Annotated in this window: 100 protein-coding genes and 2 pseudogenes (1 of these 102 running past the window's edge); 70 read left to right on the forward strand and 32 right to left on the reverse strand. The window is 60.3% G+C overall.

Going from position 1 to position 115,343, the window contains the following annotated elements; genetic code table 11:
- Positions 1-129, forward strand: a pseudogene (locus BUE92_RS23465) (DUF2069 domain-containing protein); the annotation flags it as partial.
- 17 nt (positions 130-146) lie between these two features.
- Here BUE92_RS23465 and BUE92_RS23470 read toward each other — a convergent pair.
- Entirely contained in the window at positions 147-818 is a 672-nt protein-coding gene (locus BUE92_RS23470) for a DNA-3-methyladenine glycosylase I (RefSeq protein ID WP_073526580.1), read from the reverse strand.
- 67 nt (positions 819-885) lie between these two features.
- Positions 886-1,710 carry a tRNA 2-thiocytidine(32) synthetase TtcA gene (ttcA, locus tag BUE92_RS23475; protein WP_014718888.1) on the reverse strand — a complete coding sequence of 275 codons (825 nt, stop codon included), beginning with the start codon at positions 1,708-1,710 and terminating at the stop codon, positions 886-888.
- Positions 1,711-1,991: 281 nt separating this feature from the next.
- On the opposite strand from ttcA, the gene BUE92_RS23480 reads away from it, so the two are divergent.
- Complete coding sequence (locus tag BUE92_RS23480; RefSeq protein WP_014718889.1) at positions 1,992-2,594, forward strand: Yip1 family protein; 603 nt, start codon at positions 1,992-1,994, stop codon at positions 2,592-2,594.
- A gap of 128 nt (positions 2,595-2,722) precedes the next feature.
- Positions 2,723-3,217, forward strand: coding sequence for a SprT family zinc-dependent metalloprotease (locus BUE92_RS23485; RefSeq protein ID WP_073527205.1), 495 nt, complete (start codon positions 2,723-2,725; stop codon positions 3,215-3,217).
- 94 nt (positions 3,218-3,311) lie between these two features.
- On the opposite strand, the gene BUE92_RS23490 is transcribed toward BUE92_RS23485, so the two are convergent.
- A complete protein-coding gene (locus BUE92_RS23490) occupies positions 3,312-4,487 on the reverse strand; it encodes a CaiB/BaiF CoA transferase family protein (protein WP_073526581.1) in 1,176 nt (391 codons plus the stop codon).
- Between the two features lie 157 nt (positions 4,488-4,644).
- Between BUE92_RS23490 and tusD the strand changes: the two genes are divergently transcribed.
- The 6 genes from tusD (at position 4,645) to BUE92_RS23520 (ending at position 8,081) form a co-directional block, all read left to right on the forward strand.
- The gene (gene tusD, locus BUE92_RS23495; protein WP_073526582.1) at positions 4,645-5,037 is read left to right on the forward strand and encodes a sulfurtransferase complex subunit TusD; all 393 of its coding nucleotides are present in this window, start codon (positions 4,645-4,647) and stop codon (positions 5,035-5,037) included.
- A gap of 1 nt (position 5,038) precedes the next feature.
- A complete protein-coding gene (tusC, locus tag BUE92_RS23500; protein ID WP_073526583.1) occupies positions 5,039-5,389 on the forward strand; it encodes a sulfurtransferase complex subunit TusC in 351 nt (116 codons plus the stop codon).
- The gene (gene tusB, locus BUE92_RS23505; protein ID WP_073526585.1) at positions 5,389-5,667 is read left to right on the forward strand and encodes a sulfurtransferase complex subunit TusB; all 279 of its coding nucleotides are present in this window, start codon (positions 5,389-5,391) and stop codon (positions 5,665-5,667) included. The genes tusC and tusB overlap by 1 nt, the downstream gene beginning before the upstream one ends.
- Positions 5,664-5,999 carry a TusE/DsrC/DsvC family sulfur relay protein gene (locus BUE92_RS23510; protein WP_073526587.1) on the forward strand — a complete coding sequence of 112 codons (336 nt, stop codon included), beginning with the start codon at positions 5,664-5,666 and terminating at the stop codon, positions 5,997-5,999. The genes tusB and BUE92_RS23510 overlap by 4 nt, the downstream gene beginning before the upstream one ends.
- Positions 5,996-6,997 carry a glycosyl transferase family protein gene (locus BUE92_RS23515; RefSeq protein WP_073526589.1) on the forward strand — a complete coding sequence of 334 codons (1,002 nt, stop codon included), beginning with the start codon at positions 5,996-5,998 and terminating at the stop codon, positions 6,995-6,997. Before BUE92_RS23510 ends, BUE92_RS23515 begins: the two co-directional genes overlap by 4 nt.
- A gap of 88 nt (positions 6,998-7,085) precedes the next feature.
- Positions 7,086-8,081: a glutathione S-transferase family protein gene (locus tag BUE92_RS23520; protein WP_073526591.1), complete on the forward strand. Its 996-nt coding sequence runs from the start codon at positions 7,086-7,088 to the stop codon at positions 8,079-8,081.
- A gap of 215 nt (positions 8,082-8,296) precedes the next feature.
- Here the strand turns inward: BUE92_RS23520 and cysG are convergent, their stop codons facing one another.
- Genes cysG through ftsK form a run of 6 tightly spaced genes read right to left on the reverse strand, consistent with a single transcriptional unit; the run spans position 8,297 to position 15,798 of the window.
- Positions 8,297-9,691: a siroheme synthase CysG gene (cysG, locus tag BUE92_RS23525; RefSeq protein ID WP_073526593.1), complete on the reverse strand. Its 1,395-nt coding sequence runs from the start codon at positions 9,689-9,691 to the stop codon at positions 8,297-8,299.
- Positions 9,692-10,972 (reverse strand): serine--tRNA ligase, encoded by a 1,281-nt coding sequence (gene serS, locus BUE92_RS23530; RefSeq protein ID WP_034127876.1) that lies wholly within the window; start codon positions 10,970-10,972, stop codon positions 9,692-9,694.
- Positions 10,973-10,987: 15 nt separating this feature from the next.
- On the reverse strand, positions 10,988-11,362 hold the full coding sequence (crcB, locus tag BUE92_RS23535) for a fluoride efflux transporter CrcB (protein WP_014718898.1): 375 nt from the start codon (positions 11,360-11,362) through the stop codon (positions 10,988-10,990).
- Complete coding sequence (locus tag BUE92_RS23540) at positions 11,359-12,684, reverse strand: replication-associated recombination protein A (protein WP_073526596.1); 1,326 nt, start codon at positions 12,682-12,684, stop codon at positions 11,359-11,361. Before BUE92_RS23540 ends, crcB begins: the two co-directional genes overlap by 4 nt.
- A gap of 27 nt (positions 12,685-12,711) precedes the next feature.
- A complete protein-coding gene (gene lolA, locus BUE92_RS23545; RefSeq protein WP_003174700.1) occupies positions 12,712-13,335 on the reverse strand; it encodes an outer membrane lipoprotein chaperone LolA in 624 nt (207 codons plus the stop codon).
- 54 nt (positions 13,336-13,389) lie between these two features.
- The gene (ftsK, locus tag BUE92_RS23550) at positions 13,390-15,798 is read right to left on the reverse strand and encodes a DNA translocase FtsK (RefSeq protein WP_073526598.1); all 2,409 of its coding nucleotides are present in this window, start codon (positions 15,796-15,798) and stop codon (positions 13,390-13,392) included.
- 476 nt (positions 15,799-16,274) lie between these two features.
- Here ftsK and aat point away from each other — a divergent pair, with 476 nt between their 5' ends.
- From aat to infA, 3 genes are all read left to right on the forward strand, one after another.
- Positions 16,275-16,955, forward strand: coding sequence for a leucyl/phenylalanyl-tRNA--protein transferase (aat, locus tag BUE92_RS23555; protein WP_073526599.1), 681 nt, complete (start codon positions 16,275-16,277; stop codon positions 16,953-16,955).
- A gap of 56 nt (positions 16,956-17,011) precedes the next feature.
- The gene (locus tag BUE92_RS23560; RefSeq protein WP_073526600.1) at positions 17,012-17,719 is read left to right on the forward strand and encodes an arginyltransferase; all 708 of its coding nucleotides are present in this window, start codon (positions 17,012-17,014) and stop codon (positions 17,717-17,719) included.
- Positions 17,720-17,819: 100 nt separating this feature from the next.
- The gene (infA, locus tag BUE92_RS23565) at positions 17,820-18,038 is read left to right on the forward strand and encodes a translation initiation factor IF-1 (RefSeq protein WP_002553999.1); all 219 of its coding nucleotides are present in this window, start codon (positions 17,820-17,822) and stop codon (positions 18,036-18,038) included.
- A gap of 248 nt (positions 18,039-18,286) precedes the next feature.
- Here infA and clpA read toward each other — a convergent pair whose 3' ends face one another.
- Both clpA and clpS read right to left on the reverse strand, forming a co-directional pair.
- Positions 18,287-20,557 carry an ATP-dependent Clp protease ATP-binding subunit ClpA gene (gene clpA, locus BUE92_RS23570; RefSeq protein WP_073526601.1) on the reverse strand — a complete coding sequence of 757 codons (2,271 nt, stop codon included), beginning with the start codon at positions 20,555-20,557 and terminating at the stop codon, positions 18,287-18,289.
- Positions 20,558-20,586: 29 nt separating this feature from the next.
- Positions 20,587-20,955, reverse strand: coding sequence for an ATP-dependent Clp protease adapter ClpS (gene clpS, locus BUE92_RS23575; RefSeq protein WP_005789091.1), 369 nt, complete (start codon positions 20,953-20,955; stop codon positions 20,587-20,589).
- A gap of 225 nt (positions 20,956-21,180) precedes the next feature.
- On the opposite strand from clpS, the gene cspD reads away from it, so the two are divergent.
- Positions 21,181-21,465, forward strand: a complete 285-nt coding sequence (gene cspD, locus BUE92_RS23580) for a cold shock domain-containing protein CspD (RefSeq protein ID WP_073526602.1) — start codon at positions 21,181-21,183, stop codon at positions 21,463-21,465.
- 63 nt (positions 21,466-21,528) lie between these two features.
- Here the strand turns inward: cspD and icd are convergent, their stop codons facing one another.
- The gene (icd, locus tag BUE92_RS23585) at positions 21,529-22,785 is read right to left on the reverse strand and encodes an NADP-dependent isocitrate dehydrogenase (protein ID WP_005789095.1); all 1,257 of its coding nucleotides are present in this window, start codon (positions 22,783-22,785) and stop codon (positions 21,529-21,531) included.
- Between the two features lie 483 nt (positions 22,786-23,268).
- Here icd and BUE92_RS23590 point away from each other — a divergent pair, with 483 nt between their 5' ends.
- The 24 genes from BUE92_RS23590 (at position 23,269) to BUE92_RS23705 (ending at position 50,397) form a co-directional block, all read left to right on the forward strand.
- Positions 23,269-25,494 carry an NADP-dependent isocitrate dehydrogenase gene (locus BUE92_RS23590; RefSeq protein ID WP_073526603.1) on the forward strand — a complete coding sequence of 742 codons (2,226 nt, stop codon included), beginning with the start codon at positions 23,269-23,271 and terminating at the stop codon, positions 25,492-25,494.
- A 205-nt stretch (positions 25,495-25,699) separates the two neighbouring features.
- On the forward strand, positions 25,700-26,146 hold the full coding sequence (locus tag BUE92_RS23595) for an NUDIX hydrolase (RefSeq protein ID WP_073526604.1): 447 nt from the start codon (positions 25,700-25,702) through the stop codon (positions 26,144-26,146).
- 59 nt (positions 26,147-26,205) lie between these two features.
- Complete coding sequence (gene mnmA / locus BUE92_RS23600) at positions 26,206-27,330, forward strand: tRNA 2-thiouridine(34) synthase MnmA (protein WP_034127883.1); 1,125 nt, start codon at positions 26,206-26,208, stop codon at positions 27,328-27,330.
- Positions 27,327-27,950: a high frequency lysogenization protein HflD gene (hflD, locus tag BUE92_RS23605; RefSeq protein WP_003192101.1), complete on the forward strand. Its 624-nt coding sequence runs from the start codon at positions 27,327-27,329 to the stop codon at positions 27,948-27,950. The genes mnmA and hflD overlap by 4 nt, the downstream gene beginning before the upstream one ends.
- Positions 27,951-28,075: 125 nt before the next feature.
- Positions 28,076-29,446 (forward strand): adenylosuccinate lyase, encoded by a 1,371-nt coding sequence (gene purB / locus BUE92_RS23610; RefSeq protein ID WP_073526606.1) that lies wholly within the window; start codon positions 28,076-28,078, stop codon positions 29,444-29,446.
- A gap of 84 nt (positions 29,447-29,530) precedes the next feature.
- Positions 29,531-30,697, forward strand: coding sequence for a ribosomal protein uL16 3-hydroxylase (locus BUE92_RS23615; protein WP_073526609.1), 1,167 nt, complete (start codon positions 29,531-29,533; stop codon positions 30,695-30,697).
- The gene (locus tag BUE92_RS23620; RefSeq protein ID WP_073526610.1) at positions 30,690-31,112 is read left to right on the forward strand and encodes a GNAT family N-acetyltransferase; all 423 of its coding nucleotides are present in this window, start codon (positions 30,690-30,692) and stop codon (positions 31,110-31,112) included. Before BUE92_RS23615 ends, BUE92_RS23620 begins: the two co-directional genes overlap by 8 nt.
- A 229-nt stretch (positions 31,113-31,341) precedes the next feature.
- Positions 31,342-32,079, forward strand: coding sequence for a secretin N-terminal domain-containing protein (locus BUE92_RS23625; RefSeq protein WP_073526611.1), 738 nt, complete (start codon positions 31,342-31,344; stop codon positions 32,077-32,079).
- Positions 32,080-32,571: 492 nt separating this feature from the next.
- A complete protein-coding gene (gene aceA, locus BUE92_RS23630; RefSeq protein WP_034120253.1) occupies positions 32,572-33,897 on the forward strand; it encodes an isocitrate lyase in 1,326 nt (441 codons plus the stop codon).
- Positions 33,898-34,556: 659 nt separating this feature from the next.
- Positions 34,557-34,970 carry an NADH-quinone oxidoreductase subunit A gene (locus tag BUE92_RS23635; RefSeq protein WP_003192109.1) on the forward strand — a complete coding sequence of 138 codons (414 nt, stop codon included), beginning with the start codon at positions 34,557-34,559 and terminating at the stop codon, positions 34,968-34,970.
- A 10-nt stretch (positions 34,971-34,980) separates the two neighbouring features.
- Positions 34,981-35,655 (forward strand): NuoB/complex I 20 kDa subunit family protein, encoded by a 675-nt coding sequence (locus BUE92_RS23640; RefSeq protein WP_003174719.1) that lies wholly within the window; start codon positions 34,981-34,983, stop codon positions 35,653-35,655.
- A 72-nt stretch (positions 35,656-35,727) separates the two neighbouring features.
- A complete protein-coding gene (gene nuoC, locus BUE92_RS23645) occupies positions 35,728-37,512 on the forward strand; it encodes an NADH-quinone oxidoreductase subunit C/D (RefSeq protein ID WP_073526612.1) in 1,785 nt (594 codons plus the stop codon).
- Positions 37,513-37,514: 2 nt separating this feature from the next.
- Complete coding sequence (gene nuoE, locus BUE92_RS23650) at positions 37,515-38,012, forward strand: NADH-quinone oxidoreductase subunit NuoE (RefSeq protein ID WP_003174721.1); 498 nt, start codon at positions 37,515-37,517, stop codon at positions 38,010-38,012.
- Entirely contained in the window at positions 38,009-39,364 is a 1,356-nt protein-coding gene (gene nuoF / locus BUE92_RS23655; protein ID WP_032896666.1) for an NADH-quinone oxidoreductase subunit NuoF, read from the forward strand. Before nuoE ends, nuoF begins: the two co-directional genes overlap by 4 nt.
- Before the next feature lie 135 nt (positions 39,365-39,499).
- Complete coding sequence (nuoG, locus tag BUE92_RS23660; protein ID WP_057703102.1) at positions 39,500-42,214, forward strand: NADH-quinone oxidoreductase subunit NuoG; 2,715 nt, start codon at positions 39,500-39,502, stop codon at positions 42,212-42,214.
- The gene (nuoH, locus tag BUE92_RS23665) at positions 42,211-43,218 is read left to right on the forward strand and encodes an NADH-quinone oxidoreductase subunit NuoH (RefSeq protein WP_003192116.1); all 1,008 of its coding nucleotides are present in this window, start codon (positions 42,211-42,213) and stop codon (positions 43,216-43,218) included. Before nuoG ends, nuoH begins: the two co-directional genes overlap by 4 nt.
- 11 nt (positions 43,219-43,229) lie before the next feature.
- Positions 43,230-43,778 (forward strand): NADH-quinone oxidoreductase subunit NuoI, encoded by a 549-nt coding sequence (gene nuoI / locus BUE92_RS23670; protein ID WP_003174725.1) that lies wholly within the window; start codon positions 43,230-43,232, stop codon positions 43,776-43,778.
- A 9-nt stretch (positions 43,779-43,787) separates the two neighbouring features.
- Positions 43,788-44,291, forward strand: a complete 504-nt coding sequence (gene nuoJ, locus BUE92_RS23675; protein WP_003174726.1) for an NADH-quinone oxidoreductase subunit J — start codon at positions 43,788-43,790, stop codon at positions 44,289-44,291.
- A gap of 2 nt (positions 44,292-44,293) precedes the next feature.
- Positions 44,294-44,602, forward strand: a complete 309-nt coding sequence (nuoK, locus tag BUE92_RS23680; RefSeq protein ID WP_003174727.1) for an NADH-quinone oxidoreductase subunit NuoK — start codon at positions 44,294-44,296, stop codon at positions 44,600-44,602.
- Positions 44,599-46,452, forward strand: a complete 1,854-nt coding sequence (nuoL, locus tag BUE92_RS23685; RefSeq protein ID WP_073526613.1) for an NADH-quinone oxidoreductase subunit L — start codon at positions 44,599-44,601, stop codon at positions 46,450-46,452. The genes nuoK and nuoL overlap by 4 nt, the downstream gene beginning before the upstream one ends.
- A 49-nt stretch (positions 46,453-46,501) precedes the next feature.
- Positions 46,502-48,034 (forward strand): NADH-quinone oxidoreductase subunit M, encoded by a 1,533-nt coding sequence (gene nuoM, locus BUE92_RS23690; protein WP_014718913.1) that lies wholly within the window; start codon positions 46,502-46,504, stop codon positions 48,032-48,034.
- A gap of 7 nt (positions 48,035-48,041) precedes the next feature.
- Positions 48,042-49,505 carry an NADH-quinone oxidoreductase subunit NuoN gene (gene nuoN / locus BUE92_RS23695; RefSeq protein WP_073526615.1) on the forward strand — a complete coding sequence of 488 codons (1,464 nt, stop codon included), beginning with the start codon at positions 48,042-48,044 and terminating at the stop codon, positions 49,503-49,505.
- Between the two features lie 237 nt (positions 49,506-49,742).
- The gene (locus BUE92_RS23700; protein WP_073527206.1) at positions 49,743-50,093 is read left to right on the forward strand and encodes a toxin; all 351 of its coding nucleotides are present in this window, start codon (positions 49,743-49,745) and stop codon (positions 50,091-50,093) included.
- Entirely contained in the window at positions 50,083-50,397 is a 315-nt protein-coding gene (locus BUE92_RS23705) for a helix-turn-helix domain-containing protein (protein WP_073526617.1), read from the forward strand. The genes BUE92_RS23700 and BUE92_RS23705 overlap by 11 nt, the downstream gene beginning before the upstream one ends.
- A gap of 60 nt (positions 50,398-50,457) precedes the next feature.
- On the opposite strand, the gene BUE92_RS23710 is transcribed toward BUE92_RS23705, so the two are convergent.
- A complete protein-coding gene (locus tag BUE92_RS23710; protein ID WP_073526618.1) occupies positions 50,458-51,210 on the reverse strand; it encodes an outer membrane beta-barrel protein in 753 nt (250 codons plus the stop codon).
- 126 nt (positions 51,211-51,336) lie between these two features.
- Entirely contained in the window at positions 51,337-52,170 is an 834-nt protein-coding gene (locus tag BUE92_RS23715) for an arylamine N-acetyltransferase family protein (protein ID WP_073526619.1), read from the reverse strand.
- Between the two features lie 120 nt (positions 52,171-52,290).
- Between BUE92_RS23715 and BUE92_RS23720 the strand changes: the two genes are divergently transcribed.
- Positions 52,291-52,527 carry a DUF6555 family protein gene (locus tag BUE92_RS23720; RefSeq protein WP_003192128.1) on the forward strand — a complete coding sequence of 79 codons (237 nt, stop codon included), beginning with the start codon at positions 52,291-52,293 and terminating at the stop codon, positions 52,525-52,527.
- Between the two features lie 30 nt (positions 52,528-52,557).
- On the opposite strand, the gene BUE92_RS23725 is transcribed toward BUE92_RS23720, so the two are convergent.
- Both BUE92_RS23725 and BUE92_RS23730 read right to left on the reverse strand, forming a co-directional pair.
- Positions 52,558-52,758, reverse strand: a complete 201-nt coding sequence (locus BUE92_RS23725) for a DUF6021 family protein (protein WP_073526620.1) — start codon at positions 52,756-52,758, stop codon at positions 52,558-52,560.
- A gap of 12 nt (positions 52,759-52,770) precedes the next feature.
- Positions 52,771-52,950: a hypothetical protein gene (locus BUE92_RS23730; RefSeq protein WP_073526621.1), complete on the reverse strand. Its 180-nt coding sequence runs from the start codon at positions 52,948-52,950 to the stop codon at positions 52,771-52,773.
- Positions 52,951-53,064: 114 nt separating this feature from the next.
- Here BUE92_RS23730 and BUE92_RS23735 point away from each other — a divergent pair, with 114 nt between their 5' ends.
- Complete coding sequence (locus BUE92_RS23735; RefSeq protein ID WP_073526622.1) at positions 53,065-53,586, forward strand: DUF3087 family protein; 522 nt, start codon at positions 53,065-53,067, stop codon at positions 53,584-53,586.
- 124 nt (positions 53,587-53,710) lie between these two features.
- Positions 53,711-54,447 (forward strand): annotated as a pseudogene (locus tag BUE92_RS23740) (carbonic anhydrase).
- A 121-nt stretch (positions 54,448-54,568) separates the two neighbouring features.
- On the opposite strand, the gene BUE92_RS23745 reads toward BUE92_RS23740, so the two are convergent.
- Entirely contained in the window at positions 54,569-55,456 is an 888-nt protein-coding gene (locus BUE92_RS23745) for a Dyp-type peroxidase (RefSeq protein ID WP_073526623.1), read from the reverse strand.
- 138 nt (positions 55,457-55,594) lie between these two features.
- Here BUE92_RS23745 and BUE92_RS23750 point away from each other — a divergent pair, with 138 nt between their 5' ends.
- Both BUE92_RS23750 and BUE92_RS23755 read left to right on the forward strand, forming a co-directional pair.
- Entirely contained in the window at positions 55,595-57,211 is a 1,617-nt protein-coding gene (locus BUE92_RS23750) for an NADP-dependent glyceraldehyde-3-phosphate dehydrogenase (RefSeq protein ID WP_073526624.1), read from the forward strand.
- A gap of 152 nt (positions 57,212-57,363) precedes the next feature.
- A complete protein-coding gene (locus BUE92_RS23755) occupies positions 57,364-58,428 on the forward strand; it encodes an FUSC family protein (RefSeq protein WP_073526625.1) in 1,065 nt (354 codons plus the stop codon).
- Between the two features lie 209 nt (positions 58,429-58,637).
- On the opposite strand, the gene BUE92_RS23760 is transcribed toward BUE92_RS23755, so the two are convergent.
- On the reverse strand, positions 58,638-59,369 hold the full coding sequence (locus BUE92_RS23760) for a TetR/AcrR family transcriptional regulator (protein ID WP_057700466.1): 732 nt from the start codon (positions 59,367-59,369) through the stop codon (positions 58,638-58,640).
- Between the two features lie 354 nt (positions 59,370-59,723).
- Between BUE92_RS23760 and BUE92_RS23765 the strand changes: the two genes are divergently transcribed.
- Genes BUE92_RS23765 through BUE92_RS23780 form a run of 4 tightly spaced genes read left to right on the forward strand, consistent with a single transcriptional unit; the run spans position 59,724 to position 64,341 of the window.
- Entirely contained in the window at positions 59,724-60,431 is a 708-nt protein-coding gene (locus BUE92_RS23765) for an ABC transporter ATP-binding protein (protein WP_073526626.1), read from the forward strand.
- The gene (locus BUE92_RS23770) at positions 60,428-61,627 is read left to right on the forward strand and encodes an ABC transporter permease (RefSeq protein ID WP_073526627.1); all 1,200 of its coding nucleotides are present in this window, start codon (positions 60,428-60,430) and stop codon (positions 61,625-61,627) included. Before BUE92_RS23765 ends, BUE92_RS23770 begins: the two co-directional genes overlap by 4 nt.
- On the forward strand, positions 61,620-63,098 hold the full coding sequence (locus BUE92_RS23775; protein ID WP_073526628.1) for a TolC family protein: 1,479 nt from the start codon (positions 61,620-61,622) through the stop codon (positions 63,096-63,098). The genes BUE92_RS23770 and BUE92_RS23775 overlap by 8 nt, the downstream gene beginning before the upstream one ends.
- A complete protein-coding gene (locus BUE92_RS23780) occupies positions 63,088-64,341 on the forward strand; it encodes an efflux RND transporter periplasmic adaptor subunit (protein WP_073526629.1) in 1,254 nt (417 codons plus the stop codon). The genes BUE92_RS23775 and BUE92_RS23780 overlap by 11 nt, the downstream gene beginning before the upstream one ends.
- 103 nt (positions 64,342-64,444) lie before the next feature.
- Here BUE92_RS23780 and BUE92_RS23785 read toward each other — a convergent pair whose 3' ends face one another.
- On the reverse strand, positions 64,445-65,839 hold the full coding sequence (locus BUE92_RS23785; protein WP_073526630.1) for an FAD/NAD(P)-binding protein: 1,395 nt from the start codon (positions 65,837-65,839) through the stop codon (positions 64,445-64,447).
- Between the two features lie 22 nt (positions 65,840-65,861).
- Entirely contained in the window at positions 65,862-66,425 is a 564-nt protein-coding gene (locus tag BUE92_RS23790; RefSeq protein ID WP_054897287.1) for a helix-turn-helix domain-containing protein, read from the reverse strand.
- Positions 66,426-66,517: 92 nt separating this feature from the next.
- Between BUE92_RS23790 and BUE92_RS23795 the strand changes: the two genes are divergently transcribed.
- The 7 genes from BUE92_RS23795 (at position 66,518) to BUE92_RS23830 (ending at position 73,834) form a co-directional block, all read left to right on the forward strand.
- Positions 66,518-67,447: a DMT family transporter gene (locus BUE92_RS23795; protein WP_073526632.1), complete on the forward strand. Its 930-nt coding sequence runs from the start codon at positions 66,518-66,520 to the stop codon at positions 67,445-67,447.
- 347 nt (positions 67,448-67,794) lie between these two features.
- Positions 67,795-70,716, forward strand: a complete 2,922-nt coding sequence (locus BUE92_RS23805) for a monovalent cation/H+ antiporter subunit A (RefSeq protein ID WP_073526634.1) — start codon at positions 67,795-67,797, stop codon at positions 70,714-70,716.
- Positions 70,716-71,060, forward strand: a complete 345-nt coding sequence (locus tag BUE92_RS23810) for a Na+/H+ antiporter subunit C (RefSeq protein ID WP_003192163.1) — start codon at positions 70,716-70,718, stop codon at positions 71,058-71,060. The genes BUE92_RS23805 and BUE92_RS23810 overlap by 1 nt, the downstream gene beginning before the upstream one ends.
- A complete protein-coding gene (locus BUE92_RS23815; protein ID WP_073526635.1) occupies positions 71,057-72,739 on the forward strand; it encodes a monovalent cation/H+ antiporter subunit D in 1,683 nt (560 codons plus the stop codon). The genes BUE92_RS23810 and BUE92_RS23815 overlap by 4 nt, the downstream gene beginning before the upstream one ends.
- Positions 72,736-73,224: a Na+/H+ antiporter subunit E gene (locus BUE92_RS23820; protein WP_073526636.1), complete on the forward strand. Its 489-nt coding sequence runs from the start codon at positions 72,736-72,738 to the stop codon at positions 73,222-73,224. The genes BUE92_RS23815 and BUE92_RS23820 overlap by 4 nt, the downstream gene beginning before the upstream one ends.
- Positions 73,221-73,499, forward strand: a complete 279-nt coding sequence (locus BUE92_RS23825; protein ID WP_003192168.1) for a K+/H+ antiporter subunit F — start codon at positions 73,221-73,223, stop codon at positions 73,497-73,499. Before BUE92_RS23820 ends, BUE92_RS23825 begins: the two co-directional genes overlap by 4 nt.
- A complete protein-coding gene (locus BUE92_RS23830) occupies positions 73,496-73,834 on the forward strand; it encodes a Na+/H+ antiporter subunit G (RefSeq protein WP_073526638.1) in 339 nt (112 codons plus the stop codon). Before BUE92_RS23825 ends, BUE92_RS23830 begins: the two co-directional genes overlap by 4 nt.
- A gap of 667 nt (positions 73,835-74,501) precedes the next feature.
- Here BUE92_RS23830 and BUE92_RS23840 read toward each other — a convergent pair.
- Positions 74,502-74,960 carry an HIT family protein gene (locus tag BUE92_RS23840; RefSeq protein WP_073527207.1) on the reverse strand — a complete coding sequence of 153 codons (459 nt, stop codon included), beginning with the start codon at positions 74,958-74,960 and terminating at the stop codon, positions 74,502-74,504.
- Positions 74,961-75,381: 421 nt separating this feature from the next.
- Here BUE92_RS23840 and BUE92_RS23845 point away from each other — a divergent pair, with 421 nt between their 5' ends.
- Positions 75,382-75,717 carry a DUF6124 family protein gene (locus BUE92_RS23845; protein WP_073526642.1) on the forward strand — a complete coding sequence of 112 codons (336 nt, stop codon included), beginning with the start codon at positions 75,382-75,384 and terminating at the stop codon, positions 75,715-75,717.
- A gap of 218 nt (positions 75,718-75,935) precedes the next feature.
- Here the strand turns inward: BUE92_RS23845 and cysS are convergent, their stop codons facing one another.
- Together cysS and BUE92_RS23855 are read right to left on the reverse strand one after the other, a co-directional pair.
- Positions 75,936-77,318 carry a cysteine--tRNA ligase gene (gene cysS, locus BUE92_RS23850; protein WP_073526644.1) on the reverse strand — a complete coding sequence of 461 codons (1,383 nt, stop codon included), beginning with the start codon at positions 77,316-77,318 and terminating at the stop codon, positions 75,936-75,938.
- A gap of 15 nt (positions 77,319-77,333) precedes the next feature.
- Positions 77,334-79,034 (reverse strand): glutamine--tRNA ligase/YqeY domain fusion protein, encoded by a 1,701-nt coding sequence (locus BUE92_RS23855; protein WP_073526646.1) that lies wholly within the window; start codon positions 79,032-79,034, stop codon positions 77,334-77,336.
- Positions 79,035-79,271: 237 nt separating this feature from the next.
- On the opposite strand from BUE92_RS23855, the gene BUE92_RS23860 reads away from it, so the two are divergent.
- A complete protein-coding gene (locus BUE92_RS23860) occupies positions 79,272-79,775 on the forward strand; it encodes a peptidylprolyl isomerase (protein WP_073526649.1) in 504 nt (167 codons plus the stop codon).
- Positions 79,772-80,521, forward strand: coding sequence for a UDP-2,3-diacylglucosamine diphosphatase (gene lpxH, locus BUE92_RS23865; RefSeq protein WP_073526651.1), 750 nt, complete (start codon positions 79,772-79,774; stop codon positions 80,519-80,521). Before BUE92_RS23860 ends, lpxH begins: the two co-directional genes overlap by 4 nt.
- 138 nt (positions 80,522-80,659) lie before the next feature.
- On the opposite strand, the gene BUE92_RS23870 is transcribed toward lpxH, so the two are convergent.
- The 4 genes from BUE92_RS23870 to BUE92_RS23885 are packed head-to-tail and all read right to left on the reverse strand — an operon-like array spanning position 80,660 to position 85,325.
- Entirely contained in the window at positions 80,660-82,189 is a 1,530-nt protein-coding gene (locus tag BUE92_RS23870) for a DHA2 family efflux MFS transporter permease subunit (RefSeq protein ID WP_073526654.1), read from the reverse strand.
- The gene (locus tag BUE92_RS23875) at positions 82,189-83,388 is read right to left on the reverse strand and encodes an HlyD family secretion protein (protein ID WP_073526656.1); all 1,200 of its coding nucleotides are present in this window, start codon (positions 83,386-83,388) and stop codon (positions 82,189-82,191) included. The genes BUE92_RS23870 and BUE92_RS23875 overlap by 1 nt, the downstream gene beginning before the upstream one ends.
- Positions 83,389-83,403: 15 nt before the next feature.
- Entirely contained in the window at positions 83,404-84,855 is a 1,452-nt protein-coding gene (locus tag BUE92_RS23880) for an efflux transporter outer membrane subunit (RefSeq protein ID WP_073526657.1), read from the reverse strand.
- Positions 84,852-85,325 (reverse strand): MarR family winged helix-turn-helix transcriptional regulator, encoded by a 474-nt coding sequence (locus tag BUE92_RS23885; protein WP_032896609.1) that lies wholly within the window; start codon positions 85,323-85,325, stop codon positions 84,852-84,854. The genes BUE92_RS23880 and BUE92_RS23885 overlap by 4 nt, the downstream gene beginning before the upstream one ends.
- Before the next feature lie 193 nt (positions 85,326-85,518).
- Between BUE92_RS23885 and BUE92_RS23890 the strand changes: the two genes are divergently transcribed.
- The 9 genes from BUE92_RS23890 (at position 85,519) to BUE92_RS23930 (ending at position 99,669) form a co-directional block, all read left to right on the forward strand.
- Positions 85,519-86,511 (forward strand): fimbrial protein, encoded by a 993-nt coding sequence (locus tag BUE92_RS23890; RefSeq protein WP_073526658.1) that lies wholly within the window; start codon positions 85,519-85,521, stop codon positions 86,509-86,511.
- 151 nt (positions 86,512-86,662) lie between these two features.
- Positions 86,663-87,643 carry a fimbrial protein gene (locus BUE92_RS23895; protein WP_073526659.1) on the forward strand — a complete coding sequence of 327 codons (981 nt, stop codon included), beginning with the start codon at positions 86,663-86,665 and terminating at the stop codon, positions 87,641-87,643.
- Positions 87,644-87,697: 54 nt separating this feature from the next.
- A complete protein-coding gene (locus BUE92_RS23900) occupies positions 87,698-90,520 on the forward strand; it encodes an ATP-binding protein (protein WP_073526660.1) in 2,823 nt (940 codons plus the stop codon).
- A complete protein-coding gene (locus tag BUE92_RS23905; protein ID WP_057014765.1) occupies positions 90,507-91,694 on the forward strand; it encodes an EAL domain-containing response regulator in 1,188 nt (395 codons plus the stop codon). The genes BUE92_RS23900 and BUE92_RS23905 overlap by 14 nt, the downstream gene beginning before the upstream one ends.
- 61 nt (positions 91,695-91,755) lie before the next feature.
- Positions 91,756-94,911 (forward strand): ATP-binding protein, encoded by a 3,156-nt coding sequence (locus BUE92_RS23910; RefSeq protein ID WP_073526661.1) that lies wholly within the window; start codon positions 91,756-91,758, stop codon positions 94,909-94,911.
- Between the two features lie 22 nt (positions 94,912-94,933).
- Positions 94,934-95,581 (forward strand): response regulator, encoded by a 648-nt coding sequence (locus BUE92_RS23915; protein WP_057014763.1) that lies wholly within the window; start codon positions 94,934-94,936, stop codon positions 95,579-95,581.
- 109 nt (positions 95,582-95,690) lie between these two features.
- Positions 95,691-96,281 (forward strand): fimbrial protein, encoded by a 591-nt coding sequence (locus tag BUE92_RS23920; RefSeq protein ID WP_073526663.1) that lies wholly within the window; start codon positions 95,691-95,693, stop codon positions 96,279-96,281.
- Positions 96,282-96,353: 72 nt separating this feature from the next.
- The gene (locus BUE92_RS23925; protein WP_073526665.1) at positions 96,354-97,103 is read left to right on the forward strand and encodes a fimbrial biogenesis chaperone; all 750 of its coding nucleotides are present in this window, start codon (positions 96,354-96,356) and stop codon (positions 97,101-97,103) included.
- Positions 97,104-97,188: 85 nt separating this feature from the next.
- The gene (locus BUE92_RS23930; protein WP_073526667.1) at positions 97,189-99,669 is read left to right on the forward strand and encodes a fimbria/pilus outer membrane usher protein; all 2,481 of its coding nucleotides are present in this window, start codon (positions 97,189-97,191) and stop codon (positions 99,667-99,669) included.
- 1,336 nt (positions 99,670-101,005) lie between these two features.
- On the opposite strand, the gene BUE92_RS23935 is transcribed toward BUE92_RS23930, so the two are convergent.
- The 3 genes from BUE92_RS23935 to BUE92_RS23945 all read right to left on the reverse strand — a co-directional run bounded on the left by BUE92_RS23935 (position 101,006) and on the right by BUE92_RS23945 (position 107,134).
- Positions 101,006-104,692 (reverse strand): translocation/assembly module TamB domain-containing protein, encoded by a 3,687-nt coding sequence (locus BUE92_RS23935; protein ID WP_081372213.1) that lies wholly within the window; start codon positions 104,690-104,692, stop codon positions 101,006-101,008.
- Positions 104,692-106,419, reverse strand: a complete 1,728-nt coding sequence (locus BUE92_RS23940; RefSeq protein ID WP_073526670.1) for an autotransporter assembly complex protein TamA — start codon at positions 106,417-106,419, stop codon at positions 104,692-104,694. Before BUE92_RS23940 ends, BUE92_RS23935 begins: the two co-directional genes overlap by 1 nt.
- A gap of 64 nt (positions 106,420-106,483) precedes the next feature.
- Positions 106,484-107,134: a GNAT family N-acetyltransferase gene (locus BUE92_RS23945; protein WP_073526672.1), complete on the reverse strand. Its 651-nt coding sequence runs from the start codon at positions 107,132-107,134 to the stop codon at positions 106,484-106,486.
- Between the two features lie 169 nt (positions 107,135-107,303).
- Here BUE92_RS23945 and xthA point away from each other — a divergent pair, with 169 nt between their 5' ends.
- A complete protein-coding gene (xthA, locus tag BUE92_RS23950) occupies positions 107,304-108,116 on the forward strand; it encodes an exodeoxyribonuclease III (protein ID WP_057974927.1) in 813 nt (270 codons plus the stop codon).
- Positions 108,117-108,313: 197 nt separating this feature from the next.
- Positions 108,314-109,645, forward strand: coding sequence for a substrate-binding domain-containing protein (locus tag BUE92_RS23955; RefSeq protein WP_073526675.1), 1,332 nt, complete (start codon positions 108,314-108,316; stop codon positions 109,643-109,645).
- A 130-nt stretch (positions 109,646-109,775) separates the two neighbouring features.
- On the opposite strand, the gene BUE92_RS23960 is transcribed toward BUE92_RS23955, so the two are convergent.
- Positions 109,776-111,005 (reverse strand): acyl-CoA dehydrogenase, encoded by a 1,230-nt coding sequence (locus BUE92_RS23960; RefSeq protein WP_073526676.1) that lies wholly within the window; start codon positions 111,003-111,005, stop codon positions 109,776-109,778.
- Positions 111,006-111,156: 151 nt separating this feature from the next.
- On the opposite strand from BUE92_RS23960, the gene BUE92_RS23965 reads away from it, so the two are divergent.
- Genes BUE92_RS23965 through BUE92_RS23975 form a run of 3 tightly spaced genes read left to right on the forward strand, consistent with a single transcriptional unit; the run spans position 111,157 to position 113,448 of the window.
- A complete protein-coding gene (locus BUE92_RS23965; RefSeq protein WP_057974929.1) occupies positions 111,157-112,086 on the forward strand; it encodes a LysR family transcriptional regulator in 930 nt (309 codons plus the stop codon).
- 53 nt (positions 112,087-112,139) lie between these two features.
- Positions 112,140-112,532, forward strand: a complete 393-nt coding sequence (locus BUE92_RS23970) for a MerR family transcriptional regulator (RefSeq protein ID WP_003192195.1) — start codon at positions 112,140-112,142, stop codon at positions 112,530-112,532.
- 16 nt (positions 112,533-112,548) lie between these two features.
- Positions 112,549-113,448 (forward strand): hydroxymethylglutaryl-CoA lyase, encoded by a 900-nt coding sequence (locus BUE92_RS23975; RefSeq protein ID WP_073526677.1) that lies wholly within the window; start codon positions 112,549-112,551, stop codon positions 113,446-113,448.
- Between the two features lie 549 nt (positions 113,449-113,997).
- Here BUE92_RS23975 and BUE92_RS23980 read toward each other — a convergent pair.
- Positions 113,998-115,343, reverse strand: partial view of an NEL-type E3 ubiquitin ligase domain-containing protein gene (locus BUE92_RS23980; RefSeq protein ID WP_256673999.1) — the end only. 3,370 nt of this gene lie beyond the right edge of the window; only the last 1,346 of its 4,716 coding nucleotides appear in the window; its start codon lies off the right edge, out of view; its stop codon occupies positions 113,998-114,000.

The raw sequence follows: 115,343 nt of genomic DNA on the forward strand, positions 1-115,343 counted from the left end.
GGCATGCTGATGGGCAGCGCACGCGGGCATTCGTGGATGTGCTTTGTGGTGAACCTGTATTTCATCAAGGGCGCGCTGGCGGCATATGACCCGAACCGCCAGTGGTTTGGTGTGCTGGAAATGCTCGCGAAGGCATCACCGCGGTCTCAATGGTTGACGGTATAGGCCAACATCATCGACAACTGACACATCGGCCGCCCACTCTCGGCGTGCCACTGGTTGAAGGCGCCCTGCACCGTCGCCAGGTCGCGCAGGCTGGTCGGGACCTTGTCGACGATCTTCTGCGCATTCAACGCTGCCACCACGTCATCGCTCGGCACAAAGGTGTCCTTGCCGACCATGCGCAGGAAGCGCGGCGCAGACAGCCCGCCCAACTGGTGGCCGTGCTTGCTCAGGTACTTCCAGAGCCCGACGATATCAGTCACCGGCCAATCGGCGATAAACGCGCCGAAGCTGCCTTTTTCCTGCTCGATATCCAGGATCATCTGCGCGTTGCGCGGCACACTCTTGAGCTTGCCCAGGTGGCGGATGATGCGGGTGTCCTGCATCAGCCGTTCCAGGTGCTCGGCGCCCATCAGCACGACTTTTTCCGGGTCGAAGCCGAAGAACACCTGCTCGAACGCCGGCCATTTGGCATCGACCACGCTGTGCTTCAAACCGGCGCGGAACACTCGCAGCGCCAAGGTCGACAGGTAACGGTCATCCGTGATCTTGCGCAATTGCGCCGGGGTCTTGGGCACCGGCAGATGGGCTTCCAGCTTGGCCGCCGAACCGAAGCGGTTCAGACAATATTCGTGCAGCCACTTGTAATCGCGCATGCCCTCTCCTGTCAGTCGAATTGAAAACGGCGCCCGCAAGCGCCGTGTACTAGAGCCTCGGGAAGACTCAGAGGTTCACTACATTGACGAAACGCGATGCGGCGGTCTCATCGATTTTCAGGCTGGTGAAGTCGAACAGGTTGCGGTCGGCCAATTGCGACGGGATCACGTTTTGCAGGCTGCGGAAGATACTTTCGGTACGCCCGGGGGTCTTGCGCTCCCAGTCCACCAGCATCTCCTTGACCACCTGGCGCTGCAGGTTTTCCTGGGAGCCGCACAGGTTGCACGGGATGATCGGGAATTGCTTGAAATCGGAGTAAGCCTGGATGTCCTTCTCGTTGCAATACGCCAGCGGGCGGATCACTACGTTGCGCCCATCATCGGCGCGCAGCTTGGGCGGCATGGCCTTGAGCGAGCCGTTGAAGAACATATTGAGGAAGAAGGTTTCGACGATGTCATCGCGATGATGACCCAGGGCCATCTTGGTCGCGCCGATCTCATCGGCAAAGGTATAGAGCGTGCCACGACGCAGGCGCGAGCACAGCGAGCAGGTGGTCTTGCCTTCCGGGATCAATTCCTTGACCACCGAGTAGGTGTCTTTCTCGACGATGTGGTACTCGACGCCCAGTTCTTTCAGGTAGGCCGGTAGCACATGCTCAGGGAAACCGGGTTGTTTCTGGTCCATGTTGACCGCCACGATCTCGAACTTGATCGGCGCAACCTTTTGCAGGTGCAGCAACACGTCGAGCATGGTGTAGCTGTCTTTGCCGCCGGAGAGGCAGACCATGACCTTGTCGCCGTCCTCGATCATGTTGAAATCGGCGACCGCTTCACCGGCCAGGCGACGCAGGCGTTTTTGCAGTTTGTTCTGGTTGACCGTAAGAGTGCCCATGGCGCTTGGATCCGCAAAGGTGTGTGACGAAAAGCGCAGCATTTTACCGACAAGACTGGTCGAGTTCCAATGTGGGAGCCCGATGGCATGAGTCCAGACAGACCACACCGCGATTAGCACCCCTGTTTACAGCGCAATTTGCTCTAAACGCCCTACGGTTATTCCGGTCATCCCTTTCTATACTGCGACTTGAGGTCGCACATCTATCCGGACCTTTCAGGCCATTTGGCCCGTGGGCGCTCCGATGGGGGGCGATGGTAATAACGACAGGAGTGACTGGCATGATCCATCACGTCGTGGGGCTGTTTACCCATCCCGACCAGGAATGGCGGGAAATCCGTGGCGATAAAGAAGAAAGCATCAGCCACATGTACCTCACTCATACCCTGATTCTCGCGGCGATCCCCGCCATTTCCGCCTTTATTGGCACCACTCAGGTCGGCTGGGTCATCGGCAACCGCGCCCCGGTGATGCTGACCCAGGAAAGCGCGCTGTGGATGACCCTCATGTCCTACGCGGCCATGCTGTGCGGCGTGGCCGTGATGGGCGCGTTCATTCACTGGATGGCCCGCACCTACGACGCCAGCCCAAGCATGGCCCGCTGCGTGGCGTTTGCCACGTACACCGCGACACCGCTGTTTATCGGCGGGTTGGCGGCGCTCTACCCGCATATGTGGCTGGGCATGGTCGTGGGCACGGCGGCGATCTGCTACACGGTGTACCTGCTGTATGTGGGGCTGCCGACCTTCATGAGTATCGACCCGGATGAAGGCTTCCTGTTTTCCAGTTCGGTATTGGCCGTGGGTCTGGTGGTGCTGGTAGCGATCATGGCCTTTACCGTGATCGTCTGGGGCCTGGGCGTCGGGCCGATCTACACCAGCTGACCGAAAAAAACCGTAGGCAAGGCCACCGCAAGGTGGCTTTGTGCGTTATGCATGACCATTCGGCGCCTGACAGATTCGGAAACACCCAGCTTTGCGGCATACTGGGCGTCTCTGGAGATATGTACAGCATGCCCGAGCAACTCAATACCCGCGTCGAAGATTGTTTCCTGCAAGCCGAATCCTTTTTCAAACGAAGCTTCAAACGCCCCCGGGTCAGCCTCAAGCTGCGAGGCCAGAAGGCCGGTGTCGCGCATTTGCACGAGAACCTGCTGCGCTTCAACCCTCAGTTGTACCGTGAAAACAGCCAACACTTTCTCAAGCAGACCGTGGCCCACGAAGTGGCGCACCTGATTGCCCACCAGTTGTTTGGCGAGCGTATCCAGCCCCATGGCGAGGAATGGCAGTTGATCATGCGCGGGGTTTACGAACTGCCGCCCGACCGTTGCCATACCTACGAGGTCAAGCGGCGGCAGGTGACTCGTTATATCTACCGCTGCCCGTGTGCGGACAGTGATTTTCCGTTTTCACCGCAGCGCCATGGGTTGGTGAACCAGGGGCGGCGATATTTGTGTCGGCGGTGTCGGCAGACCTTGGTGTTCACTGGGGAAACCCGGGTGGAATGAGGGCCTCTTCGCAGGCAAGCCAGCTCCCACATTTGGATCTGTGAACGCAATCCAAAATGTGGGAGCTGGCTTGCCTGCGAAAGCGCCCGCTCAGTCAACCTACCACCTTGGCCTGGCGCAATTGCTCTATCCGCTCAATACCGAACCCCAACTCCACCAACACCTCATCACTGTGCGCCCCCACCGCCACCCCCATATGCCTGGGTGCCGGCAACCCCTCTGAGAACTTCAGCGGGCAGGCCAATTGCGCTTGTGTCGAGCCATCCCCCCTGGGCACCTGACTGACCAATGCCCGAGCCTTCAACTGCGGATGTTCAACAGCCTCCGCCAGGCTCAACACCGGTTCCACACACGCATCCACCCCGGCGAACAGCTCGCAAAGCTCCTCAAAGCTGCGCTTCTCAAACTCCACCCGCAGGGCCTGCTTAAGAACGGCCTGCTGTTCAGGCTTCACGCTGTAGGCCGCCAGCTCTGGCTGTCCCAGTGCCTCGCACAATTGCTGCATAAACGCTGGCTCCAGGCTGCCCACCGACATCCAGCGTCCATCACGACTACGATAGTAGTCGTAGAAACTCCCACCATTGAGCACATGGTTCTCCCATGCAGGCTCGACTCCACAAGCCAGGTAACCGGCGCCGGCCATGGCGTTCAGGCTGAACGAGCAGTCGGTCATGCTCACATCCAGGTATTGCCCCACCCCGCTTTGCTGCCTGGCAATCACCGCCGCCAGCAAGCCCACCACGGCATGCAGCGAACCGCCCGCCACATCCGCCAGTTGTACGCCCAGGGGCAACGGGCCGGTGTCCTGGCGCCCGGTATGGCTGGCCACGCCGGCCAACGCCAGGTAGTTTATATCGTGCCCGGCGCGGTCCTTATAGGGGCCGGTCTGGCCATAGCCTGTGATCGACACATAGATCAGCCGTGGGTTGATCGCCTTCAGCGCCTCATAGCCCAGGCCCAGGCGCTCCATGACACCGGGGCGGAACTGCTCGAGCAGGATGTCATGGCCCTTGACCAACTCACGCACGATCTCCACCGCCTCGGCCTGCTTGAGGTCCAGGGCCAGGCTGCGCTTGTTGCGATTGAGGTAGGCGTGGCTGGCCGAGGTGCCACGATCATGGGGCGGCAACACACGCAACAGGTCCATCCGCGTGGGCGATTCGATACGCAGCACCTCGGCGCCCATGTCCGCCAGCATCAAGGAGGCAAACGGGCCGGGCAGCAAGGTGGAAAAATCCAACACTTTAAGGGACGCCAAGGGACCTGACATGGGGACTCCAGTTGGGTTGCGAATACCCACAGACTAGGCAGCCGGGCACCTGCCGGCAATCGTCAGAACGATCAACCACAGTGACCGTTTTGATCACGGCGGGCTTTTTCGCGGCGGCGGCTTTATCATTGGCCGACGTTTGTTGGCAGAGTCTTCCATGAAGTTCGCGATTGCACTGTATAGCGCCGCCCACGCGCCCTCCTCGCGCCGCGCCCTGTTGTTCGCACAGGCGGCGCTGGCTGGCGGGCATGAGATCGTGCGGCTGTTTTTCTACCAGGACGGCGTGTACAGCGCGTCCAATAACATCGTCGCACCCCAGGATGAGCAAGACATTGCACGCCAATGGCGCGAGTTTGTCAGCCAGCACCAGCTCGACGGCGTGGTGTGCATCGCCGCCGCGCTGCGCCGGGGTGTGCTTAATAGCGAGGAAGCTGCGCGTTACCAACGCAGCGCGATCAACCTGCAAGCACCCTGGGCGTTGTCGGGCCTGGGCCAATTGCATGACGCGATCCAGGACGCCGACCGCCTGATCTGTTTTGGAGGGCCGTGATATGCCCAAATCTTTATTGGTGATCAGCCGCCAGGCCCCGTGGTCCGGGCCAAGCGCGCGGGAAGCGCTGGATATCGTGCTGGCCGGTGGCGCGTTCGATCTGCCCATTGGTCTGCTGTTCCTCGATGACGGCGTGTACCAACTGGCGCCGAACCAAACCGCCAAGGCCGTGCAACAGAAAGACCTCAGTGCCAACCTGCAGGCGCTGGGTCTGTTCGGCATTGATGAGGTGTTCGCCTGCGACCACAGCCTGTCCGCACGCGGGCTGCCGCCGCCGGTCCATGCGCAGGCGCTCGACAGCCAAGCCATTTCCCAGCTGATTGATCGTTACGACCAGGTGATTACCCTCTGATGTCGACTCTAAATGTGGTGTCTCATTCTCCCTTTTCCGACAGCCGCCTCGACAGCTGCCTGCGCATCTGCGGCGCTCAGGACGCAATCCTGCTCTGTGGTGACGGTGCCTACGGCCTGCACACGCCCGCCCTGCAAACCAGAGGCGTAAAGGTGTTTGTACTGGCCGAAGACATGCAGGCGCGCAACCTGCCGCTGCCCGACTGGGCTGACAGCGTCGATTACCCAGGTTTCGTGCAACTGTCGATCGACTACGACAAGGTCAACACCTGGCTATGAATACCCTGACCGTAGGCGTACGCACCCTGGAGCTGGACAAGGACGGCTACCTCGTCGACCTCAACGACTGGTCCGATGAAGTGGCGCACGCCCTGGCCGCCGCAGAAGCCTTGGAGCTGACTGCCGATCACTGGGAAATCCTCAAGCTGCTGCGCCAGTTCTACACCGAATTCCAGCTGTCCCCCGCCACACGCCCGCTGATCAAGTACACCGCCTTGAAGCTGGGCCCGGAGAAGGGCAACAGCCTGCACCTCAACAAACTGTTCAACGGCACTCCCGCCAAACTCGCCGCCAAGCTGGCGGGCCTGCCCAGGCCGACGAATTGCTTATGACCGACTTTGCCCCCCTGACCCTCGCAACGCCCCAAGAGCATCCCTTTGCGCAATTCGTGCGCATCCTCGGCAAAGGCAAGCGCGGCGCGCGTAACCTCACCCGCGAGGAAGCACGGGAAGCCATGGGCATGCTGCTCGACGAAAAGGTCGAGGACACTCAACTCGGCGCCTTCCTGATGCTGCTGCGCCACAAGGAAGAAAGCCCGGAAGAACTCGCCGGCTTCACAGAGGCCGTACGCGAACGCCTGCACGCGCCAGCATTGAACGTGGATATCGACTGGCCGACCTACGCCGGCAAAAAGCGCCACCTGCCGTGGTTCCTGCTGGCAGCCAAATGCCTGGCACAGAATGGCGTGCGCATCCTGATGCACGGCGGCGGCGCCCACACTGCGGGGCGCTTGTACACCGAGCAATTGCTGGACGGCTTGCAGATCCCGCTGTGCCGCGATTGGCAACAGGTCGAGAGCGCCTTTGCCCACGGCAACCTGGCGTTTATCCCGCTGGGTGATTGGGCGCCACAGCTGCAACGCATGATCGACCTGCGCAACACCCTGGGCCTGCGTTCGCCTATCCATTCCCTGGCGCGCCTGCTCAACCCGCTGAATGCGCGCTGTGGCCTGCAAAGCATTTTCCACCCCGGTTACCAGGGCGTGCATCGCGATGCCAGTGGCTTGCTGGGTGACAACGTGATTGTGGTCAAGGGCGACGGCGGTGAGATCGAGATCAACCCCGACACCCTCAGTCATCTGTATGGCACCACTGGCGGCCAGAGCTGGGACGAAGAGTGGCCCGCCCTTTCCGCCCAACGCCACGTCAAGCCAGCAACGCTTGAGCCCGAGCACCTAAAAGCGCTGTGGCGCGGCGACGTTGAGGACAGCTACCCGCAACTGGCGTTGATCGCCACCATGGCGTTGGCCCTGCGCGGCCTTGGTCACCCGCGGCAACAGGCGTTCGAATTGGCCCAGCAGTACTGGGACGCACGGGATAAATCGATTTAATCGATCATTCACGCCGGTTCTTTGCGCTTTTAGTTCGAACTCATCCCTTTAGACTGGGCTCCAACGCTTATCAGCCAAGGAGCCAGTCATGGGTTTATTGATCGAAGGACAGTGGAAGGACCAGTGGTACGAAAGTAGCGCCGATGGCGCTTTCCAACGTGAACAGGCACAACGCCGCAACTGGGTAACCGCCGATGGCGCGCCAGGCCCGAGTGGCGAAGGCGGCTTCAAGGCTGAGGCCGGTCGCTACCACCTCTACGTGTCCCTGGCCTGCCCTTGGGCGCACCGCACCCTGATCCTGCGCAAGCTCAAAGGTCTGGAAAGCCTGATCGACGTCTCGGTGGTCAGTTGGCTGATGCTGGAAAACGGCTGGACCTTCGACAAGGCTCACGGCTCCAGCGGCGACAAACTCGACGGTTTCAACTTCATGCACCAACGCTATACCGCCGATACCGCCGACTACACCGGGCGCGTGACCGTGCCGGTGCTGTGGGACAAAAAGCTCAAGCGCATCGTCAGCAATGAGTCGGCGGAGATCATCCGCATGTTCAACAGTGCGTTCAATGAGCTGACCGGCAATACCCTGGATTTCTACCCCCAAGCCCTGCGCCCGACCATCGACGCCCTCAACGAACGCATCTACCCCGCCGTGAACAACGGTGTGTACCGTGCAGGCTTCGCCACCTCACAACAGGCGTATGAAAGCGCGTTTGATGATGTGTTTGCCGAGTTGGATCATCTGGAACAGCACCTGGGCAGCCATCGCTATCTGGCCGGTGAGTACCTGACCGAAGCCGATGTGCGACTGTTCACTACGCTGATTCGTTTTGATGCGGTGTATTACAACCACTTCAAATGCAACCTGCGGCGGATTGCCGATTATGCGAACTTGTCGAATTGGCTAAGGGAGATGTATCAGCGGCCAGGCGTGGTCGAGACGGTGGATTTCGAGCATATCAAGGGGCATTACTATGCCAGCCATCGCACGATCAACCCGACGGGGATTGTGCCGAAGGGGCCGTTGCAGGGGTTTGATAACAGCCATGATAGAAAGCGGCTGCCAGGTAAAGGTGTCTTTGGCTGATCCGGATCATCGGTTGTATTAGATGGCCTCATCGGGGGCAAGCCCCAATGCCAGTCAGTTAAGCGGTCATCGCCTACTGTAGGAGCGAGCTTGCTCGCGAAAAACGTCAACGATAACGCGTGCTTGCTGAATGAACGCGGCGCCTGTGATTTTTTCGCGAGCAAGCTCGCTCCTACAAAAAGCCCTTAACTGGCTTGCCCCCGATGCTTTTGAGGTCAGACTTGGGACTGGGCCCCCTCAAACCACTTGAGCTTCTCACGCAACACCACCACCTCACCCACGATCACCAATGTCGGCGCATGCACTTCATGCTCCGCCACCATGCGCGGCAGGTCCGCCAGGGTGCCAGTGAACACGCGCTGGTTGGAGGTGGTGCCCTGCTGGATCAGCGCCGCTGGAGTATCTGCGGCACGCCCATGTTTGATCAACTGCTCGCAAATGATCGGCAAGCCAATCAAGCCCATGTAGAACACCAGGGTCTGTGAGGGGCCAACCAGGTCTTGCCAAGGCAAGTCCGAGGTACCGTTCTTCAAGTGCCCGGTAATAAACCGTACAGATTGGGCATAGTCGCGATGAGTCAGCGGAATCCCGGCATAGGCCGCGCAACCACTGGCTGCCGTAATACCCGGCACCACCTGGAACGGGATGCCGTGGGCCGCCAACTCTTCGATCTCTTCGCCACCACGACCAAAGATGAACGGGTCACCCCCCTTGAGGCGCAGCACGCGCTTGCCTTGCTTGGCCAGGTCTACCAGTTGCTGGTTGATCTGGTCCTGGGGCACCGCGTGATCGGCGCGACGCTTGCCGACGTACACGCGCTCGGCATCCCGACGGCACAGCTCCAAAATCGCCGGCGCAACCAAACGGTCGTACAGCACCACGTCGGCTTGCTGCATCAGACGCAATGCGCGGAAGGTCAGCAAATCCGGGTCGCCTGGGCCCGCACCCACCAGGTAAACCTCACCGGGCGCGTAAGGCGGCGCGCCGTTGACCTTTTCGATCAACAGGCGCTCGGCCTCCTCGCCCTGCCCGGCCAACTGGCGGTCGGCAATCGGGCCCTGGAACACCTCTTCCCAGAACGCCCGGCGTTGCTGCACATCCGGGTACAAACCTTTGACCTGAGCACGAAAACGCGCGGCCAGCCCAGCCAATTGACCGTAGGTCGAGGGAATCCAGGTTTCCAGCTTGGCGCGGATCAGCCGTGCCAGTACCGGTGCGTCACCGCCGCTGGAGACGGCAATCACCAAGGGTGAACGGTCGACAATCGCCGGGAAGATCACGCTGCACAACGCTGGTGCGTCCACCACATTGACCGGCACGCAGCGACGCTTGGCATCACTGGATACTTGCGCATTCAGTGGCTCATCGTCAGTGGCCGCGATAATCAGGGTGCAACCGTCCAGGTCGGCCTCCTGATAACCGCGCAACATCAGTTCCCCGCCACTGCCCAGCACCAGCTCACGCAGCTGGCTTTCGATCTGGGGAGCAACCACCCGCAACACCGCGCCGGCGTCGGCCAGCAGCCGGGATTTGCGCAAGGCAATCTCCCCACCACCGACGACCAACACACGATTGCCGCGCAGGTTATGAAACAGCGGCAGAAATTCCATTTAGCGGATGACCTCAACGCCCGCCATGTACGGCTTGAGCACCTCAGGTACACGGATCGAACCGTCCGCCTGCTGGTAGTTTTCCAGCACGGCCACCAGGGTACGGCCTACGGCCAGGCCCGAACCGTTGAGGGTATGCACCAGCTCCGGCTTGCCGGTTTCCGGGTTGCGGAAACGCGCCTGCATGCGACGGGCCTGGAAGTCACCGCAGTTGGAGCACGACGAAATCTCGCGGTATTTGTCCTGGCTCGGCACCCACACTTCCAGGTCGTAGGTTTTCACGGCGCTGAAGCCCATATCGCCCGTGCACAGGGCCAGTACGCGGTAAGGCAGCTCCAGCAGCTGCAGCACGCGCTCGGCGTTGGCAGTCAGGCCTTCCAGGGCTTCCATGGAGGTCGACGGTTCTACTACCTGGACCATTTCAACCTTGTCGAACTGATGCTGGCGGATCATGCCACGGGTGTCGCGACCCGACGCGCCGGCTTCGCTACGGAAGCACGGGCTGTGAGCAACCAGCTTCAACGGCAGTTGCTTGGCGTCGAGGATTTCGCCGGCGACGATATTGGTCAGCGACACTTCGGCGGTCGGGATCAGGTACAGGTCGGCTTCGCCGTCGCGGCTGATCTTGAACAGGTCTTCTTCGAATTTCGGCAGTTGGCTGGTGCCCATCAACGCCGGCGCCTGAACCAGGTACGGGGTGTAGGCCTCTTCATAACCGTGCTCGCCGGTGTGCAGGTTGATCATGAACTGCGCCAGTGCACGGTGCATGCGCGCAATCGGGCCGCGCAGCAAGGCAAAGCGTGCGCCGGACATTTTTGCCGCGGTTTCAAAATCCAGGCCACCGGTCAATTCGCCCAGGGCGACGTGGTCCTTGATCTCGAAATCGAAGGCTTTGGGTGTGCCCCAGCGGCGCACTTCGACGTTGCCTTCTTCATCTTCGCCGACCGGCACAGATTCGTGGGGCAGGTTCGGAATGCCCAGCAGGATCGAATCCAATTGGGTCTGAATGCCTTCCAGCTCGATTTTGCCGTCGGACAGCTCAGTGCCCATGCGCTCGACATCCGCCATCAACGGCGCGATGTCTTCACCGCGCTGCTTGGCCTGGCCGATGGACTTGGAGCGCGCATTACGTTCAGCCTGCAGTGCTTCGGTGCGGGTCTGGACGGTCTTGCGCTGTTCTTCCAGCGCTTCGATGCGCGCAACATCCAAGGCAAAGCCACGGGATGCCAGGCGGTCCGCTACGTCCTGAAGGTTGCTACGTAACAGTTTGGAATCGAGCATGTCGGTCTCTCGTTATCAAAGTTTGGTCAAGGACAGGCCAGCCCAGGTGGCGAGCAGCCCGCCGAATACGCTGATGGCCGCATAGCCAATCGCCAGCGGCACTTGCCCGCTTTCCAGCAGGCGCACGGTATCCAGTGAAAAGGATGAAAAAGTCGTCAGGCCGCCAAGAAAGCCAACCATCAGGCCGGCACGTACCTCGACAGGCACTTCCGGGCGTAACAAAAACAGGCCGTATAACACGCCGATCAGCAGGCAGCCCACGATATTAACGGCGAGCGTCGCCGTATAGAAGTGTTTCGGCCAATTGGCGTTGATCCAATTGCCGGTGGCGAAGCGCAACAGCGTCCCGGCAATACCCCCCACCGAGACGGCGACCACCAAAGGAATCATGATTTTCTCCGCTGCCGGGGGCTCAGACGGTCGAGCGTGGCCAGGTGATTGAGCTTTTCACCGATCTTCAGCTCCAGGCCACGGGGCACCGGCTGGTAGAACGGCTGCGGCTCCAGCTCATCCGGGAAGTAGTCTTCGCCGGCCGCGTAGGCGTCCGGCTCATCGTGGGCATAACGGTATTCATCACCGTAGCCCAGTTGCTTCATCAGCTTGGTCGGCGCGTTGCGCAGGTGCAGCGGCACTTCGAGGGAACCATGCTCGGCGGCCGCACGCAGGGCCGACTTGAAGCCCATGTACACCGCGTTGCTTTTCGGCGCGCAGGCCAGGTAAGTGATGGCCTGGGCCACCGCCAGCTCGCCTTCCGGGCTGCCGAGGCGCTCCTGCACCTCCCAGGCGGCCAGGCACAGGCTCAGGGCGCGCGGGTCGGCATTGCCGATGTCTTCGCTGGCCATGCGCACCACACGACGCGCCAGGTACAGCGGGTCGCAACCGCCATCGATCATGCGCGCAAACCAATACAGCGCGCCATCAGGGTTGGAACCGCGTACGGATTTGTGCAGCGCGGAAATCTGGTCGTAGAAGGCTTCGCCGCCCTTGTCGAAACGCCGGCGTGTGTCACCGAGCAAGCTTTGCAACAGGTCGACGCCAATCTCGCCGCCGTCTTCGGCCAGGTCGGAGGCGTTCTCCAGCAGGTTGAGAAAGCGGCGCCCGTCGCCATCGGCGGCGGTCAGCAAAATCTTGAAGCCTTCATCGCTGAGGCTCAGCTGGCGCTTGCCCAGGCCCCTGTCTTCGCTCAAGGCACGGTGCAGCAGCTTTTGCATCGCCGCTTCATCCAGGCTCTTGAGCACATAGACCCGTGCCCGTGACAACAAGGCGTTGTTCAATTCAAAGGAAGGGTTTTCAGTGGTGGCGCCGATAAAGATCAGCGTACCGTCCTCGACATAAGGCAGGAACGCATCCTGCTGCGACTTGTTGAAGCGATGCACTTCGTCGACGAACAGGATCGTACGCTTGCCATATTGCCCAGCCTGCTGCTTGGCGACTTCCACCGCCTGGCGGATCTCCTTGACGCCGGCGAGCACCGCCGAGACCGTTTCAAAGTGCGCGTCCGAGACTTTCGCCAGCAACCGCGCGAGGGTGGTCTTGCCCACGCCCGGCGGCCCCCAGAAAATCATCGAATGCAGCGCACCCTGCTCCAGGGCTTCACGCAAGGGCTTGCCGCGAGCGAGCAGGTGTTCCTGACCGACGTACTCATCCAGGTTGGTCGAACGCAAGCGCGCGGCCAACGGCTGGGCAATCGGGTCACTTCGAAACAGATCCATGGGCAGCGTTTGAAACCTCTGGGCAGTTTATTCCTGGATCACGTCGGCACCCTTGGGGATGTCGAACTTGAACTTGGACGCGGGCACCGGCTGGTTGGCCTTGACCCCGGAGAACAGGATATCGGTGCGCTGGCCGACGCTGTCGACCAGGCGCATGTTGTTGATCACGCCGTTGCCGAACGACAGGGACAGCGTGTCAAACAACGTGTCCTTGGATTTTGGCTTGAGGGTGAACTCGATGACGTTGCTGGTCTGCTTGGAGGTGATGTCGAAGCTGTCGTTGATTTTCGACACGTCCCCCGACAGCAACAGTGCCGGGGTCTGGTTCAGGCGTGGATCGAGCTTCTTGATGGTCGCCTGCTCCAGGTCCGGGTCCCACAGCGTGACTTTCTGGCCGTCGGAAACGATGGTCTGCTCCGCCTTGCCTTCAGTGTGCCAGTAGAACAGCCCAGGGCGCTGTACGGCCATTTCACCGGCGGTTTCCTGCAACTGGGTGCCGCCGGCATCCAGGGTCAGCTGGGAGAAGCGCGCAGTGAGGGTCTGGGATTTGTCCAACAGGTTCTTCAGGCTGGCGACGGAAGCCGGGTCAGCGTGAGCCGAAACAGCGGTCAGGGCCAGGGCCGGCAACAACAGCATGCGGATAAAGCGCATGGGAGTCCTCATTGAGTAGTCAGGGCACGCCGCGTGTTGCCACGCGGCGCGGAATCAGTCGCGCATCTGCCCGGGGGCGATGACTTCACGCGAGCCATTGGTGTTCATTGCAGTCACGACGCCGGCCATTTCCATGGCTTCGATCATGCGGGCGGCGCGGTTGTAGCCGATTTTAAGCTTGCGCTGCACCGCCGAAATCGAGGCACGGCGGCTTTCCAGTACGAAAGCCACGGCTTCGTCGTAGAGCGCGTCGGTTTCAGCATCATCGTCGCCACCGCTGCTGCCACCGTCGAAGCCGCTGCCGGCCTCTTCCACGCCAGCGAGAATGTCGTCGTTATATTCCGGCGCGCCGCGCAGTTTCCAGGCTTCGACCACACGGTGGACTTCGTCATCGGAAACGAAGGCGCCATGCACGCGAATCGGCAGGCTGGTCCCGGGCGGCATGTACAACATGTCACCGTGGCCCAGCAGTTGCTCGGCGCCACCCTGGTCGATGATGGTGCGCGAGTCGATCTTGCTGGAGACCTGGAACGCCATGCGCGTCGGGATGTTGGCCTTGATCAGGCCGGTGATCACGTCCACCGACGGCCGCTGTGTCGCGAGGATCAGGTGGATACCCGCCGCTCGCGCCTTCTGGGCGATACGGGCGATCAGCTCTTCGACCTTCTTGCCGACGATCATCATCATGTCGGCAAATTCATCGACCACCACCACGATGGTCGGCAGCTTGGTCAGCAGTGGTGCTTCATCGTGAATGCTTTCGCGCTTGTACAGCGGGTCGGTCAGCGGTGTGCCGGCGTCCTGGGCTTCCTTGACCTTGGCGTTGAAGCCCGACAGGTTCCGCACGCCCATCTTCGCCATGAGCTTGTAGCGGCGCTCCATCTCGGCAACGCTCCAGCGCAGGGCGTTGGCGGCGTCCTTCATGTCGGTAACCACCGGGCACAGCAGGTGCGGGATGCCTTCGTAGATCGACAGTTCCAACATCTTCGGGTCGATCATGATCAGCTTGGCGTCATCCGGCCCGGACTTGAACAGGATCGACAGGATCATGGCGTTCACACCCACCGACTTACCGGAACCAGTGGTACCGGCTACCAGCAGGTGCGGCATTTTCGCCAGGTCGGTAATCACCGGCTTGCCGCCGATGTCATGGCCGAGCGCCAGGGTGACCGGCGATTTGAAGTTGTCGTATTCCGGCGTCGACAGCACTTCGGAGAACCGCACGATCTGGCGGTCTTCGTTGGGAATCTCGATACCCACGGTGGTCTTGCCCGGGATCACTTCCACCACGCGCACGCTGGTCACGGCCAGGGAACGTGCCAAGTCTTTGGCCAGGTTGGAAATGCGGCTGACTTTCACCCCGGCGGCCGGTTGGATTTCGTAACGGGTAATCACCGGGCCCGGATGGATCGAGTCCACCGACACTTCGACGCCGAATTCCTTGAGCTTGATTTCCAGCAGGTGGCCGACGGCCGCCAGGGATTCGGGGGAATAGTTGAGTTGTTTCTTTTCGGCCGGGTCCAGAATCGAGATCGGCGGCAAGGTGCCTTCGACGGCGCTGTCGATAAACAGCGGCGCCTGTTTCTCTTTTTGCACGCGATGGCTGGGTTCCGGCGCCTTGGGCGGTGCCGGGGCGATCACGGGCGGCACCTGCTTTTCACGGTCCGACATGTGCTTGCTCAGGGCCTGTTCGCGCTCGATCAAGCGCTCCTTGACCTTGGCTTGCTCGCGCCGATCCGGCGTGCTGGGAGCCACCACCTCGTTGACACGGATGTCAACCTCACGCAACTGCGCAACCATCTGCTTGCGCTCGACACGGGCGGCCCACCAGCGGTTGGCGGCGCCCTGGAACAATTCGAACAGGTCGAGAGTGATCTTGCCGGTCACATCCATCACCTTGAACCATGACAGGTCGGTGAACACTGTGAGGCCGAACAGGAACAGCGCGATGAACATCAGGGTGCTGCCCTGGATATTCAGGGTCCTGCGCGCCAGGTCGCCAAGACTTTCGCCCAGAGCCCCGCCAGCGCCCGCCGGCAGGCCGGTCGGTGCATGGAAGTGGATATGCGCCAGCGCCGCGCCCGACAGTACCAGGAACACCAGGCCGATCAGGCGCCAGGAGAACAGCCAACCGCTCCACTGCCACGGCTCGTGACGCTGGCGGAAGATCTGCCAGGTCTTGATCGCCAGCAACAGCGGGAAAATGTAGGCGAAGTAACCCAGGATCATGAAGAGGATATCGGCGCTGTAGGAACCTACAGGGCCACCGAAATTCTGCACGTCATCGATCTTGCTGTTATGGCTCCAGCCCGGATCGTCCTTGCCATAGGTCAGCAAGGCCATCATCAGGAACAGGCACAGCGCACCGATGGCAATCAGTGCGCCTTCCTTGAGTCGGTAATGCAGGTGCTGGCGCCAGGCCGGTACGACTGCTGCTTTAGGTGCTGCGGCGGATTTCTTCAAAACGGGTCTATTCCTGCGCCTTTAGCGCGTCCATCTGTTGAATGACTACACACGACTGTTCTATCCGGAACAGTTGAAAAATGAACGAATGTTGCTGAATCTACTTTTAACACCCGGTGACGGATAGGTGAAATGGCGATAACGCCACAATGGCCGCATTGTACGGGTTTGCGTGCGCGATGCCACACACTTGCCCTTCACCTGACTGCACGGACAATTTGAGCATGCATTACCTTTGCTGACAAAGGCTTATGAGCTGTATTTAGCAATCCAGGCCAGCTTGGCAAATGGCCGGTATGCGCCAGACCCGATTACGACCACACCCTGTGTACAGAGTTGCAGAAACACTCGTGCATGCTAATCCTCGTCAATAGCCTATTCGGGCTGGCCCCATGGCGCAGGGTCGTCAATAATCAACGCTTGCGGTGCAGGTGCATGACCTGCCACTCCCCTCCCCTTCCCTAAGCCTGGATGCCATGCTGACCTGGTTACAACGCGACACCCTGACGTTCCCTCCCTTGGCCAAGGCCATGCGCGAACCCAACGGCCTGCTCGCCGCCGGTGGCGACCTGTCGGCCGAACGATTGATCCAGGCCTACCGCCATGGCTGCTTCCCCTGGTTCTCCGAAGGCCAGCCTATCCTCTGGTGGTCGCCAGACCCGCGCACAGTGATTTTCCCCGACGAGCTGCATGTTTCCCGCAGCCTGGGCAAATTATTGCGCCAGCAGCGCTATACCGTGACCTTCGACCAGGATTTCGCCGCCGTCATCCAAGCCTGCGCCGCGCCCCGTGCCTACGCCGATGGCACCTGGATCACCGAAAGTATCCAGAAGGCTTATCTGGAGCTGCACCAGCGCGGCTACGCGCATTCCGTCGAGGTCTGGGACCAGGGCGAACTGGTGGGCGGCCTGTATGGCCTGGCGATGGGCCAGTTGTTTTTTGGCGAGTCCATGTTCAGCCGCGCCGACAACGCCTCCAAATTCGGCTTCGCCACATTGACCCGGCAACTGCAAGCCTGGGGATTTGTGCTGATCGATTGCCAGATGCCCAACGATCATCTGCACAGCCTGGGTGCCCGCGGTATACCCCGCAGCGTCTTCGCTGACTTCCTGCATAAACATCTGGACCAACCCAACGCTGGGCCGTGGGTTTCCTAGGCGACTTTCGCGCACGTGGCTTACACTTATTTCAAAGCTTATCCCGAGGGTTGATCATGACCGAGCTGGCGCGCTTGAAGTTCTATGCCACTCAAGCCCACTCATGCAGCTATCTGCCCGACGAGCAGGCCACCACGCTGTTCCTCGATCCCAGCCAGCCCATGGACGTGTATGTGTATGCCGACCTGTCCGAGATGGGCTTCCGGCGCAGCGGCGACCACCTGTACCGCCCCCATTGCCAGAACTGCAATGCCTGCGTACCCGCGCGCATCCCGGTTGCGCAATTTTTGCCAGACCGCAATCAGAAGCGCATTCTCAAGCGCAACGCTGACCTGACGGTACACGCCACCAAACCCCAATACAGCGAAGAATATTTCGATCTCTACCAACGCTATATCGAACAGCGTCATGCAGACGGCGATATGTATCCGCCCAGCCGCGACCAGTTTTCCACGTTCCTGGTGCGTGACCTGCCTTTTTCGCGTTTCTACGAGTTCCGCCTCGACGGCCGCCTGCTGGCCGTGGCGGTGACCGACCTGCTGCCCAACGGCCTCTCGGCGGTGTACACCTTCTATGAACCGACCGAAGAGCGCCGCAGCCTCGGGCGCTTCGCCATCCTATGGCAAATAGGCGAAGCGCTGCGCCTGGAGCTGGAAGCGGTGTACCTCGGATACTGGATCAAGAACTGCAAAAAGATGAACTACAAGACCCAATATCGGCCCATTGAGCTGCTGATTAATCAAAGATGGGTCACGCTTAACTAGAACCCCTTGGCTTGAACACCCTTTTTCGGGCACAATGCACGCCGCTTTTGCCTGGCGCAGTTGCACCGGGCCATTCACTGGATACCGAGGGCTTTACTGCATGTCGAAAGAAGACAGCTTCGAAATGGAAGGCACTGTCGTCGACACCCTGCCCAACACCATGTTTCGCGTGGAGTTGGAAAATGGGCACGTCGTAACCGCGCATATCTCCGGCAAGATGCGCAAGAACTACATTCGTATTCTTACCGGTGACAAAGTGCGCGTCGAGCTGACGCCCTATGACTTGAGCAAAGGGCGCATCACTTACCGCGCTCGCTAAGCAAGTCAATACAAAACGCCCGGTTATGCCGGGCGTTTTTGTGTGCGCAGGATTTAACAGTCACTACTTGCCCCTGTGGGAGCTGGCTTGCCTGCGATAGCGGTGTGTCAGGCAAGGGATTCTTTCCTGAGCCACCGCTATCGCAGGCAAGCCAGCTCCCACATGTTGATCTTCATTGTCTTAGCGATTGCATTTCAAGGCAGCAAAAAGGCGCCTTTCGGCGCCTTTTGCAATGTTGCAGCTAACGATCAGGCCATTTCAGCCGTGGTCTCGAACTCGAAGGTCAGCTCGCCGTCCTTAAGGTCGATGTGCACCACGCCACCATGGTCGGAGAGTTCGCCGAACAGGATCTCTTCGGCCAGTGGCCGCTTGATCTTGTCCTGGATCAGACGCGCCATTGGGCGTGCGCCCATTGCCGCATCGTAGCCGCCCTCTGCGATCCAGCTGCGAGCCGCTTCCGTCACATCCAGCTGCACGCGCTTGTCTTCCAACTGCGCTTGAAGCTCGGTGAGGAACTTGTCCACCACGCTTTTGATGACCTCATGGCTGAGGCGACCAAACTGGATAATGGTGTCCAGGCGGTTGCGGAACTCCGGCGTGAAGCTCTTCTTGATCACTTCCATGGCATCAGAGGAGTGATCCTGATGCGTAAAGCCGATCGAAGCCCGCGCCGCGGTTTCAGCACCAGCGTTGGTGGTCATGATCACGATCACATTGCGGAAGTCTGCCTTGCGCCCGTTGTTGTCGGTCAGGGTCCCGTGGTCCATGACCTGCAACAGCAGGTTGAAGACTTCCGGGTGGGCCTTTTCGATTTCATCGAGCAACAATACGCAATGTGGCTGCTTGGTGATCGCCTCGGTCAACAGGCCGCCCTGGTCGAAGCCGACATAGCCCGGAGGCGCACCGATCAAGCGCGACACAGTGTGGCGCTCCATGTACTCGGACATGTCGAAACGGACCAGTTCGATGCCCATGGCCTTGGCCAACTGGCGAGCCGCCTCGGTCTTGCCGACGCCGGTCGGGCCTGCGAACAGGAACGAACCGACTGGCTTGTCCGGCGACTTGAGGCCAGCACGGGACAACTTGATCGCCGTGGACAGCGAGTCGATGGCCGCATCCTGGCCAAACACGGTGAGCTTGAGGTCGCGCTCCAGGTTACGCAGCAACTCCTTGTCGGAACTGGTGACGTGTTTTGGCGGAATCCGCGCGATCTTGGCCACGATGTCCTCGACTTGAGGCACGTCGATGCGCTTCACGCGCTTCTCGACCGGCTGCAGGCGCTGGTAGGCACCCGCTTCGTCGATCACATCGATGGCCTTGTCGGGCATATGCCGGTCATTGATGTAGCGCGACGCCAGCTCAGCCGCCGCACGCAAGGCCTCATCGGTGTACTCGATGCCATGGTGCGCTTCAAAACGCCCCTTGAGCCCGCGCAGGATGCCGATGGTGTCTTCAACCGAGGGCTCGGACACGTCGACTTTCTGGAAGCGACGCGCCAGGGCACGGTCTTTTTCGAAGATGCCGCGAAATTCCTGGAACGTGGTCGAACCAATGCAGCGGATATCACCCGAGGACAGCAGTGGCTTGAGCAGGTTGGAAGCGTCCATCACCCCACCGGAAGCTGCACCGGCGCCAATGATAGTGTGGATCTCGTCGATGAACAGGATGGCCTGTGGACGCTTTTTCAACTCACCGAGCAACGCCTTGAAGCGCTTTTCGAAGTCGCCACGGTACTTGGTCCCGGCGAGCAACGCGCCCAGGTCAAGGGAGTAGACGACACTGCTGGCCAGCAGGTCTGGCACCTGGTTATCGACAATGCGCTTGGCCAGGCCTTCGGCAATCGCGGTCTTACCCACGCCCGCCTCGCCCACCAGCAACGGGTTGTTCTTGCGGCGACGCGCAAGGATCTGCGCTACACGCTCAACCTCATTCTCACGCCCCACCAGCGGATCGATCCGCCCCTGGCGCGCCATTTCATTGAGGTTGCTGGCATAGGCATCCAGCGGGTTGCTTGAAGAAGAAGACTCACCGCCCTCCTCGTCCTGCATATCCTGCTCACCCTCGGAATGATCGCCGTGCCCAGGCACTTTAGAGATACCGTGGGCGATGTAATTGACTACATCAATACGGGCAACGCTCTGCTGCTTGAGCAGGAACACGGCCTGGCTTTCCTGTTCGCTGAAAATCGCCACAAGCACGTTCGCGCCTGTGACCTCACGCTTACCGGAGCTCTGTACGTGGAACACAGCACGCTGCAATACCCGCTGGAACCCCAGGGTTGGCTGGGTTTCGCGGTCCTCGTCATGCACGGGGATCAGTGGCGTGGTGGAGTCGATAAACTCCTGCAGGTCATGCTTGAGCTTGTCGAGGTTGGCGCCGCACGCACGCAGAACGGTGGCGGCAGCTTCGTTATCCAAAAGTGCCAGCAAAAGGTGTTCGACGGTCATGAATTCATGACGCTTCGAACGAGCCTCCTTGAAGGCAAGATTGAGGGTGACTTCGAGCTCGCGGTTTAACATAGCTTCACCTCATACCCAAGTGGTCGGCGTTAACCGTCCTTCTCGATTTCACAGAGTAGCGGATGCTGGCTTTCCCTGGCGTACTGGTTGACCTGCATGGCCTTTGTCTCGGCGATGTCGCGGGTAAACACTCCACATACTGCCCGTCCTTCTGTGTGAACGGCCAGCATTACCTTGGTCGCCAACTCGCGGTTCAGGTTAAAAAACACCTCGAGCACTTCGACGACGAAATCCATCGGTGTGTAGTCATCATTGAACAAAACCACCTTGTACATCGGCGGCGCCTGTAAAGCAGGCTTGGCCTCCTGAACAGCAATGCCTGCAGAACCGTCGTCGTCATGTTCCTGATCCGGGCGATCCTGATTGAATGTTAGTCGAATCTGGCTGTTTGCATGCATGGGAAAGAAAGGTTCGTCAGTGGTTCAATTACAGTGGTGGGGGCGACCTGTCAGAATTTCAACTCTGACCCTTGGGTCACCTTGACTATCGGCGAAACGGTGTTACAACAAATAGAGCCCACAGTGGGTAAAAAAGGTCCGCGCAGTCAACCTTATTTATTCGGGTTAGGACGGATAGACAGGATGATACTCCAGTGATGGAGTCTGGTGCAGAGGGATAAGGGAATGGCTAGTGGTAAGGTCAAGTGGTTCAACAATGCCAAGGGTTACGGCTTCATTAATGAAGACGGCAAGCAAGAAGACCTTTTTGCGCATTTCTCAGCGATCCAGGCGGATGGGTACAAAACGCTGAAGGCGGGTCAACCGGTATCCTTTGACATTACCCAGGGCCCAAAGGGCTTGCATGCGGTGAATATCAAAGGCATCACCACCACGCCTGCTGCAGAAAACGGCGCGGCGCACGGTCACAAATCAAGACAAGAAAAGCAAGCAGGCCTGACCAGCTTCTGAACAAAGCACTGAAAGCAAACCGACCGCCCCGAATCATCAGGGCGGCCGGTTTTGTCTGCCTGTTTACATATGCTTGATCAGCGCGTCACCAAAGCCCGACGACGACACCAACGTAGCGCCATCCATCAGACGCTCGAAGTCATAGGTCACGGTCTTGGCCGAAATCGCGCCATTGGTGCCCTTGATAATCAGATCCGCCGCCTCGACCCAACCCATATGCCGCAGCATCATTTCCGCCGACAGGATCAATGACCCAGGGTTGACCTGATCCTTGCCCGCATATTTAGGCGCAGTACCGTGGGTGGCTTCGAACATTGCCACGGTGTCCGACAGGTTGGCCCCCGGCGCAATACCGATACCCCCCACTTCCGCCGCCAAGGCATCGGACAGGTAGTCACCATTGAGGTTGAGCGTGGCGATCACGTCGTATTCGGCCGGGCGCAGCAGGATCTGCTGGAGCATGGCGTCGGCAATGGCATCCTTGACCACCACGTTCTTGCCAGTCTTGGGGTTCTTGAACTGCATCCACGGCCCGCCGTCAAGCAGGGTCGCGCCGAACTCTTCTGCCGCCACCTCGTAGGCCCACTCCTTGAAGGCCCCTTCGGTGAACTTCATGATGTTACCTTTGTGCACGATGGTCAGCGAGTCGCGGTCGTTATCGACCACATACTGCAAGGCCTTGCGCGCCAGGCGCTTGGTGCCCTCTTTAGAGACCGGCTTGACGCCAATCCCGCAATCCTGGTCGAAACGGATCTTGGTAACGCCCATTTCCTCCTTGAGAAACTTGATCACCTTGATCGCCTCAGGCGAACCGGCCTTCCACTCGATTCCGGCGTAAATATCCTCGGAGTTCTCACGAAAGATGGTCATGTCCACATCACCAGGCTTTTTCACTGGGCTGGGCACGCCTTCGAACCAGCGCACCGGGCGCAGGCACACGTAGAGGTCAAGTTGTTGGCGCAGGGCCACGTTCAGCGAGCGGATACCGCCACCCACCGGCGTAGTCAGCGGGCCTTTGATGGACACCACGTAATCCTTGACCGCATCCAGGGTTTCCTGGGGCAGCCACGTATCCTGATCGTAGACTTGAGTGGCCTTTTCGCCAGCGTACACCTCCATCCAGGAAATTTTGCGCTTGCCGCCGTAAGCCTTTTCAACAGCGGCGTCGACCACCTTGATCATCACCGGGCTGATGTCGACGCCAATACCGTCACCTTCGATGTAGGGGATGATCGGTTGGTCAGGAACATTGAGAGAATGGTCTGCATTGACGGTGATTTTGTCGCCGACTGCCGGAACCTGAATCTTCTTGTATCCCATGCTGAACTCCATCTATGGATTGAACATCTGGCTGCGTTCGAGCCTACTCCAGATAAATGGCGACTGAAACCTCACGCCATGCTCATTTGCATCGAAAACAGCACATTTGGTGGCCTACAAGCCTGAAAGCAAAGGGAAAAGCGCCAATCTTGAGCACATCCCACCGCCCCACGCACCTGCGACCTTTAGACCAATGGACGAGCCCCCTTTTGTATGAAGGCTCAGCGTAAGCATAGCGACCTATGTATAATGCCGCCGCTGACCAAAGAGTCACGACGGCGGACCGCTCTAGAACGTAGCCTTTCGCCAGAAAGCCGGACTATTACAATAGCCCACCCGCTTGACGCTCGACTGATGCAAACCAACATCACCGCGAAGAAACCTCGACATTTCGCTCATGGATGACTTTGAACGAACGCGCTCTACCCGGCGCATCTCGAGTTTCTGCGCACGCTTTCAGCAAAGAAGAGAGTTAATCCGAATATGCCCACCCGCTCGAAGATCATCTACACCTTCACCGACGAAGCCCCAGCCCTCGCCACCTATTCACTGCTGCCTATCGTAGAGGCCTTCACCGCTTCCGCTGATATTGCCGTGGAAACCCGCGACATTTCCCTCGCCGGGCGCATCCTCGCAAGCTTCCCCGAGCAACTGGGCACCAAGGCCATCCCGGACCACCTCGCCGAACTGGGCGACCTGGCCGTTACGCCTGAAGCCAACATCATCAAGCTTCCCAACATCAGCGCCTCGACCCCGCAGCTGCAAGCCGCGATCAAGGAATTGCAGGCCCAGGGCTACGCCCTGCCGGACTACCCTGAAACCGTAACCACCGACGCGGAAAAAGAAACCCGTGCACGTTACGACAAGGTCAAGGGCAGCGCCGTGAACCCGGTACTGCGCGAAGGCAACTCCGACCGTCGCGCACCGCTGTCGGTCAAGAACTACGCACGCAAGCACCCGCACAAGATGGGCGCCTGGGCTGCCGACTCCAAGTCGCACATTGCCCATATGAACAACGGCGACTTCTACGGCAGCGAAAAAGCCGTGCAGATCGAAACCGCTGACGCTGTCAAAATTGCGCTGGTTGCAAAGGACGGCACCACCACCGTCCTGAAGGAAAAGACCAGCGTTCAGGCCGGCGAAATCATCGACACCGCCGTGCTGAGCAAGAAAGCCCTGCGCAGTTTCATCGCCGCTGAAATCGAAGACGCCAAGAAGCAAGGCGTACTGCTGTCGGTTCACTTGAAAGCCACCATGATGAAGGTCTCCGACCCGATCATGTTCGGCCAGATCGTTGCCGAGTTCTATAAAGATGCACTGGCCAAGCACGCGACCGTGCTGGAACAGATCGGCTTCAACCTGAACAACGGCATCGGCGACCTGTACGCACGCATCAAGGCCCTGCCGGCCGACCAGCAAGCGCAGATCGAAGCCGACATCCAGGCGGTCTACGCCGTTCGCCCTGCCCTGGCGATGGTCAACTCCGACAAAGGCATCACCAACCTGCACGTGCCGAGCGACGTGATCGTCGACGCCTCGATGCCAGCGATGATCCGTGACTCCGGCAAGATGTGGGGCACCGATGGCCAACTGCACGACACCAAGGCTGTGATCCCGGATCGCTGCTACGCCACCATCTACCAGGCGGTCATCGAAGACTGCAAGGCCAATGGCGCCTTCGACCCCACCACCATGGGCAGCGTGCCAAACGTTGGCCTGATGGCGAAGAAGGCCGAAGAGTACGGTTCCCACGACAAGACCTTCCAGATCAAGGCTGACGGCGTTGTGCGCGTCACCGACAGCCAGGGCAACCTGCTGATGGAACAGAGCGTCGAAGCTGGCGACATCTTCCGTATGTGCCAGACCAAAGACGCGCCGATCCAGGACTGGGTCAAGCTCGCCGTCAACCGTGCCCGCGCCAGCAACACCCCGGCCATCTTCTGGCTGGACCCCAAGCGTGCCCACGATGGCGTAGTAGTCGAGAAAGTTCAGGCTTACCTGAAAGACCACAACACCGAAGGCCTGGACATCCGCATCATGGCCCCGGTCGATGCGATGAAGTTCACCCTGGAGCGCACCCGCAAGGGCCTGGACACCATCTCGGTGACCGGCAACGTACTGCGCGATTACCTGACCGACCTGTTCCCGATCATGGAACTGGGCACCAGCGCCAAGATGCTGTCGATCGTGCCGCTGATGAACGGTGGCGGCCTGTTCGAAACCGGCGCTGGCGGTTCGGCTCCCAAGCACGTGCAGCAACTGCTGGAAGAAAACTTCCTGCGCTGGGATTCCCTGGGCGAGTTCCTGGCCCTGGCCGCGTCCCTTGAGCATTTGGGTGTGACATACAACAACCCGAAAGCGCTGGTACTGTCCAAGACCCTGGACCAGGCCACCGGCCAGTTCCTCGACAATAACAAGTCGCCATCGCGCAAAGTCGGCAACATCGACAACCGCGGCAGCCACTTCTACCTGGCGCTGTACTGGGCACAAGCCCTGGCCGCCCAGACCGAAGACACTGCACTGCAAGCGCAGTTCGGCGAACTGGCCAAGACCCTGGCCGAGAACGAGGCGACCATCGTTGCCGAGCTCAACGCCGTACAGGGCAAGCCAGTGGACATCGGCGGCTACTACGCGCCAAACCCCGAGCTGACCAGCAAGGCCATGCGCCCGAGCAACACCCTCAATGCGGCGATTGCCAAGTTGAAGTAAGGTTGTAAGGGAGCATCACAAACCCCGGCCATGTGCCGGGGTTTGTGTTTGTACGGACTACATTGAAGAAACCCAATCAAATGTGGGAGCTGGCTTGCCTGCGATTGCAGTCTGTCAGCTCATACAGGTGTAGCTGACCCGCCGTCATCGCAGGCAAGCCAGCTCCCACATTGACCGAGTCACCTTCCAGATACCGAGGCTTGCAATGACCTGGCAACCCCACATCACCGTCGCCACCATCGTCGAAGACAACGGCCGCTTCCTGATGGTCGAAGAACTCAAGGGCGGTCGCGCCGTGCTCAACCAGCCCGCCGGCCATCTGGACCCGAACGAAACCCTTACCGAAGCCGCCGTGCGTGAAACCCTGGAAGAAACCGGCTGGGACGTGGAAGCCACCGGCATCGTCGGCATCTACCTGTATACCGCACCGAGCAATGGCGTGACCTACCAGCGGGTCTGCTTTATCGCCAAGGCAGTGAAACACCACCCGGACTATCAACTCGACGAAGGCATCCTGCGCGCCCGCTGGCTGACCCGTGACGAGCTGATGGCCGTGCGCGACGACTGGCGCAGCGAGCTGATTATCCGCTGCATCGATGATTATCTGGCCGGCCAGCGCCACAGTCTCGAATTGATCCGCCCTTCTCTTTAGCCTTAGCGGCCCGGGCCTGATAGAATCGCGTCCTTTTTCAAGACACCCGTTGAAACCCTATGCGTGATCCAGCCCCTTCTGACACACAAAAGAAGCGCGTCATCGTCGGCATGTCCGGCGGCGTGGACTCTTCCGTTTCCGCCGTTCTGCTCATGGAGCAGGGTTATGAGGTGGAAGGCCTGTTCATGAAGAACTGGGAAGAAGACGATGGAACGGAATACTGCACCGCCATGGACGACCTCGCGGACGCCCAGGCCGTGTGCGACAAGATCGGCATCAAGCTGCACACCGCCAACTTCGCCGCCGAGTACTGGGACAACGTGTTCGAGCACTTCCTGGCCGAATACAAGGCCGGCCGCACGCCGAACCCGGACATCCTGTGTAACCGCGAGATCAAGTTCAAGGCCTTCCTCGACTACGCCATGATGCTCGGCGCCGACCTGATAGCTACCGGCCACTACGTGCGCCGTCGCGATATCGATGGCCGCACCGAACTGCTCAAGGGCCTGGACCCGAACAAGGACCAGAGCTACTTCCTGCACGCCGTGGGCGGTGAACAGATCGCCAAGACTCTGTTCCCGGTCGGCGAGCTGGAAAAGCCCGAAGTGCGCAAGATTGCCGAGAAACACGGCCTGGCCACCGCCAAGAAGAAAGACTCCACCGGTATCTGCTTTATCGGCGAGCGGCGCTTCAGCGATTTCCTCAAGCAATACCTGCCCGCGCAACCGGGCGAGATCAAGACCACCGAAGGTGAAGTGATCGGCCGTCACCATGGCCTGATGTACCACACCATCGGCCAGCGCCAGGGCCTGGGCATCGGCGGTTTGAAGGACGCAGGTGAAGAGCCTTGGTACGTGCTGGTCAAAGACCTGGAAAACAACGTGCTGGTGGTCGGCCAAGGCAATGAGCACCCGCTGCTGTTCTCCGGCGCCCTGCTCGCTTCCGAGATCTATTGGGTCAACCCGATCGACCTGAGCACCCCGCGCCGCCTGACCGCCAAAGTGCGTTATCGCCAGAGCGACCAGCCCTGCACCCTGGAAAAGACCGCCACCGGCTACCGTGCCACCTTCGATGACCCGCAGCGCGCGGTCACCCCTGGTCAGTCCGTGGTGTTCTATGACGGCGAAATCTGCCTGGGCGGCGGCGTGATTGAAGTCGCGCAAGCCTGGAGCAACCCGGCATGAGCCCGACCCAGGAGCAATTGACAGCCCTTGGCGGCGTCTTTCTCGCTGCGGTGCTGGTGGACAAGATCGCCAAGACCGGCCAGGTCACTGAAGCCGGCCTGACCTGCATGCTCGGCAGCCTGCTGATCCGCGACCCCAAGGACACCCTTGAGGTTTACGGCGGCGACGACCTGGCCCTGCGTGAAGGCTATCGCGCCCTGATCGGCGCCCTGGAGCGCGACCCCAGCACTTTGCAGCGCGAGCCGTTGCGCTACGCCCTGTCGATGCTCGGCCTTGAGCGCCAGTTGGCCAAGCGCGACGACCTGCTGGACACCATCGGCAAGCGCCTGCCGCAGATCCAGTCCCAGGTAGAGCACTTCGGCCCGGCCCACGAAAACGTGATCGCAGCCTGTGGTGCGCTGTACCAGGACACCTTGAGTACCCTGCGCCAACGTATCCAGGTGCATGGCGACATGCGCAACCTGCAACAACCCAACAACGCGTCGAAAATCCGCGCCCTGCTCCTGGCCGGTATTCGTTCGGCACGCTTGTGGCGCCAACTGGGCGGTCATCGCTGGCAGTTGGTGATCAGCCGACGCAAATTGCTCAAAGAGCTTTACCCGTTGATGCGCAACGAATAAGTCGCACCAGCAGGCTGTTTTCAAGCCATTACGCGTAATACGCCGGTCAGTTGGCGACGGACCGGCGGATTTTTTCATGTATGATACGCGCCCCATTTCGTTGCCCGACTGTCCGAGAACACCCCATGCAGCTCTCTTCGCTCACTGCGGTTTCCCCTGTTGACGGCCGCTACGCCGGCAAAACCCAGGCCCTGCGCCCTATTTTCAGCGAGTACGGCCTGATCCGTGCCCGTGTCCTGGTTGAAGTGCGCTGGCTCCAGCGCCTGGCCGCTCACCCCGCCATCAGCGAAGTGCCGGCGTTTTCCGCGCAAGCCAACGCTGTATTGAACACCCTGGCGGAAAACTTCTCCCTGGAACACGCCGAGCGTGTGAAAGAGATCGAGCGCACCACCAACCACGACGTCAAAGCCATCGAATACCTGCTCAAAGAGCAAGCGGCCCAACTGCCGGAACTGGCCCAGGTCAGCGAATTCATCCACTTTGCCTGCACCAGCGAGGACATCAATAACCTGTCTCACGCCCTGATGCTGCGTGAAGGCCGTGATGAGGTGATGCTGCCGCTGATGCGCCAGACCGCTGAAGCCATCCGTGAGCTGGCGATCCGTTTCGCTGCCGTGCCGATGCTGTCGCGCACTCACGGCCAGCCAGCCTCGCCGACCACCCTCGGCAAAGAACTGGCCAACGTGGTGTACCGCCTGGAGCGCCAGATCGCCCAGGTCGCCGCCGTGCCACTGCTGGGCAAGATCAACGGCGCCGTAGGCAACTACAACGCCCACCTGTCGGCCTACCCTGAGATCGACTGGGAAGCCAACGCCCGCGCCTTCATCGAAGACGAGCTGGGCCTGGGTTTCAACCCTTACACCACGCAGATCGAACCCCACGACTACATTGCCGAGCTGTTCGATGCGATTGCGCGCTTCAACACCATCCTGATCGATTTCGATCGCGATATCTGGGGCTACATCTCCCTAGGCTACTTCAAGCAGCGCACCATTGCCGGCGAAATCGGTTCGTCGACCATGCCGCACAAGGTCAACCCGATCGACTTCGAAAACTCCGAAGGCAACCTGGGTATCGCCAACGCCCTGTTCCAGCACCTGGCCAGCAAGTTGCCGATCTCCCGCTGGCAGCGCGACCTGACCGACTCCACCGTACTGCGTAACCTCGGCGTGGGCTTTGCCCACAGCGTGATCGCGTACGAAGCCAGCCTCAAAGGCATCAGCAAGCTGGAGCTCAACGAGCAGAAGATTGCCGCTGACCTGGACGCGTGCTGGGAAGTACTGGCCGAGCCGATCCAGACCGTGATGCGCCGCTACAACATCGAAAACCCCTACGAGAAGCTGAAAGAATTGACGCGAGGCAAGGGCATCAGCCCCGAAGCGCTGCAAACTTTCATCGACGGCCTGGACATGCCAGCCGCGGCCAAGGCCGAGCTGAAACTGCTCACCCCGGCCAACTACATCGGCAACGCTGTAGCGCAAGCCAAGCGCATCTGATCCAAGCAAGCTCCTTTGAGACGCCCGGCCGCGCCGGGCGTTTTTATTCCTGTCTTAAAAGTGCTTTTTTTCAATAGGTTACACATGAATCCTGATATTCCTCTTCAACTTCTGGGCGGCATCACGGCACGGGAATTCCTGCGCGACTACTGGCAGAAAAAACCGCTGCTGATCCGCCAGGCCATCCCTGACTTCGAAAGCCCGATCGACGCCGACGAACTGGCAGGCCTGGCCCTGGAAGAAGAAGTCGAGTCGCGCCTGGTGATCGAACACGGCGAGCGCCCGTGGGAACTGCGCCGCGGCCCGTTCGCCGAAGACGCTTTCAGCACCCTGCCCGAGCGCGAGTGGACCTTGCTGGTGCAGGCGGTCGACCAGTTCGTACCGGAAGTGGCCGAACTGCTGGAACAGTTCCGCTTTCTGCCAAGCTGGCGCATCGACGACATCATGATCAGCTTCGCAGCCCCAGGTGGCAGCGTCGGCCCGCATTTCGATAACTACGATGTCTTCCTGCTGCAAGCCCAGGGCAAGCGCAACTGGAAGATCGGCCAGATGTGCAACTCCGAAAGCCCGCTGCTGCAACACGCCGACCTGCGCATCCTTGCCGAATTCGAAGAAAGCGCCGAATGGGTGCTGGAACCGGGCGACATGCTCTACCTGCCGCCGCGCCTGGCACATTTCGGTATTGCCGAAGACGACTGCATGACCTATTCCGTGGGCTTCCGCGCACCGAGCGCCGCTGAAGTGCTGACCCACTTCACCGACTTCCTCAGCCAGTACCTGACCGACGAAGAGCGCTACACCGACGCCGACGCCCAACCGGTCAGCGACCCACACCAGATCCAGGGCGACGCACTGGACCGCCTCAAGGGCCTGCTCGCCGAGCACATGAGCGATGAGCGCATGCTGCTGACCTGGTTCGGCCAGTTCATGACCGAGCCACGCTACCCGGAACTGGTGGCCGGCGAAGAGCTGGGCGAAGAAGACTTCATCAACAGCCTGCAAGACGGCGCAATCCTGGTGCGCAACCCGAGCGCGCGCCTGGCCTGGTCCGAAGTGGACGACGACGTGCTGTTGTTCGCCAGCGGCCAGAGCCGTTACCTGCCGGGCAAACTGCGTGAACTGTTGAAGCTGGTGTGCTCGGCCGATGCACTGCACAGCGAAAACCTCAGCGAATGGCTGGCCGACGAAGACGGCCGCGACTTGCTGTGCGAACTGGTCAAGCAAGGCAGCCTGGGGTTCGCGGATGAATAAAATTCACGTAAGTGTCGCGGATTGGCGAAAGGATATCGACGAGATTCGGCGCATTCGTGAAGCGGTGTTTATCGCTGAACAATCGGTTCCGCCGGAATTGGAGTGGGACGCGGACGACGCCGACGCCATGCATTTCCTGGCATTCGAAGGCGATTTTCCCATCGGCACTGCGCGCCTGCTGCCCAGCGGCGAGATCGGTCGCGTATCGGTGCTCAAAGACTGGCGCGGGCTGAAGGTCGGCGACAAGCTGATGGAAGCGGTGATTGGAGAGGCCGTGAAACGCGGTCAGACCAAGCAGTTCCTGAGTGCGCAGGTGTATGCGGCGCCGTTCTATGAGCGGCTGGGCTTTGAGATTGTCAGCGATGAGTTTCTTGAAGTCGGGATTCCGCATGTGGACATGGTGCGCGAGGGCTAATCCGAGACCGCGTCACCTTTATCGCAGGCAAGCCAGCTCCCACATTTGACCGAGTACATCCCTTGGAATGCGCTCAAGTGTGGGAGCTGGCTTGCCTGCGATAGCTATTTCAGCAACACCCTAAATGCCCTGCCATGCCAGGGCATTTTGCCGTCTACGATTCAACTTGCGACCCACCAGGCCGACAAACTGGCACTATCAAGCCAATTGACTCGCAGAGATAACGGACATGTCCCTACGCACCCTGCTCACCGCCTTCCTCCTCACCGCCAGCGTATCAGCCACGGCCGCCACCGAAGTCGTCAACCTGAACAACCGCACCAGCGCCGACCTGCTGCCCGTGGCGCAGAACTTCATCGGCAAGGACGGCAGCGTCAGCGCCTACGGCAACCAGCTTATCGTTAACGCTGAGCCCGCCAAGATAGAGGGCTTGCGCGCCCTGCTCGACCAATTGGATACACCGGCCAAACGCTTGCTGATCACCGTCGATACCAACGAGAACAACCAGCAGAACAGCGGCGGCAGCCAGACCCGCATCATCAGCCACGGCACTGCCAGCCGCGACGGTGGCGTGCAGCAGATCCAGGCCAGCGAAGGCGTGCCCGCGCTGATCCAGGTCGGCCAAAGCGTACCGCTGACCACCACGCAACAAGACAGCTATGGCCGTCTGCAAAACCAGACCCAGTATCGCAACGTCACCCAGGGTTTTTACGTGACCGCCAGCGTCACTGGCGAGACCGTACACCTGGCCATCAGTACCAACCGTGACCGCATGAGCCAGGAACGTCCCGATGTAGTGAACGTGCAAAGCACCGACACAACCGTCAGCGGCCGCCTGGGCGAATGGATCCCCCTGGCCGGCATCAATCGTGAAACCCAGGCGGACAAATCCTCTACAACCCGCAGCTACTCTACTCAGGGCCACGATGACCTGACTTTACGGGTCAAGGTCGACACCCTGAACTGAGGCACCAAAAACTGACTGGCAAGTCGCATTAGACTAAAGATGTAGTGCTTGAAAAAAAGCACTACAAAACATTTGACGAGCCAAAAAAGCATGGGCATGATGGCCTCGCTCCCGCTAATCAGGGGCCCTGGCAAGGGCCTTCGGATCGCCGCTCTAAGCTACCCACCTGAGCCGATTCGTGTCTGTACCGCCCACAAGGTGTGTTTGACGTTGGTTGCGACTGGAACGAAGTTGTCCCGAGGGACGGAAGCTAACCAGGTAACCCGGCTACACACTGATGGATCGTACCAAGGCCCACGACGCCCGAAGACCGTTCGCAGTTTGCCCTTACCTGCTCAACTCCCCCTTGAGCCCCATCGTTCATCCCGTCGCCTACCTCCGTCAGATTTGACTTGAACACCAAAGCTTCTGGTCAGCGAGCAACCTACCCAGGCAACGAATGCCGGGCTGGCAAACGGATACTTCAAACAAGACGCGACGAGGTTTTTCCCCATGGCACTGACACGCGAACAGCAAATTGCAGCCCTTGAAAAAGACTGGGCTGAAAACCCACGCTGGAAAGGCGTGACCCGCGCTTATTCCGCTGCTGACGTCGTCCGCCTGCGTGGCTCGGTCCAACCTGAGCACACCTTTGCAAAACTCGGCGCCGAGAAGCTGTGGAACCTGGTCACCCAAGGCGCCAAGCCGTCCTTCCGTCCCGACAAAGATTTCGTCAACTGCATGGGCGCCCTCACTGGCGGCCAGGCAGTACAACAGGTAAAAGCCGGTATCCAGGCGATCTACCTGTCCGGCTGGCAAGTGGCAGCGGACAACAACTCCGCTGAATCCATGTATCCCGACCAATCGCTGTACCCGGTGGACTCGGTGCCAACCGTGGTCAAGCGCATCAACAACTCGTTCCGTCGTGCCGACCAGATCCAGTGGAAAGCCGGCAAGAACCCAGGCGACGAAGGCTACATCGACTACTTCGCCCCCATCGTGGCTGACGCCGAAGCGGGTTTCGGCGGCGTACTCAACGCCTACGAGCTGATGAAGAGCATGATCGAGGCAGGCGCTGCCGGCGTGCACTTCGAAGACCAGCTGGCTTCGGTGAAAAAATGCGGCCACATGGGCGGCAAGGTACTGGTACCCACCCAGGAAGCCGTACAGAAACTCACTGCTGCCCGCCTGGCCGCTGACGTTGCCGGCACCCCGACCATCATCCTGGCGCGTACCGACGCCAACGCGGCAGACCTGCTGACGTCGGACTGCGACCCGTACGACCAGCCATTCGTAACCGGCGAACGTACCCAGGAAGGCTTCTATAAAGTGCGCGCAGGCCTCGACCAAGCGATCGCCCGTGGCCTGGCCTACGCGCCGTACGCCGACCTGATCTGGTGCGAAACCGCCAAGCCAGACCTGGACGAAGCACGCCGCTTTGCCGAAGCGATCAAAAAGGAATACCCGGACCAACTGCTGTCCTACAACTGCTCGCCTTCCTTCAACTGGAAGAAGAATCTGGACGACGCGACCATCGCCAAGTTCCAGCGCGAACTGTCGGCCATGGGCTACAAGCACCAATTCATCACCCTGGCCGGCATCCACAACATGTGGCACAGCATGTTCAACCTGGCGCACGACTACGCCCGCAACGACATGACTGCCTACGTGAAGCTGCAAGAGCAGGAGTTTGCCGACGCATCGAAGGGCTACACCTTCGTGGCGCACCAGCAGGAAGTGGGCACCGGCTACTTCGACGACATGACCACCGTGATCCAGGGCGGCACCTCGTCCGTGACCGCGCTGACCGGTTCGACCGAAGAAGAGCAGTTCCACTAAGTACCGCGTACACGGCCACTGCGGCCCCACGGAAGACCTAACCGCAGTGCCGCGCAACAATCACGCCCCGACTGGTTCGGGGCGTTTTTTTTGCCCGGAAGAAAATCTTACTGGCACACAGCAGATCAAAATGTGGGAGCGGGCTTGCTCGCGAAAGCGGTGGGTCAGTTGGCAATTTTTTATCTGACAGACCGCTTTCGCGAGCAAGCCCGCTCCCACAATGGAACGCATTGCAGCCTGAAGGTTTTGCGCAAAACATTGATCCAGAGCGGTATCGGCGCATATCCGATCGGTTAAAAGAACCGTTGCGACAACTAAGCAGCACTCAAGCAAGTAACGGTAACTTCCCGCGCCACATGAGAAACAATCGCTTAAACCCAACGCAAACAATATTCATTATCATTTGGCGCTTGAAAACTTCGTTACCGCTTAAACAAAACATATTTGATGAAAAGCCCGCTAATGCCCACACCACAAGGGCTACAGCCCCAAGAAGGTGCACTATGTGCTTATTCCACCGAATAATTTCGCCCTGGGAATTTTACTTGCCCGGTGTTTAGCCATAAAATCACCGCGATTGATTGCAGTGCGACATATCGTCACTGCATCGTTACTTTTTCGAGCTCAGAGACCTTTGCTCTCTGTTAAGGATTTCCAGCATGACCGACGCGACAGGACTCATGGCCCACAACTGGGGCTTTGCCATTTTCCTCCTCGGTGTTGTAGGCCTTTGCGCCTTCATGCTCGGCGTGTCCAGCCTCCTCGGGTCAAAAGCCTGGGGCCGCAGCAAAAACGAACCGTTCGAATCCGGCATGCTGCCTACAGGTGGCGCCCGCTTGCGGCTCTCAGCCAAATTCTATCTGGTCGCGATGTTGTTCGTGATCTTCGATATCGAAGCCCTCTTTCTCTTTGCATGGTCTGTGTCCGTCCGCGAAAGCGGCTGGACCGGATTCGTCGAAGCTCTCGTTTTCATAGCAATTCTGTTGGCAGGTCTTGTCTACCTGTTCCGAGTGGGCGCCCTTGACTGGGCTCCGGAAGCTCGTCGCAAGCGGCAAGCGAAGCTGAAACAATGAGGCTTTGGCAATGCAATACAATCTCACCAGGATCGACCCGGATGCTCCTAACGAGCAGTACCCCATCGGCGAACGGGAAACCGTTTCCGACCCGTTAGAAGACCAAGTCCACAAAAACATCTACATGGGCAAGCTGGAAGACGTGCTGAGTGGCGCGGTCAACTGGGGGCGTAAAAACTCCCTGTGGCCGTACAACTTCGGCCTTTCGTGCTGCTACGTGGAAATGACCACCGCCTTCACGGCGCCCCACGACATCGCGCGCTTCGGCGCCGAAGTTATCCGGGCTTCGCCGCGCCAGGCGGATTTCATGGTTATCGCCGGTACCTGCTTCATCAAGATGGCGCCGATCATCCAGCGTCTCTATGAGCAAATGCTCGAGCCGAAATGGGTTATCTCCATGGGTTCGTGCGCCAACTCCGGTGGCATGTACGACATCTACTCGGTCGTTCAAGGGGTGGACAAGTTCCTGCCTGTGGACGTCTACGTGCCTGGCTGCCCGCCCCGTCCCGAAGCGTTCCTGCAAGGCCTGATGCTGTTGCAGGAATCGATTGGCAAGGAGCGTCGCCCACTGTCCTGGGTGGTCGGTGATCAAGGCGTTTATCGCGCCGAGATGCCGTCTCAAAAGGAACAGCGCCGCGAACAGCGAATCGCAGTCACCAACCTGCGCAGCCCCGACGAAGTCTGATCCAGCACCGCTTCTTTTATAGAACGAAAACCTGGCTTCATTCTTTACGTTGACCGAAAGCGATAAAAAACCATGACTACAGGCAGTGCTCTGTACATCCCGCCTTATAAGGCAGACGACCAGGATGTGGTTGTCGAACTCAATAACCGTTTTGGCCCTGACGCCTTCACCGCCCAGGCCACACGCACCGGTATGCCGGTGCTGTGGGTGGCGCGTGCCAGGCTCGTCGAAGTTCTGACCTTCCTGCGCAACCTGCCCAAGCCGTACGTCATGCTCTATGACCTGCATGGCGTGGACGAGCGTCTGCGCACCAAGCGCCAGGGGCTGCCGAGCGGCGCCGATTTCACCGTGTTCTACCACCTGATGTCGCTGGAACGTAACAGCGACGTGATGATCAAGGTTGCCCTGAGCGAGAGCGACCTGAGCGTCCCGACCGTCACCGGTATATGGCCGAACGCCAGCTGGTACGAGCGTGAAGTGTGGGACATGTTCGGTATCGACTTCCCCGGCCACCCGCACCTGACGCGCATCATGATGCCGCCAACCTGGGAAGGTCACCCGCTGCGCAAGGACTACCCTGCCCGCGCCACCGAATTCGACCCGTTCAGCCTGACCCTGGCCAAGCAGCAGCTGGAAGAAGAAGCCGCGCGCTTCCGTCCGGAAGACTGGGGCATGAAGCGTTCCGGCACCAACGAGGACTACATGTTCCTCAACCTGGGCCCGAACCACCCTTCGGCCCACGGTGCTTTCCGTATCATCCTGCAACTGGACGGCGAAGAAATCGTCGACTGCGTCCCGGACATCGGCTACCACCACCGCGGTGCCGAGAAGATGGCCGAACGTCAGTCGTGGCACAGCTTCATCCCGTATACCGACCGTATCGACTACCTCGGCGGCGTGATGAACAACCTGCCGTACGTGCTCTCGGTCGAGAAGCTGGCCGGCATCAAGGTTCCGGACCGCGTCGACACCATCCGCATCATGATGGCCGAGTTCTTCCGCATCACCAGCCACCTGCTGTTCCTGGGTACCTATATCCAGGACGTCGGCGCCATGACCCCGGTGTTCTTCACTTTCACCGACCGTCAGCGCGCCTACAAGGTCATCGAAGCCGTCACCGGTTTCCGCCTGCACCCGGCCTGGTACCGCATCGGCGGTGTGGCCCACGACCTGCCGAATGGCTGGGAACGCCTGGTCAAGGAATTCATCGACTGGATGCCCAAGCGCCTGGACGAGTACCAGAAAGCCGCCCTGGACAACAGCATCCTCAAAGGCCGCACCATCGGCGTCGCGCAGTACAACACCAAAGAGGCCCTGGAATGGGGCGTCACCGGTGCCGGCCTGCGTTCCACCGGTTGCGACTTCGACTTGCGTAAAGCGCGCCCGTACTCCGGCTACGAGAACTTCGAATTCGAAGTACCGCTGGCGGCCAATGGCGATGCCTACGACCGTTGCATTGTGCGTGTCGAAGAAATGCGCCAGAGCCTGAAGATCATCGAGCAGTGCATGCGCAACATGCCGGCCGGCCCGTACAAGGCGGATCACCCGCTGACCACGCCGCCACCCAAAGAGCGCACGCTGCAGCACATCGAAACCCTGATCACGCACTTCCTGCAGGTTTCGTGGGGCCCGGTCATGCCAGCCAACGAATCCTTCCAGATGATTGAAGCGACCAAGGGTATCAACAGTTATTACCTGACGAGCGATGGCGGCACCATGAGCTACCGCACCCGGATTCGTACCCCAAGCTTCCCGCACTTGCAGCAGATCCCTTCGGTGATCAAAGGCGAGATGGTCGCGGACTTGATTGCGTACCTGGGTAGTATCGATTTCGTTATGGCCGACGTGGACCGCTAAGCATGAACAGCACGCTTATCCAGACAGACCGTTTCACCTTGAGTGAAACCGAGCGCTCGGCCATCGAGCACGAGCTGCATCACTACGAAGACCCGCGCGCGGCGTCGATCGAAGCCTTGAAGATCGTCCAGAAGGAACGTGGCTGGGTGCCGGACGGCGCCCTCTACGCCATCGGCGAGATCCTCGGCATCCCCGCCAGCGACGTTGAAGGCGTGGCCACGTTCTACAGCCAGATCTTCCGCCAGCCGGTGGGCCGCCACATCATTCGTGTGTGCGACAGCATGGTCTGCTATATCGGCGGCCACGAATCGGTGGTCAGCGAGATCCAGAACAAACTGGGCATCGGCCTCGGCCAGACCACCCCGGACGGCCGCTTCACGCTGCTGCCGGTGTGCTGCCTGGGCAACTGCGACAAGGCGCCGGCGTTGATGATCGACGACGACACATTCGGTGACGTGCAGCCTGCTGGCGTGACCCAATTGCTCGAGGGCTACCCATGACCCTGACTTCCTTCGGCCCGGCCAACCTGATCAAGCGTTCGGCCGAGACTCACCCGCTGACCTGGCGCCTGCGCGACGACGGCGAGCCGGTATGGCTCGACGAGTACCAGGCCAAGAACGGTTACGCGGCTGCGCGCAAAGCCTTCGCCGACATGGCCCAGGACGATATCGTCCAGACCGTTAAAGACGCCGGCCTCAAGGGCCGCGGCGGCGCAGGCTTCCCCACCGGCGTGAAATGGGGCCTGATGCCCAAAGACGAATCCATCAACATCCGTTACCTGCTGTGCAACGCGGATGAAATGGAGCCCAACACCTGGAAAGACCGCATGCTGATGGAGCAACTGCCCCATCTGCTGATCGAAGGCATGCTGATCAGTGCGCGTGCGCTCAAGACCTACCGTGGCTATATCTTCCTGCGTGGCGAGTACACCACCGCCGCCAAGCATCTGAACCGTGCCGTGGAAGAAGCCAAGGCCGCGGGCCTGTTGGGCAAGAATATCCTCGGTTCCGGCTTTGACTTCGAACTGTTCGTGCACACCGGGGCCGGGCGTTATATCTGCGGTGAAGAAACCGCACTGATCAACTCCCTCGAAGGCCGCCGCGCCAACCCGCGCTCCAAGCCGCCCTTCCCTGCCGCCGTGGGCGTATGGGGCAAGCCGACCTGCGTGAACAACGTCGAAACCCTGTGCAACGTGCCGGCAATCATCGCCGACGGCGTGGACTGGTATAAATCGTTGGCTCGCGAAGGCAGCGAAGACATGGGCACCAAGCTCATGGGCTTCTCCGGCAAGGTCAAGAACCCGGGCCTGTGGGAACTGCCGTTCGGCGTGACCGCTCGCGAGCTGTTCGAGGACTACGCCGGCGGCATGCGCGACGGCTACACCTTGAAAGCCTGGCAGCCAGGCGGCGCCGGTACTGGTTTCCTGCTGCCCGAGCACCTGGACGCACAGATGTATGCCGGCGGCATCGGCAAGGTGGGCACCCGGATGGGTACTGGCCTGGCAATGGCGGTGGACAACACGGTGAACATGGTTTCGTTGCTGCGCAACATGGAGCAGTTCTTTGCCCGCGAGTCCTGCGGGTTCTGCACCCCATGCCGCGACGGTTTGCCGTGGAGCGTCAAGCTGCTGATGGCCCTGGAAAATGGCGAAGGCCGCGAGGGTGACATCGAAACCCTGCTGGGCCTGGTCGGTTTCCTCGGCCCAGGCAAGACCTTCTGTGCTCACGCACCGGGCGCCGTGGAACCATTGGGCAGCGCAATCAAATACTTCCGCTCGGAGTTCGAAGCCGGCATCGCGCCCACCAGCGCCGCCGTCCCGCCTCTGGCGAAGCCGATCGTAGTCGGCGCGTAACACTTAAACAGGCGAAGGGTCCGTGCCCTTCGCCTGCTCATGTGCTGACGCCTTCAAGGCTGTGTAGATGCACATGAATAACAAGATTCCATTAGCCACGCCCGCTGACAACGGGCCAACGAAGAACTTTGAACCATGGCCACTATCCACGTAGACGGCAAAGCGCTCGAAGTCGATGGGGCGGACAACCTGTTACAGGCGTGTCTGTCACTCGGCCTCGACATCCCGTATTTCTGCTGGCACCCCGCGCTTGGTAGCGTCGGTGCCTGTCGCCAGTGTGCGGTCAAGCAATACACCGACGAGAACGACACCCGTGGTCGTATCGTCATGTCCTGCATGACTCCAGCCACCGACAACACCTGGATCTCCATCGACGATGAAGAATCCAAGGCGTTCCGCGCCAGCGTTGTCGAATGGCTGATGACCAACCACCCCCACGACTGCCCGGTCTGTGAGGAAGGCGGTCACTGCCACCTGCAAGACATGACGGTGATGACTGGCCACAACGAGCGCCGTTATCGCTTCACCAAACGTACCCACCAGAACCAGGACCTCGGCCCGTTCATTTCCCATGAAATGAACCGCTGCATCGCCTGCTACCGCTGTGTACGCTTCTATAAGGACTACGCCGGCGGCACCGACCTGGGCGTCTTTGGCGCCCACGACAACGTGTACTTCGGTCGCGTTGAAGACGGCGTACTGGAGAGCGAGTTCTCCGGCAACCTCACCGAGGTCTGCCCGACCGGCGTGTTCACCGACAAGACCCACTCCGAGCGCTACAACCGTAAGTGGGACATGCAATTTGCGCCGAGCATCTGCCATGGCTGCTCCAGCGGTTGCAACATCTCCCCGGGCGAGCGCTACGGCGAACTGCGTCGTATCGAAAACCGCTTCAACGGTTCGGTCAACCAGTACTTCCTGTGCGACCGTGGCCGTTTCGGCTACGGCTACGTCAACCGCGAAGACCGCCCACGCCAGCCCCTGCTGGCCGATGGCGCCAAGCTGAGCCTGGACGCCGCGCTGGATAAAGCCGCCGACCTGTTGCGTGGCCGCAATATCGTGGGTATCGGTTCGCCACGCGCCAGCCTCGAAAGCAACTTCGCCTTGCGCGAGCTGGTGGGTGCCGAGCACTTCTACTGCGGTATCGAAGCCGGCGAGCTGGAGCGCATCCGCCTGGTCCTGCAAGTGCTGAACGACAGCCCGCTGCCGGTTCCGAACATGCGCGACATCGAAGACCACGATGCGATCTTCGTGCTCGGTGAAGACCTGACCCAGACCGCCGCGCGTATCGCGCTGTCCCTGCGTCAATCGGTCAAAGGCAAGGCCGAAGAAATGGCCGACGCCATGCGCGTACAGCCGTGGCTCGACGCTGCAGTGAAGAACATCGGCCAGCACGCGCTGAACCCGCTGTTTATCGCTTCCCTGGCTGAAACCAAGCTCGACGACATCGCCGAAGAATGCGTGCACGCTGCGCCGGACGACCTGGCCCGCCTCGGTTTCGCCGTGGCCCACGCCCTCGACGCCAGCGCACCAGCCGTTGAAGGCCTGGACGCTGAAGCTGTCGAGTTGGCCCAGCGCATTGCCGACGCCTTGCTGGCTGCCAAGCGCCCGCTGATCATTGCCGGTACCTCGTTGGGTTCCAAGGCACTGATCGAAGCCGCCGCCAACATCGCCAAAGCCCTGAAACTGCGCGACAAAAATGGCTCCATCAGCCTGGTGGTGCCGGAAGCCAACAGCCTGGGCCTGGCCATGCTTGGCGGCGAGTCCGTGGACGCTGCGCTGCAAGCCGTGACCGAAGGCCGTGCCGACGCCATCGTGGTGCTGGAAAACGACCTGTACACCCGCACCGCTGCGGCCAAGGTTGACGCTGCGCTCAACGCCGCCAAGGTGCTGATCGTCGCCGACCACCAGAAGACCGCCACCAGCGACCGCGCCGACCTGGTGCTGCCAGCCGCCACCTTCGCCGAGGGCGACGGTACTCTGGTCAGCCAGGAAGGCCGCGCCCAGCGCTTCTTCCAGGTGTTCGATCCGAAGTACATGGACGCCAGCATCCTGGTGCACGAAGGCTGGCGCTGGCTGCATGCCCTGCGCGCCACCCTGCTGAACCAGCCGATCGACTGGACCCAGCTCGACCACGTGACCGCTGCCACCGCCGCCAGCGCACCGCAGCTTGCTCGTATTGTCGATGCCGCGCCGTCTGCCGCGTTCCGTATCAAGGGCCTGAAACTGGCGCGTGAGCCGCTGCGCTACTCCGGTCGTACCGCCATGCGTGCTGATATCAGCGTGCACGAGCCGCGTACCCCGCAAGACAACGACACCGCGTTTGCCTTTTCCATGGAAGGTTATTCGGGTTCGGCCGAACCGCGTCAGCAGGTGCCGTTTGCCTGGTCGCCGGGCTGGAACTCGCCGCAAGCCTGGAACAAGTTCCAGGACGAAGTCGGTGGTCACATCCGCGCGGGCGACCCGGGCACCCGCCTGATCGAAACCAGCGGTGACTCGCTGAACTGGTTCGCTGCGGTACCGCGTCCGTTCAACCCGGCGCCAGGTACCTGGCAGGTCGTGCCGTTCTTCCACCTGTTCGGCAGCGAAGAAACTTCTTCCAAGGCCGCGCCGGTTCAAGAGCGCATTCCTGCCGCCTACGTGTCCGTCGCCAAGTCCGAAGCCGACCGCCTGGGCGTCAACGACGGTGCGCTGCTCAGCCTCAACGTGGCCGGCCAGACCCTGCGCCTGCCGCTGCGTATCAACGATGAGTTGGGTGCCGGCCTGGTTGCACTGCCTAAAGGCATCGCCGGTATTCCGCCTGCCATTTTCGGCAAAACCGTTGACGGTCTGCAGGAGGCAGCGCAATGACTTGGTTCACGCCGGAAGTAATTGACGTGATCATCTCGGTGGTCAAGGCCATCGTGATCCTGTTGGCCGTGGTCGTCGCGGGCGCCCTGCTCAGCTTCGTCGAACGTCGCCTGCTGGGCTGGTGGCAGGACCGTTACGGTCCGAACCGCGTTGGCCCGTTCGGCATGTTCCAGATTGCCGCCGACATGCTGAAAATGTTCTTCAAGGAAGACTGGACCCCGCCGTTTGCCGACAAGGTGATCTTCACCCTGGCACCGGTGGTAGCCATGAGCGCCTTGCTGATCGCCTTCGCGATCATCCCGATCACCCCGACCTGGGGCGTGGCGGACCTGAACATCGGCTTGCTGTTCTTCTTCGCCATGGCCGGTTTGTCGGTCTACGCGGTGCTGTTCGCCGGCTGGGCCAGTAACAACAAGTTCGCCCTGCTGGGCAGCTTGCGTGCCTCGGCGCAAACCGTATCCTATGAAGTGTTCATGGGGTTGGCACTGATGGGCATCGTGGTGCAGGTTGGCTCGTTCAACATGCGCGATATCGTCGAGTACCAGGCACAGAACCTGTGGTTCATCATTCCGCAGTTCTTTGGCTTCTGTACCTTCTTCATCGCTGGCGTGGCCGTGACTCACCGTCACCCCTTCGACCAGCCGGAAGCGGAACAGGAACTGGCCGACGGTTACCACATTGAATATGCCGGCATGAAATGGGGCATGTTCTTCGTTGGTGAGTACATCGGCATCATCTTGATCTCGGCCCTGCTGGTCACGCTGTTCTTCGGCGGCTGGCATGGTCCGTTTGGCATCCTGCCGCAGTTGGCCTTCTTCTGGTTCTTCTTGAAGACCGCGTTCTTCATCATGCTGTTCATCCTGCTGCGCGCCTCGATTCCGCGCCCGCGCTATGACCAGGTGATGGATTTCAGCTGGAGATTCTGCCTGCCGCTGACCCTGATCAATTTGCTGGTGACGGCTGCCGTCGTGTTGTTGAACACGCCAGCTGCCGCGGTTCAGTGAGGATTTGACCCATGTTCAAATATATTGGCGACATCGTTAAGGGTACCGGTACCCAGTTGCGAAGCCTGGTGATGGTGTTCGGTCACGGCTTTCGCAAACGCGACACCCTGCAATACCCCGAAGAAGCGGTGTACCTGCCGCCGCGCTATCGCGGCCGCATCGTACTGACCCGCGACCCCGACGGCGAAGAGCGTTGCGTAGCCTGCAACCTGTGCGCCGTGGCGTGCCCGGTGGGTTGCATTTCCCTGCAGAAAGCTGAAACCGAAGACGGTCGCTGGTACCCGGACTTCTTCCGCATCAACTTCTCGCGCTGCATTTTCTGCGGCCTCTGCGAGGAAGCTTGCCCGACCACCGCGATCCAGCTCACACCGGATTTCGAGATGGCCGAGTTCAAACGTCAGGACCTGGTGTACGAGAAAGAAGATCTTTTGATCTCTGGTCCCGGTAAAAACCCTGATTACAACTTCTATCGTGTTGCGGGTATGGCCGTTGCCGGTAAGCCGAAAGGCGCCGCACAAAACGAAGCCGAGCCGATCAACGTGAAGAGCTTGCTGCCTTAAGGAAGAAAGATGGAATTCGCTTTCTATTTCGCATCGGGTATTGCAGTGGTGTCCACGCTTCGCGTGATCACCAACACTAACCCCGTGCACGCCCTGCTCTACCTGATCATTTCGCTGATCGCCGTGGCCATGACCTTTTTCAGCCTCGGCGCACCGTTCGCCGGTGTACTGGAAGTGATCGCCTACGCCGGCGCCATCATGGTGCTGTTCGTGTTTGTGGTGATGATGCTCAACCTGGGCCCGGCTTCGGTCGCCCAGGAGCGCGTCTGGCTCAAGCCCGGCATCTGGCTCGGCCCGGTTGTCCTCGCAGCCCTGCTGCTGGGTGAACTGCTGTATGTGCTGTTCGCTCATCAGAGCGGCCAGGCCATCGGCCACACCACCGTAGACGCGAAAGCCGTGGGCATCAGCCTGTTTGGCCCGTACCTGCTGGTGGTCGAACTGGCTTCGATGCTGCTGCTCGCCGCAGCCATCACTGCCTTCCATCTGGGCCGCAACGAAGCCAAGGAGCAATGACGATGCCTGCTATCCCTTTGGAGCATGGTCTGGCGGTCGCCGGCATCCTGTTCTGCCTTGGCCTGGTCGGCCTGATGGTTCGCCGTAACATTCTGTTCGTGTTGATGAGCCTGGAAATCATGATGAACGCCGCAGCACTGGCGTTCATCGTGGCAGGCGCACGTTGGGGCCAGCCGGACGGGCAAGTGATGTTCATCCTGGTGATCAGCCTGGCAGCCGCCGAAGCCAGTATTGGCCTGGCGATCCTGCTGCAGCTGTATCGTCGCTTCCACACGCTTGATATCGACGCTGCCAGTGAGATGCGCGGATGAACATGATCTTTCTGACTTTCGTATTCCCCCTGATCGGTTTCCTGCTGCTGTCGTTCTCTCGCGGGCGCTGGTCGGAAAACCTCTCGGCCCTGATCGGCGTGGGCTCCATCGGCCTGTCGGCCATCGTGGCCGCCTACGTCATCTGGCAATTCAACGTGGCACCGCCCGAAGGCGGTCACTACACCCTGGTGCTGTGGCAGTGGATGTCGGTAGAAGGCTTCAAGCCCAACTTCGCCCTCTACGTCGACGGCCTGTCGATCACCATGCTCGGCGTGGTAGTGGGCGTAGGCTTCCTGATCCACCTGTTCGCGTCCTGGTACATGCGCGGTGAAGCGGGCTACTCGCGCTTCTTCTCGTACACCAACCTGTTTATCGCCAGCATGCTGTTCCTGGTGCTGGGCGATAACCTGTTGTTCCTGTACTTCGGCTGGGAAGGCGTGGGCCTGTGCTCGTACCTGTTGATCGGTTTCTACTACAGCAACCGCAACAACGGTAACGCAGCACTCAAGGCGTTTATCGTCACCCGCATCGGCGACGTGTTCATGGCCATCGGCCTGTTCATCCTGTTCCAACAGGTGGGCACGCTGAACATCCAGGAACTGCTGGTACTGGCACCGCAGAAATTCCAGGTCGGCGACTTCTGGATCACCCTGGCCACCCTGATGCTGCTGGGCGGCGCCGTGGGTAAATCTGCGCAACTGCCGCTGCAAACCTGGCTAGCGGATGCGATGGCCGGCCCTACCCCGGTATCGGCACTGATCCACGCCGCCACCATGGTGACCGCCGGTGTCTACCTGATCGCCCGTACCCACGGCCTGTTCACCCTGGCGCCGGACATTCTGCACCTTGTAGGCATCGTTGGCGGCGTGACCCTGGTACTGGCCGGCTTCGCCGCGCTGGTGCAGACCGACATCAAGCGTATCCTCGCCTACTCGACCATGAGCCAGATCGGCTACATGTTCCTGGCCCTGGGCGTCGGCGCCTGGGACGCGGCGATCTTCCACCTGATGACCCACGCGTTCTTCAAGGCCCTGCTGTTCCTCGCCTCCGGTGCGGTGATCGTGGCCTGCCACCACGAGCAGAACATCTTCAAGATGGGCGGCCTGTGGAAGAAACTGCCACTGGCCTACGCCAGCTTCATCGTCGGTGGTGCCGCCCTGGCCGCCCTGCCGTTGGTGACCGCCGGTTTCTACTCCAAGGACGAAATCCTCTGGGAAGCCTTCGCCAGCGGTAACCAGAACCTGCTGTACGCAGGCCTGGTGGGTGCGTTCATGACCTCGCTGTACACCTTCCGCCTGATCTTCATCACCTTCCACGGTGAAGCCAAGACCGAAGCGCACGCAGGCCACGGCATCTCCCACTGGCTGCCACTGTCGGTGCTGATCATCCTGTCGACCTTCATCGGCGCCATGATCACTCCACCACTGGCCGGTGTATTGCCAGAAAGCGTCGGCCATGCCGGCGGCGCAGACAAGCACAGCCTGGAAATCGCCTCGGGCGCCATTGCCATCGCCGGTATCCTGCTGGCAGCCCTGCTGTTCCTCGGCAAGCGTCGCTTCGTGACTGCCGTGGCCAACAGTGGCATCGGACGCTTCCTGTCGGCCTGGTGGTTCGCTGCCTGGGGCTTCGATTGGATCTACGACAAACTGTTCGTCAAACCTTACCTTGCGATCAGCCACGTGCTGCGCAAAGACCCGCTCGACCAGACCATCGGTTTGATCCCGCGTGCCGCCAAGGCCGGTCACACCGCCCTGAGCCGCAGCGAGACCGGCCAATTGCGTTGGTATGCAGCGTCCATGGCCGTCGGTGCCGTGCTGGTGATCGGCGCCATCGTGGTGGTAGCGGTATGACTATGAACATTGCGTACTTTGCGAACTTGCAAAAGGAAACGAGCCCGTCATGATTCTGCCCTGGCTAATCCTGATCCCCTTTATCGGCGGCCTGCTCTGCTGGATGGGTGAACGCTTCGGCGCCACCCTCCCCCGCTGGATTGCGTTGCTGACCATGTCCCTGGAACTCGCGCTCGGCCTCTGGCTGTGGGCCCATGGTGACTATTCATTCGCTCCGGCACCGGGTGTCGACCCCACCTTCGCGCTTGAATTCAAGCACGTGTGGATCCAGCGCTTCGGCATCAACGTGCACCTGGCCCTCGACGGCCTGTCGCTGTTGATGATCCTGCTGACCGGCCTGCTGGGTATCCTCTCGGTACTCTGCTCCTGGAAAGAGATCCAGCGTCACGTGGGCTTCTTCCATCTGAACCTGATGTGGATTTTGGGCGGTGTTGTCGGCGTGTTCCTGGCGCTGGACCTGTTCATGTTCTTCTTCTTCTGGGAAATGATGCTGGTGCCGATGTACTTCCTCATCGCGCTCTGGGGTCACAGTTCTTCGGACGGCAAGAAAACCCGGATCTACGCGGCGACCAAGTTCTTCATCTTCACCCAGGCTTCCGGCCTGATCATGTTGGTGGCGATCCTGGGCCTGGTACTGGTCAACTTCAACAACACCGGCGTGATTACCTTCAACTACGCCGACCTGTTGAAAACCAAGATGTCGCTGACCACCGAGTACGTGCTGATGCTGGGCTTCTTCATCGCCTTCGCGGTGAAGCTGCCGGTGGTGCCGTTCCACTCCTGGTTGCCTGACGCGCACGCCCAGGCGCCGACTGCCGGTTCCGTGGACCTGGCCGGTATCCTGTTGAAGACGGCGGCCTACGGCCTGCTGCGTTTCGCCCTGCCGCTGTTCCCGAATGCCTCGGCCGAGTTCGCGCCGATCGCCATGACCCTGGGTCTGATCGGGATCTTCTACGGTGCGTTCCTGGCCTTTGCGCAAACCGACATCAAGCGCCTGATTGCCTTCTCGTCCGTTTCCCACATGGGTTTCGTACTGATCGGCATCTACTCCGGCAGCCAGCTGGCGCTGCAAGGCGCGGTGATCCAGATGTTGGCCCACGGTGTTTCGGCCGCTGCCCTCTTTATCCTGAGTGGCCAGCTGTACGAGCGCCTGCACACCCGTGACATGCGTGAGATGGGTGGCGTGTGGTCGCGCATTGCGTACCTGCCGGCGATCAGCCTGTTCTTCGCGGCCGCGTCCCTGGGCTTGCCGGGTACCGGTAACTTCATCGGCGAGTTCCTGATCCTGATGGGGGCCTTTGTGCAGACGCCGTGGATCAGCGCCATTGCTACCTCCGGCCTGGTGTTCGGTTCGGTCTACTCGCTGATCATGATCCACCGCGCCTACTTCGGCCCGGCCAAGTCCGACACCGTCCTGCAAGGGATGGATGCGCGCGAACTGATCATGGTGCTCGGCCTTGCGGTACTGCTGATCTTCATCGGCGTGTACCCGCAACCGTTCCTGGACACTTCTGCCGCAACGATGCATGGCGTGCAGCAGTGGTTCGGCACCGCCTTCTCTCAACTCGCTTCGGCCCGGTAAGAGCGCTATGGAATTCACGATCCAACACTTTATCGCGCTTGCGCCGCTGCTGATCACCAGCCTCACCATCGTGGTGGTGATGCTGGCAATCGCCTGGCGCCGCAATCACTCGCAAACGTTCCTGCTGTCCTGCGCCGGGTTGAACCTGGCCCTGCTGTCGATCATCCCGGCCCTCAAGGTCGCGCCTCTGGCGGTTACGCCATTGATGATGGTCGATGACTTCGCGCTGCTGTACATCGCGTTAATCCTGGTCGCAACCCTGGCCTGCGTCACCCTCGCCCACGCCTACCTCGGCGAAGGCGGCACCGGCTACCCGGGCAACAAGGAAGAGCTGTACCTGCTGATCCTGCTGGCTGCGGCCGGCGGTATCGTGCTGGTCAGCGCGCAGCACCTGGCCGGCTTGTTCATCGGCCTGGAACTGCTGTCGATCCCGACCTACGGCCTGGTGGCGTATGCCTTCTTCAGCAAGCGCTCCCTGGAAGCCGGCATCAAGTACATGGTGCTGTCGGCTGCGGGTTCCGCGTTCCTGTTGTTCGGTATGGCCCTGCTCTACGCCGAAGCCGGCAGCCTGAGCTTCACCGGTATCGGCCACGCCCTGGCCGCCACCAACAGCCCGGCGCCGATTGCCCAATTGGGCCTGGCGATGATGCTGATCGGCCTGGCGTTCAAGCTGTCGCTGGTGCCGTTCCACCTGTGGACCCCGGACGTGTACGAGGGCGCCCCGGCGCCGGTGGCCGCGTTCCTGGCCACTGCGTCCAAAGTGGCCGTGTTTGCGGTGATGGTGCGTCTGTTCCAAATCTCGCCGGCGGCCAACACCGGCGTGCTGAGCAACGTGCTGACCGTGATCGCCATCGCGTCGATCCTGTTCGGTAACCTGCTGGCACTGACCCAGAACAACCTCAAGCGTCTGCTGGGTTATTCGTCCATCGCCCACTTCGGCTACCTGCTGATCGCCCTGGTGGCGAGCAAAGGCCTGGCTGTGGAAGCCATTGGCGTGTATCTGGTCACCTACGTGATCACCAGCCTGGGTGCGTTCGGTGTCATCACCTTGATGTCGTCGCCGTACAAGGGCCGTGACGCCGACGCCCTGTACGAATACCGCGGCCTGTTCTGGCGCCGTCCGTACCTGACCGCCGTGCTCACCGTGATGATGCTGTCCCTGGCCGGTATTCCGCTGACGGCAGGCTTTATCGGCAAGTTCTACATCGTTGCCACCGGTGTCGAAGCCCACGAGTGGTGGCTGGTTGCCTCGTTGGTACTGGGCAGCGCCATCGGCGTGTTCTACTACCTGCGCGTGATGGTCACCCTGTACCTGATCGAGCCAAACCTGCGCCGTGTGGATGCCGAGCTGCACTGGGAACAGAAAGCCGGTGGCGTGATGCTGCTGGCCATCGCCCTGCTCGCGTTCTTCCTGGGCGTGTACCCACAACCGTTGCTCACCCTGGTGCAGCATGCGGTGCTGGGCGTTTGATCGCTTAGGTTGATGCAGTAAACAGAACGGCGCCTTTGGGCGCCGTTTTGCGTTTATGAAGCCTGGCTTTTTCCCTTCCTTGCTCGCTGACATTTCCTCTTCAGTCTGCCTCCTCATCTGGCATCTCCCCCGCTGGCGGCGGCCTTAAGGTGTTTGCGTTTTAAGAAAGTTCCCACAGCGCGGCGCTTGACCCATCGCGAGTGGGCCACCAAACTATACGCAGGCTACGTACAGAACATGGATGCTCTATTTATCGAACTGCCGGCATTCGAACGGCATCGCAGGGACTATCTGAGTGATGAGCTTTTCCACGGTTTTCAACAGGAGTTGATGAAAAATCCGGAGGCGGGAGACGTGATCGAAGGAACGGGCGGGTTGAGAAAGGTTCGCTTCGTCGATCAGCGACGAAACAAAGGCAAGCGCGGTGGCCTGCGGGTCATTTACTACTGGTGGTCAGGCGGCACGCAATTCTGGTTATTCACGCTGTACGGCAAACACGAACAGAGCGACCTGGCACCACAACACAAGAAAGCCCTTAAACACATGCTAGACAGGGAAATCAAAGCGAGAACACATCATGAAACGTGACATCTTTTCCGAACTGGTCGAAGGCTTCGACGCCCTGGCCGATGACCGCCAGGGCAAGATCACCCTGCGTACCCACAAAGTCCACCTCAACAAGCTGGCGCCGCTTACCGCTGACGAGGTAATCGCCGTACGCCAGCAGCTCAACCTGTCCCGCTCGGTATTTGCCATGTACCTGCGCACCAACACGCGCACCTTGGAGAACTGGGAGCAAGGCCGGGCCAAGCCGAATGCACAGGCTGTCACGTTGATACGGCTGGTGGCGCGCTTTCCGGAAACCGTGGCGCAACTGGCCGCATTGGGCTGACCGGTAATAGCCGAAAAAAACGCCCCGAGCATTCGGGGCGTTTTTACATCGTAAACAGCGTCAGAACGCGATACCCACCTTGAACCCATACTCATCACGCTTGAGCTTGGTGTTGTCGGCCACATAGGAGTCGTTATCGAGCTTGTACTCGGTGCGGGTGTAGTACAGGCCCGCCATCACTGGCAGGTCGCCCTTCTGGTTCATCAGCAGGCTGACTTCGGCGTAAGGGTTGGTGCGGTCCTTGAGGTCCACGGTGTCGCTGCCAACGCCGTCGACCTTGAGCTTGGCGCGACCGTCGATGGTGTGACGGGCGCCAGCTTCAACGCGCAGGGTCATGTCATCGAACTGGTGGTTGTAGCCCAAGGCGGCCTTGGCAAACGGCGACTTGTTGGTGAGCTTCATGTCGTAGCCATTGGTGTCCGGCTCGTAGCGGGTCCAGGTGTAGCCACCGCCTACGATCACGTCGACGAAGTTGCGCGCATCCAGCGCGGCACGCCAGCCGAGGTCGAGGTCGGCCTGGCCTTCCTTGAGTTTGTTATCGCTTTTTTTGCCGTACTTGGCTTCGATACCGGCCTGGTAGATAAAGCCCGACTCGGCGGTGAGCTTGTTGCCGAAGTTGTAGAACAGGCCGGCTTCGGGCATGTGGTCCTTGTCGCTTTCGCTACCGCCTTCCAGCTTGAAGTCGTTGTAGCTGCCCATGATCCCGAACGTGGAAATCGGGTCGGTGGAAGGTGCAGCCAACACCACGCCAGGCGCAGCAGCCAGGGCCAGCAACGAGGTGTTCTTGAGAAATTTTCCGAATAGTTTGGACATCGTTTTACATCTCCATTTTAAGGTGGGCAAAGTATTCAGGAATACGGTTCGAACCTTGGCGTTTGCAAAAAGTTCGAACTGATTTGCACCAGAATGGAGAAAAAACGGTTCAGCGAAGGCTCTATCTCAAGACTCTTCAGGATCGGCCCTGATCAGGCGCTCAGCCGCTTCGCGAAGTAGGGGCTGACCCGGCAAGCGAATGCCGAAGGTGTCGCGCAATAATGTCAGTAACTCATCAGCACTCTTCAACCTGCGCTTTTCACTGGGTCGATCCAGATAATGGACCGCATAGCGAGCGTTGGCCAAGGTATGACGTTTACCGGGTGCAAGCAGCGCGGCTTTCAACTGCCCTGCGAACGGTGAGCCCGGGTGCGTGGAGACGTACCAGTTGCCGATTTCGTAGTCGATGTCTGCCTGAAACTGCAGGTCGAACACATACAGGCCACGCCATTCTTCACCCACTTGGCCCCAAAGTGTGTAACTGCCTTGGTTGAGCGTCAGACGAAAGAACTCATGAGCAGTGGCCTGGGGGGCGTGGTTGTCCAGCTCCAACGGGCTGCTGGGCACCATGCCGCCAAAACCGACATCGGTGATATAGCGCACGCCGTCGAGGGTCACCAGGCTCAAGCGATGGGTTCGCCCGGTGTGGGCGTCCGGTGGGCCGCCGATCACCACACGCCCGGTGATGCCACGGGCGTCAAAGCCCAGTTCCAGCAACAGGGCCAGGAACAGCTGGTTCAACTCGTAGCAATAGCCGCCACGCCCTTCATGCAGCACCTTGCGCTCGACGCTGGGCAGGTCGATCGGCACCGGTGCATGCATCAAGGTCGACAGGCTTTCAAAGGCAAAGCTGCACACATGGCGCAGTTGCAAGTCCCGCAGGGTTTGCAGGGTGGGCGGCGGTGGCGAGGCATAGCCCAGGCGTTGCAGATACAGGCGGCTATCGGTGAGTGTGTGCATGGCGCGATCCTTGGGCGCAGGGCAAGAGCGTCACTATGCCGCGCCTCGGTGCGCGTTGTCATTTTGAATGAACCTTTTGGAGCGCCGGCCTATCCATCTATAACAGGATTGGGAGGCAGCATGAGTACCGCAAAAATCTACACCGTCCACTATCAGCTACACGGTAAACCCAAGTCTTTCGTGGTGCGCGCCGAGGTGATGAACAACGCCGAGGCCTGGCACTGGGCGGCCGTCGATGCCGACATTGCCCATGTCAGCCGCATCGGCCGCGTGGGTCACGAGCAGGTGAAAAAAACCACCCGGCCCTGGGCGGAAAAATACGGTATCAGCGACGTGAGCTGGTCCCCGCCCAGATAAACACAGCCCCGCACGACGGCGGGGCTCGGTTCACTGCTTCAAGTCGCCCAACGGATCGTAGGGTGGCTTTTTTTTCGCTGTCTCCTCGTCCTTTTTGTCCAACGGCGCAATAGCCGGGCCGATTGGATCGACTTGCGGGTCGGCTACATCCGGCGAGTCCGGATCGAAGCCCAGTTCATCCTTGCCACTGGCATTTTCATTGGAATGGGGGCCATCGGTAGGCTTGTTCATCACGTTCTCCTGTTAAAGCGGGCGGGCTTTGTCGTGGAGGTTTTCCAGGTCTTCTTCGACGCGCTCCACATCGTCGTCCGAGCCCCGCTCTTTCGGGTCATTGGGGCGCAACGCATCGTTGTCGCGTTCCTCTTCACCAGGGGTGCGGTGCGGGTCGGGTGTACCAGGCGGTGGCTGCTTGTAGTCGGGCATGATGGCTGACCTCATGGGGGGTTCACCGTTTTAGAGAAACCGCCCTGCGCCATCGTTCAACTTCATTGCGCCAAGCGTGAGAAGATGACCGGCCTTTTTGGAGACCTGCCCCGGATGTTCGAGCTCAAACCCTGCGACCCCGCTGCCTATCGCAAACAGACCCGCCGCAGCACGTTGATCGTCGCGGTGCTGTTCCTGGCCTTGGCCATGCTGCTGTCGAGCCTGGCGGTGATGCTGTTCGGTGAGCCTGGCGGTGACAATTTTCGCTTCAATGTCGGCGGCGTATTCGCCGGCGTGTTGATCACGGTCGCGCTGGTGCGTGGCCCGTTCTGGGGCCAGCCCTGGTTGGCGCCAGCGGTGTATGGCTGGCAACTCAAGCGCAGCCTGATGAGCGTGACCAACGTCATGCACAAGGTCAGCGAGCGGGTACAGGCCAACGACCCGGCAGCCATCAAGCTGTTGCGCTTCTATCACCTGGGGCTGACGCAGATGCACGAGCTGGACGCCAACTCCAGCGCACAGGCGCAACTGGTGGGCGAGATCGAAGCCCACAAGGCAAAAATGCAGGCGCTGGGCATCGATATCGCACAAACCCGGTTGGATCCGGCCTGGCTGGACAGTCTGAAAAATGCATAAGGCCGGTCAGCGCCTGGGCTAAAAAAATAACGCACTGAAAAACAAGAAAATTCTTACATCATTTCAAGGCGGTCATTCCCACTCTAGGCACCTCCCTCTCTAAACCCGCCTGAGAACCTTGCCTATGTGCGATCGCCACCCCTCTATGAAAGACCGACGAAACTTCCTGCAGCTGGCTGCCGTCAGTGCTGGCGCAACCCTGCTTGCCGGCGCAATGCCCTCCCTGGCGTACGCAGCCCCGACACGCGCGAGTGTGCCCAAGCCCGCCAACGACCTCAGCCCACAGCTTGCCCTGCAGCGGCTGATGGACGGCAACCAGCGTTACGTCGATGGCGTGACCAAGCGTCATGATTTTATGAGCGAACGCGAAGCGTTGGTGGGCGGGCAGAATCCGTTCGTCGCGGTGTTGAGCTGCGCCGATTCGCGGATCGCTCCCGAGTACGCCTTCGACACCGCCCGTGGCGACCTCTTCGCGGTACGCGTGGCGGGCAATTTCGTCACCGATAACGGGCTCGCCAGTCTCGAATATGCCGTAGCGGTATTGGGCACGCCCCTGATCATGGTATTGGGGCACGACATGTGTGTGGCGCCGTCGCGGCGGGGGTCAAGGCCGTCAAGGATAACGCCCGGTTCCCCGGCAAGATCCAGGGCTTGGCCGACACCTTCAAACCCTCGGTGAACAAGGTATTGAAAGCACCCGGCGACCTGCTGGAAAACGCCATTGCACAAAATGTCACCGACACCATGGCGCGGCTCATGGCTGAATCAAGCCTGCTGACCGACGCGGTCGCGGCGGGAAAACTGTTGATCGTCGGCGGCGTGTACAAACTGCACAGCGGCAAGGTGAAAGTGCTCGGTTAGGTCTGAAGCGGCTTTCTGTAGGAGCGAGCTTGCTCGCGAAAAACTCGAAGGCGCCGCGTTGATTCAGGCGGCGCGCGTTATCGTTGACGTTTTTCGCGAGCAAGCTCGCTCCTACATAGAGTCAATGATCGTTTAAGGCAAGCGGCGCCTCAAGAACCAAGCCCAGGTCCAGGCGCCCGCCCTTCAGCGGCGGGCACCAGTAATAGCCTCCCGTCAACGGCGTGCTGATGCGATACAGGCCATCGACAATCCCATCTTCCAACCCACTCATGCGTCGCAACTGCGCTTCGAACGCATCGAAAGAATGACCAAATGCAAGGAACATCAGGCCCGCCTGGCCATTCTCGGCCCAGGGCATGGAGCGGCGCACCACGAAGGCCTCCGGTGTGAAGCTTTCCTGGGCGGTGCGCTTGGTATGGGCCGACTCGGGGGCATCGTCGAGCTCTTCATTATCGCTATGGCGGCGACCGATGATGTGGTCACGCTCCTGGGCAGGCAGCGCGGCGAAACCGTCAAGGTCGTGCTGCCATTGCTGGATAGCAGCGAAGCTGGCGCCGCTGTCGGTCAGCGCGGCTTCCACGGCGGCATCGTCGTGGGGGTTTTCGGTGCCGTCTTCGTAGTCGGTCAGGTCAAAGCCGGTCTTGTAGCGAAAACCTTCAGTCGATTGCACCAGGCGAAACGCCGGAGCCAGTGCTTTTTCCACGGCCCGGCTGCGCAGCAGCAACTCACCGCGATCCACCCCATGCAACCATACCCACAGCGCTTGTTGAGTCGAGGGGTTGTGAGCGCCAGGGCCGCTGACGGCCGGGAATGAGCGCAGCCCTGGGATCTGGGCACCCAGCGCCTTGACCAGCGGCTCACCGAAGCCCACCACGGCCGCCGCATCCGTCAACTGCACCAACGCGTCCAGCGCAGCGGGCACGGCTTGCAACGAATCGAGGGCGAAAAACAGATGGCGTGCCTGCAAAGGCACCGGTGCGGCAAGAATGCCCGGCTGGTACTGACTCATGTGAACTCCTTCTGAAAAGCCGCGCAGTTTACCCGGCGTACACTGCGCTGCGAACAAGAATGCGCTCAAGTCTTGCGTTAGAGCCGCTTGTTGGGTGACTCTCTAGTCATGTTTTGCAACTATTCCAGGGGTAGCGACATGACCACCAGCAACCTGCTCGCCCAGCTGTTTCCCACCTCCACCGCGCAGATTCCCGAGCAATTTCGCCTGGCCGCGCCCATTGAGCAACGTGAATACCTGGTCGATGGCCAGTTGCAGGTGTGGAACGGCCCACTCGCCCGCGTGCAAAGCCCCGTGCAACTGGGTGATGAGCGTGTACACATCGGCAGCACGCCGTTGCTGGATGCCGACACCGCCCTCACCGCCCTGGATGCTGCCGTGCGCGCCTACGACCGTGGCCAGGGTGCATGGCCGACGATGCGCGTGGTCGAGCGTATCCAGCACGTCGAAGCGTTTCTGCGGCGCATGCGCGAACAGCGCGATGCGGTGGTCAAGCTGCTGATGTGGGAGATCGGCAAGAACCTCAAGGACTCGCAGAAAGAATTCGACCGCACCTGCGACTACATCACCGACACCATCAATGCCCTCAAGGAACTCGACCGCCGCAGCAGTCGTTTTGAGCTGGAGCAAGACACCCTCGGCCAGATACGCCGTGTCCCTCTGGGCGTGGCGTTGTGCATGGGGCCTTACAACTACCCGTTGAACGAGACCTTCACCACGCTGATCCCGGCCTTGATCATGGGCAATACCGTGGTGTTCAAGCCGGCCAAGCTGGGTGTGCTGTTGATCCGCCCCTTGCTGGAAGCCTTCCGCGACAGCTTCCCGGCCGGGGTGATCAACGTGATCTACGGCAGCGGCCGCGAGACCGTGAGCGCGCTGATGGCCAGCGGCAAGATCGACATCTTTGCGTTTATCGGCACCAACAAGGCCGCCAGTGATTTGAAAAAGCTGCACCCCAAGCCGCACCGTTTGCGCGCTGCGCTGGGCCTGGATGCCAAAAACCCCGGGATCGTGCTGCCCGAAGTGGACCTGGACAACGCGGTGAACGAAGCCGTCACCGGCTCGCTGTCGTTCAACGGCCAGCGTTGCACCGCGTTGAAGATCCTGTTCGTGCATGAAGACGTGGTGGAACGCTTTATCGAGAAATTCAACGCCAAGCTGGCGACGCTCAAGCCCGGCATGCCATGGGAAGATGGCGTGGCGCTGACGCCACTGCCGGAAGTGGGCAAGGTCGATTACCTCAACGAACTGGTGGCCGATGCCGCGCAACATGGCGCCAAGGTGATGAATGCCGAGGGCGGCAGCAGCCGTGGTTCGTTCTTCTACCCGGCGGTGCTGTACCCAGTGAACCCGCAGATGCGCGTCTACCACGAAGAGCAATTCGGCCCCGTGGTGCCGATCGTGCCCTATCGCGATCTGGAAACCGTGATCGACTACGTGCTGGACTCGGATTTCGGCCAGCAGTTGAGCCTCTTTGGCACCGACCCCGTGGAGGTCGGACGCCTGGTAGACACCTTCGCCAACCAGGTGGGCCGCATCAATATCAACGCCCAATGCCAGCGCGGGCCGGACACCTTCCCCTTCAACGGGCGCAAGAACTCGGCAGAGGGCACGTTGTCGGTGCATGACGCCTTGCGCGTGTTCTCGATCCGCACCTTGGTGGCGACCAAGTTCCAGGAGAGTAACAAGGCGTTGGTCAGCGATATTTTGCGCAACCGCGATTCGAGTTTCCTGACGACCGACTACATCTTTTAAGAACGCCGCCGAACAAAATGTGGGAGCGGGCTTGCTCGCGAAAGCGGAGTGTCAGTCAACAGACTTTTAACTGATACACCGCTTTCGCGAGCAAGCCCGCTCCCACAATTCAGACCGAGCCAGCCCTACTTACTGAGGCCACTTTAATACTGATGAACCTGCCCTTCTTTGCCCGGCGCCTGCTGCGCCCCTTGCTCGATCCCTACCGCCGCTTTCGCCATGCCAAGCTGATCCACGCCGCGCGCGTGTCGGTGGGTTTGCTGGCAACCATCCTGCTGACCACCGGCCTCAACCTGCCCCACGGTGAATGGGCGTCGGTGACCATGCTGATCGTCATCGGCGGGTTGCAGCACCACGGCAATATCGGCAAGAAAGCCGTCGAGCGCGCCTACGGCACCTTGATCGGCGCCAGCGTCGGCTTGCTGCTGGTGGTGCAACAGGCGTACTTCGGCCTGCCGTTGCTCACCTATCTGTTGATGTCCGTGGTGTGCGGGTTCTTTTCCTATCACGCCATCGGCAAGGGCGGTTATATCGCGCTGCTGTCGGCGATCACGGTGTTTATCGTCGCCGGCCATGGCGACAACCCGATCTCCGATGGCCTGTGGCGCACCGTCGATATCCTGATCGGCATTGTGCTGGCCCTGGCGTTTTCCTTTGCCTTGCCTTTGTACGCCGTGTATTCGTGGCGCTACAACCTGGCCAGCGCCCTGCGTGACTGCGCGCAGATTTATAGCCGGATCATTAATGGCCAGTCCGTGACTGACGATGAACACCTCAAGCTGCTCAACCGTTTGAACGGGGCGATGGTGCAACTGCGTTCGTTGATGCCGTCGGTGTCCAAGGAAGTGCGGATTTCCATGACTGAACTGGACGCGATCCAGCGTCACTTGCGCCTGTGCATCAGCACTCTGGAGATTCTGGGCAATACCCGGCCAGACCCGCGTGATGAGCAGGCCACGGCGCGGATGCAAGTCATGTTGAAGGCCGAGCATCGGCAAATTCGGGTGCAGTTGGTGGGGATGGCGCGAGCGTTGAAATCGGGGGTGACGGAGCGGTTGGAGCGTAGTACCGGTCACATCCATGCCAGTGAGCCTGCGCTGGATGCACCGGTGTACAGCGCGCTGGATGGGTATCGCCTGTTGACCCTGCAACTGGCGGCGAACGTGGATCAGATGCGTCAACGGCTTGGCAAAACTGCCGCCCGCTGGAAGATTTAGCGACAGCTGGATGGCATCTTTACGCACATCGACACATTCACACTTTCTCTTACATATTTTTCACGTTTTATTCACAAGCCGAGACGTAGTGTGAAGCCTCATCCGTTACAAACGTTGCATATCAAGCCCGCCGCCCCAGCGGGCTTTTTTTTGCCTGTTTTTTGGCTCCGAAAAAGGGCCAACCTCTGTAGGAGCGAGCTTGCTCGCGCCTACAGGGAGTGGTGCTCGCGTAGGGCGCGCTGGGTATCCAGCACCTTGGCCAGTGCCGTTTCGGCTTCCTGGCTTTGCTGCGGCACCCGAATCGCCGCCGACACCAACGTGATCAGCTTGGCCATCACCTCGGCATCCGTGGCCGGGCGGCCCAGGCTCATGGAGTTCATCAGCAGGCGCAGCTCCGTGCCGGCCATGACCCCGGAAATGGCCTTGAGGGCAAATTGCAGGCGCACCCCCAGTTCATTACGCGGCAAATCCGGCAGGGCCAGGGCGAAGGCTTCGAAGAAGCGCTGGAACACCGGCTGGTAATGCACCTTGAGGTATTCCTGGATAAACGGCGAGGTGTCGCTGTAGACCCGGCCCAGGAAGCGGATGAACGAGCGCCCCTCCCCGCTGGCCGGGTCGCTGCGCTCCAGGCCCATGGCCGGGGCAAACAGCACGCCCAGGAGTGTGTCGCAATCGAGCGGGCCATCGGATTCGGCTTCACAGCGCGCCAGCAGTTCCAGGCGCTGCTCGTTGAGGGGCTCCAGGCGTTGCATCAGCAGGGTTTTCATCAGGGAGTCCTTGTCCCCGAAGTGGTAGTTCACCGCCGCCAGGTTGACCTGGGCACGCTCGGTTATCTGCCGTAGCAACACGGCGTCATAGCCGTACTTGATGAAAAGAGCCTCTGTCGCATCCAGCAGTCGAGTCTTGGTAACGTTTGGAGCGCTGAGTTTCTTCGCGACCATATGGGTTCCACGGCGGAAATATTGTTTTAAAAAATAATTTGATTTTTTATACCGGGGCGGCCCGTCGAAAGCAAGTAGTGACACTCCGCCATATCTTGCAAAGCCCGTGTATCCGGGCTTTTGAGGCAACTCGAAGGATTTTTACCCGCCTCTGACGCCCAGCGAGAAAATCGTTTCAACCCGTAAAACCGCTCTACCTCGACGGCTGGCGAAGCGTCAGGAAGGCGGTTACTATTCAAACAATATTTTAAAAACAAGAAATAAAACCAGTCCGTGATGGGTACAGGCAGCCTCCGAACTTGTTACAAGGAGTTTCTGGGGCAAGGCGGTACCGTCGAGACTGCAGGCGTAGTCATGATGACACAGACCCCCACGCAACCCGGCTTGATTTCCCTGCAAGGCATCGGCAAGCGCTATCAGCTCGCCGGGCAAGAATTGAGCATTCTAAATGACGTGTGCCTGTCCATCGCCAGCGGTGACAGCTGCGGCATTCTCGGTGCCTCTGGCTCCGGCAAAAGCACCCTGCTCAACATCCTCGGCTTGCTGGACCTGCCCAACTGCGGTCAATACCACTTTGCCGGCCACGATATTTTCAACGCCACCCCCGATGAACTGGCGGTGATCCGCAACCAGCAGATCGGCTTCGTGTTCCAGAGCTTCAACCTGCTGCCACGCCTCAGTGCCCTGGACAACGTCGCGCTGCCCTTGAGTTATCGCGGCGTGTCGCGGCATGAATCGGTGGAACACGCCCAGCGCATGCTCGCACAGGTCGGCCTCGCCGAACGCGCCCACCATCGCCCCGCCGACCTTTCCGGTGGTCAGCGCCAACGTGTGGCCATTGCCCGCGCCCTGGTCGGCAAACCCTCAGTGATCCTGGCCGACGAACCCACCGGCAACCTCGACAGCACCACTGCCCAAGAGATCATGGACCTGCTGTTGAACCTCAACCGCGACCAACAGGTGACGCTGATCATCGTCACCCACGACCCCCACATTGCCGAGCGCCTGGAGCGCAAGATCCTGGTGCGCAACGGCGTGGTGCATGAGGCCGGGCGCCCATGAGCCTGCGGGTCGAGCAGAGCCTCAGCCAATTGCTGCACGAAGCCTTTATCAGCCTGCGTACCCTGGGCAAGCGTTCGATCCTGGCGCTCTTGGGGATCATCATCGGCAGTTCCTCGGTGGTGGCGCTGATCAATATCGGCCACAACGCGGCGGTGGATGCGGCGATGATTTTCAAGGACATGGGCACCGACACCCTCATCGCCCAGTTCCCACCCAAGGGCAGCAGCAACGTGCCGATGCGCACCCAGCTCGACCTCGATGCCGTACGCCGGGCAGTGCCGGGCATTGCCCATATCGGCGCGCTCAGCCTGTTCAGCGGGCCCATTGTGTTTCATGGGCGGACCGCCAATGCCAACTTTGTCGGCAGTACTGCGGGTATCCAGGACGCCATGCGCCTGGTGCTGCGCGAGGGACGCTTCCTGTCACCCTTCGATGCCAACGAAACCTACGGGGTGATCGGCGACCAACTCGCCCAGGCCCTCGGCGCGCCAGGTGACCCGCTGCAACTGGGCGACCGTGTACGTATCAACGATTACCTGTTTCTGGTGGTGGGCATCCTGCACAACCAACCCCGGGCCATGCTGATGCCGGTGCAAGCCAATGAATCGCTGTTTATTCCCGCCGAGGGCATGCGCCGCATCTATGCCAACCCGCAGATCAACAACGTGCTCATCCGCGCGGCGCCGGGGCAGGACATGGAACGCATCGCCAGCGACGCCGCCGCCGCGCTGCAACCCCAGCTCAGCGACCATAGCGTCGACATCACGGTGCCCCAGCAAATGATCGATGGCATGACCCGCCAAAGCCGCACCTTCGCCTATCTACTCCTGGCCCTCGGCGCGATCTCCCTGGTGGGCGGCGGTGTCGGGGTGATGAACGTGATGCTGATGAACGTCTCGGAACGCCGCCGCGAGATCGGCATCCGCATGGCTCTGGGCGCGCGCCAGCGGGATATCCGCAACCTGTTTTTGCTCGAAGCGGTCACCCTCACCGCCGTGGGTGCGCTGTGCGGCGCAGTCCTGGGCATGACCGCTGCCTGGCTGTATGCGTGGCTGTCGGGCTGGGCCTTTGCGTTGGCAGTGGCCGCCCTGCCCCTGGGCGTGGGCAGTACGTTGCTGGTGGGTTTGTTCTTTGGCATTTACCCGGCGGTGTCGGCCTCACGCTTGCAGCCGGTCGAGGCCCTGCGCGATGAATAAGTACCTGCCACTGATCATGCTGGTCAGCCTGCCGGGCATGGCCGCCGACGTGGTGATCAACCCTCAGGCGCCCAGCACTACCCGTAGCGGCTACGAGCGTAGCGTCTCGCTGAATGCCCAGGCCACCACCATGACCCTGGGGGACGCGGTGTACCTGGGCCTGCGTAATAACCCGGCGATCCGCAGCGCCTACCTGCAACGGGTGGCGCAGAAATTCGACCTGCGCGTGGCCGAAGACGTGTTCAACCCCAAGCTCACCCTCAACAGCTATTACCGCAGTACCCGTGGCTCCCAAGACAATGCGCGCAACGCCAACCTGGCGCCGACCAGCAGCCTGCTCGGCGAATACGGCACGCGCTTGAGCATGGCCTGGACCCAGCAGTTGAACAACGCCAACCGCGCCGGCCGCTACCGCAGCGACGGCCTGGACCTTGCGATCATCCAACCGCTGATGCGCGGGGCCGGCTGGGATGCCACCACCGCACCGCTGCGCCTGTCGCGCCTGGCCGAGCAGGCCAACCGCCTGAACCTCAAGGCCACCGTGGCGCAGACCATCAGCCAGATCATCGCCACCTACCGCGAATTGTTGCGCGCCCAGGAACAGTTGGTGATCGTCCAGGAAGCGCTCAAACGCTCTAATACTTTACTGGAGGTGAACAAAGCGCTGATCAGCGCCGGGCGCATGGCCGAATTCGAGATCGTGCAGACCGAAGCCGATATCGCCACCCAGCAATTAGGCGTGGAAGAAGCGCGCAACCAACTCGACAGCAGCCGCCTGGCGTTGCTGCGCCTGCTGGCCCTGGACCTGTCGACACCGGTGCGTGCCACCGAGGCCCTGGAAGCCACCCCCATGGAGATCGACAAGCGCCAGGCCTTCAACCTCGCGCAAAACCAGCAACCGGAATACCTCGCTGCCCTGCTCGGCAGCCAGCAGGCCGACCTCGATCTGGTGATCGCCAAGGATTCCGGGCGCTGGCAAGTGGACCTGGTCGCCGGCGCCAACCAGATACGCGCCGCCACCGATAACGACAACGGCCATAACAATAACCGCACCTGGGACAGTTACGCCGGGGTGCAAGTGCAAATCCCTATTGGCGATATCAGCACGCGCCAGGCCGAAGTGCGTGCACGGGTAAATGTAGAAGACCAGGAAATCCGCATTACCGACGCCCGCCAGGAGCTGGAGCGCAACGTCAACAATGTGGTGCGTGACCTTGGCACCCGCTGGCGCCAATATGAAATATCCAAGCGCGCCGTGGAGTTGTCGCGGCGCAAGATCGAGATCGAGCGGGAAAAGCTCAGCGCCGGGCGCTCCACCAACTTTCAGGTGCTGAGCTTCGAGACCGACCTGCGCAACGCCGAAAATGCCCAGCTCAATGCGCTGATCGCTTATTTGAACGCCCAGACCCAGCTCGATCTGACCCTGGGCATGACGCTGGAAAGTTGGGAAATCGCCCTCAATGACTACTAATAAAAAATCCCTGCTGGCCGTTGCCTTGATCCTGCTGTTGGCTGGCGCGGTCGCCGGCCTGCTCAGTCAACGCAGCGGGGCTGAGCAGGCGGGTACAGGCGAACAGTGGCTGGCCGTAAAGCCCGACCCGTTGGTGCACCAGATCGGCCTGGTGGGCAAGATCGAGCCTGACACCACCGTCGTCCTGACGGCACCGTTCGACGGCAATGTGCTGGCCAACCTGGTCGAACAAGGCCAGCGCGTCGAGGCCGGCCAGGTCCTGTTGCGCATGGACCCGGCGACACTTGAAGTACAGCTGCGCGACGCCCTCTCCGCGCAACTCAAGGCCCGGCGCACCGTGCAGGAAATGCAGGACTGGGGCAGCAGCCCCACCGTCAGCCGCGCCCGTCGCAGTTTACGCACCGCTGAAATGACTGCGGGCAACACCCAACGCAAACTTACCGAGAGCGAAAACCTGTTCAAGCGCGGCATCATCCCCCGCAACGAACTGGATGACCTCAAGCAGCAAACCCAGCAACAGCAATTGGACTTGGTAGCGGCGCGCAGTGAGCTGCAACAAGCCCTGGACCAAGGCCAGGGCGAATACCGGCAGATAGCCGAAATGGAGCTGACCAATGCCACGGTGAAGTACGAAGCCTTGCAAACACTGCTCGAAGGCAAGGAGGTCAAGGCGCCCTTCTCCGGCATCGTGGTACCGGCGCCCGGCAGCACCAATACCGCTCAAGGTGGCGGCAACAACAACGCCCCGGTGCAGGCCGGCAGCAAGGTCAGCCAGGGCCAGGTGCTGTTCGGGCTGGCCAATATCGAACGGTTGAAAATCGTGGCCAAGGTCTCGGAGCTGGATATCAACCAGTTGCATCAGGGCCAGGCCGTGGAAGTGATGGGCGATGGCTTTGATGGCGAACGGCTGACGGGTTCGGTCAGCGTGGTCAGCGGCCTGGCCATCGCCAGCGACAGCCAGGGTAGCGCGCAGTTTCCGGTGACCTTGTCGATCCCCACGCTGACGCCCCAGCAGTTGCAACGGGTGCGCCTGGGCATGAGTGCGCGGTTGACTATCGTGACCTACAACAATGACCAGGCGATGGTGATCCCCAGCCAGGCGATCCAGGCGGACATGACGGTGGAGTATCGGACGTCGATGGATAAGTCGGCGCAGCGGGTCAAAGTGACCACTGGACAATCGACGCCCCAGGGGGTTGAGGTGTTTGGGCTCAAATCAGGGTTTGTGAAAATCCCAAGATAAACGAAGATCAACATGTGGGAGCGGGCTTGCTCGCGAAAGCTGTGTGTCAGTCACTGAATCTTTAACTGAACCACCGCCATCGCAGGCAAGCCAGCTCCCACATTCAGCGCTGTGCCAGCCTGGCGGCCAGTGCCTTGGCCTGCAGCGCCACATCGGTCACCGCCGTACTCTCCCACCACATGCCCCGCAACGGCGGCCCCATGGCGAACAGTCGCTGGCTGACCTGGCCGCGAGCATCCAGCACCGCCCCCGTCGCATCCGCCGCAATCCCCAGCGCCAGCGGCCCAGGCTGGACCAACCCACGCTTTAGCAGTTGCTGCGATAAAGGCCGGGCCACCCGGCGCCAGTCGTATTCGATGCCGCTGGAATTGATCAGCGCGGCCCCTGTAACAGGGGTGAACCGGTTCTCGCCGCGATAGCGCACCGCAATGGCAACCCCTTCTTGCGACGGCACCAAGCCCTTGAACGACGCCGCATGAATCCGCAACCGCCCCTGCTGGTGCAAGCGCTCCACCAGTTGCGCACTCAATGGCGGCGAACGGTGGTGATGGCTTTCCCACCAAGGCCGCACATGCCGCACGAACTGGCGCTTCTGAGCCTCACTGGCCTGGCTCCACAGGCGTGCTATGTGCCCGCGCACCGTGTCCAGCGGTGCCTGCCAGTCAATGCCTTGCCCCATCGCGAGCTGGCACTGGCGTCGCACTTCACGCAGCAATTGTCGAGGGCTGCTCAGGCTGTGGTCGGCGGCCAGGAAATCGTCCCAGCTCGGCGGTTGCCGGCGTACATGGGGCAACAAGCCGTGGCGCGAAAAAATCTCGATAGGCCCGCGATGCCCGGCCTGTTCCAGGGAGACCACGGCATCGACCATGGTCAGGCCGGAGCCGATGATCAGCACCGTCGATTGGGGGGCGAGCCGCGTCATCGCGCATACATCCCAAGGATCCAGTGCAGCAGCGTTCAAACCTGTGGAGGCGGTTTGCGGGGTGCGCGCCGCCGGGAACATGCCGGTGGCGACCACCGCGAAAGCCCCCCGCAGTTGCTCGCCATTATCGAGGGTCAACAACACCGAGGTGGCATCGACTTGCAGGTCTACCCCTTCGGCGCGGATGTGCTCGACGCTCGATGTAGAAAGCGCCTTGGCTTGCGCCAGACGCTGCTGCGCGTACAGACCAAAAATCCCCCGTGGCGGGAACAGTTCGCTGATAGGCACATGCTGTTGGTACGACTCGGGCCATCCCCCGGCGCTGATGTAGTCAGTGAGCCATTGGGTCAGGTCGTCGGCATTGTCCGGGTCAACGCTCATGCGTGCGGCATTGCCGTTCAACGTGTGGCCCAGCTCGACCGCGCTGTAGGCTTCACCTCGTCCCAGCTCAGCACGGGGTTCGACTACCAGGATGCGCCGCGTGCCCGGCAGGCGCAGCAGTTGCACGGCCAGCATCGTGCCGCTCAGGCCACCGCCGATGATCAGTACATCTGCAAAGCGGATTGATTGACTCATACCCGTTCACCCTGACTGTTGTTCAAATCACCACATTTCGAACAAACCGCACCGCCGCGTTCCCATCATTGCGATAAGCATGGGGCTGGTGGCTGGCGAACATAAAGAACTCTCCAGCCTCGATGAGATTTTCCTGATCACCTATCACCAGCGTCAGGCTGCCCTCGAACACAAATAGTTGTTCGCTCCACCCTTCCAGGTCAGGGTCCGGGCAATAACGATCACCGGGCTCAAGCCGCCACTCCCATAATTCGACCTCACGCCGTGCCGTAGCCTTGGCCAGCAACACCGCCTTACTGCCGACAATCTCGCCCGCCCAGGCCAGCTCATTGATACGGCTGTGGTCGCGCACATCCGGCGCCTGAATCAGATCACTGAACGCCACGTCCAACGCTTCGGCGACACGGTCCAGGGTCGACAGGCTGACGTTCTTCTCCCCGGCTTCTATCGCCACCAGCATGCGCCGGCTGACACCGGATTTTTCCGAGAGCGCGGTCTGGCTCAAGTCGGCGGCATGGCGCAGGCGACGAACGTTCTGGCTGACGTGCTGCAGGACCGAAGCCCGTTGCGGATTTTCTTTGTGCACTATATTGCTCAATAGGTGGGTGTGCGCAGTATACTGCCCAGCGTGCGGCGCATTGTGCGGTCCGTGCTTTCCCCTTGCAAGACCGAGCCGCCATGACCGCCCCGAACTCCCCTTCGCGTTTCAACCGTTTCAGTAAAGCCGAATGCATCCTCGTAGTGATCACCATGATCTGGGGTGGCACCTTTTTGCTGGTGCAGCACGCCATGACCGTCAGCGGGCCGATGTTTTTTGTGGGTCTGCGCTTCGCGGCAGCGACGATTGTGGTGGGGTTCTTTTCCTTGCGCACCCTGCGCGACCTGACCCTGTTCGAATTGAAGGCCGGGGTGTTTATCGGGGTGGCGATCATGTTCGGCTACGGTTTGCAGACCATTGGCCTGCAAACCATCCTGAGCAGCCAGTCGGCATTTATCACCGCGCTGTACGTACCGTTTGTGCCGTTGTTGCAGTGGTTGGTGCTGGGCCGGCGCCCCGGGTTGATGCCCAGCATCGGCATCATGCTGGCATTTGCCGGCTTGATGCTGTTGACCGGCCCGGCGGGGGCCTCGCTGAATTTCAGCGCGGGTGAAATCGCCACCTTGATCGGCGCAGTGGCAATAGCGGCCGAGATCATTTTGATCAGCGCATTTGCCGGCCAGGTGGATATTCGCCGGGTGACCGTCGTGCAACTGGCCACCGCTTCGGTGCTGTCGTTCATGATGGTGGTGCCCATGGGTGAGGCGTTGCCGGGCTTTTCTTGGCTGTTGCTGTTCAGTGCGGTGGGCCTGGGCTTGACCAGTGCGGTGATCCAGGTGGCGATGAATTGGGCGCAGCAGAGTGTGTCGCCAACGCGGGCAACGTTGATTTATGCCGGTGAGCCAGTTTGGGCAGGCGTTGTGGGGCGGATCGCCGGGGAACGGTTCCCGCCGATTGCGATGTTGGGCGCGGTGTTGATTGTGCTGGCGGTGATTGTGAGTGAGTTGAAGACCAAGGGGCAGAAGGCCGTTGAGCAGGCAGATGCCTTGGAACAGGAGCGTCAGGGCTAACCTGGGAACGCTGTGATGCCAAGGCTATCGTCATCGCGGGCAAGCCCGAATACCAGTCAGTTAAGGCTTTTTGTAGGAGCGAGCTTGCTCGCGAAAAACTTACAGGCGCCGCGTTCATTCAGCAAACACGCGTTATCGTTGACGTTTTTCGCGAGCAAGCTCGCTCCTACAGTAGGCGAGGGCAAGCCCGGCTCCCACAGGGTCGGCATTTCAGTTGAGAGGTAGGCTGAAACAGTGCCAAATGGGAGGTTTCAGCCTACCTTGTAGGATCCTGCCACATCTTGCCGTTTGGTGATCGTGAAAGCGGCACGTATGATGCATCCCAAACTCCCGCAGATTAGAAGCCTATGTCCCTGATAGTTCTACTGCTTCTGCCTTTTATCGGCAGCTGTCTGGCGGCCTTGCTGCCGCATAACGCACGTAACACCGAATCCCTGTTGGCCGGCCTTGTGGCACTGGTCGGTACTATTCAAGTCGCCCTGCTCTACCCCCAGATCGCCCACGGTGGCGTGATCCGCGAAGAATTCATGTGGTTACCCAGCCTGGGGCTGAACTTCGTGTTGCGCATGGATGGGTTTGCCTGGCTGTTCTCGATGCTGGTGCTGGGCATCGGCACGCTGGTGTCGCTGTATGCGCGCTACTACATGTCGCCGGACGACCCGGTGCCGCGTTTCTTTGCGTTTTTCCTGGCGTTCATGGGCGCCATGCTTGGTTTGGTGATCTCCGGCAACCTGATCCAGATCGTATTCTTCTGGGAACTGACCAGCCTGTTCTCGTTCCTCCTGATCGGCTATTGGCACCACCGTGCAGATGCGCGACGTGGTGCGTATATGGCGCTGATGGTCACTGGCGCAGGTGGGCTGTGCCTGTTGGCGGGAGTGATGCTGCTGGGGCATATCGTCGGCAGCTATGACCTGGACCAGGTGCTGGCGGCGGGCGATCAGATTCGCGCGCATTCGCTGTACCCGGTCATGCTCGCCCTGGTGCTGATCGGCGCCTTGAGCAAAAGCGCGCAGTTCCCCTTCCATTTCTGGCTGCCCCACGCCATGGCGGCGCCCACCCCGGTTTCGGCTTATCTGCATTCGGCGACGATGGTGAAGGCCGGCGTGTTCCTGCTGGCCCGCCTGTGGCCGTCGCTGTCCGGCAGCGAAGAATGGTTCTGGATCGTCGGCGGTGCCGGCGCCCTCACGCTCCTCCTCGGCGCTTACTGCGCCATGTTTCAAAACGATCTCAAGGGCCTGCTGGCCTATTCCACCATCAGCCACCTCGGGCTGATCACCCTGCTGCTGGGCCTTAACAGCCCGCTGGCCGCTGTTGCCGCTGTCTTCCACATTCTCAACCACGCCACGTTCAAGGCTTCGCTGTTCATGGCGGCGGGCATCATTGACCACGAAAGCGGCACGCGGGATATCCGCAAGCTCAGCGGCCTGGTGCGCCTGATCCCGTTTACCGCGACCCTGGCGATGGTGGCCAGTGCGTCCATGGCCGGGGTGCCGTTGCTCAATGGCTTCCTGTCCAAAGAGATGTTCTTTGCCGAAACCGTGTTTATTTCGTCGACCCGTTGGGTGGAAATCGCCCTGCCGGTGATCGCGACCATCGCCGGTACGTTCAGCGTGGCCTATGCCCTGCGCTTTACCGTGGATGTGTTCTTCGGCCCGCCCGCCACAGACCTGCCACACACGCCCCACGAGCCCCCGCGCTGGATGCGCGCACCGGTCGAGCTGCTGGTGTTCACCTGCCTGCTGGTGGGGATTTTCCCGGCCCAGATGGTCGGCTCGATCCTCGCCGCTGCCGCCCTGCCGGTGGTGGGCGGTACGTTACCGGACTACAGCCTGGCGATCTGGCACGGCTGGAACGCACCGATGATCATGAGCCTGGTGGCGATGACCGGCGGCGTGGTGCTGTACCTGATGCTGCGCAAGCAACTCAAGCGTGGCCGCTTCGAATACCCGCCGCTGATCGGCTACTTCAACGGCAAGCGCGGTTTCGAGCGTTGCCTGGTGGTGATGATGCGTGGCGTGCGCCGCATCGAGAAACGCATCAGCACCAAGCGCCTGCAAACCCAATTGTTCCTGTTGGTGCTGCTGGCGGTGATCGGCGCGATGATCCCGATGATCAACAGTGGCCTCAGTTGGGGCGACCGCCCGAAAATCCCGGGTTCCATCGTCTTCGTCACCCTGTGGTTGCTGGCGATTGCCTGCGCCCTCGGCGCCGCCTGGCAAGCCAAGTACCACCGGCTGGCGGCCCTGACCATGGTCAGCGTGTGCGGCCTGATGACCTGCGTCACCTTCGTGTGGTTCTCGGCGCCGGACCTGGCCCTCACCCAGCTGGTGGTGGAAGTGGTCACCACCGTGCTGATCCTGCTCGGCCTGCGCTGGCTGCCAAGGCGGATCGAAGAGGTCTCACCCCTGCCCAGCTCGCTGCGCAAGGCGCGTATCCGCCGCCTGCGTGACTTGCTGCTCTCCACCGTGGTGGGCGGCGGCATGGCGCTGTTGTCCTACGCGATGCTGACCCGCCAGACACCCAACGATATCTCCTCGTTCTACTTAAGCCGTGCGCTGCCCGAAGGCGGCGGCAGCAATGTGGTGAACGTGATGCTGGTGGACTTCCGTGGCTTCGACACCCTGGGCGAAATCACCGTATTGGGCGCCGTGGCCCTGACCGTGTACGCCTTGCTCCGTCGCTTCCGCCCGTCCAAGGAAAGCATGGAGTTGCCACCCCAACAGCGCCAACTGGCGCCGGACGTGGCCACCGACCTGGTCAACCCGCGCCAGGCCAGTGACACCGCCCTGGGCTTTATGATGGTGCCGGCGGTGCTGGTGCGCCTGCTGCTGCCGATTGCGCTGGTGGTGTCGTTTTATCTGTTCATGCGCGGCCACAACCAACCTGGTGGTGGCTTCGTCGCCGGGCTGGTGATGTCAGTGGCGTTTATCCTGCAATACATGGTTGCCGGCACCCAGTGGGTCGAGGCGCAGATGAGCCTGCGGCCGATGCGCTGGATGGGCTTCGGCCTGCTGTCGGCCACCTTGACCGGGCTGGGCGCGCTGTTCGCCGGGTACCCGTTCCTCACTACGCATACCTGGCATATCAGCCTGCCGTTACTGGGCGATATACATATCGCTAGTGCGCTGTTCTTTGACGTCGGCGTGTACGCCATGGTCGTAGGCTCGACCCTGTTGATGCTCACCGCCCTCGGCCACCAGTCGGTGCGCGCGCATAAACCGAGCAACCAGCCCAAAGTGGTTGCTGCAACCGAAGGAGCCGCCTGATGGAAGAAGTCATCGCAATAGCCATTGGGGTCCTGGCGGCCTCCGGCGTCTGGTTGATCCTGCGGCCTCGGACATTCCAGGTAGTCATGGGTTTGTGCCTGCTGTCCTACGGGGTCAACCTGTTTATCTTCAGCATGGGCAGCCTGTTTATCGGCAAGGAGCCGATCATCAAGGACGGCGTGCCCCAAGACCTGCTCAACTACACCGACCCACTGCCCCAGGCCCTGGTGCTCACGGCCATCGTGATCAGCTTCGCCATGACCGCGTTGTTCCTGGTGGTGCTGCTGGCATCCCGGGGCCTGACCGGCACTGACCATGTAGACGGCCGGGAGCCCAAGGAATGACGTGGATGAATCAACTGATCGTCGCGCCGATCCTGCTGCCGCTGCTCACCGCCGGGCTGATGCTGATGCTGGGCGAGAAACGCCGCCCGCTCAAAGCCCGAATCAATCTGTGCTCCAGCATCGTCGGCCTGGGCGTCGCCATCCTGCTGTTGTACTGGACGCAACAAGGCGGCCCCGGCTCCATTGGCGTGTACCTGCCGGGCAACTGGCAGGTGCCGTTCGGCATCGTCCTGGTGGTGGACCAACTGTCGGCGATGATGCTGGTGCTTACCGGGGTTATCGGCGTCAGTGCGCTGCTGTTCGCCATGGCCCGCTGGGACCGTGCGGGCACCAGCTTCCATGCCCTGTTCCAGATCCAACTGATGGGACTGTATGGCGCCTTCCTCACCGCCGACCTGTTCAACCTGTTCGTGTTCTTCGAGGTGCTGCTGGCAGCCTCCTACGGCCTGATGCTGCACGGTTCCGGCCGTGCGCGGGTGTCGTCGGGGCTGCATTACATTGCAATCAACCTGCTGGCGTCGTCGCTGTTTCTGATTGGCGCGGCGATGATCTACGGCGTCACCGGCACCCTGAATTTCGCTGACCTGGCGCTGAAAATCCCGCTGGTACCGGAGGCCGATCGCGGCCTGTTGCATGCCGGTGCGGCGATCCTGGCTACGGCGTTCCTGGCCAAGGCCGGCATGTGGCCGCTGAACTTCTGGCTGGCCCCCGCCTATTCCTCGGCCAGCGCGCCGGTGGCGGCAATGTTCGCGATCATGACCAAGGTCGGCGTGTACACCGTGCTGCGCCTGTGGACCCTGCTGTTCTCCGGCCAGGCCGGCGCCTCGGCGCTGTTTGGCGGCGACTGGCTGGTGTACGGCGGCATGGCGACCATCATTTGCGCGGCACTGGCGATGGTGGCGGCGCAGCGCCTGGAACGCATGGCCAGCCTGAGTATCCTGGTGTCGGCCGGGATCTTGCTGTCGGCGGTAGGGTTTGCCCAGCCGAGCCTGACCGCTGGGGCGCTGTTCTATCTGGTCAGTTCCACCCTGGCACTGAGTACGCTGTTTTTGCTGGCGGAGTTGATCGAGCGTTCGCGTTCGGCCAACGACCTGCCACTGGATGAGGAGATTGATGCGCTGCCCAAAGCCATGGAATCGCTGCATCCGCGCCCGGGTGTGAACCTGGACGATGAGCAAAAAGCAGTGATCGGCCAGGTCATCCCCTGGACCATGGCCTTCCTCGGCCTGAGCTTTATCGCCTGCGCGCTGCTGATTATCGGCATGCCGCCGCTGTCCGGGTTTATCGGCAAGCTCAGCCTGTTGAGCGCGCTGATCAACCCACTGGGCCTGGGCAACGCCGTGGACGAATCAATCCGCCCAGCGGCCTGGGGCCTGGTGGCGCTGCTGATTCTCTCTGGCCTGGCCTCGCTCATCGCTTTCGCCCGCCTCGGCATCCAGCGCTTCTGGACCCCGGAGGAGCGCCCGTCACCGCTGTTGCGCCGTTACGAATGTGTGCCGATCTTCCTGCTGCTGGGGCTGAGCATCGCGCTGACCTTCAAGGCCGAGGCGCTGATGCGCTACACCCAGGCCACCGCCGACAGCCTGAACAACCCGGAACACTACGTGATGGCAGTGCTCGCGACCCGGCCAGTGCCCAGCCCTGAAGCCAAGGCCGCCGCCCTGGAGGTGCAGCCATGAAACGCCTGTTCCCTGCTCCCTGGCTGTCGTTGGCGTTGTGGGTATTGTGGCTGGTGCTGAACTTGTCGATAAGCCCGGGCAACCTGCTGCTGGGCGCACTGTTGGGCGTTCTTGCGCCGCTGATGATGGCGCCGCTGCGCCCGCTGCCGATCCGCATCCGCCGCCCTGGTGTGATCGTGCACCTGTTTTTCCGGGTCGGCCTCGATGTGATCATCTCCAACCTGCACGTGGCCTGGGGCGTACTCACTTGCGGCTCACGCCCACCGCGCTCGCGCTTTATCAAGATCCCCCTGGACCTGCGCGACGCCAACGGCCTGGCTGTGCTAGCGATGATCACCAGCGTGACCCCCGGCACCGTCTGGTCGGAACTGGCCCTGGACCGCAGCATCCTGCTGCTGCACGTTTTCGACCTGGATGACGAAGCCTCGTTTATCCAGCAATTCAAGCACGCCTACGAACGGCCCCTGATGGAGATCTTCGAATGAGCGCCCTGCTCGCCAATGCGATCCTGTTCAGCCTGTTCCTGTTTTCCCTGGCCATGGTGCTGACCCTGGTGCGCCTGTTCAAAGGCCCCTCGGCCCAGGACCGGGTACTGGCGCTGGACTACCTGTACATCCTGGCGATGCTGATGATGCTGACCCTGGGTATTCGCTATGCCAGCGACACTTACTTTGAAGCAGCGCTATTGATCGCGCTGTTCGGCTTCGTCGGTTCGTTCGCCCTGGCCAAATTCCTGCTGCGTGGCGAGGTGATTGAATGATGCCGTTATGGGTGGAAATCATAGTGGCGGCGTTGCTGGTGCTCAGCAGCCTGTTTGCCTTGATTGGCGCGATTGGCTTGCTGCGGATGAAAGAATTTTTCCAACGCATGCACCCGCCGGCACTGGCGTCGACGTTGGGGGCGTGGAGTGTGGCGTTGGCGTCGATCATCTACTTTTCGGTGCTCAAATCCGGGCCGGTGTTGCATGGGTGGTTGATTCCGATTTTGCTGTCGATCACCGTGCCGGTCACCACACTGCTGCTGGCGCGAACGGCCCTGTTCCGCAAGCGCATGGCCGGTGATGACGTACCCGCCGAAGTCAGTAGCCGCCGCTGATTCATCAGGCGAACGCAGTAAAAATGTGGGAGCTGGCTTGCCTGCGATAGCGGAGTTTCAGTCAATGATGCTGTGACTGATAAACCGCTATCGCAGCATAGGTATCTACACAACTTTGTAGCCTGTAGCAGCCGACGGTAACCACGATGCGAAGCGAGCCGCTCTTGATCTTGATCTGCTCTGCTTTTGATCTTAGGCGCCCCGTTAAACCACGCTGGCCGGAATTCGACAGTGATTTGGGGGGTAAACCGGCAGGGATGCCGGTTTAGCCGCCCCGCGCCATGGATGGCGCGTGGCGGCGGCCCCCCAAATCAATGTCGGATTACGGGTACACCGAGCCTAGGCGAGGTGCCGAGTGGTGGGGCAAGAGCCTTTTGGTTACTTTTGGGCTCTTCAAAAGTGACCCGCTGTAAAAGCGGAACCAATAGCAGCCATTACCGCAGGAACGGATATGTACGCGGTCTGATCCGAGATCCTGGTCGGCTTTCAGGCCGCCTTCGCAGGCAAGCCAGCTCCCACATTGGATCGCGGGGCATCAGTTAGATCAGCGTCGGCTGCCAGGCCGTCGCGGGAGCAAGCTCCCTCGCCACAGGTCCAGCGTCGCCTCGAAGTTGTGTAGATACCTATGGCTATCGCAGGCAAGCCAGCTCCCACATTTTTAACCGCACTAGGCGAAAGACCGGATCCGCTCTGCCAGCTCAGCCAGTTCGGCATCATCCGCCCGCACATGATCGTGGGAAGAGATATAGCCCTCATAAGCCGCAAAAAACTTATCCACCTTCGAGCTCAACGGCTTGAACGTGCTGTCCTGCCCCGTCCCATGCATGGGAAACAATTTCGCGTGCAGGTGATCCACCCCATACCCCTCCAGGATCATCCCCGTACGCGCCACATCGGGAAACACGCGGTCGATCTGCTGTGCGGTTTTCTTCGCGGCTATCGCAAGCCCTGCCAACACTTCATCCGACTGCGCAAACGCATAACTGCCGTAATGCTGCTTGGGAATCACCACGCTGAAACCCGGTGTGTTGGGGAAGATCGACAGGAACGCCATATGCTGATCATCCTCCCACAGGATATGGGCCGGGGAAGTTTTGCGGACAATGCTGCAGAAAATACAATCCATTTGAATCACCGCCAGTTTCGTCTTGGGTTTGGTCGTGGCAATCATCTAAAGCCAGGAGCAGACGGGCGTCAAACTCAATGGGCATTTTGGGAAATATCCTAAAATTTAGATATTGCTATCGCGCCACGTACGGAAATTTCCGACAGCGTTTTAGGGTTGCCGCTGGGAAGCTGGCTGCCTAATCTTTGGCGGTCGCTGCAAATTCAGCGACCGAGTTTCGCAGCTCGGTTAAACTCTAGACGCACAGCGTCCACCTCAGATAGCGGGCGCTTTTTTATGCCTGATGTTATGGCGGCTGTGCGCGGGATACCTTCGGGTATGCCGGGTGCTAGAGTCCCGGTCTGCGAACCTGCGTACAGCTGCCACCCAAATATCGTTTCGCAGCGATGGGTGGTGACTCCAATACTCTAGGAACTACGCCATGATTAAAGACAGCCCCAATCCGCCTTCAGATTCAACCGTGTTCCACACCGCCGCTCATCGAGCAATCAACCACTATCTGAACCCGTCTGAGAAACCAGAGCCGTCTGCTGAGGGCCATGGTTTGTTTACCGTGCGCGAAGGACTAGACGTCGAGACGCTGCTGGTCAACGCCTCGGAGGATCTAGCGTCGGTTCATGCACTGGCAAGCCATTTGGCATTTGAGATCGACGGCAATCCTCGCAGCGTGGCCCTGGGAATTTGTCGAATGCTGGAGGGGATCCAGTTAATGGTGGATAAAACACTAAGCCTCAAAGACCATCCAACTCACACATAAATCTGAAACCGAAGAGTTCGCAAAGTGGGCACGGTAAAAAATGTGAGAGCTGGCTTGCCTGCGATTGCAGCGGGTCAGCCAACATTTTCGGTAACTGACACTCCGTCATCGCAGGCAAGCCAGCTCCCACAGTGGATCGAGTGAAACGTTAAACAGTGTGCAAAAAAACGCCCCGAACCTGTCGGGGCGTTTTTCATTCAGCGTGCAGCTATCAACCGTCAGTCAGCCAACCGCCACGTCGTCCCACCCTTCCCGTCTTCCAACACCACGCCCATCGCAGTCAATTGGTCACGGATACGGTCAGACTCCGCCCAGTCTTTATTGGTACGAGCCGTCAAACGCGCCTGGATCAGCGCCTCCACTTGCGCCGCATCCACACGCCCTTCAGCACCAGCCTGCAGGAAATCATCAGCTTCCATCTGCAACACACCCAGCACGCTCGCCAGTTCTTTCAAGCGCGCCGCCAAACCCGCTGCCGCGTCGAGATCAGTCTCACGCAAGCGGTTGATCTCGCGCACCATCTCAAACAGCACGGCGCAGGCTTCCGGGGTGCCGAAGTCGTCGTTCATGACTTCGGTAAAGCGTGCCACGAACGTTTCGCCACCAGCAGGCGCAACCGATGGCAAGCCTTTCAACGCGTGATAGAAACGCTCCAGGGCGCCCTTGGCGTCCTTTAGGTTGTCTTCCGAGTAGTTGATGGCGCTGCGGTAGTGGCTGGACACCAGCAGGTAACGCACCACTTCCGGGTGGTACTTCTCCAGCACGTCGCGGATGGTGAAGAAGTTGTTCAAGGACTTGGACATCTTCTCGCCATTGATGCGGATCATGCCGCAGTGCATCCAGGCGTTGGCGTAGGTCTTGCCAGTGGCAGCTTCGCTCTGGGCGATTTCGTTTTCGTGGTGCGGGAACTCCAGGTCGCTGCCGCCGCCATGAATGTCGAAAGTCTCGCCCAGGCAGCAAGTGGACATCACCGAGCATTCGATGTGCCAGCCCGGACGCCCAGGGCCCCACGGCGACTCCCAGCTTGGCTCGCCGGGCTTGGTACCTTTCCAGAGTACGAAGTCGAGCGGGTCCTGCTTGGCTTCGTCGACTTCGATGCGCGCACCGATGCGAAGGTCTTCGATCTTCTTGCGCGACAGCTTGCCGTAGCCCATGAACTTGGCGACGCGGTAGTACACGTCGCCGTTGCCTGGGGCGTAGGCGTAGCCCTTGTCGATCAGGGTCTGGATCATCGCGTGCATGCCCGGGATGTGGTCCGTTGCGCGCGGCTCCATGTCGGGCTTGAGGATGTTGAGGCGCGCCTCGTCCTCGTGCATGGCGGCGATCATGCGCTCGGTCAGCGCATCGAACGACTCGCCGTTCTCGTTGGCACGGTTGATGATCTTGTCGTCGATGTCGGTGATGTTGCGCACGTACGTCAAGTCATAGCCGCTGAAACGCAACCAGCGGGTCACCAGGTCGAAGGCAACCATGCTGCGGCCGTGGCCGATGTGGCAATAGTCGTACACGGTCATGCCGCACACGTACATGCGCACCTTGTTGCCATCCAGCGGCTTGAAGACTTCTTTGGTCTTGCTGAGCGTGTTGTAGATCGTTAGCACGATGTTTCCCTTAAATCACTGGCCCCACGAATCTCGCAAGGTCACGGTACGGTTGAATACCGGCTGACCTGGTTTCGAGTCCTTGATATCTGCGCAGAAGTAACCTTCGCGCTCGAACTGGAAACGGTCTTCCGGCTGTGCGTCGCCAAGCGATGGCTCGGCACGACAACCAGTGAGTACTTGCAGGGAATCAGGGTTGATGTTGTCGAGGAAACTGGCGCTGTCTTCGGCCTTCTCAGGGTTTGGCGAGCGGAACAGACGATCGTACAGGCGCACTTCGCACTCGATGCTGGCAGCGGCCGGTACCCAGTGGACCACGCCCTTGACCTTGCGGCCTTCAGGGTTCTTGCCCAGGGTATCCGGGTCGTAGGAGCAACGCAGTTCGACGATGTTGCCGTCGGCGTCCTTGATCGCTTCGTCGGCACGGATCACGTAGCTGCCGCGCAGACGCACTTCGCCGTTCGGCTCCAGGCGCTTGTAGCCTTTTGGCGGCTCTTCCATGAAGTCGTCACGGTCGATGTAGATTTCGCGGGCGAATGGCAATTTGCGCACGCCGAGTTCTTCTTTCTGCGGATGGCGCGGCAGCTCGAGGTTCTCGACCTGGCCTTCCGGGTAGTTGGTGATCACGACTTTCAACGGACGCAGCACGCACATGGCGCGCGGTGCATTCGCATCCAGGTCCTGACGGATGCTGAATTCCAGCATGCCGAAATCGACCACACCGTCGGAACGGTTGGTGCCGACCATGTCGCAGAAGTTACGGATCGACGCCGGGGTATAGCCGCGACGGCGGAAGCCCGACAGGGTCGACATGCGCGGGTCATCCCAGCCATGCACGTGTTTTTCATCGACCAACTGCTTGAGCTTGCGCTTGCTGGTGATGGTGTAGTTCAGGTTCAGGCGGCTGAATTCGTACTGACGCGGGTGCGCCGGTACCGGCAGGCTGTCCAGGAACCACTCGTACAACGGGCGATGGCTTTCGAACTCCAGGGTGCAGATGGAGTGGGTGATGCCTTCGATGGCGTCCGACTGGCCGTGGGTGAAGTCGTAGTTGGGGTAGATGCACCACGTGTCACCGGTCTGGTGGTGGTGGGCATGGCGGATGCGGTACATGATCGGGTCGCGCAGGTTCATGTTCGGCGAGGCCATGTCGATCTTGGCGCGCAGCACGCGGGCGCCGTCCGGGAATTCGCCGGCGCGCATACGGTTGAACCAGTCCAGGTTCTCTTCCACCGAACGGTCGCGGAACGGGCTGTTCTTGCCCGGCTCGGTCAACGTGCCACGGTACTCCTTGGCCTGCTCCGGGGTCAGGTCGTCCACATAGGCCTTGCCGGCCTTGATCAACTCGACGGCCCAGTCGAACAACTGATCGAAGTACTTGGAGGCATAGCGCACTTCACCGGACCATTCGAAGCCCAGCCACTTGATGTCGCTTTCGATGGCGTCGATGTATTCCTGGTCTTCCTTGGCCGGGTTGGTGTCGTCGAAACGCAGGTGCGTGACGCCACCGAACTCCTGGGCCAGGCCGAAGTTCACACAGATCGACTTGGCGTGGCCGATGTGCAGGTAGCCGTTGGGCTCAGGTGGGAAACGGGTGACGATCTGCGTGTGCTTGCCCGAATCCAGGTCCGCCTGGATGATCGGGCGCAGGAAGTTGACCGGGACGGCAGGTCCGGCCTTGGCATTCGAGGTAGGGTCGACAGTGGGCTTGCTCATAGGATCCTTGAACAGACAGGTGCGTGGCCAGGTGGGGCCAGATAAAACAAAGGGCTCATAATAGCCGAAGCAGTCAAGACACATACAGAGCGTGGCCAATTAATTGCCCGGGCGGTAAAAAACCACCTCGAAATTCCCGCAGGGCACGCTAAACTGCGCGCCTTGGCCGTCGTTTAGCCAGACAGGTAAGGCGCCCAGGCGCCCACACCCACGAATTCCCTGAAAAGAGTAGCGAACATGACTCAAGTCAAACTGACCACCAACCACGGTGACATCGTCATCGAGCTGAACGCCGAGAAAGCGCCGATCACCGTCGCCAACTTCATCGAATACGTTAAAGCCGGCCACTACGAAAACACCGTTTTCCACCGTGTCATCGGTAACTTCATGATCCAGGGCGGCGGTTTCGAGCCAGGCATGAAAGAAAAGAAAGACAAGCGTCCAAGCATCCAGAACGAAGCGGACAACGGCCTTTCCAACGACAAGTACACCGTCGCCATGGCCCGTACCATGGAGCCGCATTCGGCCTCCGCGCAGTTCTTCATCAACGTCGCCGACAACTCTTTCCTGAACCACAGCGGCAAGAACGTGCAGGGTTGGGGCTACGCGGTGTTCGGTAAAGTCACCGAAGGCACCGACGTTGTCGACAAGATCAAAGGCGTATCGACCACCTCCAAGGCCGGTCACCAGGACGTTCCAGCCGAAGACGTGATCGTCGAGAAAGCCGAGATCGTTGGGTGATATTGCTGATTTCAGATTTGCATCTGGAAGAGGAGCGCCCGGACATCACCCGGGCGTTTCTGGATCTGCTCCACGGCCGCGCCCGTGGCGCCCAGGCGTTGTACATTCTGGGGGACTTCTTTGAAGCCTGGATTGGCGACGATGGCATGACCCCCTTCCAGCAGTCCATCTGCGCGGCTCTGCGTGAGCTGAGCGACAGCGGCACCCCGATTTTCATCATGCACGGCAACCGCGATTTCCTGATCGGCAAGGCGTTCTGCAAAGCGGCAGGCGCCACCTTGCTCAAGGACCCGACCGTTGTGCAGTTGTATGGCGAGCCTGTGCTGTTGATGCACGGCGATAGCCTCTGCACCCGCGACCTCGGCTATATGAAGCTGCGGCGCATCCTGCGTAACCCGATTGTGCTGTTTATCCTGCGCCACCTGCCCTTGGGCACGCGCCACAAACTGGCGCGCAAGTTGCGCAGTGAGAGCAGCGCCCAGGTGCGCATGAAGGCCAACGACATTGTCGATGTCACCCCTGAAGAAGTGCCACGGGTGATGCAGCAGTTCGGCGTGCGCACCCTGGTCCACGGCCATACCCACCGCCCCGCCATCCATAAGTTGCAGATCGGCGACCAGGCGGCCAAGCGTATTGTGCTGGGGGACTGGGACAAGCAAGGGTGGGCGTTGCAGGTAGATGAGCAAGGCTTTCAACTGGCGGCGTTTGACTTCGTCAATCCGCAGTTGGCATTGCCTGGCGCATAACCCTGCGACACAACACCGATCAACCTGTGGGAGCTGGCTTGCCTGCGATAGCATCACCTCGGTGCATCTGATACACCGAGGTGTCTGCATCGCAGGCAAGCCAGCTCCCACACTTGAGTGCATTCCAACTTTTGTGGATCAGTGCCCCGAAGCAGCAGGCCCGGCCTTTGCCGTAAACGGTGGCTTGGCCAGCCACACCAGCAACATCAAGCCCGCGAAGATCCACCCCATCAGCGTGAAGTAATCCACGGTGGACATCATGTACGCCTGGCTGGTGAGAATCTGGTCCAGTTGGGTATAGGCCTTCTGCCCTGCCCCACCCAGCGCCTGCAAGGCATCGCGCGTGGTCGAGTCGTAGACGGTCATGTTCTCGCTCATGTAGGCATGGTGCTGGTCGGCCCGGCGAATCCAGATCCAGGTGGTGAGCGAGGCCGCGAAGCTGCCGCCCAAAGTGCGCAGGAACGTCGCCAGCCCCGCACCGTCGGCAATCTGGTGCGGCGGCAGGTCGGACATCAGGATGCTCAAGGTCGGCATGAAGAACAGTGCAACGCCGATGCCCATGAACAGCTGCACCAGGGCGATGTGCTGGAAGTCCACCTCGTTGGTGAAGCTGGCACGCATGAAACAGCTCAAGCCCATCGCCAGGAACGACAACCCCGCCAGCAGGCGCAGGTCGAACTTGTGCGCGTACTTGCCCACGAACGGCGACATCAGCACCGGCAGGATGCCGATCGGCGCTACGGCCAGCCCGGCCCAGGTGGCGGTGTAGCCCATCTGGGTTTGCAGCCACTGCGGCAGGATCAGGTTGATGCCGAAGAAGCCGGCATAGCCGCCGACCAACACAATGGTGCCGATACGAAAGTTGCGGTGCGCGAACAGCCGCAGGTTGACCACCGGGTGCTTGTCGGTCATTTCCCAGATCACGAACACCGCCAGGGCAATCACCGAAATCGCCGCGCCGATGATGATGAAGTTGGACTCGAACCAATCCAGGTCATTGCCCTTGTCGAGGATGATCTGCAAGGCACCGACGCCGACGATCAGGCTCAACAGGCCCACATAATCCATCGGTTGGTGACTGGTGACCACCGGGCGTTTCTTCAACTGCGAACGCACTACCATCACCGCGAAGATACCGATGGGCACGTTGATGAAAAAGATCCACGGCCAGCTGTAGCTGTCGGTGATCCAGCCACCGAGGATGGGACCTGCAATCGGCGCCACCACCGTGACCATCGCCAATAACGCCAGGGCCATGCCGCGCCTCGCGGGTGGGTAGACCGCAATCAACAGCGTTTGGGTCATCGGGTACAACGGCCCCGCCACTAACCCTTGCAGCACGCGAAAGCCGATCAGCTCAGGCATCGAGGTGGAGATACCGCACAGGAACGAGGCCAGCACAAACAGAATGGTCGCCCACAGGAACAGCTTCACCTCACCAAAGCGCCGGCTCAACCAGCCGGTGAGCGGCAAGGCGATGGCGTTGCTCACTGCAAACGAGGTGATCACCCAGGTGCCCTGCTCCGAACTCACGCCCAGGTTGCCGGAAATGGTCGGCAACGCCACGTTGGCGATGGTGGTGTCGAGCACCTGCATAAAGGTCGCCAGCGACAGGCCAATGGTGGCCATCAACAGGCTGGGTGGCGTGAACGAGGCGTTATTGCTCATCAGCGTTGCGCAGCCTTGGGGGCGGCGACGCTGTTGTCATGGATCAGTTGGCTGATCATGGCATCGGCTTCGGCCAATTGGCGGTCGTACACGTTGGTGGTGAACGAGGCTTTTTGCGGTGCCTGTTGCGCCAGCACCGGGCCGCTCTGGTCGTGCAGGTCTACGTTGACCACGGTGCTCAAGCCCACTCGCAGCGGGTGTTTGGCCAGCTCTTGGGCGTTGATATGGATGCGCACGGGTACCCGCTGCACGATCTTGATCCAGTTGCCGGTGGCGTTCTGCGCGGGCAGCAAGGCGAACGCGCTGCCGGTGCCGGCGCCGAGGCTGTCGACGGTGCCGCTGTACTTCACGTCGCTGCCGTAGATGTCCGACTCGATATCCACCGGCTGCCCGATGCGCATATCCCGCAGTTGGGTTTCCTTGAAGTTGGCGTCGATCCACAGCTGGTCCAGCGGGATCACCGCCATCAGCGCGGTGCCCGGCTGCACGCGCTGGCCCAGTTGCACGGTGCGCTTGGCCACATAGCCGGTAACCGGTGCGATCAAGGTGCTGCGCGCATTGGTCAGGTACGCCTGACGCAGTTGCGCAGCAGCCGCTTGCACATCGGGGTGGGACGAGATCACCGTGTCATCCACCAGCGCATTGGTGGTTTTCAGTTGTTGCTCAAGGTTGGTCAAGGCGTTCCTGGCGGCGGTCAGGCTGTCACGGGCGTGGGACAGTTCTTCCTGGGAAATCGCGCCGCCCTGGGCCAGGGTCTTACGGCGGTTGTAGTTGTCCTGGGCGGTTTGCACATCGGCTTTCTGCGCATTGACCTGGGCTTTCATGCCATCGACATTGCTGTACAGGCCACGCACCTGGCGCACGGTGCGGGCCAGGTTGGCCTGGGCGCTTTGCAGGCCTACGGCGGCGTCGTTGGGGTCGAAGTTGATCAGCACCTGGCCTTCGTGGACCAGGTCGCCATCGTCGGCGCCAATGCTGACCACTGTGCCGGTGACCAGCGGGGTGATTTCCACCACGTTGCCGTTCACATAGGCGTCGTCGGTGCTCTCGTTAAAGCGCCCGTAGAACTCATACCAGGCCCACACGCCCACCACACTCAGAATGACGATCAGCGCCAGGCCGATCAGCATCACTTTGCGTTTGCGGGGGTTGGTGTCTTTGGGTTGTTCGGTTGCGTTGGTGCTTTCGGCAGTGGCCATGACAAATACCTCAAATTATTCCGTGCGTGTAGCCGGGGTGGTCGCGGCCACGCTGTTGGCGTGGTACCCGCCACCCAGGGCCTGCATCAATTGAATCGACAGGTCGATCTGCGCCGCATTCAGGGTCGCCAGCTGACGCTGGGCCTGCAGCAATTGCTGCTCGATGCTGAGCACATCCAGGTAGTTACCGATGCCTGAGCTGTAGCGTTGCACCCCGGTGTCGTAGGACTGCTGCGCGATATCGGCGGCATGCTGCTGGGCCTTGATCTGCCGCCCGGTGTCGCGCAATTGCGAGAGGCTGTTGCCGATATCACCCAGGGCTTGCACCAGGGTTTTGTTGTACTGGGCCACGGCCAGGTCGTAGTCTGCGTCGCGGGCATCGAGGTCGGCGCGCAGGCGGCCGCCGTCAAAAATCGGCAACGAGATCGTCGGCGCAATGTTGAAGAAGCGGCTGGCCGAACCGAACATCGCATCGCCCAGCAACGACTCAGCGCCTGCGCTCGCGCTCAGGTTGAGGTTGGGGTAGAAGCGAGTCTTGCTGGCGTCGATGTTCTTGCTCGCGGCCTCTACGCGCCAGCGTGCGGCGACCAGGTCCGGGCGACGGCCAAGCAGCTCGGCTGGCAACACCGCCGGCACGGCCACGGCGCTGGGTTTGAGCACCGCTGGGCGAGCTAACTCATCACCGCGGTCCGGGCCTTTGCCGAGCAATACGGCGAGGGCGATCTTGGCGCTTTGCAGCTGTTTTTCCGCATCGATCAACTGCGACTGGGAGCTGGCTTCCAGGCTTTCGGTCTGCTGGTACTGGTATTCGCTGTCGATACCGGAACTCAGGCGGCGCTTGCTCAGGTCGAGCATCTGGCGGGTGCGCTTGAGGTCATCAACGGCCAGGTCACGCACGATATGGGCCTGGCCCAGGTCGCTGTAGGCCTTGGCCACGTTGGCGGCCAGGGTCAGGCGCGCGGCCTGCCGATCGACTTCGGCAGCGCGAGCCTCGCCCAACGCGGCTTCCCAGGCGGCGCGCTGGCCACCCCAGAGGTCGAAGTTGTAGTTGAAGCTGGCGCCGATGTTGCGCACCGTCGAATAGGCATCGCCCTGCCCGCGTGGGTCCTGATCCTTGGCCAGGCGCGAACGGCTCACGCCAGCGCTGGCATCCAGGGTCGGCATACGCGCGGCGTTGGCGGCATAGGCGGCGGCTTCGGCCTGGTGGGCACGGGCGTCGGCGACTTGCATGTCGGGGCTGCTTTGCAGGGCTTCTACAATCAAAGCGTCAAGCTGTGGGTCGCCGAGGCTTTTCCACCAGTCAGCGGCCGGCCACGCGGCGCTCGACAGCGTCACGCCGCTGAGGGATTTGCCGGTTTGCAGGGTATTGGCGTCGAGGCGCTGGCCCTGGGTGTCGAGGCCGCTGTAATTGGCGCAACCGGCCAGCGTCATCGCCGCCAGCACCAGGCTGAATGCGCGTGTGTTCATGATCTACCTACCCGCTGGATCGTGATGGGGTCACCCGCAGCGATCAGCATTTTCTTCAGGATCCGCTCCAGGGTTTCCAGCTCGCCCGGCTCAAGCACGCCGGCCAACTGGTTGAGGGCCTTGGCGCCAATGTTCGGGAGCATGTCCGCCAGGCGCTGGCCCTCGGCGGTCAGCACCAACTGCACCTGGCGACGGTCCAGCTCGGAGCGCTTGCGGCTGAGCAGGTCTTTTTGCTCCAGTCGGTCGAGCATGCGCGTCATCGAGCCGCTGTCCAGGGACAGGTTGCGGCACAGCTCCGCCGGGGTGTCGACGCCGAATTGGGCCATGATGATCAACACCTTGAACTGCGCGGCGGTGATGCCGTGGGGTTCCATATGGGTGTCGATGATGCGGTCCTTGAGAATCGCGGCGCGGCCCAGCAACAGGCCGAGGTGGCAGTTGTGGAAGTTGTCAGGGGTGAAGTGAGGCATCGAAAGTCACCTTATTACTGCCTAGGCAGTGAATGTGTGACGAGATGTTACTGCTTAGGCAGCGAATGTCAAATGGAATAATTAGGTTGCTTGGTAAATGGTGGATAGGCGGTGGGTTTTAAGGTTTGCCTGATGGGTTGTGGTGCCTGGGCTGTTTAATGTGTCGCGCTTCCCAGCCAATGCAGCCCTATTCATGAAGCCATTAAGACTGCAGCTTGCGCTGCTCGTATTTATCACCACGATGATGATCACGTGTTCGACGATTGCTATAGCGGCGGAGAATTGCGAGTTCAACGGAAACTTCGGGACCGAAAAACTCAACTTCGGCGCAAACCTGACGAGCGATAGCCTGACAATCTCCGCTGACACGCCCAACAAGACAGTGGTTTATCAAGAACGTGTTCTGGGAAAGGAACATATTTGGTTCTGTGCACGGAGTTATCCGTTTGGTTTAGTTCTAAACCCCATGCTGGGCACCGCAACCAGCTGGAGCGACTTATTCCCCCTTGGGAAAACAGGGCTTTCCTACCGTATCAAGTTAAGCTCCAGTCATGGCTATTTAACCCCCCCGGGGTCCCTCCCCGCGACTACCGGCGCAAACCATTTACTTTCTTACATTCAAAAAGGAGATGTCACACTGGAAATCGTCAAATCCAGCACGTTCGCGAAAAAAATAAAAATTGAAGCTGGCCTCTTGGGCAGCCTTAAAGTCGACAATCACACCTTAATAGAATTCAACCTGGCCAACCCCATCATATTCAATACTGCCTCCTGCCAAACCCCGTCCGTGCCCGTCGACATGGGCACCGACTACAACCTCAACGATTTCCCCACCAGCGGCCCCACTAAACGCAAAGTGCACTTCAACATCGCTTTGAATGAGTGCCAGGGCGACATCAGCAAGGTGACGTATTCGCTCAAGGCCAATACCGAAGTCATCGACACGCAAAAAGGTATCGTCGCCCTCAGCAAAGGCCTTAAAAGCGCCCAGGGCATCGGCCTGCAATTGATGGATGATGCCGGGCAACCCATCGCACTGGGCACCACCTACACCTTCAACGGTTTCACCACCACCGGCACCCGTTTCAACATTCCGCTGTCGGCGTCCTACTACCGCCTGCCTAGCGGCGAACTCAAGGCAGGCGAAGGCAATACCGACGTCACGTTTATTGTGAACTACCTGTAAAAAACTAAGGATCGTCTGATTCTCCCCGCGCGCTGGCCCACCCACTAGGTCGCTTGGTAATCGGTCGATTCTAAGGATTACCTGATGGGCTAGCACACCCGCGCTAGTTAGCATAGGACGCTTCTTGAGCCACTCGCATAGCCCTGCCCATATGAAGTACTTGAAGCCGCGTCTTCCCCAGTTCTGCTTTATCACTGCAATCATGCTGGCGTGCTCGACGGCCGCTCAGGCGGGGAGTTGCACCGCCAACGACTCCAAGACTCAGAACCTCAACTTCGGCGCTAGCTTGGCAAACGACGGCATAAGCATTCCCGCCGACACGCCTGATGGCACGGTGGTCTATCGAGAAACTGCGCAAGGGACCGGCCATAGATGGCAATGCACGAATACGTCGATGTATGGCATTAAGCTCAACCCCACGCTGGGCACCGAGACCGCCAATACATCGCTGTTTCCCCTTGGCAAATCAGGACTCTCCTTCCGCATCTGGATGAGTAATCCTGAACGTTACCTAACCGGCTTACATCCTATCAGTGCGAACAACGCGGGCAACTTTTACCAGGTAGACGCGGGTGAGCTAAGGCTGGAAATCGTGAAGACCGGTCCATTGGCAGAAAACACAAAGATTGCTGCAGGCCTCTTAGCCAGCTACCAAGACGACGATCTGATTCTGAAAACCTTCAACCTGGCCAAACCAATCGTACTGAACACCGCCTCCTGCCAGACACCCTCCGTCCCAGTCGCCATGGGCGACGACTATCAGCTTCAGGACTTTAACAACGTTGGTGCGACACCGCGCAAGGTGCGCTTCAGTATTGGCTTGAACCAATGCCAGGCAGGCATCAAGAAGATCACCTATTCGCTCAAGGCCAATACCGAAGTCATCGACGCGCAAAAAGGCATCGTCGCCCTCAGCAAAGGCCTTAAAAGCGCCCAGGGCATCGGCCTGCAATTGATGGATGATGCCGGGCAACCCATCGCACTGGGCACCACCTACACCTTCAACGGTTTCACCACCACCGGCACCCGTTTCAACATTCCGCTGTCGGCGTCCTACTACCGCCTGCCTAGCGGCGAACTCAAGGCAGGCGAAGGCAATACCGACGTCACGTTTATTGTGAACTACCTGTAAAAAACTAAGGATCGTCTGATTCTCCCCGCGCGCTGGCCCACCTAAAGTGCCGACATGCGATTGAAGACCTACCTCCATCAGATCAGCCCGATCCTGTCTACCCCGAACGCCGCCCGCCGCTTGTTGCATTTTTTTGCGCTGGTGCTGCTGGTGGGTATCATCGGTGGGGCTTACAGCTTTCTGCTGTTCACCTTCAACACCGAGATCTCCCAGCGGCGCAGCTATATGAGCAGCGCCATTGCCGAAGCCCACACTTTTTTCACCACCCGCGAAGCGCTGCTGGAAAGCCTCAGCCTGTCAGCTACACGGCGCTACAAAAGCGCCGATGGCGCCGTGTCCGCAGAGGAAGTGTATTTGCTGTTGGGCACGCGCCCCGGCAAGCAGTGGAGTATCTGGCTGACCCAGCGCATGCGCGACTATTTGAAGGCCAGGCAACTCAATCTGATTTACGTGGCCAGCGATGCCCAAGCCAAAGTGGTGCGCCTTTACAACGCCACGCCAACGATCCGCGCGTTCCCAGCGGGTATGCTCGAACAGTTAAAGCGGCTTCAGCAGGAGACTCGTCCGGCCTTGCAGGAGCTATGGCTGACCCAGAACACCGAGGGCCATTCGCAGCTGTACATTTTCATTCGCCTGGATGAGCGCGATATGAATTCGGGTTGGCTAGGCTTGGAAATTGACGACCGGGAAGTTGCCAACACACTGAACGATCACAGCGCCGGGGAGTTCACCATGTTCAACTCCCAGGGCATGCCCTTGTTCAGCAACAGCACCAAGCCGCAGTTCAGCCACAACCTGCCAGGCCTGCAGCAGCAGGATTTCTTTGGTTTTGTCGGCGCGGGATGGCTGCCCGAACAACTGGTGTTGCGCAAACAATTGAAGTCGTCGGACTGGCAACTGGCTTACTCCATCGACCTGCGCGCGGTTCTCGTATCCCTGTGGCCGCAATTGGCCGGGACGCTGGTGTTCTGCGTGTTCGGTATCAGTCTGGTGTGGTTGCTGATACACCGCATTGAACACCGTTTCATTACACCCGCGGTGCAGCGTATCCAGGCCTTGGTGGAAAGCGAGCTGTTCAGCCGTGACGTGATCCAGACCGCGCCCGTGGCCTTGTGTGTATTACGCCGCACCGACGGCCAGGTGGTACTGGAAAACACCTTGTCCCATCAATGGCTCGGCCAGAGTGGCGAACGCGAACAGCTGTGCCCCGGCTGGATCCGCCAAGCCTTCGATGCCCACGAACCGACTTTTACCGATTACTTTGAAACCGCCGATGGCCGCCACCTGTACCTGAGCTGCGCGCCCACCCGTTACAAAGGCGAGGACGTGTTGTTATGTGCCTTCAGCGACATCAGTACCCGCACCCAGATCGAAGCAGCGCTGGAACAGGCGCGCCGGCTGGCCGACAGCGCCAATGAAGCCAAGACCTTGTTTCTGGCCACCATGAGCCATGAAATCCGCACACCGCTGTATGGTGTACTCGGCACCTTGGAACTGCTGGGACGTACCCGTCTGGATGCACAGCAGAAAAACTATCTGAAGGCGATAGAAGGCTCGTCATCCACTTTATTGCAGTTGATCTGCGACGTGCTGGACGTATCCAAGATCGAGGCCGGGCAACTGGCCCTGGAACTGGGTGAGTTCTCCACCTTCGCCCTGGTGCAGGAAGTGGTCCACGTCTATGCAGCGGCGGCTCAAAGCAAAGGGTTGCAGCTCTACGCCTGCATCGAGCCGCAGATGCCGGACCGGATGATTGGCGACATCAGCCGGATCCGCCAGGTGCTCAATAACCTGTTGAGCAATGCCATCAAGTTCACCGACTCCGGGCGGGTCGTGGTGCGAGCCACGCTGTTAAGCCGTGATGGCGAGCGCGCCAGTGTGCAATGGCAAGTCTCGGATACCGGCAAAGGCATCGCGTGCGAAGAGCAGCCGTGCATTTTCGAGCCCTTTTACCAGACTCAGGGCAACCCCAACGTAGTGGCGGGAACCGGCCTTGGCCTGCCGATTTGCCTGCGTTTGACCCAACTGATGAATGGCAGCCTGCGCATGGTGAGTGAGCCGGGCCTGGGAAGCAGTTTTACCCTGGCCCTGCCGTTGGTCGAGTGCGTCAAAGAAGCGCTGCCCACGACCATGACAAGCTTGCTCCCGGAAGTCGTTCTGGTGCTTTCACCGGTTCGCGAGTTGGCCGAAATCATCAGCGGTTGGCTGCGACGCTGGGGCGCACACCCATTGATCGGTCACCCATCCTCTCTCGACCTGCCCACGGCCTGTGTACTGATTGAGCTGCATCCCGGCCCGCTTGAACAACGCCTGGCACCAGATTGGGCCGGGCCGCTGGTGCTGGCCACCAGCGACGGGTGCAATGTACCGCAGATCATGCTGGGAGGCTGGAAGGTCAACCTCAATGACCTGCATGCCCTTCATCAAGCAGTTAGCCAGGCCCAAGGTGTATGGGTTGCATTGCCTGAGCCTGTGAATGAGCAACGCGATCTGCGTAAATTGAAGCTGCATATACTGGTGGCCGAAGACAACGCTATCAACCAGCTGATCCTGCGCGATCAATTGGAGGAGCTGGGCTGCACCGTGGAACTGACGTCGAACGGCGAAGAGGCGTTGTCTCGCTGGCACGAGGGGACGTTCGATATCGTCCTCAGCGACGTCAATATGCCTAAGCTCAACGGCTATGTCCTGGCCCGGGAACTGCGGCGCCTGGGCTGCACCGTACCGATCATCGGCGCCACCGCCAACGCCATGCGTGGCGAAGCCGCCTTGTGCGTGGCGGCAGGCATGAATCATTGCCTCGTCAAACCCTTTACCCTGCGAGCCTTGTTCAATGAACTGGCTCCCTATGAACGAGCCACCCATGAATCGCTGTAGCATTTTGATCGTCGAAGACCACCCCTTTCAACATCAGTACCTGCAGCATCTGTTCGGCGAACTGGGGGACTTCGACCTGGAGTCGGCGCGCGATGGCGAGGAAGCACTGAGCTGTTTGCGCAGGCGCAATTTCGACCTGGTGCTCACCGACCTGATGATGCCCGGCATGGACGGCGTGCAGTTTATCCAGGGCCTGGCCACGCTGCGTGCCAAACCGGCCCTGGCGATCATGAGTGCTGCGTCCCGACGCATGCTGATGAGCGCGAGCCTGGTGGCGAGCAACCTGCAGGTGAATGTCATCGGGTTGATTTCCAAGCCGGTGAACCTTGCAGCCCTGCGTAGCCTGACCGAGCAACTGCTGGACCTGCGCCAGGTAGTATTACCCGCCACCGCCCCGGACATTGAACACCAGGCCCTGCTTGAAGCCCTGGACAACGGCCAGTTGCAGGCGTGGTTTCAACCCAAGAAAGCCCTGATCAACGCACGCATCGTCGCCGCCGAAGCCTTGATACGCTGGATCCACCCGGACTATGGCGTATTGTTGCCGGGCTCGTTCCTGCCCGCACTCAGGGCCTACGGCTTGGAGGAACGCTTATTATGGCGTGTACTGGAACAGGCCATCGCTGCCCAGGCACGCTGGCGGCTACAAGGTTATGACATCCCGGTATCAATCAATTTGCCCACCCATTTGCTCAACAGCTACGACTTGGCTGATCGCATCCTTGCATTCGTCTTGCAACATCAAGGCATTCCTGGACGAATTTGCTTCGAGTTGATGGAATGCTCAGTGCCCAAGGACATCAGTAACTTCTACGCTGGCGCATGCCGTTTGCGCATCAAAGGTTTCGGCCTGTCCCAGGATGACTTTGGCAAAGGCTACAGCTCGTACATGAACCTGGTCTCGACGCCTTTCACCGAGCTCAAGATCGACCGGGCGCTGGTGCAAGGCTGCAATGACAACGAGGAGCTGGCGCAGGCGTTGACCAGCATTGTGGCCCTGGGGCGGCAACTGGGTTTGACCGTGGTGGCCGAAGGTGTGGAAACCGCGCAAGAACTTGCGCTGTTGCGTAAGATCAACTGCACTCAGGTCCAGGGCTTCCTGATTTCCCATGCGGTGTCCTCAGACCAGTTCCAGCAACTGCTGAACCAGGACGGCCCGGCAAGCACCTATTGAGTCTTTGTTCAGAGGTCATTGTGTCCGAGCATACCCCCCTTCCCGTCCGCCAGGTCGCGTAATGAACCACCCCAATGCGTTCCTGGAGAAACTGACCAGCAGCTCTCTGCGCCTTAACAAGGGCTTGATCGTGCTCGGCGCCCTGGTGCTGGTGTTGCTAGGGGTGAGTTACCTGGGTGTAAACCGCATGGTCGGCGAACAGAGCGACACTACACACTTTCATTTTGCCCGGTTGATGGAAAACATTGGTGAGCAGCAAGTATTTCTCGCCAACCTGTCACAGCAAAGCGCCCAGGGCGAACTGCTACCTGCGTCAATCTCTGTGCCACCCGCCCTCAAGGCGTTGCCCGAGCAAGGGCCGGATGTCTACGAGGGGCGCGAATTCAGCTTTTCCCTGCCCTACAGTGTAAAACTCAACCCCAAGCGCTTGGCTGCCAGCCAACAGGCGAAGGTGTTTGATCTGGCAGCGCACCTGGCCGCGTACTACAGCGCCTTCTGGTCTGCCTCGCACTACCAGTCACCTCAGGTTTTATTGTTCAACGGGCCAGACAACTTCAATATTTCGGTGCCTGCCGCCGGCCATCTGCGTGGTGATGGGCAGGTACAGGGCGGGTTTTTTGCCGACGTGGTACGCCAGGTAGAAGCGCGGCTGCATGCCGACCCTCAGCATCCGCTAGACGGCCAAGTGCACTGGAAAGCCTACAGCGACCCCACGAATATGGCGAGCACCCCGACATTGCTGGCTTATATCCACATTGAACTGGCCCCGGCACGCCTGCATATCCAGGGCGCAAGCCCCCATGTGCTGGTAGCGTCACTGCTCAATCCCTCGCAGGTCAATAACATTGAGCGCTTGATGCGATGGTCGATCTTCGACCACTTCACGCTAATCGCTCCATCCGGCGAAGTGCTGGCTGGAGCCCTGAAACCTGACCAACGATTGCAGGAGGGCATGAACCTCACCCGTGACGGCCTGGTGTTCAAATTGACCAGCCGTGGCGAGCAGCACTGGACGGCGATCTACGTCATTGGCTTCAAAAGTTTCCTGGACTCAGCTTTCTGGCCACTGCTGTGCCTGTTCGCACTGGTACTTGCAGGGCTTGGGGCTGGCCGTGCCTTTAGCCGCTGGTACAAAACCCAGGTGGTGTTGCCCGCCCAACAGGCCCACGCCAGCATCACCGAAAGCGAGGCATTCAGCCGTGCCGTGATTGATACAGCCCCAACGGGCCTGTGTGTAATACGCCGCAGCGACCATCAGGTGTTACTGGAGAATCAACGCGCGCTGGCATGGCAAGGCACCACCCGCCTGATCAGCACCTTGCGCCAGCACTACGACCTCTCCGAAGCCGGCCATGCCGATCTGGAAATTGATGGCCGCCATCTGCATATCGCGTTTATCAACACCCGCTATCAAGGCCAGGACGCCTGGCTCTGCGCTTTCCATGACGTGACCCGACACATCGAAGACGCCGCGGCCCTTGAAGAGGCCCGCCACACCGCCGACTCGGCAAACCGGGCCAAGTCCCGCTTCCTCGCCACCATGAGCCATGAAATCCGTACGCCGCTGTACGGTGTGTTGGGTACCCTCGAACTGCTGGGGCTGACTAACCTCGCCCCCCGTCAACAGAATTACCTGCAAACCATTCAACGCTCATCCGCCACCTTGTTCCAGCTGATCAGCGATGTGCTGGACGTGTCCAAGATCGAAGCCGGGCAAATGACACTGGAACTCCAGGACTTCTGCCCGCTGGAACTGACCGAAGACGTGGTGCGCACCTACAGTGCCTTTGCCCGGGCCAAGGGGTTGCAGCTGTATGCCAGCATCGATGTCACACTGCCGGATCGCCTGCGTGGTGACCCGTTGCGGATTCGCCAGATTCTTAACAACCTGGTGAGCAACGCGATCAAATTCACCGATAACGGCCGTGTCGTACTGCGGGTGCGGGTGTTGGAAAACGCTGATGTGCAATGGCAGGTCAGTGATTCGGGCGTGGGGATTTCCAAGGCGCAGCAACAGCAACTGTTCGATCCGTTTTATCAGGTCAACGATGCGACCAGCCAGGCCGGTGCAGGCCTGGGCCTGGCGATCTGCAAATGGCTGTGTGAGTTGATGCACGGCCAGTTGAACGTGGTCAGCGAGCCCGGCCTGGGCAGCAGTTTCAGTCTGCAACTGGCGCTGGAAACCGTACCGGGCAACCTCGCCGATTGCCCGGCGTTCACACCTGATGCACCGGCTGTGTATGTGCGTGCGCCCGTTCCTGAACAAGCGCAGCATCTTATCGACTGGCTCAATCGCCTGGGCCTCGACTGTCATGCCTTCCGGGCTGAGCCATCTACCGCGCTGCTGGTGGACCTGTCGCCCGCAGCCCAACGCCAGCCGTGGCCCAACCCGCGAATCATGGCCACTGCGGGCGGGCCCAACCCTGCGCAGCTATCGCAGACCGACTGGCTCGTCGATGTCGACGATGTGCGCGCAATTGCCTGGGCGGTTTACCTGGCGCATCACGGCAGCCGCGCTGAAGGCCCGCCAGAAGTACCGGAAAAAAACCGCCGTTTGGACCTCAAGGTACTGGTCGTCGAAGATAACGCAATCAACCTGGCAATCATCAAGGAACAACTGCAAGCCCTGGGCTGCTCGGTGGTCGCCGCCACCAACGGCGAAGAGGCACTGGTGCAGTGGCAGCCGGGCCGCTTCGACCTGGTACTCACCGACGTCAATATGCCGTTGATGAACGGGTATCAGTTGGCCCAAGCCCTGCGCCAGCAGGACAAAACGCTGCCGATCATCGGGATCACCGCCAACGCTCTGCGCGAAGAAGGCGAACGCTGTGCCGCTGTCGGCATGAATGCGTGGCTGGTCAAGCCGCTGAGCCTGGCGATCTTGCGCGCTCAATTGGAAAAACATTGCCAAGTCGCCCTGCCCGCGGTGGTCGAACCGCATGCGTTGTCGCCCACCATGCGCGAGCTGTTTGTCACCACTGTACGCCAGGATGTCCACACCACACTGGCAGCGTTGGCGTGTGCCAATGCCAATGAGGTGGCGCAGCAACTGCACAGCATCGCCGGGGCCCTGGGCTCAGTGCAGCTCAAAGCGATGGCCATTGCGTTTATCGAGCTCGAATGCCGCCTGACCGGCATGGCCGTCACGCCCGCTTTGGATCTGGAAGTGCGCCAGCACCTGGCTCGATTGAATACGTTGCTCGATACCCTTGAATAAATTCACTCTGGAAAATCAACCCATGGATACCCTCAACGTCGTCATTGCCGATGATCACCCCATCGTACTGGTGGGCGTGCGCGAACTGATCGAGCGTGATACACGCTTCAGGGTGGTGGGCGATGCTGTCTGTTCGAATGAACTGGTCGCGCTGCTGGAGTCCACGCCGGTGGACCTGGTGATCACCGACTTCAACATGCCCGGCGATTCGCCCTACGGTGACGGCCTCAAGTTGGTGGAATACCTGACACGGCACTTTCCCGAGGTGCGGATCGTGGTGCTGACGATGATCTCCAACCCCTTGATCCTGACGCGCCTGCAAGAGCTGGGGGTGCTGGCCGTGATCCAGAAACACCAATTGCACGATGAAATTCAGGCCGCGCTCAAGGCCATCGCCCGAGGTAAACCGGTTCACCACAACGTGCTACAGCCGGTATCGGTGATAAACGACGGGGCTGACCTTGACGAACGATTCACCCGATTATCGCCTAAAGAGCACGAGATTCTGCGTTTGTTTATCTCGGGGCAAAGTGTCAACGAGATTGCGCGCGGGCTGAACAGAAGTGCCAAGACCATCAGTACTCAGAAAGTATCTGCGATGCGAAAACTTGAAGTAAACAGTGACCAGGACTTACTGGCTTACTGCATAGAGCGCAACTTGTTCAACTAATAAATTTGCCCGAAACTACTGGAGTTACCTGATTCTAAGGATCGTCTGATTTCCCACTAAGCGCCGGCGCTCTATTGTGTTGCTTCACCCCCCAATAATGGAAAGCAACATGAAATCTTTCTCCCGAGCACTTCTGGCCCTGTCGATTTTCGCCGCCGCAGGCAATGCCTTGGCAGCCGATGCTGTTCCGACCAAAGCCGGCAGCGGCACCATCAACTTCACCGGCACCATTAACAACGATGCCTGCTCCGTTGAAGGCGCCGCCGCCAACAAGACCATTTCGGTGAACATGGGTGAAGTGTCGATCAAGGACATGGGCACCGCCACCGCGCCAAAAGGCAGCGGCACGCTGAGCGCCGAGAACTTCGAGATGAAGATCAACTGCAACGCCGGTACCAAGGTGGCCATGCTCTTCCAACCGACCTCTGGCAAAGGCAGCGGCCTGGTGACTGGTACTGGCGTGCTGAAAGTCATCGACGGCATGGGCGCCGCCAAGAACATCGGTATTGCCTTGCTGGACAGCAATGGCGCCTTGATCGACCTGAGCTCGCCCGCCACCGCGAAAATTGAAAGCAACCTGCAGGACAACAACGCCTCGCTGAAATTCTCGGCCGCCTATGTCACCACCGGCACCGATCCGAAACTGGCCGTGGCCGGTCGTGGCGACGCTACCCTGCCGTTCACCCTGCAATACGAATAACCCGCACGAGCATTACGGGTCCGTGCAGGGCCAATCGGCCCTGTACCTTCATTCATTTGCGCGGTAGTCATCATGTTTTATCGTCAATCATTGTCCTTCTGCGTGGGCCTGCTGGGCCTGCTGGTGGCCAGCCAGGCCACGGCCGGTATCTCGTTGAGCAGCACGCGCCTGGTGTTCGACGGCAAGCACAAGGAAGCCGGTATCACCGTGCGTAACAGCGGTGAAGACGTGCTGATCCAGTCCTGGATCGACGCCGATGGCAGCGATGCCACCTCGGTCCCCTTTGCCGTCACCCCGCCCTTGGTACGGGTGAGCAACGACGAGCAGCAACTGTTGCGGGTGATCTATGAGGGAACGGGTATGCCGGCCGACCGCGAGTCGGTGATGTGGCTCAACGTGCAGGAAATCCCCAAGGCGTCGAAGACCCAGAACACCTTGCAGCTCGCCGTGCGCCAACGCATCAAGGTGTTCTTCCGTCCTGCCGGGCTCAAAGCCGAGGCCTACTTGGCACCCGCGACATTGAAATGGCGCCTGGTTGAGCGTGGCGGCAAAAGTCTGCTGATGGTGAACAACCCTGGCTCGTATCACGTGTCCATTGCCGAAATCACGCTGAAATCGGGTGCCCTCAGCGAACAGCCATTCGACTCGTTGATGATTGCGCCGGGTGAGCAAAAAGAGTTCCCCCTCAAACAGTTTACGTCGAGCCAGACACCAAATTTGTTATTTCGCAGTATTAACGACTACGGTGCTCAGGACAATTATAGCGCGCAACTTTCCTACTCGGCCGCCGTGCAGGCCAGTGCAATAAAAGACACGCCTTAATACGCCCGTTTATTCAGCGGTCGAACTTTCACTGTATTTATCTTCGCTCCGTTAGTTCGTATCGGAGGTGATATAGGGTTCCTGCATGTTTGTATTCAAGTACGATGGATTGGCGCCGCTGTCGGTCGCCCTGATCTTCAGCAGCGCCTGCCTGGCCGACGGCGAAGAACAATTCAATACCTCGTTCCTGCAGGGCGCAGCTTCTGCGGTTGATGTGCAAGCATTGCTCGCCAGTAGCAGTGTGTTGCCCGGCAATTATCGGGTTGACCTTTACGGCAACGACACCCTGGTGGGCCGGCGCGATATCGACTTTCGTCATAACCCGGCCACCGGCAAAACCGAGGCCTGCCTGACCCTTGAAATGGTGCAGCAATTGGGCGTCGATATCGCCAGGCTGCAAGCGGCCGGCAAACTCGTTGGCGATGATCCCAACGCCTGCATCAACCTGCCCGCCTTGATCGACCAGGCCAGCGTGCGCTACGACGTGCCACGCCTGCGCTTGCTGGTCAGCGTGCCACAGAGCGCCATGGAACGTGGCCGCCGTGGGTATGTAGACCCGGCCTTGTGGGACGATGGCGTACCTGCCGCGTTCATCAACTACCAGTTGAGCAGCAGCCGCAACAGCAACCAGGGTGAAACCACGCTCTCCAACAACATCGGCCTGCGCAACGGCATCAACCTGGGCGGCTGGCGATTGCGCAACGAATCGAACTTCAGCAGCAGCACCGGGCGCCCCAATACGTTCAAAAGCAACCGCAGCTACCTGCAACATGACGTGACGGCGTTAAAGGGCCAGTTCAGCGCCGGGGATATTTTCTCCGACGCCGACCTGTTCGACAGCGTGCGCTATCGCGGCTTGAAACTGGCCTCCGACGACGGCATGCGCGCCGACAGCGAGCGCGGCTATGCGCCGATCATTCGCGGTATCGCCCAGTCCAGCGCGACCGTGGAGATTCGTCAGAATAACTACATCCTCTACACCGCCAACGTGCCACCGGGCCCGTTCGAGATCAGTGACATCTACCCCAGCGGCTCCAACGGCGACCTGGAAGTGACGATCATCGAAGCCGATGGCCGCCGCCGGGTCACGGTGCAGGCGTTTTCCAGCCTGCCGATCATGGTGCGTCAGGGCCAGCTCAAATACAGCGTGTCGGCCGGGCAGTACAACAGCAACAGCGATGACCAGAAGTCACCGCAGTTCGTCAGCAGCACCCTGGCCTACGGCATCAGCAGCAACCTGTCCGGGATCATCGGCGCGCAGGCCACGGAGAACTTCCAGGCGATGTCCATCGGCGCCGGCCGCAATACCGCCATTGGTGCGGTGTCCCTGGACGTGACCCATTCGGTCAGTCGCACCTTTGGCCAGGCGGTCACGGGCAATAGCGTGCGGGCCTTGTATGCCAAGACATTTACCGGCACCGACACCAGCTTCACCCTCGCCGCTTATCGCTATTCGACCGAGGGTTACCGCACCCTCAGCGATCACGTCGAGGAACTGAGCCATGAAGGCGAGAAGCGCACCGGCAACTCGAAAACCCGTACCGACCTGACCATCAACCAGAGCCTTGGCCTCAACCAGCAATATGGCAGCATTTATGTGAACGCCAGTGACCAGCGCTACTGGGGGCGTGGGGGATCGCAGAGCCTGTCGGCGGGCTACAGCAACTATTGGGGTGAGGTGAGCTACAACCTTGGCGCGACTTACACCAAGGATGTCGGCAACTATGGACCGGCCAACAACGACACCCTGGTCAACCTGTCGCTGTCCTTCCCATTGGGCTCAAAACCCCGCGCGCCACGGGCCTTTGTCTCCGCCAGCACGCAGAAAGCCAGCGACACCACCCAAGTGGGCATCAACGGCTATCTGTCGGAAGACAGCGACACCTATTACTCGGTGCAAGGCGGTAACAGCAGCACCGGCGGCAGCACCGGCTCGGCCAACCTCAGCACACGCACCTCGGTGATGGATATCAGTGCCGGTTACAGCCAGGGGCGCGGGTATAACTCGCAGAACCTTAACCTGTCAGGTTCCGTGGTGGGGCATGCGGGCGGGATCAATCTGGGGCAAACCGTGGGCGAGACCTTTGCGCTGGCGCAGGTGGAAGGGGTCAAAGGCGCGAAAATCGGCAGCTTTTCCGGCGCCAAGACTGGCAGCAACGGCTTTGCCGTGGTGCCTAACGCGCAGCCTTATCGCGTCAACTGGATCAGCCTGGACACTCGTGACCTGGGCACCGATATCGAGATCGACAACGCCACCCAGCAAGTGGTGCCGCGACGTGGTGCCGTGGTGTTGGCGCGCTATGCCAGCAAGACCGGGCGACGTGTGCAGTTTGCGCTGTTCGATGCCCAGCATCGACCGATCCCGTTTGGTGCGGCGCTGGAAGACAGTGCGGGCAAGCAGATCGCAATTGCCGACCCTAGCGGCAAGGCCCTGGCGTTGGTTGAGTCCGACGCCGGCACCTTGGCGATCACTTGGCAAGACCAGCGATGTGAGGCGCCTTATGCATTGCCGGAGCGCAACAAGGCGTTGAACTATGAGCGGATGGAGTTGAGTTGCCGTCCTTAGAGGGGCAGCTATTTAACTGATGCATAAAGAACAAAATGTGGGAGCTGGCTTGCCTGCGAATGCGGTGGTTCAGTTACAGATTCAATGACTGACACACCGCCTTCGCGGGCAAGCCCTAATGCCAGTCAGTTAAGCGGTCATCGCCTTCTGTAGGAGCGAGCTTGCTCGCGAAAAACGCCAACGATAACGCGTGATTGCTGAATGAACGCGGCGCCTGTGGGCTTTTCGCGAGCAAGCTCGCTCCTACAAAAAAACCTTAACTGACTGGCATTAGGGCAAGCCCGCACACAGGGATCTGTGCCCGGCGCTGATTCTGTGGGTATTCCACAACCAGTGTGGGAGCTGGCTTGCCTGCGAATGCGGTGGTTCAGTTACAGATTCAATGACTGACACACCGCCTTCGCGGGCAAACCCTAATGCCAGTCAGTTAAGCGGTCATCGCCTTCTGTAGGAGCGAGCTTGCTCGCGAAAAACGCCAACGATAACGCGTGTTTGCTGAATGAACGCGGCGCCTGTGGGCTTTTCGCGAGCAAGCTCGCTCCTACAAAAAAACCTTAACTGACTGGCATTAGGGCAAGCCCGCACACAGGGATCTGTGCCCGGCGCTGATTCTGTGGGTATTCCACAACCAGTGTGGGAGCTGGCTTGCCTGCGAATGCGGTGGTTCAGTTACAGATTCAATGACTGACACACCGCCTTCGCGGGCAAACCCTAATGCCAGTCAGTTAAGCGGTCATCGCCTTCTGTAGGAGCGAGCTTGCTCGCGAAAAACGCCAACGATAACGCGTGATTGCTGAATGAACGCGGCGCCTGTGGGCTTTTCGCGAGCAAGCTCGCTCCTATAAAAAAACCTTAACTGACTGGCATTAGGGCAAGCCCGCACACAGGGATCTGTGCCCGGCGCTGATTCTGTGGGTATTCCATAACCAGTGTGGGAGCTGGCTTGCCTGCGAACGCGGTGGTTCAGGTACAGATTCAATGACTGACACGCCGCCTTCGCGGGCAAGCCCTAATGCCGGTCAGTTAAGCGGTCATCGCCTTCTGTAGGAGCGAGCTTGCTCGCGAAAAACGCCAACGATAACGCGTGATTGCTGAATGAACGCGGCGCCTGTGGGCTTTTCGCGAGCAAGCTCGCTCCTACAAAAAAACCTTAACTGACTGGCATTAGGGCAAGCCCGCACACAGGGATCTGTGCCCGGCGCTGATTCTGTGGGTATTCCACAACCAGTGTGGGAGCTGGCTTGCCTGCGAATGCGGTGGTTCAGTTACAGATTCAATGACTGACACGCCGCCTTCGCGGGCAATCCCCCTCCCACATTTTTTTACAGCGTACCGGTCAGAAATCGCGCTTGTAGAAGATATCCAGGGAGCTGGCCACACCCGTCGCTACTTCCAGATACACCTTCTTGCTCAGCAAATAACGCAAGGCGATGGTGTTAGCCGGTTCGAACACCCCTACCCCATAACGCAGGCTGAGCTTCTCGTTGATCTTGCCGCTTGCAACCACCGCCGTACTGTTGCCAGTACCTTGGGTGTCGAGATCAAAATCCTGAATCCCCAGCTTGTTGGCAATATCCGAGGTCACGCCGGCACTGCCCATCAAGCCCAGGCCCAGGGCGGCTTCGGCGAGCATGTTGTTGTCTTCGCCGGTGTTGGTGCGCGAACGGCCCAGTACCAGGTACGACAGCGCATCTTCCTGGGCCATGGCCGGCTCGGAAAAGATCTGGGTGGTGGGTTGTTCGGCGCTGCCGCTCAGGCGAATACCGGCGGTCACGGTGCGGGACGATTCGACCACCACACGCACGGCTTCGATGTCCAGGAAGGGTTGGTCCAGCGGCCCGGCAAACAACAGCCGTGCGCGGCGCACGTTGAGGCGTTGGCCGTAGGCGCGGTAGCGACCGTCGTTGAGCCACAGCTCGCCACGGGTGTCCATGTTGTCGCCAATGTGCACATGGCCCTGCACTTTGGCGGTCAGGCCGAAGCCGGCGAAGTTGAGCTGGTCTTCACCCACCTCCACGTCGATATCCATCGCCATGGCCATCGGCGGTTTGCCCTCTTCGGTCTGGCTGCCAATGATCACCGTGTCATCGGAGACCTTGACGGTGGACGGCGGCAACTCGCGCACGGTGATGTCGCCACGGGGGATATGGACCTTGCCGGCAATCGCCAGTTTGTCGTCCTTGAGGCTGATCTTCAGGTCGGGCGCCACTTCCAGCTTGGCGTAGGGTTCTACGGTGACCGGCAGTTGCGAGCCCTTGAGGCTGAGGTCGACCACCAGGGCGCGGCCCCAGTCGATCTGGCCATTGAGGCTGCCCTGCCCGGCCTTGCCGCTGCGCCAGCCGCCGTTGAGCTGCACGCTTTCGCCAGCGATCTGCGCCTGCAGGTTAAGCCCCTCGAGGCTGATGGGCAGTTCCGGCCCGGAGACTTCGCCGCCCACCAGGTTCAGGTTGCCGTTGACCAAAGGCGCAAGCAAACCGCCGGAGATGCGACCATTGCCGTTGAGTTTGCCGTTGAGCGTTTCCACCATCGGCACAAAGGGCCGCGCTACGGCGAGGTCCAGGCCGGTGAGGCTGAAGGTGCCGGTGATCGGTTTGTTGTTCGGCAGCGGGTTGATCTGCGCCTGTAGCAACAACTCGCCGAGTTTGCCGCCACGGAAATTCAATTGGGTGTCGATGCGCTTGGGGTTGAGGGTGGTTTCCAGCTTCAGGGTGTCGTAGGGGAAATCCAGCCACTGGCCTTTGTCGCGCACGCGCAGGGTGCCGCCACTGGCGTCCACCGCGACCACACCTTTTGGGCCGCTCTGGGGGAGGTCCAGTTGCACATCGGCGTTGAGCTTGCCCTGCCAGGCGAAGTCTTTGGGCAGGAAGGCCGTGAGGCTGTCGAGGGGGAATTGCTTGAGGTGGTAACGCAACTTCGGCTCGGGCATCAGGCGCTGGTCTTCGCCACACAGGCTGGCGCCGCCGGAGACCCAGCAGTGTGCGCCGAAGGTCAGCTTGCCATCGGCCAGGCGTTCGATCTTCGCCGGGGCTTGCAGCCGCCAATCCTGACCACCGGCTTGCACGTCGCCACTGGCCAGGCGCCCGCGCCAGTTGTCTTTGTCGAGGTTGCCGTCCAGGGCCAGGGCCAGTTTGACCAGCGGGCCCGCCAGGTTCAGTTGGACTTTCTGGCTCTTGATGTCGCCCTGGGCGCTGGTGGTGAGGTTGCCGACTTGCGTCTCGCCGCTTTGAATGCCGTTGGCCTTGAGGTCGAGCTTGGCGCGCTGGGCGCTATCGAGGTTGGCGTCCAGGTTGAGGGTTTGCAGACGGTTGTCGGCAAAGGCCAGTTGCTGACCCTTGAGGTCGAGCTTGCCTTGAGGGGCTTTCAAGGTGCCGGCCACCTCGACACGCCCGTTGACTTGCCCACGCAGTTGCGGCCAGAGCTGGGCCAGGCGCGCCAGCTTGATGTCGATCTGCCCGGCCAGACGCTGTTGCAGGCTGCCGCTGCCGTTGATGCGGTTATCGCCCAGGCGAATGTCCAGGTTGGCGAGGGTCCATTGTTCGCCGGCGCCCTCGGCCTTGGCCGCGAGCACGGCGGTTTGGCCGCGCAGGCGGCCTTTGAGGTCCAGGTCGGCGTTGAGCTTGAGCTGTTCGTTCTTGAACTCGCCTTTGCTGCGCAGCGGCCCTGCCAGGGTGCCGGGCAACTCTGCGACCCAGTAGGCCGGGTTCAGCGCCGACAGATCCAGCGCGGTGTCCCAGGCAATACCGTCGGCAAATTGCAGGTTAAGGTGGCCTTCGGCCTTGCCTTGGCCGGCGCTAAGCTTCAGCTCGGGGAGGAAGACTTGCTTGAGGTCGCCACTGAAGGGCGTGACCACATTGAACTTGCCCGCCGGGCCGTCGAGGTCGGCCTTGAGATTGCCCAGGTAGTTGCCGTCTTTATAGGAGATTTCACCGTTGAAGGTGCGCAGGGCCACTTGCGGTTCGTCGATGACCGGATAGAGGCGATGCCAGGGGAAGTCCAGCCAGTCGATCTTGGCGTCCGCACTGAAACCTTGTTGCCAGTCCAGGTTGGCACTGAGCTTGAGGCTTTGCTTGTCACCGGCATTCAGGTCCAGCCCGGCGATCTGTGCGCCCTTGGCGTCGACCTTGCCTTGCAGGAGTAAATCCATCGGGCCTTTTTCCGCTGGCAGCACGGCCTTGCCCAGCAACTGGTAGCCATCTTTCAGGTTGCCCTTGGCGCTCAGGTCCAGTTGATTGAGTTGCAGGGTATCGGGCAGGTCTGCGCTGGGTTTGAACGACTCGGAGGTGATGTGCACCTGCGCCGGCAGGTTTTCCACCAGGGGTTGCAGCTCGCCAGTGAGCTTGGCCGGCAGGTAGCCGCTGCTGTCGGCGTCGAGCTTGAGGGTCTTGAGCAGGTCGCCATCGAGCTTGAGGGCGATGGTCCAGGGCGCGCCGCCCGGCGCATAGGGCAAGCTCAGGTTACCGGTGGCATTCAGCGGCCAGTCGCCGGTAGGTTGCAGCAGGCCGGCGAGGTCCAACACCAGATCGTCGCGCTGTAGATGCACCGAGTCGATCTGCATACCGGCGGCAGTCCAGTGCGCCGCCAGTTGCAGGCCCTTGAGTTCTTCATTGCCGTTGAACAGCAGGCTGCCGATGCGAACATCGCCCAACTGGATTGCCACCGGCAGCTTCAGTTCGGGCAGCTGGATCGGCCCGCTGCTGCTTTCTTCGGTACTGGGCGCAAATTCCAGGCTGACCTGCTCCACATCCAACTGATCGATGCACAAGGTCATGCGCAACAGGCAGCCAGGCGACCAGTCAAACTTCGGCGCATTCAACTCGACGCGGCTGCCGTCCTGCTGCCACAGCAAATGATCGGCACTCCACTGCCCGCCCAGGCGCCCGTGAAAATTCTCCACGCTCAAACCTGGCACCTGGCCCAAGACCCAGCGACTGCCCGCCTGGGTGCCGAGCACCGACCACAGCGCCAGTAACAGCAAGGCGAGGATGGCGACCAGCGCCAGCCCCGCTATTTTCAAACCACGCATCACAGCTCAGGCCCCATGGAAAAGTGCAAGCGAATGCCGCCCGGATCTTCGAGGGCATGGGCCAGGTCGAGGCGAATCGGCCCCACCGGCGATACCCAGCGCACGCCGACGCCCACACCGGTTTTCAGGCTCGGCAGGTCGAGATTGTTGAAGGAGTTGCCCTGGTCGATAAAAGTCGCGATACGCCATTTGTCGGTGATGGAATATTGATACTCGGCGCTCAAGGCCACCATGTAGCGGCCGCCGATGCGGTCGCCGCGATCGTTCTCGGGCGACAGCGTCTGGTACTCGTAGCCGCGCACGCTCTGATCACCACCGGCGAAGAAGCGCAATGAAGGAGGCACGGACTTGTAGCCGTTGGTGGCACTGCCGCCAAATTGCGCACGGCCCAGGAAGCGGTGGTTATCCCACAAGGTGGTCAGGCCCTTGATGGTCGCTGTGCCGTAAAGCAGATTGGTGTCGGACCCAAGGCCCTCCTTGGCGACCTTGGTGTCGAACATCAGGCGGTAACCATGGTGCGGGTCGATACGGTTGTCACTGCGCAGGTAGGAATAACTCACGCCTGGCATCAGCAGGTTACTCAGGCCCGAATCATTGCCCAGGCGGTATTCTTCGCGCTGGTACTTGAGGGAGATCACCCGCGTCCAGCCACTGGGCAGCTTGCTGTGCCATTCGGGGCCGAGGGTGAGCAACTTGCTCAGGGTGTCGGTGTTGGCGATCTCTTCATTCTGATAACCGCCGGCAAAGCGCAACTTGTCGGTGAGCGGCGGATCGAGCGGGATGTCGTACCACAGGCCGACGTTCTGCCGTGGCGCCGACAGTTCGGCTTCCCAGCCATAACTGTGGCCCTGGGGGTTGACCCAATGGCGCGTCCAGTTGGCTTTGCCCCGTGGGCCGACGTCAGTGGAATAACCCAGGCCCAGGCCCATGGTGCGCGGCTTGCGGGTGTCCAGTTGCACCGCGACCGGGATCACGTCATCGGTGGCGGCGGTGGGGCTGGCATCCACGCGCACGCCTTCAAAGAAGCCGCTGGCTTGCAGGTTCTGGTTGAGTTCGGCGACCAGCTCGGAGTCATAGGGCGTGCCGGGCTTGAACGGCACCATGCGCTGCAACAGCTCTTCATCAAAGGGCGTGTCGCCGCTGAAGCTGACTTTACCCATGCTGTAGCGTGGGCCGCTGTCGTAAATGAGTTCGATGTCGGCCACGCCCGCTTGAGGGTCCACGGCAAGTTTCTGGCTGGTGAAGCGCCCGCTGAAAAACCCGTAGCGCGAGGCCTGGTTCTGGATCAGGCGCTTGGCGTCTTCGTAATGGCCGTGGTTGAGCACGACGCCGGGCTTGAGGTCGTCGCTGGCGGGCACGCGAAACGCCTTGAGGCTCGCGGCCGGGCCATCGACCCGCAGGGTCACGTTGCGCAGATGCACCGGTTCGCCGGGGTCGATGGTGAGAGTCAGGCGCGGGTTCTTGCCGCCCTTCACATCGCTGGCGATCTGTGGCTGATAGTAGCCCAGGGCCTGCGCGGCTTTACGCGCCTGCTCCTCGGCGCCACGGCTGAACCGCAGCAAGGCTTCTTCGTCACGATCGCCCACCCCGCCGATATAGCCTTCGATGTTGGCTTTCAGCGCGTCGTTCGAGGGTTTGATCCGCACGTCCAGTTCGCTTTGCGCCAATGCGCCGCAGCTTGTGAACAGCAGAATCAAGCCGCTGGTAAATCTTCCTGGAAACTTCATAGGCGCGGATGCTACACGAGCGAGAGAGGAACTATGAACCCAGATTCTTCTGAATAATTCTGTCTCAAGCCGTTGCAGGATGTAACGCCTGGGGGTTGGGATGGAAAAACACATGTTCGCGCACCGGCCCTACGGCGACTTCGCCGATTTCCTCATAGCCTTGGCGCTTGTAGAAATCCAGGTAGCGGGAGTTGCCGGTGTCGAGCACCACGCCGGATGAATGCGGGTCGTCGGCACACCAATTGTGGACCGCTTCGAGCAACTGCTCACCATGATGCCTACCCTGGAACTGCGGGTGGATGCCCAGCAGCGGCAGCACATGCACAGACTCGTTGGGCAGGCACGCCATGACGGCCTGATGGTATTCCAGGTAACGTCGCGTGCCGCGCACGCCGGTGCTCAGCCACATGCGAATTTGCCAGGCCCAGCTTTCGGTAATGCCCAGGCGCCGCTGGGGCGGTGCAATCAGGGCGATGCCGATCAGTCGATCGTTGACGAACAGGCCGATGGCCGGGAGTTTCTGGAAAAAATGCTGCTTGACCAGTTCGCGCACAGTGGCACGTACTCGCTGCTCATAGCCCGACCGCTCGGCTTCGAAGATGTAGGCGAAGGTCGGCTCATGGCGATACGCCTGGTACAGCAGGGATCGCGCTTCGCGGGAGTAACCGCTATTGAGCAGGCGGATTTCGGCAGTGGCCGTCGAAGTGTCTGGCATAACAGTCAATCTCCCTGGGCGCCACTCAAACATGGCGTTCTTATGGGTACGAACCTGCACAGCTTGAGTCGTTCCCAGACATTAGCAGCGCATTCATCCTACCGCCACGCTGGCCCCCATCCGACTTGTCGGCTAGCATCGCCCTTTTGCCAGACTTGGACTGCCGACCATGAAAATCGTCTCCTTCAATATCAACGGGCTGCGTGCTCGCCCTCATCAGTTGGCGGCGCTGATTGAAAAGCATCAACCGGACGTGATCGGTTTGCAGGAAACCAAGGTCCACGATGATCAGTTCCCGTTGGCCGAAGTGCAGGCCCTGGGTTATCACGTGTACTACCACGGGCAGAAAGGCCACTACGGCGTGGCCCTGCTCTCGCGCAAAGAAGCACTGAGCGTGCACAAAGGCTTTGCCAGCGATGAAGAGGACGCCCAGCGCCGGTTTATCTGGGGCACCTTCGCCGATGAAAACGGCCACCCGGTGACCATCATGAACGGCTATTTCCCCCAGGGCGAAAGCCGCGACCACCCAACCAAGTTCCCGGCCAAGCAGCGCTTCTATGAAGACTTGCAGCAATTGCTGGAAAGCCAGTTCAGCAATGACCAGGCGCTGGTGGTGATGGGCGACGTGAACATTTCCCCGGAGGACTGCGACATCGGCATCGGCGCCGACAATGCCAAGCGCTGGCTGAAAACCGGCAAGTGCAGCTTCCTGCCGGAAGAACGCGAGTGGATGGCACGCTTGAAGAACTGGGGCCTGGTGGACAGCTTCCGCCACCTCAACCCGGATGTGACCGACCGCTTCAGCTGGTTCGATTACCGCAGCCGGGGGTTTGAGGACGAGCCCAAGCGTGGACTGCGCATTGATGTGATCATGGCGTCCACCGGGTTGGTGCCACGGGTCAAGGATGCGGGGGTGGATTATGATTTGCGTGGACTGGAGAAGCCGTCGGACCATGCGCCGATCTGGCTGGAACTGAGCTGACCTCAATAGATTGTAGGAGCGAGCTTGCTCGCGAAAAACTCACAGACGCCGCGCTCATTCAGGTAACACGCGTTATCGTTGACGGTTTTCGCGAGCAAGCTCGCTCCTACAGTTTGCATGGCGATGTGTCGGTCATATGGCTGCAATCCAACTGACTTAATCTCGCGGCACTCCCTTTGGCTTAAGAAGGTGCCGGCATGATGCTGCGCGTTCTGTTCCTCTGTAGTGCAATCGCCCTCCCCGCCGTGGCAGCCCCTCTGCCCATTCCCGACCAAGGCCCGGCCCTGCGCATCCAGGGCTCCAACACCATCGGCGCGGCACTCGGCCCGGCGCTGGTCAAAGGCTTGATGGCGCATCAGGGCTTGCAGGGTGTGCATGCTGAACCGGGTGCCGGAGCGAATGAACAGCGCGTGGTTGGCAAGACACGCCAAGGCAAGACGGTCACCATCGAGGTCGCGGCCCACGGTTCCAGCACCGGCTTTGCGGCGCTGAAAAACAACCGCGCCGACCTCGCCGCAGCGTCCCGCCCGATCAAAGACAGCGAGCTGGTGGACCTCGATCTCCTGGGTGACTTGAAAAGCCCAGGCGCCGAGCATGTGATCGCCATTGATGGCCTGGCAATCATCGTTAACCCGCGCAACCCGCTCAATAGCCTCAACACCGAGCAATTGGCGCAGATCTTCAACGGCGAGGTCAGCACCTGGGAGGCAGTGGGGGGTACAGGCGGGCCCATTCATTTATATGCCCGGGATGATCAATCCGGCACCTTCGACACCTTCCGGGAACTGGTGCTGAACCGCCGCGGCCAACCGCTTGCGCCGTCGACAAAGCGCTTTGAATCCAGCGAACAGCTTTCCGATGCGGTGAGCGAGGATCCCCAGGGCATCGGTTTTATCGGCCTGCCCTCTGTGCGCCAGGCCAAGACGCTGGCGATTGTCGACGGCGACTCGCAACCGATGTTGCCGCTGACTAGCCTGATCGCCACCGAAGACTACCCGCTGTCACGCCGGCTGTTCTTTTACTTGCCGCCCTCTTCCCGCAACCCATGGGCCAAGGCGTTGGTGGAGTTTACCCAAGGCAGCAAGGGCCAGGCGATTGTGGCTGCCAATGGCTTTATCGCCCAGCAGGTGCAAGCGATCAGTGTGGCGCCGCGCCCGTCGATGCCCGACGACTACCAGGCCATCGCCCGAGACGCTCAGCGCCTGACGGTGAATTTTCGCTTCGACGAGGGCAGCGCCAGCCTCGACAACAAGGCGCGCCAAGATGTGCAGCGGGTGGTCGCCTATATCAGAAGCCACGGCAAGCTGAATAAACAGGTGACGCTGGTGGGATTTGGCGACACCAAGAATGATCCGCAACGTGCGGCATTGTTGTCGAAGTTGCGGGCGATGGCAGTGCGCCGGGAACTGGTGAAAAGCGGCGTGGTGCTCAAGGAAATTCGCGGGTTTGGCGCGCAGATGCCGGTGGCGGCGAATACCGCAGATGAGGGGCGGATCAAGAATCGCCGGGTGGAGGTTTGGGTGTACTGAGGCTTGAGTTTTGAGTTGTTGATACTGGCCTCTTCGCGAGCAAGCCCGCTCCCACACTCGACCGATTTCCAGCTTGAGGATGCGGTCCAGTGTGGGAGCGGGCTTGCTCGCGAATACAGGCGACGCGGTATTACTGCCCGCCGCGCATCAACTCCCGAGGCACATACTTGCCTATCTCGAACTTGCCGATTGCCGCACGGTGCACTTCGTCCGGGCCGTCGGCCAGGCGCAGGGTGCGTTGCATGGCGTACATATAGGCCAGCGGGAAGTCGTTGGACACCCCGGCGCCGCCGTGCAGCTGGATCGCGCGGTCGATGACCTTCAAGGCCACATTCGGCGCCACCACCTTGATCTGGGCGATTTCGCTTCTCGCCACTTTATTGCCCACGGTGTCCATCATGTACGCCGCTTTCAAGGTCAGCAGGCGGGCCATGTCAATTTCCATGCGTGAGTCGGCGATCTTGTCGATATTGCCGCCCAACCGCGCCAAAGGCTTGCCGAAGGCAGTGCGGCTGACCGAGCGCTTGCACATCAACTCCAATGCACGTTCGGCCATGCCGATCGAACGCATGCAATGGTGGATACGGCCTGGGCCAAGGCGCCCCTGGGCGATCTCGAAGCCACGGCCTTCGCCCAGCAACACGTTTTCATAAGGCACACGCACATTGTCGAACAGCACTTCGGCATGGCCGTGGGGCGCATCGTCGTAACCGAATACCGGGAGCGGGCGCAGGATTTTCACGCCTGGGGTATCGACCGGCACCAGGATCATCGAGTGCTGCTGGTGACGCGGCGCATCGGGGTTGCTCAGGCCCATGAAGATCAGGATCTTGCAGCGCGGGTCGCAGGCGCCGGAGGTCCACCACTTCTTGCCGTTGATCACCCACTCGTCGCCCTGGCGTTCAGCGCGGGCGGCCATGTTGGTGGCGTCCGAGGACGCCACATCCGGTTCGGTCATGGCAAAGGCCGAGCGAATCTCGCCACGCAGCAAGGGTTCGAGCCAGCGCTGTTTCTGTTCTTCGTTGGCATAGCGCACCAGCACTTCCATATTGCCGGTGTCGGGAGCGGAGCAGTTGAATGGCTCCGGGCCGAGCAACGAGCGGCCCATGATTTCCGCCAAGGGTGCGTATTCAAGGTTGCTCAGGCCAGCGCCCAGTTCGGATTCCGGCAGGAACAGGTTCCACAGGCCCTCGGCCTTCGCCTTGGCCTTGAGTTCTTCCATGATCGCCGTGGGCTGCCAGCGATCACCTTCGCTGACTTGGCGTTCGAACACCGGTTCGGCCGGGTAGACATAAGCGTCCATGAACGCAGTGACGCGTTCACGCAGTTCCTGAACCTTGGGCGAATAGGCGAAATCCATGAGCAGCTCCCTTCTCTGAGAGGTTGTTTAGGTCATGCATTCGATGCTAGAACAGCGTTGATAATTTACCTAGCCTATTCTCGCCATGTATTAACATTCATCACCGATATATGATCGGCGTATGAGCACCTCACAATAAGAGCGCAACGAAATGAATCTGAGCAAGGTCGATCTCAACCTCTTCATCGTCTTCGATGCGATTTACACCGAGGCCAACCTGACCCGCGCCGGGCAGATCGTCGGCATCACCCAGCCGGCGGTGTCCAACGCCCTGGCACGGTTGCGCGAGACCTTCAACGACCCGCTGTTCGTGCGCACCGCCCAAGGCATGGTGCCTACGCCTATGGCGCAGAACATCATCGGCCCGGTGCGCAATGCGTTGTCGTTGCTGCGCGTGTCGGTGCAGGAAAGCCGCATCTTCAACCCGCAGCAGGCGGCCAAGACTTACCGCATCAGCATGACCGACCTGACCGAGGCCGTGATCCTGCCGCTGCTGTTCCAGCGCCTGCGTCGCCTGGCGCCGACGGTGGTGATCGAGAGTTTCCTGTCCAAACGCCGCGAAACCACTAAGGAACTGGCGGCCGGGCGCCTGGATTTTGCCGTGGATGCGCCGCTCAACACCGACCCGCAGGTGCGTCACGTCAAGCTGATGGAAGACCGCTACGTGTGCGCCATGCGCAAGGGCCACCCGATGGCGGGCAAGGACAAATTCACCCTGGATGATTACCTGTCACTGACCCATATCCATATCTCCAGCCGTCGCAACGGTTTGGGCTATGTGGACCTGGCCCTGGGCAAGATGGGCATCCAGCGCAAGATCGCCCTGCGTTCCCAGCATTACCTGATGGCCTCCCAGGTGCTGCAACAGACTGACATGGTGATGACCGTGCCCGAGCGTTTCGCTCGCCGTCATGAGCTGCACTGGTTCCATCTGCCGGTCAACAACGTGCCGCCGGTGGAAACCCATTTGTACTGGCACGAAAGCACCGACCAGGACCCGGCGAACCGCTGGATGCGTGAACAAATGATCGAGTTGTGCCAGCAGGTGACGGCCCAGGAAAAGAAAGTCCTGCAGCCTTGACGTTTACGTCAACCTGCAATTAGCTTAGCGCCAAGACTTCCTTGAGCATCGCCATGAGCACCACCTACAGCATCTCCGACCTCGCCCGCGAGCTCGACATCACCACCCGCGCCATTCGTTTCTATGAAGAACAAGGCCTGCTGGCCCCCGAACGTCGGGGCCAGGAGCGCATTTACTCGGCGCGGGACAAGGTCAGCCTCAAGCTGATCCTGCGCGGCAAACGCATCGGCTTCTCCCTGGCCGAGTGCCGCGAACTGATCGAACTCTACGACCCCACCGGCGGCAACCAGATCCAACTCAACAGCATGCTGGCCAAGATCGCCGAACGCCGTGAACAGCTGGAACAGCAACTGCTGGATATCGAACAGATGAAGCTGGAACTGGACACCGCTGAAGAGCGTTGCACCCAGGCGCTGGCGCAGACCATCAGCCAAGCCGGCCATTGACCAGAAGGTAACTGCCATGTCCCTCCCCTCCCACGTACGCCTGGTTGAAGTCGGCCCGCGCGACGGTTTGCAGAACGAAGCCCAGCCCATCAGCGTGGCGGATAAAGTCCGATTGGTAGACGCCTTGAGCGCCGCTGGCTTGAGCTATATCGAAGTCGGCAGTTTTGTCTCGCCCAAATGGGTGCCGCAAATGGCCGGTTCCGCCGAAGTCTTTGCGCAGATCCAGCGCAAGCCCGGCGTGACCTATGGCGCACTGGCACCGAACCTGCGTGGGTTCGAGGATGCGCTGGCGGCCGGGGTCACGGAAGTCGCGGTGTTTGCGGCGGCGTCCGAGGCGTTTTCCCAGCGCAATATCAATTGCTCCATCAGCGAAAGCCTGGAGCGCTTCGCACCGATCATGGCCGCCGCCAAGCAGCACGGCGTCAGCGTGCGCGGCTATGTGTCGTGCGTGTTGGGCTGCCCTTACGAAGGCGATATCGCCCCGGAGCAAGTGGCCGCAGTCGCCCGTGAGCTGTACGCCATCGGCTGCTATGAAGTGTCCCTGGGCGATACCATCGGCACGGGCACGGCGGGCGCTACCCGGCGCCTGTTCGACGTGGTCGGCGCGCAAGTGCCAAGGGACAAGCTGGCCGGGCATTTCCATGACACCTACGGGCAGGCCATCGCGAATATCTATGCCAGCCTGCTGGAAGGTATCAATGTGTTCGACAGCTCTATTGCGGGCCTCGGCGGCTGCCCTTACGCCAAGGGCGCCAGCGGTAACGTTGCCACCGAAGACGTGTTGTACCTGCTCAACGGTTTGGGGATCGAAACGGGGATCGACCTGGAACGCTTGATCGGCGCGGGCCAGCAGATCAGTCACGTCCTGGGGCGACCTACCGGGTCCCGCGTTGCGAAGGTACGTAACGCCCGTTGAGTAGCACAGCTGTGACAATGTGTTACCGCACACCTGCACAACGGGTAATGCGGGAACAGAATTCGTCATGGCTAGGCAAAACTATTGACCTCACAAAAACCAACCTATTGATTTTAAATGCTTTTTAAAAGTTGGCACGCCTTCTGCTATCTCTATGGCATAACAAGAATAAAAAGCGCCAAACCTAATAAAAATAAGACGAAACGACTCTGAGATAACAAAAACAACACGGCAGAGACGCAGCTAACAGATTTTTTTGGAGAAGATGTGCTTCCCAGGGTACGGCATGCCGCAACCCGCAACCGGATAGAGAAAAATAAAACTACCTCAGGTAGCTACCCACTGGTTGGATCGTTTACGAAGAAGCAGATCAGCGCTCAAAAAAATACGTTTGCTCTTGACCCCGGATGGGGGTCGCCAAAAAAAGCGGTACGGGCCACGGCTACCAAAAACAACAACAGGCCGCCCCTCAATAATAAGAAAAGAGCACGCAACGACAAATTAAAGGGGACCTTCGGGTCCCCTTTGTGCTGTCTGCATTTATTTGGCTTAAGCGGATGCCGCCTTCTTCGCCGAGAAATTGTTAAGCACCGTGACCGTCAAGGCCTGCATCGCCGTTGTTTCCCTGGATTGTCGCTGCGCACCCAGTTGTTTCATTTGCTGATCATAAAAAGCATCGGTCATGGATCCGTCGATCAGAATTTGACCCCGGCTTTTACCCAACAGGCTGGCAACTCTGTTCACCGCTGTCTCGTGCTCCAGCTGCCATGCCTGTCTTGCATCTGGCACCAGGTGGTCACCTTGCGTTTGCTGCAGGTCGGCCACCTTTTCCAACGCCTCTTGTTTTTCAGTGATCGCTGCAAAATCGTCAGTCGTTAGGGTGTTGAGCTCCTGTGGGTATTGGGCGCGAAGGTGGTTTCTCCAAAACTCCATGTCCACAAAAAAATGGCTCTTTTCGCTGATATTTTTTCCGTCCTCAAGCACTTGTACATAAGTAGCATCAAGGGTTTCGGGGCTCACACCAGCGATAGGGCGATAGAGCATTTCAACGGATTTGACGGGTAAATCCAATCTCGTGGCCAAGCCAGTCCGATAGGCAAGAATGACTTCGGCCTGCTCCGCAAAGCCCGTTCCTCGCGCCTCGACATCACGCTGAGCGATGGTATCCACCAACATCAGGCGAAATAACCGCTCTGCGGTGCCGATCAGGGTCGCTTCAATTTCATGCGTCCCCACCTTCTCGAGCGCTTTTTCCACCAACAGCTCAACTTCCAGGTTCATGAACTCAAGCGCACTCCCATCACCGCAGGTCACGCGACGGTCGGCTGATTGAAACAGTACATCCCGGGTCTGGTGGCTTTCATGGACCGCTTCAATCATGTCCCAGACGCGTTCCGCCAGTGGCGGCCGGGTAACTCCGGACCGGTACTCTGCACAACGTGTTGTGTCCGCCACCACAGTGAAAAACGCCGACGCCTCAGGCATGGCGCTGAGCAGGTCCCACATTTCACTGCGGCTGGCCTGCATGTGCGGGGGCGTATCGTGAAGCCACAACCTGCGCGCGTCGGCACGCGTAACGTGGTCACCGGCAACGTGCATGCCCGCTACGAGATTGTCATGCACGTTGATTCGGTCCGGATGCTCGATGGCGTACTCAGGCAACTGAGTAATAGCGTTTGTATGAAGATCAATCCATTCCAGGTTGTGCAGGCGTTCGGCGCCTCTGGGGAACATTGTGGTTCCGGTATTCGCCAGGTTCAGTCGGTTCAAGTCACGCATGTTGCTCAGGTCGGCGGTCCATCCCAAGTGACGGTTATCGGAGAGGTTCAGCGTGGTCAAACGCTGCATGCCCTCAAGCTGCGCCTGGCTTGGCGCCGTCAGCCGAATATCGTTGC

Source organism: Pseudomonas fluorescens, from assembly GCF_001902145.1.
Classification (GTDB): Bacteria; Pseudomonadota; Gammaproteobacteria; order Pseudomonadales; family Pseudomonadaceae; genus Aquipseudomonas; species Aquipseudomonas fluorescens_BV.

Excerpts from the sequence above, each read along its gene's own strand:
- tusB (WP_073526585.1), top strand. The coding sequence starts at position 5,389 with ATGTCGACTCTAAATGTGGTGTCTCATTCTCCCTTTTCCGACAGCCGC.
- nuoG (WP_057703102.1), top strand. The coding sequence starts at position 39,500 with ATGGCCACTATCCACGTAGACGGCAAAGCGCTCGAAGTCGATGGGGCG.
- BUE92_RS23915 (WP_057014763.1), top strand. The coding sequence starts at position 94,934 with ATGGATACCCTCAACGTCGTCATTGCCGATGATCACCCCATCGTACTG.
- BUE92_RS23960 (WP_073526676.1), bottom strand. The coding sequence starts at position 111,005 with ATGGATTTCGCCTATTCGCCCAAGGTTCAGGAACTGCGTGAACGCGTC.
- BUE92_RS23755 (WP_073526625.1), top strand. The coding sequence starts at position 57,364 with ATGAACCTGCCCTTCTTTGCCCGGCGCCTGCTGCGCCCCTTGCTCGAT.
- BUE92_RS23975 (WP_073526677.1), top strand. The coding sequence starts at position 112,549 with ATGTCCCTCCCCTCCCACGTACGCCTGGTTGAAGTCGGCCCGCGCGAC.
- BUE92_RS23720 (WP_003192128.1), top strand. The coding sequence starts at position 52,291 with ATGAGTACCGCAAAAATCTACACCGTCCACTATCAGCTACACGGTAAA.
- tusD (WP_073526582.1), top strand. The coding sequence starts at position 4,645 with ATGAAGTTCGCGATTGCACTGTATAGCGCCGCCCACGCGCCCTCCTCG.
- BUE92_RS23745 (WP_073526623.1), bottom strand. The coding sequence starts at position 55,456 with ATGAGTCAGTACCAGCCGGGCATTCTTGCCGCACCGGTGCCTTTGCAG.
- BUE92_RS23880 (WP_073526657.1), bottom strand. The coding sequence starts at position 84,855 with ATGAACACACGCGCATTCAGCCTGGTGCTGGCGGCGATGACGCTGGCC.
- BUE92_RS23955 (WP_073526675.1), top strand. The coding sequence starts at position 108,314 with ATGATGCTGCGCGTTCTGTTCCTCTGTAGTGCAATCGCCCTCCCCGCC.
- BUE92_RS23710 (WP_073526618.1), bottom strand. The coding sequence starts at position 51,210 with ATGTCCAAACTATTCGGAAAATTTCTCAAGAACACCTCGTTGCTGGCC.
- nuoE (WP_003174721.1), top strand. The coding sequence starts at position 37,515 with ATGAACAGCACGCTTATCCAGACAGACCGTTTCACCTTGAGTGAAACC.
- BUE92_RS23805 (WP_073526634.1), top strand. The coding sequence starts at position 67,795 with ATGTCCCTGATAGTTCTACTGCTTCTGCCTTTTATCGGCAGCTGTCTG.
- serS (WP_034127876.1), bottom strand. The coding sequence starts at position 10,972 with ATGCTCGATTCCAAACTGTTACGTAGCAACCTTCAGGACGTAGCGGAC.
- nuoC (WP_073526612.1), top strand. The coding sequence starts at position 35,728 with ATGACTACAGGCAGTGCTCTGTACATCCCGCCTTATAAGGCAGACGAC.
- BUE92_RS23510 (WP_073526587.1), top strand. The coding sequence starts at position 5,664 with ATGAATACCCTGACCGTAGGCGTACGCACCCTGGAGCTGGACAAGGAC.
- BUE92_RS23620 (WP_073526610.1), top strand. The coding sequence starts at position 30,690 with ATGAATAAAATTCACGTAAGTGTCGCGGATTGGCGAAAGGATATCGAC.
- BUE92_RS23830 (WP_073526638.1), top strand. The coding sequence starts at position 73,496 with ATGATGCCGTTATGGGTGGAAATCATAGTGGCGGCGTTGCTGGTGCTC.
- BUE92_RS23730 (WP_073526621.1), bottom strand. The coding sequence starts at position 52,950 with ATGCCCGACTACAAGCAGCCACCGCCTGGTACACCCGACCCGCACCGC.
- BUE92_RS23825 (WP_003192168.1), top strand. The coding sequence starts at position 73,221 with ATGAGCGCCCTGCTCGCCAATGCGATCCTGTTCAGCCTGTTCCTGTTT.
- nuoK (WP_003174727.1), top strand. The coding sequence starts at position 44,294 with ATGCCTGCTATCCCTTTGGAGCATGGTCTGGCGGTCGCCGGCATCCTG.
- BUE92_RS23905 (WP_057014765.1), top strand. The coding sequence starts at position 90,507 with ATGAATCGCTGTAGCATTTTGATCGTCGAAGACCACCCCTTTCAACAT.
- BUE92_RS23890 (WP_073526658.1), top strand. The coding sequence starts at position 85,519 with ATGAAGCCATTAAGACTGCAGCTTGCGCTGCTCGTATTTATCACCACG.
- BUE92_RS23815 (WP_073526635.1), top strand. The coding sequence starts at position 71,057 with ATGACGTGGATGAATCAACTGATCGTCGCGCCGATCCTGCTGCCGCTG.
- BUE92_RS23810 (WP_003192163.1), top strand. The coding sequence starts at position 70,716 with ATGGAAGAAGTCATCGCAATAGCCATTGGGGTCCTGGCGGCCTCCGGC.
- BUE92_RS23640 (WP_003174719.1), top strand. The coding sequence starts at position 34,981 with ATGCAATACAATCTCACCAGGATCGACCCGGATGCTCCTAACGAGCAG.
- BUE92_RS23875 (WP_073526656.1), bottom strand. The coding sequence starts at position 83,388 with ATGGCCACTGCCGAAAGCACCAACGCAACCGAACAACCCAAAGACACC.
- hflD (WP_003192101.1), top strand. The coding sequence starts at position 27,327 with ATGAGCCCGACCCAGGAGCAATTGACAGCCCTTGGCGGCGTCTTTCTC.
- BUE92_RS23750 (WP_073526624.1), top strand. The coding sequence starts at position 55,595 with ATGACCACCAGCAACCTGCTCGCCCAGCTGTTTCCCACCTCCACCGCG.
- BUE92_RS23925 (WP_073526665.1), top strand. The coding sequence starts at position 96,354 with ATGTTTTATCGTCAATCATTGTCCTTCTGCGTGGGCCTGCTGGGCCTG.
- cspD (WP_073526602.1), top strand. The coding sequence starts at position 21,181 with ATGGCTAGTGGTAAGGTCAAGTGGTTCAACAATGCCAAGGGTTACGGC.
- nuoI (WP_003174725.1), top strand. The coding sequence starts at position 43,230 with ATGTTCAAATATATTGGCGACATCGTTAAGGGTACCGGTACCCAGTTG.
- infA (WP_002553999.1), top strand. The coding sequence starts at position 17,820 with ATGTCGAAAGAAGACAGCTTCGAAATGGAAGGCACTGTCGTCGACACC.
- mnmA (WP_034127883.1), top strand. The coding sequence starts at position 26,206 with ATGCGTGATCCAGCCCCTTCTGACACACAAAAGAAGCGCGTCATCGTC.
- BUE92_RS23595 (WP_073526604.1), top strand. The coding sequence starts at position 25,700 with ATGACCTGGCAACCCCACATCACCGTCGCCACCATCGTCGAAGACAAC.
- BUE92_RS23520 (WP_073526591.1), top strand. The coding sequence starts at position 7,086 with ATGGGTTTATTGATCGAAGGACAGTGGAAGGACCAGTGGTACGAAAGT.
- BUE92_RS23765 (WP_073526626.1), top strand. The coding sequence starts at position 59,724 with ATGATGACACAGACCCCCACGCAACCCGGCTTGATTTCCCTGCAAGGC.
- BUE92_RS23885 (WP_032896609.1), bottom strand. The coding sequence starts at position 85,325 with ATGCCTCACTTCACCCCTGACAACTTCCACAACTGCCACCTCGGCCTG.
- BUE92_RS23540 (WP_073526596.1), bottom strand. The coding sequence starts at position 12,684 with ATGGATCTGTTTCGAAGTGACCCGATTGCCCAGCCGTTGGCCGCGCGC.
- BUE92_RS23485 (WP_073527205.1), top strand. The coding sequence starts at position 2,723 with ATGCCCGAGCAACTCAATACCCGCGTCGAAGATTGTTTCCTGCAAGCC.
- BUE92_RS23930 (WP_073526667.1), top strand. The coding sequence starts at position 97,189 with ATGTTTGTATTCAAGTACGATGGATTGGCGCCGCTGTCGGTCGCCCTG.
- nuoF (WP_032896666.1), top strand. The coding sequence starts at position 38,009 with ATGACCCTGACTTCCTTCGGCCCGGCCAACCTGATCAAGCGTTCGGCC.
- aceA (WP_034120253.1), top strand. The coding sequence starts at position 32,572 with ATGGCACTGACACGCGAACAGCAAATTGCAGCCCTTGAAAAAGACTGG.
- BUE92_RS23560 (WP_073526600.1), top strand. The coding sequence starts at position 17,012 with ATGACCGAGCTGGCGCGCTTGAAGTTCTATGCCACTCAAGCCCACTCA.
- BUE92_RS23785 (WP_073526630.1), bottom strand. The coding sequence starts at position 65,839 with ATGAGTCAATCAATCCGCTTTGCAGATGTACTGATCATCGGCGGTGGC.
- nuoJ (WP_003174726.1), top strand. The coding sequence starts at position 43,788 with ATGGAATTCGCTTTCTATTTCGCATCGGGTATTGCAGTGGTGTCCACG.
- BUE92_RS23945 (WP_073526672.1), bottom strand. The coding sequence starts at position 107,134 with ATGCCAGACACTTCGACGGCCACTGCCGAAATCCGCCTGCTCAATAGC.
- xthA (WP_057974927.1), top strand. The coding sequence starts at position 107,304 with ATGAAAATCGTCTCCTTCAATATCAACGGGCTGCGTGCTCGCCCTCAT.
- nuoL (WP_073526613.1), top strand. The coding sequence starts at position 44,599 with ATGAACATGATCTTTCTGACTTTCGTATTCCCCCTGATCGGTTTCCTG.
- BUE92_RS23705 (WP_073526617.1), top strand. The coding sequence starts at position 50,083 with ATGAAACGTGACATCTTTTCCGAACTGGTCGAAGGCTTCGACGCCCTG.
- BUE92_RS23860 (WP_073526649.1), top strand. The coding sequence starts at position 79,272 with ATGACTCAAGTCAAACTGACCACCAACCACGGTGACATCGTCATCGAG.
- icd (WP_005789095.1), bottom strand. The coding sequence starts at position 22,785 with ATGGGATACAAGAAGATTCAGGTTCCGGCAGTCGGCGACAAAATCACC.
- cysG (WP_073526593.1), bottom strand. The coding sequence starts at position 9,691 with ATGGAATTTCTGCCGCTGTTTCATAACCTGCGCGGCAATCGTGTGTTG.
- BUE92_RS23725 (WP_073526620.1), bottom strand. The coding sequence starts at position 52,758 with ATGAACAAGCCTACCGATGGCCCCCATTCCAATGAAAATGCCAGTGGC.
- BUE92_RS23590 (WP_073526603.1), top strand. The coding sequence starts at position 23,269 with ATGCCCACCCGCTCGAAGATCATCTACACCTTCACCGACGAAGCCCCA.
- BUE92_RS23870 (WP_073526654.1), bottom strand. The coding sequence starts at position 82,189 with ATGAGCAATAACGCCTCGTTCACGCCACCCAGCCTGTTGATGGCCACC.
- BUE92_RS23470 (WP_073526580.1), bottom strand. The coding sequence starts at position 818 with ATGCGCGATTACAAGTGGCTGCACGAATATTGTCTGAACCGCTTCGGT.
- BUE92_RS23855 (WP_073526646.1), bottom strand. The coding sequence starts at position 79,034 with ATGAGCAAGCCCACTGTCGACCCTACCTCGAATGCCAAGGCCGGACCT.
- clpS (WP_005789091.1), bottom strand. The coding sequence starts at position 20,955 with ATGCATGCAAACAGCCAGATTCGACTAACATTCAATCAGGATCGCCCG.
- BUE92_RS23845 (WP_073526642.1), top strand. The coding sequence starts at position 75,382 with ATGATTAAAGACAGCCCCAATCCGCCTTCAGATTCAACCGTGTTCCAC.
- BUE92_RS23970 (WP_003192195.1), top strand. The coding sequence starts at position 112,140 with ATGAGCACCACCTACAGCATCTCCGACCTCGCCCGCGAGCTCGACATC.
- BUE92_RS23615 (WP_073526609.1), top strand. The coding sequence starts at position 29,531 with ATGAATCCTGATATTCCTCTTCAACTTCTGGGCGGCATCACGGCACGG.
- BUE92_RS23965 (WP_057974929.1), top strand. The coding sequence starts at position 111,157 with ATGAATCTGAGCAAGGTCGATCTCAACCTCTTCATCGTCTTCGATGCG.
- BUE92_RS23920 (WP_073526663.1), top strand. The coding sequence starts at position 95,691 with ATGAAATCTTTCTCCCGAGCACTTCTGGCCCTGTCGATTTTCGCCGCC.
- nuoM (WP_014718913.1), top strand. The coding sequence starts at position 46,502 with ATGATTCTGCCCTGGCTAATCCTGATCCCCTTTATCGGCGGCCTGCTC.
- BUE92_RS23735 (WP_073526622.1), top strand. The coding sequence starts at position 53,065 with ATGTTCGAGCTCAAACCCTGCGACCCCGCTGCCTATCGCAAACAGACC.
- BUE92_RS23515 (WP_073526589.1), top strand. The coding sequence starts at position 5,996 with ATGACCGACTTTGCCCCCCTGACCCTCGCAACGCCCCAAGAGCATCCC.
- BUE92_RS23770 (WP_073526627.1), top strand. The coding sequence starts at position 60,428 with ATGAGCCTGCGGGTCGAGCAGAGCCTCAGCCAATTGCTGCACGAAGCC.
- BUE92_RS23700 (WP_073527206.1), top strand. The coding sequence starts at position 49,743 with ATGGATGCTCTATTTATCGAACTGCCGGCATTCGAACGGCATCGCAGG.
- BUE92_RS23895 (WP_073526659.1), top strand. The coding sequence starts at position 86,663 with ATGAAGTACTTGAAGCCGCGTCTTCCCCAGTTCTGCTTTATCACTGCA.
- BUE92_RS23480 (WP_014718889.1), top strand. The coding sequence starts at position 1,992 with ATGATCCATCACGTCGTGGGGCTGTTTACCCATCCCGACCAGGAATGG.
- BUE92_RS23635 (WP_003192109.1), top strand. The coding sequence starts at position 34,557 with ATGACCGACGCGACAGGACTCATGGCCCACAACTGGGGCTTTGCCATT.
- BUE92_RS23935 (WP_081372213.1), bottom strand. The coding sequence starts at position 104,692 with ATGCGTGGTTTGAAAATAGCGGGGCTGGCGCTGGTCGCCATCCTCGCC.
- clpA (WP_073526601.1), bottom strand. The coding sequence starts at position 20,557 with ATGTTAAACCGCGAGCTCGAAGTCACCCTCAATCTTGCCTTCAAGGAG.
- purB (WP_073526606.1), top strand. The coding sequence starts at position 28,076 with ATGCAGCTCTCTTCGCTCACTGCGGTTTCCCCTGTTGACGGCCGCTAC.
- BUE92_RS23795 (WP_073526632.1), top strand. The coding sequence starts at position 66,518 with ATGACCGCCCCGAACTCCCCTTCGCGTTTCAACCGTTTCAGTAAAGCC.
- nuoN (WP_073526615.1), top strand. The coding sequence starts at position 48,042 with ATGGAATTCACGATCCAACACTTTATCGCGCTTGCGCCGCTGCTGATC.
- lolA (WP_003174700.1), bottom strand. The coding sequence starts at position 13,335 with ATGCGCTTTATCCGCATGCTGTTGTTGCCGGCCCTGGCCCTGACCGCT.
- BUE92_RS23715 (WP_073526619.1), bottom strand. The coding sequence starts at position 52,170 with ATGCACACACTCACCGATAGCCGCCTGTATCTGCAACGCCTGGGCTAT.
- BUE92_RS23910 (WP_073526661.1), top strand. The coding sequence starts at position 91,756 with ATGAACCACCCCAATGCGTTCCTGGAGAAACTGACCAGCAGCTCTCTG.
- BUE92_RS23820 (WP_073526636.1), top strand. The coding sequence starts at position 72,736 with ATGAAACGCCTGTTCCCTGCTCCCTGGCTGTCGTTGGCGTTGTGGGTA.
- BUE92_RS23940 (WP_073526670.1), bottom strand. The coding sequence starts at position 106,419 with ATGAAGTTTCCAGGAAGATTTACCAGCGGCTTGATTCTGCTGTTCACA.
- BUE92_RS23625 (WP_073526611.1), top strand. The coding sequence starts at position 31,342 with ATGTCCCTACGCACCCTGCTCACCGCCTTCCTCCTCACCGCCAGCGTA.
- ttcA (WP_014718888.1), bottom strand. The coding sequence starts at position 1,710 with ATGGGCACTCTTACGGTCAACCAGAACAAACTGCAAAAACGCCTGCGT.
- aat (WP_073526599.1), top strand. The coding sequence starts at position 16,275 with ATGCTGACCTGGTTACAACGCGACACCCTGACGTTCCCTCCCTTGGCC.
- BUE92_RS23840 (WP_073527207.1), bottom strand. The coding sequence starts at position 74,960 with ATGGATTGTATTTTCTGCAGCATTGTCCGCAAAACTTCCCCGGCCCAT.
- BUE92_RS23780 (WP_073526629.1), top strand. The coding sequence starts at position 63,088 with ATGACTACTAATAAAAAATCCCTGCTGGCCGTTGCCTTGATCCTGCTG.
- nuoH (WP_003192116.1), top strand. The coding sequence starts at position 42,211 with ATGACTTGGTTCACGCCGGAAGTAATTGACGTGATCATCTCGGTGGTC.
- BUE92_RS23490 (WP_073526581.1), bottom strand. The coding sequence starts at position 4,487 with ATGTCAGGTCCCTTGGCGTCCCTTAAAGTGTTGGATTTTTCCACCTTG.
- BUE92_RS23760 (WP_057700466.1), bottom strand. The coding sequence starts at position 59,369 with ATGGTCGCGAAGAAACTCAGCGCTCCAAACGTTACCAAGACTCGACTG.
- crcB (WP_014718898.1), bottom strand. The coding sequence starts at position 11,362 with ATGATTCCTTTGGTGGTCGCCGTCTCGGTGGGGGGTATTGCCGGGACG.
- BUE92_RS23900 (WP_073526660.1), top strand. The coding sequence starts at position 87,698 with ATGCGATTGAAGACCTACCTCCATCAGATCAGCCCGATCCTGTCTACC.
- BUE92_RS23775 (WP_073526628.1), top strand. The coding sequence starts at position 61,620 with ATGAATAAGTACCTGCCACTGATCATGCTGGTCAGCCTGCCGGGCATG.
- tusC (WP_073526583.1), top strand. The coding sequence starts at position 5,039 with ATGCCCAAATCTTTATTGGTGATCAGCCGCCAGGCCCCGTGGTCCGGG.